The sequence below is a fragment of the Streptococcus parasalivarius genome, from assembly GCF_054785155.1.
The window spans coordinates 1-115343 of the sequence record NZ_BAABOB010000007.1; the positions used below are offsets into that span (position 1 = coordinate 1).

The 115343-nt window shown below is 40.8% G+C and carries 109 protein-coding genes, 1 tRNA gene, 1 rRNA gene, 1 other RNA gene and 1 pseudogene (1 of these 113 running past the window's edge); 92 read left to right on the forward strand and 21 right to left on the reverse strand.

The window, feature by feature from the left end:
* Positions 1 to 10: 10 nt before the first annotated feature.
* The 4 genes and pseudogenes from rrf (at position 11) to ACYVQ1_RS07435 (ending at position 1888) form a co-directional block, all read left to right on the forward strand.
* A 5S ribosomal RNA gene (gene rrf, locus ACYVQ1_RS07420) occupies positions 11 to 126 on the forward strand.
* Positions 127 to 131: 5 nt separating this feature from the next.
* Positions 132 to 205: transfer RNA gene (locus ACYVQ1_RS07425), tRNA-Asn, on the forward strand.
* Positions 206 to 375: 170 nt separating this feature from the next.
* Positions 376 to 849: pseudogene (tnpA, locus tag ACYVQ1_RS07430) on the forward strand (IS200/IS605 family transposase).
* Between the two features lie 541 nt (positions 850 to 1390).
* On the forward strand, positions 1391 to 1888 hold the full coding sequence (locus ACYVQ1_RS07435; RefSeq protein WP_417164558.1) for a sigma-70 RNA polymerase sigma factor region 4 domain-containing protein: 498 nt from the start codon (positions 1391 to 1393) through the stop codon (positions 1886 to 1888).
* 111 nt (positions 1889 to 1999) lie between these two features.
* Here the strand turns inward: ACYVQ1_RS07435 and ACYVQ1_RS07440 are convergent, their stop codons facing one another.
* Positions 2000 to 2842 carry a mechanosensitive ion channel family protein gene (locus tag ACYVQ1_RS07440; protein ID WP_461250304.1) on the reverse strand — a complete coding sequence of 281 codons (843 nt, stop codon included), beginning with the start codon at positions 2840 to 2842 and terminating at the stop codon, positions 2000 to 2002.
* Positions 2843 to 2984: 142 nt separating this feature from the next.
* On the opposite strand from ACYVQ1_RS07440, the gene tig reads away from it, so the two are divergent.
* The 9 genes from tig (at position 2985) to ACYVQ1_RS07485 (ending at position 12803) form a co-directional block, all read left to right on the forward strand.
* Positions 2985 to 4268 carry a trigger factor gene (gene tig, locus ACYVQ1_RS07445; RefSeq protein ID WP_002889721.1) on the forward strand — a complete coding sequence of 428 codons (1284 nt, stop codon included), beginning with the start codon at positions 2985 to 2987 and terminating at the stop codon, positions 4266 to 4268.
* Positions 4269 to 4425: 157 nt separating this feature from the next.
* Positions 4426 to 5001, forward strand: coding sequence for a DNA-directed RNA polymerase subunit delta (rpoE, locus tag ACYVQ1_RS07450; protein WP_002885605.1), 576 nt, complete (start codon positions 4426 to 4428; stop codon positions 4999 to 5001).
* A gap of 252 nt (positions 5002 to 5253) precedes the next feature.
* Entirely contained in the window at positions 5254 to 6858 is a 1605-nt protein-coding gene (locus ACYVQ1_RS07455) for a CTP synthase (RefSeq protein WP_461250305.1), read from the forward strand.
* Positions 6859 to 6952: 94 nt separating this feature from the next.
* Positions 6953 to 7423, forward strand: a complete 471-nt coding sequence (locus ACYVQ1_RS07460) for a DUF3013 family protein (protein WP_461250306.1) — start codon at positions 6953 to 6955, stop codon at positions 7421 to 7423.
* A gap of 15 nt (positions 7424 to 7438) precedes the next feature.
* Positions 7439 to 7873 carry an NUDIX hydrolase gene (locus ACYVQ1_RS07465; RefSeq protein ID WP_461250307.1) on the forward strand — a complete coding sequence of 145 codons (435 nt, stop codon included), beginning with the start codon at positions 7439 to 7441 and terminating at the stop codon, positions 7871 to 7873.
* Positions 7873 to 8346, forward strand: a complete 474-nt coding sequence (locus tag ACYVQ1_RS07470; protein WP_461250386.1) for a GNAT family N-acetyltransferase — start codon at positions 7873 to 7875, stop codon at positions 8344 to 8346. Before ACYVQ1_RS07465 ends, ACYVQ1_RS07470 begins: the two co-directional genes overlap by 1 nt.
* A 52-nt stretch (positions 8347 to 8398) precedes the next feature.
* Positions 8399 to 9352, forward strand: coding sequence for a 50S ribosomal protein L11 methyltransferase (prmA, locus tag ACYVQ1_RS07475; RefSeq protein ID WP_461250308.1), 954 nt, complete (start codon positions 8399 to 8401; stop codon positions 9350 to 9352).
* Complete coding sequence (locus tag ACYVQ1_RS07480; protein WP_461250309.1) at positions 9353 to 10096, forward strand: 16S rRNA (uracil(1498)-N(3))-methyltransferase; 744 nt, start codon at positions 9353 to 9355, stop codon at positions 10094 to 10096.
* A gap of 166 nt (positions 10097 to 10262) precedes the next feature.
* Positions 10263 to 12803, forward strand: coding sequence for a bifunctional 2',3'-cyclic-nucleotide 2'-phosphodiesterase/3'-nucleotidase (locus ACYVQ1_RS07485; RefSeq protein ID WP_461250310.1), 2541 nt, complete (start codon positions 10263 to 10265; stop codon positions 12801 to 12803).
* Between the two features lie 41 nt (positions 12804 to 12844).
* Here ACYVQ1_RS07485 and nrdI read toward each other — a convergent pair whose 3' ends face one another.
* Positions 12845 to 13303 carry a class Ib ribonucleoside-diphosphate reductase assembly flavoprotein NrdI gene (nrdI, locus tag ACYVQ1_RS07490; RefSeq protein ID WP_461250311.1) on the reverse strand — a complete coding sequence of 153 codons (459 nt, stop codon included), beginning with the start codon at positions 13301 to 13303 and terminating at the stop codon, positions 12845 to 12847.
* A gap of 167 nt (positions 13304 to 13470) precedes the next feature.
* Between nrdI and ACYVQ1_RS07495 the strand changes: the two genes are divergently transcribed.
* The 4 genes from ACYVQ1_RS07495 to ilvA all read left to right on the forward strand — a co-directional run bounded on the left by ACYVQ1_RS07495 (position 13471) and on the right by ilvA (position 21498).
* Complete coding sequence (locus ACYVQ1_RS07495) at positions 13471 to 15690, forward strand: RelA/SpoT family protein (protein WP_145517016.1); 2220 nt, start codon at positions 13471 to 13473, stop codon at positions 15688 to 15690.
* Positions 15691 to 15702: 12 nt separating this feature from the next.
* A complete protein-coding gene (dtd, locus tag ACYVQ1_RS07500; RefSeq protein ID WP_339157044.1) occupies positions 15703 to 16146 on the forward strand; it encodes a D-aminoacyl-tRNA deacylase in 444 nt (147 codons plus the stop codon).
* A 385-nt stretch (positions 16147 to 16531) separates the two neighbouring features.
* Positions 16532 to 20137 (forward strand): glycoside hydrolase family 66 protein, encoded by a 3606-nt coding sequence (locus ACYVQ1_RS07505; protein ID WP_461250312.1) that lies wholly within the window; start codon positions 16532 to 16534, stop codon positions 20135 to 20137.
* A gap of 110 nt (positions 20138 to 20247) precedes the next feature.
* Positions 20248 to 21498, forward strand: coding sequence for a threonine ammonia-lyase IlvA (gene ilvA, locus ACYVQ1_RS07510; RefSeq protein ID WP_002889741.1), 1251 nt, complete (start codon positions 20248 to 20250; stop codon positions 21496 to 21498).
* A 125-nt stretch (positions 21499 to 21623) separates the two neighbouring features.
* Here ilvA and def read toward each other — a convergent pair whose 3' ends face one another.
* Both def and ACYVQ1_RS07520 read right to left on the reverse strand, forming a co-directional pair.
* Positions 21624 to 22238 (reverse strand): peptide deformylase, encoded by a 615-nt coding sequence (def, locus tag ACYVQ1_RS07515; protein WP_073685748.1) that lies wholly within the window; start codon positions 22236 to 22238, stop codon positions 21624 to 21626.
* A 93-nt stretch (positions 22239 to 22331) separates the two neighbouring features.
* Positions 22332 to 22970 (reverse strand): Crp/Fnr family transcriptional regulator, encoded by a 639-nt coding sequence (locus tag ACYVQ1_RS07520; RefSeq protein ID WP_461250313.1) that lies wholly within the window; start codon positions 22968 to 22970, stop codon positions 22332 to 22334.
* Between the two features lie 107 nt (positions 22971 to 23077).
* Between ACYVQ1_RS07520 and ACYVQ1_RS07525 the strand changes: the two genes are divergently transcribed.
* Complete coding sequence (locus tag ACYVQ1_RS07525) at positions 23078 to 24235, forward strand: MFS transporter (protein WP_347100235.1); 1158 nt, start codon at positions 23078 to 23080, stop codon at positions 24233 to 24235.
* A gap of 148 nt (positions 24236 to 24383) precedes the next feature.
* Positions 24384 to 24653 (forward strand): 30S ribosomal protein S15, encoded by a 270-nt coding sequence (gene rpsO / locus ACYVQ1_RS07530; RefSeq protein ID WP_008535715.1) that lies wholly within the window; start codon positions 24384 to 24386, stop codon positions 24651 to 24653.
* A gap of 218 nt (positions 24654 to 24871) precedes the next feature.
* Here rpsO and ACYVQ1_RS07535 read toward each other — a convergent pair whose 3' ends face one another.
* Positions 24872 to 25462, reverse strand: coding sequence for a VanZ family protein (locus ACYVQ1_RS07535; protein ID WP_002889749.1), 591 nt, complete (start codon positions 25460 to 25462; stop codon positions 24872 to 24874).
* 298 nt (positions 25463 to 25760) lie between these two features.
* On the opposite strand from ACYVQ1_RS07535, the gene ACYVQ1_RS07540 reads away from it, so the two are divergent.
* The gene (locus ACYVQ1_RS07540) at positions 25761 to 28328 is read left to right on the forward strand and encodes an SEC10/PgrA surface exclusion domain-containing protein (protein WP_461250314.1); all 2568 of its coding nucleotides are present in this window, start codon (positions 25761 to 25763) and stop codon (positions 28326 to 28328) included.
* Between the two features lie 86 nt (positions 28329 to 28414).
* On the opposite strand, the gene ACYVQ1_RS07545 is transcribed toward ACYVQ1_RS07540, so the two are convergent.
* Together ACYVQ1_RS07545 and ACYVQ1_RS07550 are read right to left on the reverse strand one after the other, a co-directional pair.
* Positions 28415 to 29155 (reverse strand): amino acid ABC transporter ATP-binding protein, encoded by a 741-nt coding sequence (locus tag ACYVQ1_RS07545; RefSeq protein ID WP_002886432.1) that lies wholly within the window; start codon positions 29153 to 29155, stop codon positions 28415 to 28417.
* Complete coding sequence (locus tag ACYVQ1_RS07550) at positions 29155 to 30702, reverse strand: ABC transporter substrate-binding protein/permease (RefSeq protein WP_461250315.1); 1548 nt, start codon at positions 30700 to 30702, stop codon at positions 29155 to 29157. Before ACYVQ1_RS07550 ends, ACYVQ1_RS07545 begins: the two co-directional genes overlap by 1 nt.
* 205 nt (positions 30703 to 30907) lie before the next feature.
* Between ACYVQ1_RS07550 and ACYVQ1_RS07555 the strand changes: the two genes are divergently transcribed.
* A complete protein-coding gene (locus ACYVQ1_RS07555) occupies positions 30908 to 31762 on the forward strand; it encodes an undecaprenyl-diphosphate phosphatase (protein WP_002883622.1) in 855 nt (284 codons plus the stop codon).
* A 59-nt stretch (positions 31763 to 31821) separates the two neighbouring features.
* Here the strand turns inward: ACYVQ1_RS07555 and ACYVQ1_RS07560 are convergent, their stop codons facing one another.
* Entirely contained in the window at positions 31822 to 32193 is a 372-nt protein-coding gene (locus ACYVQ1_RS07560; RefSeq protein ID WP_037620112.1) for a DUF3021 family protein, read from the reverse strand.
* Between the two features lie 207 nt (positions 32194 to 32400).
* On the opposite strand from ACYVQ1_RS07560, the gene mecA reads away from it, so the two are divergent.
* From mecA to groL, 27 genes are all read left to right on the forward strand, one after another.
* The gene (mecA, locus tag ACYVQ1_RS07565; RefSeq protein ID WP_461250316.1) at positions 32401 to 33150 is read left to right on the forward strand and encodes an adaptor protein MecA; all 750 of its coding nucleotides are present in this window, start codon (positions 32401 to 32403) and stop codon (positions 33148 to 33150) included.
* A 3-nt stretch (positions 33151 to 33153) separates the two neighbouring features.
* Positions 33154 to 34311 carry a glycosyltransferase family 4 protein gene (locus ACYVQ1_RS07570; protein ID WP_037598909.1) on the forward strand — a complete coding sequence of 386 codons (1158 nt, stop codon included), beginning with the start codon at positions 33154 to 33156 and terminating at the stop codon, positions 34309 to 34311.
* Positions 34312 to 34473: 162 nt separating this feature from the next.
* Positions 34474 to 35244: a Fe-S cluster assembly ATPase SufC gene (sufC, locus tag ACYVQ1_RS07575; protein WP_002883600.1), complete on the forward strand. Its 771-nt coding sequence runs from the start codon at positions 34474 to 34476 to the stop codon at positions 35242 to 35244.
* Between the two features lie 36 nt (positions 35245 to 35280).
* Positions 35281 to 36543 (forward strand): Fe-S cluster assembly protein SufD, encoded by a 1263-nt coding sequence (sufD, locus tag ACYVQ1_RS07580; RefSeq protein ID WP_347110587.1) that lies wholly within the window; start codon positions 35281 to 35283, stop codon positions 36541 to 36543.
* 53 nt (positions 36544 to 36596) lie between these two features.
* The gene (locus tag ACYVQ1_RS07585) at positions 36597 to 37829 is read left to right on the forward strand and encodes a cysteine desulfurase (protein WP_461250317.1); all 1233 of its coding nucleotides are present in this window, start codon (positions 36597 to 36599) and stop codon (positions 37827 to 37829) included.
* Complete coding sequence (gene sufU / locus ACYVQ1_RS07590) at positions 37816 to 38247, forward strand: Fe-S cluster assembly sulfur transfer protein SufU (RefSeq protein ID WP_118185067.1); 432 nt, start codon at positions 37816 to 37818, stop codon at positions 38245 to 38247. Before ACYVQ1_RS07585 ends, sufU begins: the two co-directional genes overlap by 14 nt.
* Before the next feature lie 75 nt (positions 38248 to 38322).
* Positions 38323 to 39741 carry a Fe-S cluster assembly protein SufB gene (gene sufB / locus ACYVQ1_RS07595; RefSeq protein ID WP_002883666.1) on the forward strand — a complete coding sequence of 473 codons (1419 nt, stop codon included), beginning with the start codon at positions 38323 to 38325 and terminating at the stop codon, positions 39739 to 39741.
* A 174-nt stretch (positions 39742 to 39915) separates the two neighbouring features.
* The gene (locus tag ACYVQ1_RS07600) at positions 39916 to 40275 is read left to right on the forward strand and encodes a hypothetical protein (protein WP_461250318.1); all 360 of its coding nucleotides are present in this window, start codon (positions 39916 to 39918) and stop codon (positions 40273 to 40275) included.
* A 79-nt stretch (positions 40276 to 40354) separates the two neighbouring features.
* A complete protein-coding gene (gene hslO, locus ACYVQ1_RS07605) occupies positions 40355 to 41221 on the forward strand; it encodes an Hsp33 family molecular chaperone HslO (RefSeq protein WP_461250319.1) in 867 nt (288 codons plus the stop codon).
* Positions 41214 to 42191 (forward strand): tRNA dihydrouridine synthase DusB, encoded by a 978-nt coding sequence (gene dusB, locus ACYVQ1_RS07610; protein WP_002883588.1) that lies wholly within the window; start codon positions 41214 to 41216, stop codon positions 42189 to 42191. Before hslO ends, dusB begins: the two co-directional genes overlap by 8 nt.
* 163 nt (positions 42192 to 42354) lie before the next feature.
* A complete protein-coding gene (locus tag ACYVQ1_RS07615; RefSeq protein ID WP_201041431.1) occupies positions 42355 to 42798 on the forward strand; it encodes a zinc-dependent MarR family transcriptional regulator in 444 nt (147 codons plus the stop codon).
* A gap of 1 nt (position 42799) precedes the next feature.
* A complete protein-coding gene (locus tag ACYVQ1_RS07620; protein ID WP_461250320.1) occupies positions 42800 to 43507 on the forward strand; it encodes a metal ABC transporter ATP-binding protein in 708 nt (235 codons plus the stop codon).
* Positions 43500 to 44312, forward strand: coding sequence for a metal ABC transporter permease (locus tag ACYVQ1_RS07625; protein WP_045001971.1), 813 nt, complete (start codon positions 43500 to 43502; stop codon positions 44310 to 44312). Before ACYVQ1_RS07620 ends, ACYVQ1_RS07625 begins: the two co-directional genes overlap by 8 nt.
* Before the next feature lie 165 nt (positions 44313 to 44477).
* A complete protein-coding gene (locus ACYVQ1_RS07630; RefSeq protein WP_461250321.1) occupies positions 44478 to 45416 on the forward strand; it encodes an AEC family transporter in 939 nt (312 codons plus the stop codon).
* Positions 45417 to 45569: 153 nt separating this feature from the next.
* Positions 45570 to 47756: a PTS transporter subunit IIBC gene (locus ACYVQ1_RS07635; RefSeq protein WP_461250322.1), complete on the forward strand. Its 2187-nt coding sequence runs from the start codon at positions 45570 to 45572 to the stop codon at positions 47754 to 47756.
* A gap of 97 nt (positions 47757 to 47853) precedes the next feature.
* The gene (locus ACYVQ1_RS07640) at positions 47854 to 48669 is read left to right on the forward strand and encodes an endonuclease/exonuclease/phosphatase family protein (protein ID WP_270537388.1); all 816 of its coding nucleotides are present in this window, start codon (positions 47854 to 47856) and stop codon (positions 48667 to 48669) included.
* A gap of 103 nt (positions 48670 to 48772) precedes the next feature.
* Entirely contained in the window at positions 48773 to 50122 is a 1350-nt protein-coding gene (locus ACYVQ1_RS07645) for a glucose-6-phosphate isomerase (RefSeq protein WP_461250323.1), read from the forward strand.
* A gap of 164 nt (positions 50123 to 50286) precedes the next feature.
* Positions 50287 to 51003 (forward strand): YebC/PmpR family DNA-binding transcriptional regulator, encoded by a 717-nt coding sequence (locus tag ACYVQ1_RS07650; RefSeq protein WP_049545128.1) that lies wholly within the window; start codon positions 50287 to 50289, stop codon positions 51001 to 51003.
* 125 nt (positions 51004 to 51128) lie between these two features.
* On the forward strand, positions 51129 to 51467 hold the full coding sequence (locus ACYVQ1_RS07655) for a preprotein translocase subunit YajC (protein ID WP_461250324.1): 339 nt from the start codon (positions 51129 to 51131) through the stop codon (positions 51465 to 51467).
* 128 nt (positions 51468 to 51595) lie between these two features.
* Entirely contained in the window at positions 51596 to 52345 is a 750-nt protein-coding gene (locus tag ACYVQ1_RS07660) for an isoprenyl transferase (RefSeq protein ID WP_461250325.1), read from the forward strand.
* Between the two features lie 12 nt (positions 52346 to 52357).
* Complete coding sequence (locus ACYVQ1_RS07665) at positions 52358 to 53152, forward strand: phosphatidate cytidylyltransferase (protein ID WP_417164514.1); 795 nt, start codon at positions 52358 to 52360, stop codon at positions 53150 to 53152.
* A 16-nt stretch (positions 53153 to 53168) separates the two neighbouring features.
* Positions 53169 to 54431, forward strand: a complete 1263-nt coding sequence (gene rseP, locus ACYVQ1_RS07670; protein WP_073685732.1) for an RIP metalloprotease RseP — start codon at positions 53169 to 53171, stop codon at positions 54429 to 54431.
* 70 nt (positions 54432 to 54501) lie between these two features.
* The gene (locus tag ACYVQ1_RS07675) at positions 54502 to 56364 is read left to right on the forward strand and encodes a proline--tRNA ligase (protein WP_461250326.1); all 1863 of its coding nucleotides are present in this window, start codon (positions 54502 to 54504) and stop codon (positions 56362 to 56364) included.
* A 482-nt stretch (positions 56365 to 56846) separates the two neighbouring features.
* The gene (locus tag ACYVQ1_RS07680; protein ID WP_461250327.1) at positions 56847 to 58787 is read left to right on the forward strand and encodes an ABC transporter substrate binding protein; all 1941 of its coding nucleotides are present in this window, start codon (positions 56847 to 56849) and stop codon (positions 58785 to 58787) included.
* Positions 58787 to 59590, forward strand: coding sequence for an ABC transporter ATP-binding protein (locus ACYVQ1_RS07685; protein WP_002889814.1), 804 nt, complete (start codon positions 58787 to 58789; stop codon positions 59588 to 59590). Before ACYVQ1_RS07680 ends, ACYVQ1_RS07685 begins: the two co-directional genes overlap by 1 nt.
* Positions 59591 to 59755: 165 nt before the next feature.
* On the forward strand, positions 59756 to 60043 hold the full coding sequence (gene groES / locus ACYVQ1_RS07690; protein ID WP_002883604.1) for a co-chaperone GroES: 288 nt from the start codon (positions 59756 to 59758) through the stop codon (positions 60041 to 60043).
* Between the two features lie 44 nt (positions 60044 to 60087).
* Positions 60088 to 61707, forward strand: coding sequence for a chaperonin GroEL (gene groL, locus ACYVQ1_RS07695; protein WP_461250328.1), 1620 nt, complete (start codon positions 60088 to 60090; stop codon positions 61705 to 61707).
* Between the two features lie 75 nt (positions 61708 to 61782).
* Here groL and ACYVQ1_RS07700 read toward each other — a convergent pair whose 3' ends face one another.
* The 4 genes from ACYVQ1_RS07700 to ACYVQ1_RS07715 form a co-directional block, all read right to left on the reverse strand.
* The gene (locus tag ACYVQ1_RS07700) at positions 61783 to 62487 is read right to left on the reverse strand and encodes a superinfection immunity protein (RefSeq protein WP_155124390.1); all 705 of its coding nucleotides are present in this window, start codon (positions 62485 to 62487) and stop codon (positions 61783 to 61785) included.
* Positions 62488 to 62581: 94 nt separating this feature from the next.
* Positions 62582 to 62887: a DUF2752 domain-containing protein gene (locus ACYVQ1_RS07705; RefSeq protein ID WP_461250329.1), complete on the reverse strand. Its 306-nt coding sequence runs from the start codon at positions 62885 to 62887 to the stop codon at positions 62582 to 62584.
* A complete protein-coding gene (locus tag ACYVQ1_RS07710; protein WP_347095386.1) occupies positions 62887 to 63219 on the reverse strand; it encodes a TM2 domain-containing protein in 333 nt (110 codons plus the stop codon). The genes ACYVQ1_RS07705 and ACYVQ1_RS07710 overlap by 1 nt, the downstream gene beginning before the upstream one ends.
* A 286-nt stretch (positions 63220 to 63505) precedes the next feature.
* Entirely contained in the window at positions 63506 to 64375 is an 870-nt protein-coding gene (locus ACYVQ1_RS07715) for an RluA family pseudouridine synthase (protein ID WP_461250330.1), read from the reverse strand.
* 65 nt (positions 64376 to 64440) lie between these two features.
* Between ACYVQ1_RS07715 and pbp2a the strand changes: the two genes are divergently transcribed.
* The 5 genes from pbp2a (at position 64441) to ACYVQ1_RS07740 (ending at position 68509) form a co-directional block, all read left to right on the forward strand.
* Positions 64441 to 66768, forward strand: coding sequence for a penicillin-binding protein PBP2A (gene pbp2a / locus ACYVQ1_RS07720; RefSeq protein WP_461250331.1), 2328 nt, complete (start codon positions 64441 to 64443; stop codon positions 66766 to 66768).
* 48 nt (positions 66769 to 66816) lie between these two features.
* Positions 66817 to 66969: a 50S ribosomal protein L33 gene (gene rpmG, locus ACYVQ1_RS07725; RefSeq protein WP_002886472.1), complete on the forward strand. Its 153-nt coding sequence runs from the start codon at positions 66817 to 66819 to the stop codon at positions 66967 to 66969.
* A gap of 8 nt (positions 66970 to 66977) precedes the next feature.
* Positions 66978 to 67154 (forward strand): preprotein translocase subunit SecE, encoded by a 177-nt coding sequence (gene secE, locus ACYVQ1_RS07730; RefSeq protein ID WP_002883656.1) that lies wholly within the window; start codon positions 66978 to 66980, stop codon positions 67152 to 67154.
* Positions 67155 to 67354: 200 nt separating this feature from the next.
* A complete protein-coding gene (gene nusG, locus ACYVQ1_RS07735; protein ID WP_002883644.1) occupies positions 67355 to 67894 on the forward strand; it encodes a transcription termination/antitermination protein NusG in 540 nt (179 codons plus the stop codon).
* 126 nt (positions 67895 to 68020) lie between these two features.
* Entirely contained in the window at positions 68021 to 68509 is a 489-nt protein-coding gene (locus ACYVQ1_RS07740; protein ID WP_316714594.1) for a phosphatase PAP2 family protein, read from the forward strand.
* A gap of 131 nt (positions 68510 to 68640) precedes the next feature.
* On the opposite strand, the gene ACYVQ1_RS07745 is transcribed toward ACYVQ1_RS07740, so the two are convergent.
* The gene (locus tag ACYVQ1_RS07745) at positions 68641 to 69450 is read right to left on the reverse strand and encodes a Cof-type HAD-IIB family hydrolase (protein ID WP_461250332.1); all 810 of its coding nucleotides are present in this window, start codon (positions 69448 to 69450) and stop codon (positions 68641 to 68643) included.
* Complete coding sequence (locus ACYVQ1_RS07750; protein WP_461250333.1) at positions 69443 to 70210, reverse strand: DeoR/GlpR family DNA-binding transcription regulator; 768 nt, start codon at positions 70208 to 70210, stop codon at positions 69443 to 69445. Before ACYVQ1_RS07750 ends, ACYVQ1_RS07745 begins: the two co-directional genes overlap by 8 nt.
* Positions 70211 to 70403: 193 nt before the next feature.
* On the opposite strand from ACYVQ1_RS07750, the gene leuS reads away from it, so the two are divergent.
* From leuS to pepC, 14 genes are all read left to right on the forward strand, one after another.
* On the forward strand, positions 70404 to 72905 hold the full coding sequence (gene leuS, locus ACYVQ1_RS07755) for a leucine--tRNA ligase (protein ID WP_461250334.1): 2502 nt from the start codon (positions 70404 to 70406) through the stop codon (positions 72903 to 72905).
* 181 nt (positions 72906 to 73086) lie between these two features.
* On the forward strand, positions 73087 to 73542 hold the full coding sequence (locus ACYVQ1_RS07760; RefSeq protein ID WP_461250335.1) for a MarR family winged helix-turn-helix transcriptional regulator: 456 nt from the start codon (positions 73087 to 73089) through the stop codon (positions 73540 to 73542).
* A gap of 56 nt (positions 73543 to 73598) precedes the next feature.
* A complete protein-coding gene (locus ACYVQ1_RS07765) occupies positions 73599 to 74828 on the forward strand; it encodes an acyl-CoA thioesterase/BAAT N-terminal domain-containing protein (RefSeq protein ID WP_461250336.1) in 1230 nt (409 codons plus the stop codon).
* Between the two features lie 237 nt (positions 74829 to 75065).
* Complete coding sequence (locus ACYVQ1_RS07770) at positions 75066 to 75932, forward strand: ABC transporter ATP-binding protein (protein ID WP_461250337.1); 867 nt, start codon at positions 75066 to 75068, stop codon at positions 75930 to 75932.
* Positions 75932 to 76774 (forward strand): ABC transporter permease, encoded by an 843-nt coding sequence (locus ACYVQ1_RS07775; protein WP_002883669.1) that lies wholly within the window; start codon positions 75932 to 75934, stop codon positions 76772 to 76774. Before ACYVQ1_RS07770 ends, ACYVQ1_RS07775 begins: the two co-directional genes overlap by 1 nt.
* A gap of 18 nt (positions 76775 to 76792) precedes the next feature.
* A complete protein-coding gene (locus tag ACYVQ1_RS07780) occupies positions 76793 to 77248 on the forward strand; it encodes a LytTR family DNA-binding domain-containing protein (RefSeq protein ID WP_461250338.1) in 456 nt (151 codons plus the stop codon).
* A gap of 9 nt (positions 77249 to 77257) precedes the next feature.
* Positions 77258 to 77683, forward strand: coding sequence for a DUF3021 domain-containing protein (locus ACYVQ1_RS07785; protein ID WP_002883633.1), 426 nt, complete (start codon positions 77258 to 77260; stop codon positions 77681 to 77683).
* An 88-nt stretch (positions 77684 to 77771) separates the two neighbouring features.
* On the forward strand, positions 77772 to 78482 hold the full coding sequence (locus ACYVQ1_RS07790; RefSeq protein WP_461250339.1) for a MerR family transcriptional regulator: 711 nt from the start codon (positions 77772 to 77774) through the stop codon (positions 78480 to 78482).
* A gap of 213 nt (positions 78483 to 78695) precedes the next feature.
* Positions 78696 to 79379 (forward strand): ABC transporter ATP-binding protein, encoded by a 684-nt coding sequence (locus ACYVQ1_RS07795; protein WP_461250340.1) that lies wholly within the window; start codon positions 78696 to 78698, stop codon positions 79377 to 79379.
* Entirely contained in the window at positions 79348 to 80649 is a 1302-nt protein-coding gene (locus tag ACYVQ1_RS07800; protein WP_461250341.1) for an ABC transporter permease, read from the forward strand. The genes ACYVQ1_RS07795 and ACYVQ1_RS07800 overlap by 32 nt, the downstream gene beginning before the upstream one ends.
* Before the next feature lie 183 nt (positions 80650 to 80832).
* Positions 80833 to 82287: a nicotinate phosphoribosyltransferase gene (locus ACYVQ1_RS07805; protein WP_455458801.1), complete on the forward strand. Its 1455-nt coding sequence runs from the start codon at positions 80833 to 80835 to the stop codon at positions 82285 to 82287.
* An 11-nt stretch (positions 82288 to 82298) separates the two neighbouring features.
* Positions 82299 to 83120: an ammonia-dependent NAD(+) synthetase gene (gene nadE / locus ACYVQ1_RS07810; RefSeq protein ID WP_154863780.1), complete on the forward strand. Its 822-nt coding sequence runs from the start codon at positions 82299 to 82301 to the stop codon at positions 83118 to 83120.
* A 15-nt stretch (positions 83121 to 83135) separates the two neighbouring features.
* Positions 83136 to 83579 (forward strand): DUF805 domain-containing protein, encoded by a 444-nt coding sequence (locus ACYVQ1_RS07815; RefSeq protein ID WP_037598948.1) that lies wholly within the window; start codon positions 83136 to 83138, stop codon positions 83577 to 83579.
* 101 nt (positions 83580 to 83680) lie between these two features.
* Positions 83681 to 85018, forward strand: coding sequence for an aminopeptidase C (gene pepC / locus ACYVQ1_RS07820; RefSeq protein WP_461250342.1), 1338 nt, complete (start codon positions 83681 to 83683; stop codon positions 85016 to 85018).
* A gap of 100 nt (positions 85019 to 85118) precedes the next feature.
* On the opposite strand, the gene pbp1a is transcribed toward pepC, so the two are convergent.
* Together pbp1a and recU are read right to left on the reverse strand one after the other, a co-directional pair.
* Positions 85119 to 87413: a penicillin-binding protein PBP1A gene (pbp1a, locus tag ACYVQ1_RS07825; RefSeq protein ID WP_461250343.1), complete on the reverse strand. Its 2295-nt coding sequence runs from the start codon at positions 87411 to 87413 to the stop codon at positions 85119 to 85121.
* The gene (gene recU, locus ACYVQ1_RS07830) at positions 87413 to 88009 is read right to left on the reverse strand and encodes a Holliday junction resolvase RecU (RefSeq protein WP_048673914.1); all 597 of its coding nucleotides are present in this window, start codon (positions 88007 to 88009) and stop codon (positions 87413 to 87415) included. Before recU ends, pbp1a begins: the two co-directional genes overlap by 1 nt.
* A 76-nt stretch (positions 88010 to 88085) precedes the next feature.
* On the opposite strand from recU, the gene ACYVQ1_RS07835 reads away from it, so the two are divergent.
* The 11 genes from ACYVQ1_RS07835 to greA all read left to right on the forward strand — a co-directional run bounded on the left by ACYVQ1_RS07835 (position 88086) and on the right by greA (position 101358).
* A complete protein-coding gene (locus ACYVQ1_RS07835) occupies positions 88086 to 88601 on the forward strand; it encodes an SLOG family protein (protein ID WP_461250344.1) in 516 nt (171 codons plus the stop codon).
* Between the two features lie 108 nt (positions 88602 to 88709).
* Positions 88710 to 89042 (forward strand): cell division regulator GpsB, encoded by a 333-nt coding sequence (gene gpsB / locus ACYVQ1_RS07840; RefSeq protein WP_002889860.1) that lies wholly within the window; start codon positions 88710 to 88712, stop codon positions 89040 to 89042.
* Between the two features lie 14 nt (positions 89043 to 89056).
* Positions 89057 to 89424: RNase P RNA component class B (gene rnpB, locus ACYVQ1_RS07845), an RNA gene on the forward strand.
* Positions 89425 to 89566: 142 nt separating this feature from the next.
* On the forward strand, positions 89567 to 90733 hold the full coding sequence (locus tag ACYVQ1_RS07850; protein WP_064525716.1) for a THUMP domain-containing class I SAM-dependent RNA methyltransferase: 1167 nt from the start codon (positions 89567 to 89569) through the stop codon (positions 90731 to 90733).
* Between the two features lie 2 nt (positions 90734 to 90735).
* Positions 90736 to 92736 (forward strand): cell division site-positioning protein MapZ family protein, encoded by a 2001-nt coding sequence (locus ACYVQ1_RS07855; protein ID WP_461250345.1) that lies wholly within the window; start codon positions 90736 to 90738, stop codon positions 92734 to 92736.
* A 105-nt stretch (positions 92737 to 92841) separates the two neighbouring features.
* Complete coding sequence (locus ACYVQ1_RS07860; RefSeq protein ID WP_461250346.1) at positions 92842 to 95937, forward strand: DEAD/DEAH box helicase; 3096 nt, start codon at positions 92842 to 92844, stop codon at positions 95935 to 95937.
* A gap of 155 nt (positions 95938 to 96092) precedes the next feature.
* A complete protein-coding gene (locus ACYVQ1_RS07865) occupies positions 96093 to 96809 on the forward strand; it encodes a hypothetical protein (protein WP_002886515.1) in 717 nt (238 codons plus the stop codon).
* Positions 96810 to 96835: 26 nt separating this feature from the next.
* Entirely contained in the window at positions 96836 to 98164 is a 1329-nt protein-coding gene (gene murC, locus ACYVQ1_RS07870; RefSeq protein ID WP_461250347.1) for a UDP-N-acetylmuramate--L-alanine ligase, read from the forward strand.
* Positions 98165 to 98223: 59 nt separating this feature from the next.
* The gene (locus ACYVQ1_RS07875) at positions 98224 to 98718 is read left to right on the forward strand and encodes a GNAT family N-acetyltransferase (protein ID WP_461250348.1); all 495 of its coding nucleotides are present in this window, start codon (positions 98224 to 98226) and stop codon (positions 98716 to 98718) included.
* A gap of 96 nt (positions 98719 to 98814) precedes the next feature.
* On the forward strand, positions 98815 to 100791 hold the full coding sequence (mltG, locus tag ACYVQ1_RS07880) for an endolytic transglycosylase MltG (RefSeq protein ID WP_461250349.1): 1977 nt from the start codon (positions 98815 to 98817) through the stop codon (positions 100789 to 100791).
* A gap of 84 nt (positions 100792 to 100875) precedes the next feature.
* Positions 100876 to 101358 (forward strand): transcription elongation factor GreA, encoded by a 483-nt coding sequence (gene greA / locus ACYVQ1_RS07885; RefSeq protein WP_002883697.1) that lies wholly within the window; start codon positions 100876 to 100878, stop codon positions 101356 to 101358.
* A gap of 167 nt (positions 101359 to 101525) precedes the next feature.
* Here the strand turns inward: greA and yidC are convergent, their stop codons facing one another.
* On the reverse strand, positions 101526 to 102443 hold the full coding sequence (gene yidC / locus ACYVQ1_RS07890; RefSeq protein WP_037598962.1) for a membrane protein insertase YidC: 918 nt from the start codon (positions 102441 to 102443) through the stop codon (positions 101526 to 101528).
* A gap of 86 nt (positions 102444 to 102529) precedes the next feature.
* The gene (locus ACYVQ1_RS07895) at positions 102530 to 102808 is read right to left on the reverse strand and encodes an acylphosphatase (RefSeq protein WP_037597401.1); all 279 of its coding nucleotides are present in this window, start codon (positions 102806 to 102808) and stop codon (positions 102530 to 102532) included.
* Positions 102809 to 102910: 102 nt separating this feature from the next.
* Between ACYVQ1_RS07895 and ACYVQ1_RS07900 the strand changes: the two genes are divergently transcribed.
* The 3 genes from ACYVQ1_RS07900 to ACYVQ1_RS07910 all read left to right on the forward strand — a co-directional run bounded on the left by ACYVQ1_RS07900 (position 102911) and on the right by ACYVQ1_RS07910 (position 104966).
* Positions 102911 to 103648, forward strand: coding sequence for a TrmH family RNA methyltransferase (locus ACYVQ1_RS07900; RefSeq protein ID WP_461250350.1), 738 nt, complete (start codon positions 102911 to 102913; stop codon positions 103646 to 103648).
* A 101-nt stretch (positions 103649 to 103749) separates the two neighbouring features.
* The gene (locus ACYVQ1_RS07905; RefSeq protein ID WP_002883682.1) at positions 103750 to 104253 is read left to right on the forward strand and encodes an HD domain-containing protein; all 504 of its coding nucleotides are present in this window, start codon (positions 103750 to 103752) and stop codon (positions 104251 to 104253) included.
* Between the two features lie 23 nt (positions 104254 to 104276).
* The gene (locus ACYVQ1_RS07910) at positions 104277 to 104966 is read left to right on the forward strand and encodes a Bax inhibitor-1/YccA family protein (RefSeq protein ID WP_049545705.1); all 690 of its coding nucleotides are present in this window, start codon (positions 104277 to 104279) and stop codon (positions 104964 to 104966) included.
* 37 nt (positions 104967 to 105003) lie between these two features.
* Here ACYVQ1_RS07910 and ACYVQ1_RS07915 read toward each other — a convergent pair whose 3' ends face one another.
* On the reverse strand, positions 105004 to 106140 hold the full coding sequence (locus ACYVQ1_RS07915) for a DUF5105 domain-containing protein (RefSeq protein WP_461250351.1): 1137 nt from the start codon (positions 106138 to 106140) through the stop codon (positions 105004 to 105006).
* A gap of 137 nt (positions 106141 to 106277) precedes the next feature.
* On the opposite strand from ACYVQ1_RS07915, the gene ACYVQ1_RS07920 reads away from it, so the two are divergent.
* Positions 106278 to 107531 (forward strand): diaminopimelate decarboxylase, encoded by a 1254-nt coding sequence (locus ACYVQ1_RS07920; protein WP_461250352.1) that lies wholly within the window; start codon positions 106278 to 106280, stop codon positions 107529 to 107531.
* A gap of 32 nt (positions 107532 to 107563) precedes the next feature.
* On the opposite strand, the gene ACYVQ1_RS07925 is transcribed toward ACYVQ1_RS07920, so the two are convergent.
* The gene (locus ACYVQ1_RS07925) at positions 107564 to 108106 is read right to left on the reverse strand and encodes a TetR/AcrR family transcriptional regulator (RefSeq protein WP_037598967.1); all 543 of its coding nucleotides are present in this window, start codon (positions 108104 to 108106) and stop codon (positions 107564 to 107566) included.
* 245 nt (positions 108107 to 108351) lie between these two features.
* Between ACYVQ1_RS07925 and ACYVQ1_RS07930 the strand changes: the two genes are divergently transcribed.
* The 10 genes from ACYVQ1_RS07930 to yidD all read left to right on the forward strand — a co-directional run bounded on the left by ACYVQ1_RS07930 (position 108352) and on the right by yidD (position 114498).
* Complete coding sequence (locus ACYVQ1_RS07930) at positions 108352 to 108603, forward strand: YneF family protein (RefSeq protein WP_002883695.1); 252 nt, start codon at positions 108352 to 108354, stop codon at positions 108601 to 108603.
* A 63-nt stretch (positions 108604 to 108666) separates the two neighbouring features.
* A complete protein-coding gene (gene racE, locus ACYVQ1_RS07935; RefSeq protein WP_002889898.1) occupies positions 108667 to 109482 on the forward strand; it encodes a glutamate racemase in 816 nt (271 codons plus the stop codon).
* A complete protein-coding gene (locus ACYVQ1_RS07940; RefSeq protein ID WP_461250353.1) occupies positions 109475 to 110449 on the forward strand; it encodes a nucleoside-triphosphate diphosphatase in 975 nt (324 codons plus the stop codon). The genes racE and ACYVQ1_RS07940 overlap by 8 nt, the downstream gene beginning before the upstream one ends.
* Complete coding sequence (locus tag ACYVQ1_RS07945) at positions 110431 to 110952, forward strand: metallophosphoesterase (protein ID WP_002889900.1); 522 nt, start codon at positions 110431 to 110433, stop codon at positions 110950 to 110952. Before ACYVQ1_RS07940 ends, ACYVQ1_RS07945 begins: the two co-directional genes overlap by 19 nt.
* Positions 110949 to 111431, forward strand: coding sequence for a cyclic-di-AMP-binding protein CbpB (gene cbpB, locus ACYVQ1_RS07950; RefSeq protein WP_037600258.1), 483 nt, complete (start codon positions 110949 to 110951; stop codon positions 111429 to 111431). The genes ACYVQ1_RS07945 and cbpB overlap by 4 nt, the downstream gene beginning before the upstream one ends.
* Positions 111385 to 112146 carry a site-specific tyrosine recombinase XerD gene (gene xerD, locus ACYVQ1_RS07955; protein WP_461250354.1) on the forward strand — a complete coding sequence of 254 codons (762 nt, stop codon included), beginning with the start codon at positions 111385 to 111387 and terminating at the stop codon, positions 112144 to 112146. The genes cbpB and xerD overlap by 47 nt, the downstream gene beginning before the upstream one ends.
* Complete coding sequence (locus ACYVQ1_RS07960) at positions 112146 to 112859, forward strand: segregation/condensation protein A (RefSeq protein WP_461250355.1); 714 nt, start codon at positions 112146 to 112148, stop codon at positions 112857 to 112859. Before xerD ends, ACYVQ1_RS07960 begins: the two co-directional genes overlap by 1 nt.
* Positions 112852 to 113433: an SMC-Scp complex subunit ScpB gene (gene scpB, locus ACYVQ1_RS07965; RefSeq protein WP_002886533.1), complete on the forward strand. Its 582-nt coding sequence runs from the start codon at positions 112852 to 112854 to the stop codon at positions 113431 to 113433. Before ACYVQ1_RS07960 ends, scpB begins: the two co-directional genes overlap by 8 nt.
* 91 nt (positions 113434 to 113524) lie before the next feature.
* The gene (locus ACYVQ1_RS07970; protein ID WP_002883686.1) at positions 113525 to 114250 is read left to right on the forward strand and encodes a pseudouridine synthase; all 726 of its coding nucleotides are present in this window, start codon (positions 113525 to 113527) and stop codon (positions 114248 to 114250) included.
* Complete coding sequence (yidD, locus tag ACYVQ1_RS07975) at positions 114250 to 114498, forward strand: membrane protein insertion efficiency factor YidD (RefSeq protein WP_002886534.1); 249 nt, start codon at positions 114250 to 114252, stop codon at positions 114496 to 114498. Before ACYVQ1_RS07970 ends, yidD begins: the two co-directional genes overlap by 1 nt.
* A 22-nt stretch (positions 114499 to 114520) precedes the next feature.
* On the opposite strand, the gene ACYVQ1_RS07980 is transcribed toward yidD, so the two are convergent.
* Positions 114521 to 115343: the 3' portion of a TrkH family potassium uptake protein gene (locus ACYVQ1_RS07980; RefSeq protein ID WP_048790667.1), read on the reverse strand. Its footprint extends 617 nt past the window's final position; 823 of the gene's 1440 nt are visible here — the last part of the coding sequence; its start codon lies off the right edge, out of view; its stop codon occupies positions 114521 to 114523.

Here is a 115343-nt window from a genome sequence, read left to right on the forward strand (position 1 = left end):
ATACTCAGAGTTAAGTGACGATAGCCTAGGAGATACACCTGTTCCCATGCCGAACACAGAAGTTAAGCCCTAGTACGCCTGATGTAGTTGGGGGTTGCCCCCTGTTAGATACGGTAGTCGCTTAGCGTTTATCCGCCATAGCTCAGTTGGTAGTAGCGCATGACTGTTAATCATGATGTCGTAGGTTCGAGTCCTACTGGCGGAGTATAATTCTCATTACTAGACCTAGGTCTAGTTTTTTTTGTTTTACGAAAACCACTAGCTGTGCTAATGGTTTCGAAAAGCTTTTAGCGATGTATAAAAAAAGTCCCCCTAAAGTGTTATATTAGATAAGGTTTCCCGACCACTAACTAATATACAAAAGGAGGACCCCTGATGAGACAGGGTAATAATAGTTTAGCACATACTACATGGAATTGTAAGTATCATATTGTGTTCGTACCCAAATATCGACGTCAGATAATTTATGGGAAATACAAAGCCAGTATTGGTCAAATCTTACGATTATTATGCGAAAGAAAAGGTGTTGAAATTCATGAAGCAGAAGCTTGCCCAGATCATATTCACATGTTGGTGAGTATACCACCGAAACTAAGTATTTCCTCATTTATGGGATATTTAAAGGGCAAAAGTAGCTTAATGATATTTGATCGACACGCTAATTTAAAGTATAAATATGGGAATCGCAAATTTTGGTGTCGAGGGTTTTATGTTGATACGGTTGGACGAAATCAGAAGTGAATTGAAGAATATATTCGTAATCAATTACAAGAAGACGAGATAGCAGATCAGCTAAGTCTATTTGATGAGTATGATCCGTTTACAGGTGAGAAGAATAAAAGAAAGTAATCCGCTAGACGGGTCAGCTAGCAAAGGTGGTGCTGAAGGGAAACCATTCGGTAGGCCTTTAGGCCTCGGCCGGTAGCAGAGGCTTTCAGCCGAAGAGTAAGCCACCGGTTCTCACGGGTGGTTTTGACTGATCTGTTTATCAACTGTAGTGAGTGGCGAAAAGCTAACATCTAGAGAGGATATAGTGGTATAGGGTAATCTAGTTTTGTTTAAATCTGGATATGAGTGATAGTTTCAAAAACAAGGGAAACCTTAATATTTTACTCTTTATTTCCGATTAATTCTGTGGCACTCTTAATAAGTCTTATAGGTTCTTCCTAATGATAGTTTGGTCGCTTTTCATTATTGTTCTTATGGGACTTTTTGTGTATACTCAAAAAGCTCTATAATCTCTACAGTGGTTTTTACCCACTAAAGAAATTATAGAGTCTATCATTTTTATAGTGACATATATGTCTCTATTTTATTTCTTATGTATCTCTTATAATAGGTTTCGTAATTATTTTAATTGCAAATATTTTATCTATTTATAGGAGGTTTAATGGAACAAGAAGTTTTTGTTCACGCATATGAGGTTGTAAGGCCGATTGTACTTAAGGCTAGTAGACAATATTTCATCCAACTTTGGGACCAAGCTGATATGGAGCAGGAAGCAATGATGACACTTTATCAGCTTTTAAAAAAGTTTCCTGAGTTAGCGTCTGATGATGATAAACTTCGACGCTATTTCAAAACTAAGTTTAGGAATAGGTTGAATGATGAGGTTAGAAGACAGGAGTCTGTAAAACGACAAGCTAATAGACAATGTTATATCGAAATTTCAGATATTGCTTTTTGTCTTCCGAATAAAGAGTTAGATGCGGTAGATAGGCTTGTTTATGATGAGCAGCTTGATGCTTTCCGTAATCAGTTGTCTTCGGAAGATGCTACTAAGTTAGACCGTCTGCTAGCTGGAGAATGTTTTAGAGGTCGAAAAAAGATGATCAGGGAGTTAAAATTTTGGATGGTAGATTTTGATCCTTATAATGAAGATGATTAATTTTGAATATAGATTCTAGTCTAGTATTATTGAGTAAAGGCATAAAAAACACTTCGAAAGTAGATTTCTGTTATCTATCTTTTGAAGTGTTTTTAATGTAGTGTAAAGAATTTATTTTACTGCTATAGGGTTCCCAATGAATCTTGGAAGTTCAATGTTTTCTTTGATTAGAGCTTCTTGGTAAAGTTTTAAGAAATCAGCATAGATATGAGTTTGTTGTCCATTTTGTGTAAAAATATCAATACGAAATACTAGTTGTCCAGAAGGAGTTGTGCTTAATCCAATGATATTTGGAGCTCCACAGATTTGAGGATAGTTTTCAATGTTTTCTCGATTTACTTCTTGTATGATGCTTGTCACCTTATTGATATCGGTTGACGGATAGACTGGGATATCAATTTGAGCTCTCATATCTCCTCGAGATTTGTTAGATACAATTGTGATATTTCTGTTAGGTATAAAATGGAGGGTTCCATCAAATCCACGAATTTGAGTAGTTCGAATACCTACTGTTGAAACAAGGCCTGTAACGACTCCTACTTCAACTGCGTCACCGACTTCAAATTGGTTTTCTAACAATATGAAAAAACCATTAACGACATCAGATAGGAAGCCTTGAGCTCCTAGACCAAGAGCAACCCCAGCAAGTCCTGCCCCAGCAAGGAGACTAGATACTGGGACCCCAAGGATACTAAGAAGCCAGTAAACAAGGAAGAAGTATAGCACGTAGTTCATGCAATTGTGTAGTAATCGTTCAATGGTTTTTTGTCGAGCAGGTGTTTGAATTGTCCAAGCTAGAGAGCGTCCCACTGTATGTTTAAAAAGGAAGTTGATAATCTTCTTACTAAGAAGAAAGATGATGAGGAGAATAAGGAGTTTAATCCCTTTCGTAATGAGTACCATTAGGGTCTCTTCAAAATTAAATTGTTGGATGTATCTTTGTAAAATATTCATAGCTCTAGTTTATCAAAATTTTGAAAAAGTAGTAGTTTCTAACGATTTTCTTGTGATTAAATTGGATAAAAAAACTTTTAAAAGGCTTTGAAATATGGTAAACTAAACTGTATCTATAAAAAATTTTAAGGAGAATGACTACATGTCTGTATCATTTGAAAACACAGCCACTAACCGTGGTGTGGTGACATTCACTATCGGTCAAGATAAAATTCAACCAGCTTTGGATCAAGCATTTAACAAGGTTAAAAAGAATTTGAACGCTCCAGGCTTCCGTAAAGGACACATGCCTCGTGCCGTATTTAACCAAAAATTTGGTGAAGAAGCTCTTTACGACGATGCTTTGAATGCAATTCTTCCAGCAGCTTATGAAGCAGCGATTGCTGAACTTGGTCTTGATGTTGTTGCACAACCAAAAATTGATGTAAAATCAATTGAAAAAGGTCAAGATTGGACACTTACTGCAGAAGTTGTTACAAAACCTGAAGTAAAACTTGGTGCATATAAAGATCTTGAAGTTTCAGTTGAAGCTTCTAAAGAAGTTACTGATGAAGAAGTTGATGCTAAGCTTGAAAACGAACGCAAAAACTTGGCTGAATTGGTTGTTAAAGAAGGTGCAGCTGAAAATGGTGACACTGTTGTTATCGACTTTGTTGGTTCAGTAGACGGTGTTGAATTTGATGGTGGTAAAGGTGAAAACCACTCTCTTGAACTTGGTTCAGGTCAATTTATCCCAGGTTTCGAAGACCAATTGGTTGGAGCAAAAGCTGGTGATGAAGTAGAAGTTAAAGTAACTTTCCCAGAAGACTATCAAGCTGCTGACCTTGCAGGTAAAGCTGCTGTATTTGTTACTAAAGTTAACGAAGTTAAAGCTAAAGAAGTTCCAGCTCTTGATGATGAGTTGGCTAAAGATCTTGACGATGAAGTTGAAACTCTTGACGAGTTGAAAGCTAAATACCGTAAAGAACTTGAAGCAGCTAAAGAAATCGCATTTGATGACGCTGTTGAAGGTGCTGCACTTGATTTGGCTGTTGAAAACGCTGAAATCGTTGAATTGCCAGCAGAAATGGTTGAAGACGAAGTTCACCGTGCTATGAACGAATTCATGGGTAATATGCAACGTCAAGGTATCTCTCCTGAAATGTACTTCCAAATCACTGGTACAACTCAAGAAGATCTTCACAAACAATATGAAGCTGACGCTGACAAACGTGTGAAAACTAACCTTGTTATCGAAGCTGTTGCTGCTGCTGAAGGATTCGATGCTACAGAAGAAGAAATCCAAAAAGAAATCAATGATCTTGCAGCTGAGTACAACATGGAAGTATCACAAGTTTCTGCACTTCTTTCACCTGAAATGCTTAAACACGATATCACTATGAAGAAAGCTGTTGAAGTTATCACAAGCACAGCAAAAGTTAAATAATATGACTAAAATCAAGTTTCTGTTGAGACTTGATTTTTTCTTCTATAAATGCTTTGACTATTGACTCTTTTTAGCGTAAAATAAAAGGTAGCGAAAAATTGATTGCTGAGCTATTTCTGATAGAAACTAGCTTGAGTAAGAATGAAGGAGAACCACTTTGGAACTAGACGTATTTGCTGGACAAGAAAAAAGTGAATTATCAATGATTGAAGTGGCCCGTGCTATCTTAGAAACACGTGGTCGTGATAATGAAATGTATTTCAATGATTTGGTCAATGAAATTCAAAATTACTTAGAAAAATCGGATGCTGATATCCGCAATGCTTTGCCATTCTTTTATTCAGATTTGAATACGGATGGAAGTTTCATTCCACTAGGTGATAACAAATGGGGCTTGCGTTCATGGTATGCAATTGATGAAATAGATGAAGAGGTCATCACATTGGAAGATACTGATGAAAATGCACCAAAACGTAAGAACAAGAAAGTTAATGCCTTCATGGATGGTGATGAAGATGCCATCGATTATAATGACGATGATCCAGAAGACGAGAACTTTACACCTGATTCTGATAGTCTTGAATATGACGACGATAGCGAAGATGATGAGAAAGCCGAAGTGGAATCTTATGACTCTGAGTTGAATGAAATTATTCCAGATGATGATTTGGATGATGTTGAGTTGTCAGAAGAAGATGATGACGATGACTATGAGGATGAGTCAAACGACTAAGTTTTCATTGACAAATGGTCTTGGATAGTTTAGACTATTTATCGGGCACCTCTTTTGAAGAGGTCATGATTAAGGCTCCCAGAGTAAAACTCTTGGGGGTCATTTTTGTTTTTAGTCATTTACTGGACTTGTCTAAGGTGAGGTACTTTGTAGGGCTCCAATCAGGTACTAGGAAAGGACTATCGTGATTATCTGAGTGGGTAACCAATCTGCTATCTGCAGTTGTTTTGAATTATATTATAAGGAGTTAACATGACAAAATATATTTTCGTCACTGGTGGTGTGGTATCTTCAATTGGTAAAGGGATTGTAGCTGCAAGTCTTGGGCGTTTGCTTAAGAACCGTGGTCTTAAGGTTACGATTCAAAAATTTGATCCTTACATCAATATTGACCCAGGAACAATGAGCCCTTACCAACACGGTGAAGTTTATGTCACTGATGATGGTACTGAAACTGACCTTGACCTTGGTCACTACGAACGTTTTATTGATATCAATCTTAATAAATACTCTAACGTGACTACTGGTAAGATTTATAGCGAAGTTTTGCGTAAGGAACGTAAAGGAGAGTATCTTGGTGCGACTGTTCAGGTGATTCCGCATATCACAGATGCTTTGAAAGACAAGATTAAGCGCGCAGCGACAACAACTGATTCAGATGTCATTATCACTGAAGTTGGTGGTACGGTTGGTGATATTGAAAGTCTTCCATTCCTTGAAGCTCTTCGTCAAATGAAGGCTGATGTGGGCTCTGACAACGTTATGTATATCCACACAACGCTTCTTCCTTATTTGAAGGCTGCTGGTGAAATGAAGACAAAACCAACGCAACACTCTGTTAAGGAACTGCGTGGTTTGGGTATCCAACCAAATATGTTGGTTATTCGTACAGAACAACCTGCTGGTCAGGGAATCAAGAATAAATTAGCTCAGTTCTGTGATGTTGCACCTGAGGCTGTTATCGAATCACTCGACGTGGAACATATCTATCAAGTGCCACTTAATATGCAGGCTCAAGGTATGGATCAAATCGTTTGTGATCATTTGAAACTGGATGCTCCAGCTGCAGATATGACAGAGTGGTCTGCTATGGTTGATAAGGTGCTTAACCTTAAGAAAACAACTAAAATTGCTCTTGTTGGTAAGTATGTGGAGCTTCACGATGCTTACTTGTCAGTAGTTGAGGCACTTAAACACTCAGGTTTGGCAAATGATACTGCCATTGATATTGACTGGGTCAATGCTAATGATTTGACTGCTGAAAATGTTGCTTCTCGTTTGGCTGATGCTGATGGTATTATTGTTCCTGGTGGTTTCGGTCAACGTGGTACTGAAGGTAAGATTCAAGCTATTCGTTATGCACGTGAAAATGATGTGCCAATGTTGGGTGTCTGTCTCGGTATGCAATTAACATGTATTGAGTTTGCTCGCCATGTCCTTAACTTGGATGGCGCTAATTCAGCTGAGCTTGATCCAGACACAAAATATCCAATTATCGATATTATGCGTGATCAAATTGACATTGAAGATATGGGTGGTACTCTTCGTCTTGGTCTTTACCCATGTAAGTTGAGACCAGGTTCTAAGGCAGCTGCAGCTTATGGCAACCAAGAAGTTGTTCAACGTCGTCACCGTCACCGTTATGAATTTAACACTAAATTCCGTGAACAGTTTGAGGCTGAAGGCTTTGTATTCTCAGGTGTGTCACCAGATAATCGTTTGATGGAAGTTGTAGAACTCCCAGACAAGAAATTCTTTGTGGCAGCGCAATACCACCCAGAATATCATAGCCGTCCAAACCATGCTGAAGAACTTTACACTGCCTTTGTGACAGCAGCGGTTGAAAATGCTAAATAATTATCTAAGACAGAGTGGGATAGCCTACTCTGTTTTTTATTGGCTCCTTTTATGCTAAAATAAAGGGAATAATAAGAAAGAACGAGGAAAACAAATGGCTAAATTTGGCTTTTTGTCAGTATTAGAAGAAGAACTGGATAAGCACATGGACTATGATTTTGCGATGGACTGGGATAAAAAGAATCATGCTGTGGAAGTAACGTTTATCCTGGAAGCGCAAAACAGTAGTAATGTCGAGACTATTGATGATAAGGGTGAAGTGTCTGATGAAGATGTCATTTTTGAGGATTACGTGCTCTTTTACAATCCAGCAAAATCACGTTTTGATGAAGAGGACTACCTAGTGACAATTCCATATGAACCTAAGAAAGGTCTATCTCGTGAGTTTTTGTCCTATTTTGCGGAGACCTTGAATGAGGTGGCAACAGAAGGATTGAGTGACTTGATGGATTTTTTGTCTGATGATGGACCTGAGGAATTCGGTTTGGTTTGGGACAAAGAAGCTTTCGAAAAAGGGAAAGCTCAACTTGAAGAGAAGGAATTTTTTGCTTATCCAAGGTATTAAAGGGAGCGAAAAGGGATGGATGCTTATTTAAAAGATCAGTTCGATTTTACAGGTGTTAAGGCTGCCTTACTCGTAGAGCAAAGTATTTTGGTCATTCTCAGAGATAATAAGCCAGATATTCCTTGGCCAAATACATGGGAGTTGCCAGGTGGTGGAAGAGAAGGTCAAGAAACGCCTCTTGAATGTCTTCAACGTGAGGTCTGGGAGGAGCTGGGCTTGACTTTGAAAGAGGAATCGATTATTTGGTCGAAAATCTATCCTAGTATGTTGGATAAAGATAGGTCAGCTGTTTTTGTGGTTGGCCAAATTAGCCAAGAGCAGTATCGTGAGATTCGTTTTGGTGACGAGGGACAGGAATTTAAACTAATGCCTGTAGTGGATTTTATAAAAGCAGAGGGCGTCATTCCCCAGTTGCAGGAACGAGTACGTGATTATATGGAGAAGAAATGATGATAACACTTGAGAGAGTCAGAGCAGAAGATTTAGAAACGATTATTGCCATTCAAAGAGCCAGTTTTAAGGCAGTTTATGAGAAATACGAAGATGAGTATGATCCTTATCTGGAGGACCGTGAACGAATCAAATGGAAACTGGCAGAACGACCTAATAGCTATTACTACTTTGTAAAAGAAGATGAAGAGAAGATAGGCTTTTTACGAATTCAGACCAATGAAGAGTTAACGAAAGCTTGGTTGGGAACGGCAGCGATTTTGCCCCAGTATCAAGGAAAAGGGTATGGATCTGAAGGATTGCGCTTGCTAGAAGAGGAATTTTCAACCGTTAGACAATGGGATTTGTGTACGGTGTTACAGGATGAAGGCATGGTCGCCTTCTACGAGAAGAATGGCTACCATCAAACCCATATTGAGCCTGAAAAAGAAGGTATGGATATGGTCTACATGAAAAAAATGATAGAGAAATAGAAAGGAAGGTTCAGTTTTTCGACTGAATCTCTTAGATAGGTTGATATAATATATGGACAAATGGCAAGAATTAACGATTGAAGTTAATCGTGAGGTCGAAGAAGCGGCTTCTAATATTTTAATTGAGTCTGGGAGCCAGGGTGTGGCTATTGATGATAGTGCAGATTATTTGGAAAATGCGGACCGTTTTGGGGAACTTTATCCTGAGGTTGAGCAGGTTGAAACGGTTAAAATTACGGCTTATTATCCAGAGTCAGCAGATATCGAGGCCATTACTAAGCAGGTCAATGAGCGTTTGGCTGAGTTGACAGATTTTGGTCTTGAAACAGGAGATATTCACTTGGCTACTCAAGAATTGGTTGAAGAGGATTGGGCTGAGAATTGGAAAAAATACTATGAACCAGCACGAATTACCCATGATTTGACCATCGTACCGTCATGGACGGATTATGAAGCATCAGAGGGGGAAAAGATCATTAAGTTGGATCCTGGTATGGCCTTTGGGACAGGAACACATCCAACGACTAAGATGAGCCTCTTTGCCTTGGAGCAGGTGCTTCGTGGTGGTGAGACGGTGATTGATGTGGGGACTGGTTCAGGAGTCCTCTCGATTGCTAGCTCTCTGCTTGGTGCCAAGGAAATCTACGCTTATGACCTTGATGATGTGGCGGTTCGAGTGGCACAGGAAAACATTGATATGAATCCTGATATGGAAAATATCCACGTTGCTGCGGGAGATCTTTTGAAGGGTGTGACGCAAGAAGCTGATGTTATCGTGGCTAATATTTTGGCGGACATTCTCATTCATTTGACGGAAGATGCCTACCGTTTGGTTAAGGATGAAGGTTATTTGATTATGTCGGGCATTATCTCTGAAAAATGGGATATGGTGCGTGAATCGGCTGAGAAAGCAGGTTTCTTCCTAGAAACTCACATGGTTCAGGGGGAGTGGAATGCTTGTGTCTTCAAGAAGACAGATAATATTTCAGGTGTGATTGGAGGCTAAATGCAACAGTATTTTATAAAGGGGAAGATTGAAAATCCAGTAATCATCAAGGACAAGGATACTGTGAAGCATATGTTTAACGTTATGCGTTTAACAGAGGATGATCAGGTGGTTTTGGTTTTTGAAGATGGCATCAAGCGTCTTGCACGTGTGACTGACCGTGAGAATCACGTCTTTGAAGTGATTGAAGATTTAAATGAGAATGTCGAGATGCCTGTATCTGTAACTATTGCCTCCGGTTTTCCCAAGGGAGATAAGCTAGAGTTGGTGACACAAAAGGCAACGGAGCTTGGAGCACAAGCCATTTGGAGCTTTCCTGCTGATTGGTCGGTGGTTAAGTGGGATGGTAAGAAGCTTGCCAAGAAGGAAGATAAGCTTGCCAAAATTGCTCTAGGAGCTGCGGAACAATCAAAGCGTAATCGTGTTCCAGAAGTCAGATTGTTCGAGAAAAAAAGGCAATTTCTATCAGAATTAGATAATTTTGATAAGATTTTTATCGCCTATGAGGAAACAGCCAAAGCAGGCGAGTTGGCTATTCTAGCTCGTGAGTTGGCTCAGGTAGAGAGTGGTCAGAAAATTCTCTTTATCTTTGGGCCAGAAGGTGGTATTTCTTCGTCAGAGATTGATGCTTTTGAGGAAGCTGGTGGCGTTAAGGTTGGCCTTGGACCACGTATTATGCGGACGGAAACAGCTCCCCTCTATGCTTTGAGCAGTGTGAGTTATGCCTTGGAATTGAATAAGTAAGAGAAAGTTGGCCTTGTTCCAACTTTTTTTTGTATTTGACACTTTTAAGCTAAGATTGCATCGTGCCATTAGTTTTGTATGACAAATCGAGCATTTCTAAAAAAGTTGATAATCTTATTTAGGTTTAATATAATTGTATTATCTTTATAAAAGGGGAAGATTTTTAATGAAAACGAATCGTTATGTGACTCAATCTGCTGTGGTTTTGGGCCTTTTTGCTCTCTTGACTGTGCCACAAGTCCTAGGTCATGCTGATGAGGCAACTGCACCAGTACCAACTACTTCAACTGAAACTGTGACAGATAGTGGGACTGCTGCCGTATCTGGACAAGGAACTTCGGGAACAGCTGCTCAAGGAGGAACAGAAACTGTTTCTACTACAGCAACAGCAGTAGCGACAAATGCGTCTGCAGAGCCATCAGCTAATACCTCAACGGCCCAAACAAGTCAAGAGGCCAGTGCTGTTTTGACGAATGCCAATCAGGTGACACCAGCGGTGCCAGTACAGGCTGAAACTGTTACAGAGCCTGCTCATGAGGGGCAGACTGTTGATATGCAGATTTTGTCAACAACAGACCTTCATACCAACTTGGTTAACTATGATTATTATCAAGATAAGCCGTCTCAAACAGTTGGTTTGTCTAAAACTGCTGTCCTTATCAAAAAAGCCCGTGAAACCAATCCCAATACGGTCTTAGTGGACAGTGGGGATACGATTCAGGGAACTCCTTTTGGGACTTATAAGGCTTTGATTGATCCTGTTGCCCAAGGCGAGACTCACCCTATGTATAAGGCTTTTGAGATGCTGGGTTACGATGCCGAAACGCTTGGAAACCACGAGTTTAACTATGGTCTAGAATTTTTGGATCGTATGGTTAAGGCTGCTAAGATTAATATTATCAATGCTAATGTGCGTAATGCTCAGACAGGTGACTACTATTACAACCCTTATAAGATTGTTAACAAGACCTTTACTGATACAGACGGCAAACAGGTAACGCTAAAAATAGGTATTACTGGTGTCCTTCCAACACAGATTTTGGTTTGGGATAAGGCCAATCTTGAAGGTAAGGTAACTGTTGACGATCCAATGGAGGCTGTTAAGGCTATCGTTCCTAAGATGAAGGCTGCAGGAGCTGACTTTATCCTTGTTGCTGCTCACTCTGGTATTGGCGACAATGAATATACTAAGAACGAGGAAAATGAAGGTTACCAAATTGCTGGTATCGAAGGTGTTGATGCTGTTGCGACAGGGCATTCTCATGCGGATTTCCCAAATGGAGATGGTACAAGTTTTTATGCGAAATACCCTGGTGTAGATGATGTCAATGGTCTCATCAATGGGAAACCTGTGGTTATGGCTGGTAAATTCGGAGATCATCTAGGCATCATGGATGTCAAATTGACTTACACGGATGGTAAATGGAAAGTTGTTAACAGTAAGGCCAAGCTTGAAAAGATTGATACTAAGTCAGATGTTGCGGACAAGGACTTAATTAATATGGCTGCTCATGACCATAATGGAACAATCAACTATGTTCGTAAGGAAGTTGGTGAGACTACTGCACCAATTACTAGCTATTTTGCTCAGGTTCAGGACGATCCATCTATTCAAATCGTTAATAATGCACAACTATGGTATGCTAAAAAACAAGTAGCTGGAACAGCAGATGAGAATCTTCCACTCCTCTCAGCTGCAGCACCTTTCAAGGCAGGGACTCGTGGGGATGCGACCTACTATACCGATATTCCAGCTGGACCATTAGCCATTAAGAATGTCGCGGACCTCTACCTCTACGACAATGTTACTGCCCTACTCAAGGTGACTGGTGCACAAATAAAAGAATGGTTGGAAATGTCTGCAGGACAGTTCAATCAAATTGATCCTAATAGCAAAGAGCCACAACAACTCATTAATAGTAGCTATCGCTCATACAATTACGATGTGATTGATGGGTTGACTTATAAGTTTGATTTGACACAACCTAACAAATACGATCGTGAAGGTAAGTTGGTTAACCCAGATGCTAGTCGTGTTCGTGACTTGACTTATCAAGGTAAACCCATTGATTTGAATCAGACTTTCCTTGTCGTGACTAACAACTATCGTGCGACTGGTAACTTCCCTGGTGTTAAGGATGCTGCAGAAAAACGTCTCCTCAATCTTGAGAATCGTCAGGCAATCATTGATTATATCGTTAGTGAGAAAACGATTAACCCAACTGCTGATGGAAATTGGAGTTTCGTTCCTAATATTACGAATGCAGATATCCGTTTTGCCTCATCTGACAATGCACGTGCCCACCTTGCTGGTCAGGATGCCATTAGTTATGTAGGACCATCAACACAAGCAGGATTTGCAGAGTACCGCTTGGTTGTTAAGGAAAAGGCAAATCAAGTTGAGGATACGACTAAGAAAGAATCTGAGAAGTCACCAAAAGGTGTTGAGATGGCAGACCAAACTAAGCATGTGAAACCAAATGCTACTGCAGTTGCTAGCATGGCTAAACCTGCTTCAGCTATCCAATTGTCAAACGCTCAAGTCGTTATCTTACCTCAAGCTCAAGTGCAAGAAACTCAAGGTTCAAGTTCAGTTAAGGCCTTGCCAAACACTGGTTCAGACGAATCTATGTCAGCAACTTTAGCTGGAATGGTTCTTTTGACCTTGGCTGGATTCTTTGGAATCAAAAAGCAAGAGAAAAATTAAGCAAGATAAAAAGCCCTGATAGGGGCTTTTTTGCTGTAGTTTTAGCGTTGGTTAAAGTTCTTTTGTGCTTCTAGAATAATAGGTGCCAGACGCTCGATATCAGACTGTGTGCCACGAAGCTCAAAGTCTCCCAACATAGGGAAGCCAAAACGTTGACTGTATTGTTTGGCGGTTAGGCAGTACTGGTTATTGAAGTTATGGTTACCAGAACCGATGATACCAAAGCAACGTTTGTGGTTATCATGGGCTGCGATAAAATCTCCCAGTGGATTGGTTAGGATTTCGACATCTCCATTGTCCACGCCATTTCCACCTTCAAGGTAGGTTGGCAAGAGTGCAACAAAGGGTTCATCTACTTGGAAGGTTTCATGATTAAGCTCTTTAATATTGATTTGGCGACATTCAATCCCGTGGTTGAGGGATAGATAGTCAGACATACGTTTGACAAAGCTTTGGGTATTGCCGCTTAGACTAATATAAACGAGGGTAAGTTGAGACATAAGTGTCCTCTTTCTATCTATATCTTGTGTTTGTTCAATCATTCTAACACAAGATGTTGTGCTTTTCAAGTTGGCTCCTTGCAGTTAATAATTGCCTATCTAGCTCTTTTTCTTTACTTGTAAAAGTGATAAAATAAAGGTTATTAAAAGAAGCGAAGGAAGAAATCATGGCTAAAGATAAAAATGTAACAGGAGAAGAAATTTTAGACATTTGCTCGGCCTACATGTCAGCAGATGATTTGAAATTAGTTGAAAAAGCCTGGCATTATGCGACAGATGCTCATAGTGGGCAATCTCGTCAGTCAGGAGAACCTTATATTATTCACCCTATTCAAGTGGCAGGTATCCTGGCAGACCTTCATCTTGATGCCGTGACAGTAGCCTGTGGTTTCTTACACGATGTCGTTGAAGACACCGAAAAAACGCTCGATGATTTGGAAACGGATTTTGGTACGGATGTACGAAATATCGTAGACGGTGTTACTAAGCTTGGTAAGGTTGAGTACAAGTCCCACGAGGAGCAGTTGGCTGAAAACCACCGTAAGATGCTTATGGCCATGTCTAAGGATATCCGTGTTATCTTGGTTAAATTGGCCGATCGTTTACACAATATGCGTACCCTAAAGCATCTTCGCAAGGATAAGCAAGAGCGTATTTCTCGTGAAACCATGGAAATCTATGCTCCTTTGGCTCACCGTCTGGGTATCAGTCGTATCAAATGGGAATTGGAAGATATGTCCTTCCGTTACCTTAATGAGGTAGAATTTTATAAGATTTCCCACATGATGAAGGAAAAACGCCGCGAGCGTGAGGCACTTGTGGACGAGATTGTCGATAAAATTAAGACCTATACAGCTGAACAAGGACTTGTTGGTGATGTTTATGGTCGTCCAAAGCATATCTACTCTATTTATCGTAAGATGCGCGACAAGAAAAAGCGCTTCGATCAAATTTATGATTTGATTGCCATCCGTTGTGTCATGGAGACGCACAGTGATGTTTATGCCATGTTGGGATACATTCATGAGCTCTGGCGTCCGATGCCTGGCCGTTTCAAAGACTATATTGCCAATCCTAAATCCAATGGTTACCAGTCTATCCATACAACGGTTTATGGACCAAAAGGACCTATTGAAATCCAAATCCGTACCAAGGAAATGCACCAAGTTGCCGAATACGGGGTTGCGGCTCACTGGGCTTACAAGAAAGGGATCAAGGGCAAGGTAGATTCGAAAGAGTCCGCTTTGGGAATGAACTGGATTAAAGATCTTGTTGAACTTCAAGATGCCTCAAATGGTGATGCTATGGGATTTGTAGACTCTGTTAAAGAGGATATCTTCTCAGAGCGTATTTATGTCTTTACGCCAAATGGTGCTGTTCAGGAATTGCCTAAAGATTCAGGACCTATTGACTTTGCCTATGCTATCCATACCCAAGTTGGAGAGAAGGCTACAGGTGCTAAGGTTAATGGTCGTATGGTTCCCTTGACTGCCAAACTTAAGACAGGTGATGTGGTTGAGATTGTCACTAATGCCAATTCTTTTGGTCCTAGTCGTGACTGGATTAAGATGGTCAAGACAACTAAGGCCAGAAATAAAATTCGACAATTCTTTAAGAATCAGGATAAGGAAGCTTCTATCACCAAAGGTCGTGAGCTTTTGATTGCCTACTTCCAAGAGCATGGCTATATTGCCAATAAGTACCTAGACAAGAAACATATTGAGGAAATTCTCCCTCGTATGAGTGTGCGTAGTGAAGAAGCTCTCTATGCCGCTGTTGGCTTTGGCGAAATTAGTGCTGCTGCTGTTTTCAATCGTCTGACAGAAAAAGAACGCCGTGAGGAAGAGCGTGCTAAGGCAAAAGCTGAAGCTGAAGAGCTAATGAACGGTGGCGAGGTTAAGACTGAGAAGAAAGAAGTTCTTAAGGTTAAGAGTGAAAATGGCGTCATCATTCAAGGTGCTTCAGGCCTTCTCATGCGTATTGCTAAGTGCTGTAATCCAGTACCTGGAGATGAGATTGAAGGTTATATCACCAAGGGCCGTGGAATTGCTATTCACCGTTCAGATTGTAATAATATCAAGAGTCAAGAAGGTTATGAACAACGTTTAATCGAAGTAGAGTGGGATGAACGTAATGCCAATAAATCTTACTTAGCTGAGATTGACATCTATGGCCTTAACCGTTCTGGTCTGTTGAATGATGTTCTTCAAATCTTGTCAAATACAACTAAGAGCATCGCTACGGTCAATGCACAACCAACTAAGGACATGAAGTTTGCCAATATTCACGTTAGCTTTGAAATTGCAAACCTTATTGAATTGACTGGTCTAGTGGATAAGATTAAAATTATCCCTGACGTTTACAGTGTTAAACGTACGAATGGGTAAGGAGTTACTGCAATGAAGATTGTAATTCAGCGCGTGCAAAGTGCCTCTGTGGTTATTGAGGATTCTACGGTTGGTGCTATTAAACAGGGGCTCTTACTCTTGGTCGGAGTTGGTCCAGAGGACACCAAAGAGGACCTAGAGTATGCAGTTCGTAAGATTGTCAATATGCGCATTTTTTCAGATGAAGATGGTAAGATGAATCTTTCTGTTAAGGATATTGATGGCCAGATTTTGTCGATTTCTCAGTTTACGCTTTTTGCAGATACGAAAAAAGGGAATAGACCAGCGTTTACGGGAGCTGCAAAGCCTGACATGGCTAGCCAGCTCTATGACGACTTCAACCAATCCTTGTCAACACATGTTCCTGTAGAAAGAGGACGCTTTGGTGCAGATATGCAGGTTAGTCTGGTTAATGACGGCCCTGTGACCATTATTTTAGATACTAAAAATCGATAAACAAACTATTTCTCGCCTTGTGTGAGAGGTGGTTTTTTTTTAACTTTCATCGTATGGGCAAATTTAGGTGCTCGATTTTCATTATTTGGGATTTATTTTTGTTATTTTAAGTAGGCTGAATCAAGTGAATATTTAATGAAATTAGAAAATGTTGTTCTCAAATTTCTGAAAAAACCTGACCATTCATGATGAAAAAATTACCGTTTACGAGGATTGCCGTAAATTCCCTTGTCTTACAAAAAAGATTAAGTTAACATTAGTTTCATAAGAAACACCAAGCGATTTTTATGAAACTAAAAAATAACTCGAGTTTACAGCATGCAAATACAAATAGTGATAATTTGAAACGCCGAGGTGATTTAAACTTTTTTAGAGGGATAGAGAGATGTCAAAGAAAGTAGCGTCAACTAAATTATTATCAGGTTTGTTTGTAGCCGGCGGTGTCCTAGGGATGAATCAGGTTGCCAAGGCAGATAGCATGGTCAGTTCAGAAGCAACAAAACCAGTCATTACAACTGAAGCAGATAACTTGGTGGTGGTACCAACGGAGGCAGTTTCTCCAGTTGCGACAACAGAAGTAGGTCCATCATCTGCCACTGTTGCGACAGATACTGCAACAACAGCAACAGCTTCTACAATATTTTCACAAGCTGTGCCAGCAGAGAGTGCTAGCTCAGAAATGCTTGTAGCCAGTGAAGCACTAGCTCCTGAGTCAGCTGCTGTGGAAACCATCACATCATCATCTGATAATGCTACTGAAGTAGGACGCCATTCAACTGCTCAAGTGACACCAGTTACAGAAGTGACAGAGCAAAACTTAAATGGTGATGCTTACTTGACAGATCCAGAAACAACAAAAGCTACTTATAACAAGGCAGATGGTGATATTAACTATTCTGTTGTTGTGTCTAATCCAACAGCAGAAACTAAGACGATGACTGTCAACTTGACACTTCAACATGCTTCAGAGATCATCGGTCAAGATAACGTTGACCTCACGCTAGCGGCAGGAGCTTCAGCTAAGGTTTCAAACTTGACAGTAGCGTCAGAGTGGTTGACAAACAATACGGGTTACTTGGTGACAATCAGTGTCAACGATAAATCAGGCAATGTCTTGTCAAGCAAACGTGCTGGCTTGTCTGTTGAAGATGATTGGACAGTCTTCCCGCGTTACGGTATCGTAGCAGGTTCGCCAACTGATCAAAATAGTATTCTTGTTAAAAATCTTAAAGCCTACCGTAAAGAGCTTGAGCTCATGAAGTCTATGAATATCAACTCATATTTCTTCTATGATGCTTATAGTGAAGCTACAGATCCTTTCCCAGAGGGTGTTGATAGCTTTGTTCAAAAATGGAATACCTGGAGTCACACTCAGGTTGACACTAAGGCTGTTAAAGAATTGGTTGACCAAGTTCATAAGTCAGGTGCTGTTGCCATGCTTTATAACATGATTTCAGCAGATTCAAATCCAAAGAATATAGCCCTTCCACTTGCTGCTTTGGCTTATAACTTCTACGATAGCTTTGGTAAGAAGGGTGAGCCGATGACTTACACTATCGGTGATAACCCAACTCAAGTTTACTATGATCCGGCTAATCCAGATTGGCAAAAATACATTGCGGGTGTCATGAAATCAGCTATGGATCGTATGGGCTTTGATGGTTGGCAAGGTGATACAATTGGTGACAACCGTGTGACTGATTATGAGCACCGTAACAGCTCAGATGAGGCTGACTCACACATGATGTCTGATTCATATGCGTCATTTATTAATGCTATGAAAGACCTCATTGGTGAAAAGTACTACATCACAATCAATGATGTCAATGGTGGTAATGATGATAAATTAGCCAAGGCACGTCAAGATGTTGTTTATAATGAGCTCTGGACAAACGGTGGTTCAGTTATTCCAGGACGTATGCAGGTTGCCTATGGTGATTTGAAAGCACGTATCGATATGGTACGCAATAAAACTGGTAAATCACTTATCGTTGGTGCCTACATGGAAGAACCAGGTATTGATTATACTGTTCCTGGCGGAAAAGCAACTAACGGTGCTGGTAAAGCTGCCCTTGCTGGTAAGCCATTGCAAGCTGACGCGACTCTTCTCGTAGATGCGACAGTAGCTGCAGCCGGTGGTTATCACATGTCCATTGCAGCCCTTGCCAATGCTAATGCAGCCCTTAACGTTCTTCAAAGTGCCTATTACCCAACGCAGTACCTCAGTGTGGCTAAGGACACTATTCGTAAGCTTTACAATTACCAACAGTTTATCACTGCTTATGAAAATCTTCTTCGTGGTGAGGGGGTGACTAATAGCACTCAGGCTGTATCTACCAAGAATGCTGCTGGTGAAATCCTTTCTAAGGATGCTCTAGGTGTGACAGGAGATCAAGTTTGGACATTTGCTAAATCAGGAAAAGGTTTCTCAACTGTTCAAATGATTAACATGATGGGCATCAATGCGGGCTGGCATAATGAAGAGGGTTATGCGGATAATAAAACACCGGACGCTCAAGAAAATCTCACAGTTCGTCTTAGTCTAGCAGGTAAAACAGCCCAAGAAGCAGCTAAAATTGTTGATCAAGTCTATGTGACGTCACCAGATGATTGGGCAACTTCAAGCATGAAGAAGGCACAAGCAAGTCTTGAAACAGATGAAAATGGTCAACCAGTACTTGTCATTTCCGTTCCTAAACTAACGCTTTGGAACATGCTCTATATCAAGGAAGACACAACAGCAACACCGGTAGAACCAGTTATCTTGAAACCAGTTACTAACCAAGCTGGTAAGAAAGCAGACAATACCGTAACATCTGAAGCAAGCTCAGAAACAGCTAAATCCGAAAATACAACAGTAAACAAAGGTTCAGAGGCTCCAACTGATACGAAACCATCTGTTGAAGCTCCTAAACTAGATGAAATAACTAAACCAGCACCAACAGTTGACGAGTTAGTAAACTCAGCAGCTGTTCCAGTGGCAATAGCTGTATCAGAGACCGCACATGATAAGAAAGATGACAAGTCAGCGTCTAATACGGATCAAGGTACAGTAGCGTCAGATTCAATCACTACACCAGCTTCAGAGGCAGCAAGCACAGCTGACTCAACAGCCTCATCAGAAGTATCAGAAAGCACAACAGTGTCATCGAAGGTCTCAGAAACTGAGATTATTTCAGAAGCATCAACTTCAGAGACAGAAATTCCAACGACGACAGCAATTTCAGAATCACATGCAGTAGTTGAACCAGTGGCTTCTTTGACAGAATCAGAGAGTCAGGCAAGTACTAGTCTTGTTTCAGAAACTTCAAGCACAATTGTCTCAGTTGCTCCGTCAGAAGTATCAGAAAGTCAAGTGAGCATTTCAGAAGTGACTTCGGCGGTTTCAGAAACAGTGAGCACATCTGAGGAAGTCATCCTTGATGGATTATCAGAAAACATCAATAGTTGGAATAGACTCTCTGCAGCTCCTCGCGTCTCAGAAAACTTACCAAGTACTTCTGAAACAATTACAGAAGCAGCGTCACTCTTTAGCAATTATGCAAGATATTCAGAAACAGCAAGCTCAGAATCTCACTCTGTGGTAGCAGCTTCTTCAGAAGCTTCAATTGAAAAATTAGCAGTATCAATCTTGAAAGATACTGAGGGTGGCTTGTACGATGCAACTACAATCAGAAATATTGTTGAGATGATTGATAGCATTACAACAAATGTTAGCTATACTCGCAGTAGCCGTCAAGACCTTATCAATACAGCTTCGTCAGATAATACTTACAGTGGTAGTCAAGATCTTAACCTTGCAAGTAAGACAACGACGCAAGCAGGTGAAAAAGGAACAACTGAAGATCTTAAGGCTACAATTGCTAAAACAGCAAAATCTCACAAGTGGGGAGAACATGCTGTAGCTATCCTTACAGCTATTGTCCTTGCAGGTGCGGCAACCCTTGCAGCTCTTCGTAACTTCTTGATGTCAAAAAAAGTTGATAAATAATAAGTAGAACTCTTTGTGTAAACAAGGAGTTTTCTTTATACTGGCTGCTATTTTTTCTGAAAATTGTGATACAATAGAAATAGTTTGAATATTGTGTCAAAGGAGAGCCAATGATTACTGCAAATGATATCGTAAAGGCTAATGAAGTCTTAAAAAACGTGGTGGAACGCACACCACTAGATTTTGATCGCTACTTATCTGAAAAATACGGGGCGACCATTTATATTAAAAAAGAAAATATGCAAAAGGTGCGCTCTTTCAAATTGCGAGGAGCCTACTATGCTATTCATCAATTGAGTGATGAGGATAAGGCGCGTGGTGTGGTTTGTGCATCAGCCGGCAACCATGCTCAAGGGGTTGCCTATACTTGTAACGAGATGAGGATTCCGGCAACCATCTTTATGCCAGTAACAACGCCTCTCCAAAAAATTGGTCAAGTCCGTTTCTTTGGTGGCAAGTTTGTAACAATCAAATTGGTGGGAGATACCTTTGATGCTTCTGCTCAAGCAGCACAGGAATATACCAAGTCTGAAGGCATGACTTTCATTGATCCATTCGACGATTATAATGTCCAAGCGGGTCAAGGAACAGTTGCTTATGAAATTTATGAGCAGGCTCAAGAGGAGGGTGTTTCCTTCGATAGTATCTTGGTTCCAGTAGGTGGCGGAGGCCTTATCTCTGGTGTGGCTACTTATATCAAGGATGTGGCACCATCTATGGAAGTTATTGGTGTTGAGGCTAGTGGTGCTCGTAGTATGCGTGCTGCCTTTGACCGTGGTTATCCTATAAAACTCGAAGAAATTGATAAGTTTGCGGATGGGATTGCTGTTCAAAAGGTAGGTGTCAAGACCTATGAAGTTGCACGTAAATATGTTGACCGTCTCTTGGGAGTTGATGAAGGCTTGATTTCAGAAACCCTAATTGATATGTACTCTAAGGTTGGTACCATTGCAGAACCTGCAGGTGCAGCATCAGTAGCAGCTTTGGAAGTGATTAAAGATGAGATTAAAGGAAAAACCATCGTCTGCATCATTTCAGGTGGTAACAATGATATCAACCGTATGCCAGAGATGGAAGAACGTGCGCTTATCTACGATGGCATCAAGCATTACTTTGTGGTTAACTTCCCACAACGTCCTGGTGCCCTTCGTGAATTTGTAAATGATATCTTGGGACCAAATGATGATATCACTCGTTTTGAGTACATCAAACGTGCTAATAAAGGAAAAGGTCCAGTTCTCATTGGTATCGCTCTTAGTGATAAGGACGATTATGATGGACTTCTCGAGCGTCTTTCAGCCTTTGACCCAAGTTATATCAACCTTCACGGTAACGAAACACTTTACAATATGCTTGTCTGAGGACAGGTTTACATAATGAAAAAAGAACTGACAAAGTCGGTTCTTTTCTACTTTAACTCAGCTATACGGAGGCACTAAGGCCTTATCTTCAAATTAAAACCTCAGTATTGCTACTGAGGCTTTCTTCATTCGATAATCAAGAGTCCATCTTTAATGGCGAATGGATTGTCTTTATTGATGCGGTCGTAGAACATGATACCGTTAGTATGGTCGATTTCATGTTGAACAACAATTGAGTTGTACCCACGGAGCTTAACACGTTGCTTTTCGCCCTCTTTGTTGTAGTATTCAACAGTTACTCGAGCATGACGAACCACATAACCAGGAACGTCGCGGTCGACTGAGAGGCATCCTTCTCCATCACCCAAAGCAGCATCCTGAACAGAATGGGCAACTACTTTAGGGTTGTACATGATTTCTTGAAGGCTATATGCTTCTTGTGGTGGATTACCTTCAGCGTCTTCAGGGTTTGGAACGAGAACCGCGATAATGCGTTTTGAAATATCCAATTGTGGGGCTGCAAGACCGACTCCCCCACGAAGCCCCATCTTTTCAGCAATAACAGGATCTTGTGAATTACGAAGAAACTGCATCATTTTTTCACCTAGGATAATGTCTTCGTCTGATAGTGGGAAGGTTACATCTTCAGCGACAGCACGCAAGGTTGGGTTTCCTTCGCGAATGATATCATTCATATCAATCATATGGCTGGCGCGGATAATTTTGGTTTGAGCGTCCATTTGTTTACCTCTATTTTCTTTGATTTACTTGTTTATAACTATAGCACAAAAGGGTTGAAAATTAAACCATCAAGGGTTAAAGTGAGGCTTTTTCTAATCGATAAAAGCCAGTTTTTCCAAGGTTTGTCGTTGTAAAATACGATAGGTCTTAAAAGCTTCTTTTTCAATAATTCCTTGATCGATAAATTGTTTGATGACTCGTTGCACATGGCGATAGCTAGTCCCAAAACTGGCAGCTAGGATAGATGGTGATAGTTGAAAAATACCTTCTTCCTCAATACTCAACATATGAGTAGCCAGACGCTCTTTGACAGAGTAGCTTGCATTTGTTGAGGCAGTAATACCCTGTTTATGCAGTGCCATGGCTAGGTTATGCCCAATTTGATAGAGAAAAACGGGATCTTTGAGGAGCTCTTCTTTATTATTTAAAGGGAGCTGAACTGCTTGAACCTCTTCTAAAGCAATGACTGATGACCCTGCTGGTTGATTGGTCATGAGTTCTACATCTCCAAATATTTGTGGTTGGTTAAGCATTTCTAGGATATGTTCTTTACCATTGAAGAGAGAACGCACAATTTTTACCTTTCCTGACAAAATGTAGGTTAGCTCTGTGATAGCTTTTCCTTGGGTACAAATATAATCATTCTTTTGAAAGGTGACTTTCTGTAATTGGTCGAGGTAGGGGGGTGGAAAGACCTGGTCAAGTTGAGGTCTTATGTCATGATTACGCATACATCTCCTTTTTTAGGACCTAGGTCCTATTTTTTAAAGTCTCCTTAGATTATAATGAAAAAATAACTATCAGACAAGTAAGGAAAGGATGTTCTAATCCCTATATTATGACACGAATTTTAGAAAAAATGAGCCTACTTGGGCTATCCTTGCTCTTGATTTCGGCCTTTTCGATTTCAACAGCGCTACCACCTATGTTGGACTACTATAGCCCAACCTTTTCTGCCGCGCAAGTGGAGCTTTTAGTATCTGTCCCTTCATTTTCCGTAGTAGCGATGCTCTTACTTAATTCATTTATTGACAAATGGCTAAGTGATAGACAGCTAATTGTGACTGGATTGCTTTTACTTAGTAGTGCTGGGATTTTTCCTTTTTTTGTACAAGCCTATCCTCTTGTCTTACTGTCACGTATTGCTTTTGGGATGGGGATTGGCCTTATCAATGCTAAGGCGATTGCCATCATCAGTCAACGTTTTCAAGGTAAAGAACGGGTTCAGATGTTAGGTATTCGTGGCTCCATGGAGTTGATTGGTGGAGCTTCGTGTTCTCTTTTGGTTGGTCAACTATTGAAAATCCATTGGACCTTTGCCTTTCTTATTTATGGTCTTGGTTTTGTGACTCTGACCATGTACCTCCTTTTTGTGCCAACGATGGATCAGGTGGAGAGGAAGCAGATTACAAAAAGTAAACAAGGTCTAAACAAAAAAGACCTTAGTATGATCCTTGGCATGGCCCTTTTAGCAGGATTTGTCATCTGTATTAATTCTTCGATTAGTTTGCGCGTGCCTCTATTTCAGGTTGCTGGTAAGACCATTGCGAGTGGGCAATCAGCTTTAGTACTTAGTTTAGAGCAGGGAATTGGAATTGTAGCTGGACTAAGTTTCGCTTCTCTTATAGGATATTTTAAGAATCATCTTTTGCATATAGTGATGTTTTTATTGGCGGTTTGTCTCTTTGGGATGTCAGTGGCTAGTAACTTACCGATTTTGATTTTATCCTCAGTTGGTGTTGGTTTCTTCTATAGTACTGTTTTGACAATTATCTTTAACCGACTTTCTGAGCGTATTGCTAGAAATCTGTTGAACAAAGCGACAGCCTATGTCCTCTTGGGGTGTAACCTAGGGTCTGCCCTCTCTCCTTATGTTTTGAAATTATTGGCACTTGTATCTCCAAGTTTTAGTTGGATTTTCCTAGCCTATGCTATAGTAAGTTTCCTACTTTTCCTTGGGTTTTTGATGAAATCAAGAATGACAAAAAAAGTCTAAGATGTAGAAATCTAAACAGCGAATCTTGTGATTGACAAAGATTAGTAGATAAGCTAAAATAGAGAGGTCGTAAAGACAAACCAACTCTTTCTTGGTTTTAGGAGAGCCAATCCTAAGACTCGGATGGAGCAAAAAAAGGAGAAAAAACATGGCAATCTCAAAAGAGAAAAAAAATGAAATCATTGCTCAATACGCACGTCACGAAGGTGACACTGGTTCAGTAGAGGTTCAAGTTGCTGTCCTTACTTGGGAAATCAACCACCTTAACGACCACATTAAACAACACAAAAAAGACCACGCTACTTACCGTGGTTTGATGAAAAAAATTGGTCACCGTCGTAACTTGTTGGCATACCTTCGCCGTACAGACGTTAACCGTTACCGTGAGTTGATCAGCTCACTCGGACTTCGTCGTTAATTCAAGATACAAGTGCTTAGGCCTTGTTCAATTGAATACACGAAAATGGAACTGCTCTATGATGGGGCAGTTTTTCTTTTTCACTAGGATTTTAGTTCGAGTTCAAAACAGCTCTCTAGATTCAGAGGGCAGTTTTGCGGTATTCATCTAAGAATTTCTTACGATGATTGATCTATAGAGCCAGTAAAAGACCTCCAGATTTAATTCTGGAGGCTTCTCTATCTTAAAATCTTTTTGATAACTGTTTGAAATTGAGGGAGTTGATGGATAGCGGTTCCGACAAGGATACCTAGCATATTTAAGGCGATATCTCCTAAATCAAAGACTCCCAAATGTCCGAAGTACTGAATGGATTCGACGGTGAAAAGGGTCAGGAGACAAAGTAGGAGATTACTCAATCGTGAAGAAAAGAGGAGTCCCAGAGGAATGAACATTAATAGGTTCATGATGGGAACGAAGTGGCTCCCCCAGTATAATTCCCGAGCGAAGGAAAGGGGATTAAGTGAGAGACCTTGGGTACCAATGTTTTTCAAGAAAAGTAGGTAGAAGAGAGCAAGAAAGTAAATGAAGTAGAGTAGGAGCAGTGTCTGTTTTTTCAGCTGTCTAGTAAGAAGGAGTTTCAAAAAAGCATAGACAAAGTAACTAAGCAGGACTATGATGACTAGGTTGAGTAAGACTTGGAAGTAGGAGCCATAATGGGCGATGTAATGAACGTACTGTTCGAGATGGCCCCTATAAAACCAATAAGACAAGCACAGTGATAGGCTTCCTAGTAAGATGTTACTCAATGTTTTTAATGTTTTTGCCACTTTGCTCCTCCATTTGCATATGATGAGTACACATTATATCAAAAAAACGTTTAAAGAAAGTTAAGAAACTGTAACGAAGTTTTGATAGAATAGAAGGATAAGGCAGAATCAAAGACTAAAAAAGGACTTTGAAACAGCAACTCTACTTTTGACTAACAATTTAATGATTTTTGTAAACAGGCTATGAAAGCTTATAAAATAATTAAATTTTAAAAATTAGGAGTCAGCATCTTGTTTCAAGATTATTAAAATGTTATTATATAGTAGTGAATTTTTAACATAAAAAGGAGTTCGTCTTATGAATAAAAAGGTTTTGGCGACAGCTGGAATTGCAGCACTTGCAGTTTCTGCTACAGTTGCTAAAGCTGATGAGGTAACGACAAACAATCAAGCCTCAACAACAGCATCAGTATCATCGACAGCTACACAAGCTGTCCCAACTCAAGCCCAAGTCGAAGCGGCTAGAGAACAAGCCAGCGCTGCAAATCAAGCAGTGTCGCAACAAGAGTCAGTAGTTGCTAATCATGAAGCAGCTGCCAACCAGGCTCAAGCAAACCTAGCGACAGCAGATGCTAACTTGCAAAAGGCACAAACAGCAGCCGATGAAGCAAGTCCAGAAACTATTGCTGCCGCTCAAGGTCAAGTAACTACTGCAGAAAATGCGGCTAAGGAAGCTAAGTCAGCAGTCGAAACAGCTCAATCAGCAGAAAAAACTGCCAAAGATGCAGCAGACAAACAGCAATCTGTCGTTAATACAGATCAAGCTAATGTCAATGCCAAAGCTAGTGAAGTTGCTAATGCTCAAAAATCAGTAGATGCTGCTAAAGCAGCTCTTAATGGTTCTAGCGCTTCTGAGGCAGCTTCTAACCAAGCTAAAGCACAATCAGTTTTTGACGCTGCAACAGTAGCTGAGAAAAAAGCTCAAGAAGAATTGGCAGCCGCTCAGGCAGCTGATAAAGAAAAAGCTACTGCTATTTCAGCTAAAGAAGGTCAATTGACTGCTGATCAAAATGCAGCAAACCAAGCTAAAGCAGCCTATGAGACTGCTCAAACAGTAGCTAATGAAAAGGCAGCTGCCCTTGCAGCCGCTGAAGCAGCTAAGAAAAAAGCAGAATCTTCAACAACTTCAACAGCTAATGTTCGTCAAAAATTCTCAGTGTCACAAGAGTATGTCAATGCTCTTAAGATTCATGAGTCTAAAACAGCGACAGCAGCAGAAATAGCTCAAGCTGAACAAGTCTTGAAGAACGTCAATAAACGTGATCGTGGTAACAATAGTTATCAAGATAATGAAGCGGATAAAAATGTTAAAATTAGTGATTTGAATAACCTTAGTGAAGCTCAAATTACAGATTTGTCATTGTATGCTTCAAGTTTGATTAACCAAATTCGTACAGCTTTTGCTACAACTCAAACATCTGTTTCAAAAGGTAGTGTTCTTGCAGCTGATCGTGTTTCAGATGGTTATGTAGCAGATAACTGGGGTTGGGAAGCTATTACCCATAAAAGACATGATAGTGCCGCCCTTGACCGTGCTGGTAAGTCATTTAATAGTGTAAGTATTGGTGAAAACCTTAATACATGGCAAGGTTTGACAGGACCATTTACACTTAACGACATTAAGAAATATGTTTATGAAGCTATGCTTGACTTCATGTTTAACGGTAATGAGTGGAACCATGCCCGTTCTATCTCTGGACTTACAGCAGATGGTGGTGAGTCTTACATTGGTACAGACATTAGTGTTGTTGCCGGTGCCTTTAACGTTCACGTAAACAATGTCAATAAAAATTCTATCGCTTCTGATAGTAGCTTTGACACAACTAAGATTGCTAACCCATATGTAGGTAACCAATCTCAACCATCTCCAAATGCAAATCTAGCAGCTGCAAAAGCAGCTTATGAAGCTGCTAAACAAGCTAACGATCAAGCTCAAAGTGATTTGGCTAGCAAGAAATCTGCTTCTGAGTCAGCAACTCTTAAACTTAAGAATACTCAATCAGAACTTGCAGCTCTTAAAGCGACTGCAAGCAAGTTGGCAGCTGCTCAGAATAACCTTTCTGAAAAACAAGCAGCCCTTGCAACTGCTAAATCAGAATTGGAAAAAGCTAATGCTGCAGTTGAAAATCTTAATGCTAATGCACAAGAAAAAGCAGCAGCCCTTAGCAAAGCTCAAGCAACTCTTGATGAAAAACAAGCAGAGCTTCAAACAGCTAAAGATAAACTTGCGACAAGTTCTGCGACCTTGCAACGTTTGACAAATGCATACAACGCTGCTAAGCAAGATACTGCTAAGAAACAAGTAGCATTGACACAAGCTAACCAAGCTTTGGCTTCTGCTAAGAACCGTGTAGCAGCTCTTACAAATGCTCCAGCTAACCTAGCTAAGGCTAAGGCAGAACGTGCAATGGCCTTTGCTAAATTTACTGCGGCGAAAGGTGCTCTTTCAACTGAACGTGCGAAACTAGTTGAATTGTCTGCTAAACGTGATAAATTAACGAGCGAATACACGACTGTTCAAACAGCTTTCGATAACTATATGAAAGCTAAGGCAGACAAAGAGCTTCAAACACAATTGGCTAAAGAGTATGCTAACATCATCTCTAAAGGTCTTACACCAGTACCTGTTTACGATGTAGATGGTAAAGTTGTTGCTTTCACAACACAAGAAAAAGCAGCTCAAACGGCGGCTCAAATTCCTGTAAATTATGCTCAAGCAAAAGCAGAGAAACAAGCTCCTGTACAAGAAACAGACAGCTTGCCAGAAACAGGTGAGTCAACTGCAGTAGGATTCAGTCTTGTAGGTCTCTTTATGACACTATTGGCCTTCCTTGGTTTTGTTGACAGACGTACACGTCGTAACTAATCATAGACAAAAAAACGGCAGATGCCGTTTTTTATATATTTGAGAATCTAAAAAAAGTTAAGGTCGAAACCTTAACTTTTTCGTTTTTAACCCAAGAAACGTTTGAGGAATTCCTTTGTACGTTCTTCTTTAGGATTTTCAAAGATTTGTTCTGGGCTACCTTGTTCAGCGATTACCCCTTTATCCATGAAGATGACACGGTCTGAAACATCACGGGCGAACTCCATTTCATGGGTAACGATAATCATGGTCAAACCAGTTTCAGATAGCTCCTGCATAGTCTTGAGTACTTCCCCTACCATTTCTGGGTCAAGGGCTGAAGTTGGCTCGTCAAATAGGATGGCTTCTGGATCAACAGAGAGGGCACGGGCAATGGCCACACGTTGTTTTTGTCCCCCTGAGAGTTGTTTTGGTTTAGCTTTCCAGTATTGTTCCCCCATACCAACTTTCTCTAAGTTAGCTTTAGCGATGCTTTCAGCTTCTTTACGGTCACGTTTGAGAACGGTTGTTTGAGCTACGATAGCATTTTCCAAAACATTAAGGTTTTCAAAGAGGTTGAAAGATTGGAAAACCATACCGAGTCTTTCACGATAGGTAGTGAGGTCGTAACCTTTTTCAAGGACATTGTCTCCATGATAGAGGATCTCACCACCTGAAGGTGACTCGAGTAGGTTAATAGAGCGAAGGAAGGTTGACTTTCCTGAACCTGAAGAACCAATAATTGAGATAACTTCACCTTTCTTGACGCTGAGGGAGATATCTTTGAGGACTTCATTTTTTCCGTATGATTTTTTGAGGTTTTTGATTTCTAAAATCGTCTCAGTCATTAGTGAACCCCTCCTTGTGTGTAAGTATCTTGATCCAAACGGCGTTCTACATAACGCAAGATGCGTGTCACTGTGAAGGTGAGAACAAAGTAGATTGCTGCGATAACAAAGAATGTTTGGAAGTATTGATAAGTTTGGCTTGCAACAGTGTTACCTGCGAAGTAAAGTTCCACAACAGAGATAACGTTCAAAACAGAGGTATCCTTGATATTGATAACGAACTCATTACCAGTAGCTGGCAAGATGTTACGGATAACCTGTGGAAGAACAATCTTACGCATGGTTTGACCATGGGTAAATCCAAGAGCAGTTGCAGCTTCAAATTGTCCTTTATCTACAGCGAAGATACCACCACGAACGATTTCACTCATGTAGGCACCGGTGTTGATAGAAACGATGAAGACAGCTGCTAGGGTACGGTCAATGTTGATACCAAAGGCCTGGGCAGTACCGTAGTAGATAACCATAGATTGTACAATCATTGGCGTACCACGGAAAACTTCGATATAGACATTAAGAACCCAACCGAAGAGTTTTTGGAGCAAGGCTACAAATTTATTAGCAGCTTTAGGAGCTGTGCGGTAAACACCAATCATAAGACCGATAAAAGTACCCACAACTGTACCAATAATTGAGATAAGAAGGGTAATTCCTGTACCACGTAAGAATTGTGGCCAGTTCTTAGCGATGATAGCGCTCATCTGACTAAAGAAGTTTCCTTTTTTAGCCTCATCAGTCTTATCTGCAGGTTGAATGCCAATGATGTGATCCATCAGTTTGACACGTTCCTCTTGGCTGATTCCAGCAAGGACCTTATTGACTTGTTCCATTTGCTGGCTGTCTCCTTTACGAAGACCGACGGCCAAGGACACGTCATCGTCTGAAACCTGGAAACCACCATCTTTAAGCGTAATCATCTTATATTTTGAGCTAGCTTCTTCGGCAGTTTTGGCTTCAGGACGCTCTGAAACATAACCATCGATGATACCAGATGCAAGGGCTTGGCGCATAGCACCGAAGTCTCCCATAGCTGTTTGTTTGCTGACATCTGGGATTTGGTCAATCAAATTATAGAGATAAACCCCTTGTTGTGCTGTGATTTTAGCATCCTTGAAGTCTTTGAGACTCTTAGCCTTGGCATAATCACCATCAGAGCTAACAACCATAACAGGCTCACTTCGGTAGTAGCTATCTGAAAAGTCAATTTCTTGACGACGTTCAGCTGTTGGACTCATACCAGCGATAATCATATCGATCTTGCCGGAAGTGAGGGCAGGAATCAAACCTGTCCAAGCTGTTTTGACCACCAAGGGTTTCTTACCTTGAGCTTTAGCAATTTTTTTAGCGATTTGCACGTCATAACCGTTGGCATACTGTTTAGTACCTTCGATTGGAACGGCTCCGTTTGAGTCATCGTCCTGCGTCCAGTTGAAAGGTGCATAGGCAGCCTCCATACCGACACGGAGATACTCGTCTGCTTGAGCGCTTGATACCCCACCAAAAACGAGGAGGAGCGCTGCAAAGCAGGCTACAATAATTTTTTTCATTGAAACAATGTCTCCTATAAAAATGTCATACCTTACTATTTTACAGGAAATTAGGACTAATGACAATAAGTTGGGATTAGAAAAACAATCTCTATATCAAGATTGTCTTCAAATACAAGTTGTAATTTGATATAATGGGAGGGACAATTTGGAGCCCTGATCATTTTTGGTGTGATGGGGCTAGCATTTTAAAACGGAGATAATTATGCAAACGGCACAATTTATTATTGAATTACTAAAAGCAGTCTTTCTTGGGATTGTCGAAGGAATCACAGAGTGGCTACCTATTTCATCTACAGGTCACTTGATTTTGGTTAATGAATTCTTGAACTTGAGACAGAGTAAAGATTTCATTGATATGTTTAATATCGTAATCCAACTTGGTGCTATTCTTGCGGTTATGGTCATCTACTTTAAACGCTTGAATCCCTTCCAACCTGGTAAGACAGCACGTGAAGTGCAGTTGACTTGGCAACTTTGGCTTAAGGTGGTCATTGCCTGTATTCCTTCAGCCTTCTTTGGGCTTCTTTTAGATGACTGGATGGAGGCTCATCTCAGTAATTTCTTTGTAGTAGCTATCATGTTGGTGGTCTACGGGATTGCCTTTATTTGGATTGAGGACCGCAATCGACGTGTAGAGCCTAAGGTAACGGATTTGGCACGTATGTCTTACAAGACAGCTTTCTATATTGGTCTTTTCCAAGTCTTGAGTATCATTCCAGGGACAAGCCGTTCAGGTGCTACTATTCTTGGGGGTATCATCGTTGGTACTAGTCGTAGCGTAGCTGCTGACTTCACTTTCTTCCTTGGTATTCCAACCATGTTTGGTTACAGTGGCCTTAAGGCAGTTAAGTACTTCATTGACGGAAATACTTTGACAGGTGGACAAGTGGCTATTCTCTTGGTAGCTAGTGTGACAGCCTTTGTTGTCAGCTTGTTCGTGATTCGCTTCTTGATGAATTACATTAAGAAACATGATTTTACAGTTTTCGGAAAATACCGTATCGTGCTTGGTATTATTGTGCTTCTCTATGGAGCTGTTAAACTTATTTTTGGATAATTACTTTTAAGTAAACTGAAAAGGACTTCAATTGGAGTCCTTTTTATCTGGTTTTGAAATCATTTGTGGATAAGTTTTCCAAAGATGAGATAAGCCAGCAACCATAGGACCAGTCCGCAAGTTAAGAAGCTAGCTAGGATTTTCAAGAAGTCCACGACATTATGCAAGGGATACCATCCGGACAAACAGAGGATTGGAAGGATGGTAACACACATGATAGAGAAGTGGAGCAGTGATTGCTGTTTGAGCGATAAACGGTTATCGTCGTAAATGGGAGCAGTTGCTAGTATGATGGCGACAATTAGCCCCGTAAGAAAGGTAGATTTGTTTACTTGATGAGGTTGCCCCGACAAGTAGAGAAGGAGCGTCAATAAACTCGTTATTCCCCCAGCAATGCTAGCTCGTAGCCACCCTTTTTTGTAGGCAGTCATGGTCATCACCTCCACGTATAGGTTCACTTTTATTATACAACTTTCTGGGGGGAGATGACAGGTATTAATGGGGAAATACAAGGTTTTGTTAGCGTTAAGAAGTTTTTAGAAACCCTATCCTAAATAAGACGCAAACTTGCTCAGAAATTGCTATCTCTTGGCTTTTCTAGTATAATGAAATAACTACTCGTGCGAGGTTTTTTACATATGGAAATGAAACAAATAAGCGAGACAACTCTAAAAATCATGATTACCATGGAAGATCTTGAAGAACATGGTATGGAATTGAAAGATTTCTTGATTCCCCAGGAAAAAACAGAGGAATTTTTCTACACTGTCATGGATGAGTTGGACTTGCCTGATAACTTTAAAAATAGCGGGATGCTGAGCTTCCGTGTCACGCCACGCAAGGACCGTGTGGATGTCTTTGTGACTAAATCAGATCTTAAGGAAGACCTTGATTTCAACGATTTGTCAGATATGGACGACTACTCAGGGCTTTCTCCAGAAGAGTTCCTCAAGGCTCTTGAAGGTAACTTTATGGACAAGGGGGATATCGAAGCACACCATAAGCTCGAAGAACTTGAGAAGACCTTGGAAGAGGTTGATAAGGCTATGACAGAGCCTACCAAGGAAGTGGCTGAAGAAAATATTCGTGAAGACTATACCCACTATGTCTTGGCTTTCTCTGACTTTGATCAAGTAGTGACCTTTACACAAGGCTTGAAGGATGTGCCTGTTGAAGGTTCTGAGCTTTATAAACTTGTGGATGTCTACTATATGACAATCCTTCTTTACTTGGCTGATGAGCCTGATTATTACGCGAACAATATGTATGCGCGTTTTCTTGAATATGCGAATGTGGCAGACCGAACACGTGCCTACCTGCAAGAGCATGCAACAATTTTGATGGAAGAGGACGCCTTACCGGTACTACAAGCAACGAAATGGAGCTAAGACATGCCTTGGACCATTAACTATATATTCGTTTTGATTGGGACCTTTTTGATCGCCATTGTGGCGACTCCTTTGGTACGCTCTTTGGCCTTACGTGTCGGAGCTGTTGACAATCCCAATGCAAGACGTATCAATAAAAAGCCAATGCCTAGTGCTGGTGGTCTAGCTATTTTGTTGGCCTTTGTACTAGCGACCTTGGTCTTTATGCCTATGATTATTCATAAGGATATCTGGCATGTTTCCTACATCAGGTACATCTTGCCGGTTGTTGTAGGAGGATCTGTCGTAGCTCTGACTGGCTTCATTGATGATATCTTGGAATTAAAGCCTCTACCTAAGATGCTTGGTATTGTTATTGGAGCTGTCATCGTTTGGGCTTTTACAGACTTCCGATTTGATAGCTTTAAGATTCCATTTGGTGGTCCCATGATTCATTTTGGGCCGGTCTTGACCTTGATTTTAACGGTGTTATGGATTGCGGCCATCACCAATGCCATTAATCTGATTGATGGTTTGGATGGCTTAGTTGGAGGAGTTTCTATCATTTCCCTTATGACTATGGGGGTGATTTCTTATTTCTTCCTCTATGATACTGATATCTTCTTAACCATGACCATCTTTGTCTTGGTGGCTGCCATTGTAGGATTTTTCCCTTACAATTATCATCCAGCGATTATCTATCTAGGTGATACAGGGGCGCTCTTTATTGGCTTTATGATTGGTGTCTTGTCATTGCAAGGGTTGAAAAATGCGACAGCGGTGGCTATTTTGTCACCTGTTATTATCCTTGGAGTGCCTATTGTTGACACAGTGGTGGCTATTGTCCGCCGTAAGTTGTCGGGGCGCCCAGCTATGGAAGCTGACAAGATGCATTTGCATCATCGTCTCCTAGCTATGGGCTTTACTCATCGTGGAGCGGTTCTAGTGGTCTATGCCATCGCTATCCTCTTTTCATTGATTGCCCTCTTGTTAAATGTTTCTAGCCGTCTTGGTGGTATTCTCTTGCTCTTGAGTTTACTTCTGGGAATGGAAATTCTGATTGAAGGGCTTGAGATTTGGGGCGTTGGTCGAACACCTCTCTTCAACCTCCTGAAATTTATCGGAAATAGTGATTATCGCCAAGCAACCCTGTTAAAATGGAAGCAAGGGCGAAAAAATTAAACATTTGAAAAGCCAAGTAATGGCTTTTTTGTTATAATGATTCTAATTAAGGAAAATGGAAGTTCTCTTTTTGTTTTCCAGAAAATAGCAAGACTATTTTCAAAAAAAATAATGCAAATTAGCGAGCGACTGCTCGCTGTATATATGAAAAAGGAGTATACAATGTCTGTACTTGAAATCAAAAATCTTCATGTTTCTGTTGAAGATAAAGAAATCTTGAAGGGTCTTAATTTGACTCTTAAAACTGGTGAGATTGCTGCTATCATGGGTCCTAACGGAACTGGTAAATCAACCCTTTCAGCTGCTATCATGGGTAATCCAAACTATGAAATCACAGAAGGGGACATCCTTTTTGATGGTGAAAGTATCCTTGACTTGGAAGTTGACGAACGTGCACGCCTAGGTCTTTTCCTTGCTATGCAATACCCAGCTGAAATCCCAGGAATCACAAATGCTGAGTTCATCCGTGCGGCTATGAACGCTGGTAAAGAAGATGACGAAAAGATTTCTGTTCTTGATTTCATCACTAAATTGGATGAAAAGATGGAATTGCTTGGTATGCGTGAAGAAATGGCTGAGCGTTACCTTAACGAAGGTTTCTCAGGTGGTGAGAAAAAACGTAACGAAATTCTTCAATTGCTCATGTTGGAACCTAAGTTTGCTCTTCTCGATGAGATTGACTCAGGTCTTGATATCGATGCCCTTAAAGTGGTTTCAAAAGGGGTTAACGCTATGCGTGGCGAAGGCTTTGGTGCCATGATTATCACTCACTACCAACGTCTCTTGAACTACATCACTCCAGATGTCGTACACGTGATGATGGAAGGTAAAGTGGTTCTTTCAGGTGGTCCTGAATTGGCTGCTCGTCTTGAGCAAGAAGGTTATGCGAAAATCGCTGAAGAGCTCGGTTACGAGTACCACGAAGAAGCGTAAGTCTGTTACTCGAAATAACTAGAAAAGGAGTAACCTATGTCAAAAGAATCTATTATCGCTTTTTCACAAGCAAAAGCAGAGCCACTTTGGTTGCAAGACCTTCGTCAAGTAGCCTTTGATAAGCTTGAAAGTTTGGCTCTTCCCAAAATTGAGCGTGTAAAATTTCACCGTTGGAATCTCGGTGATGGAACGATTACTGAAAATGAACCATCAGCAAATGTACCTGATTTTACAGCGCTTGGAAACAACCCTAAATTGGTCCAAGTAGGAACAAATACTGTACTTGAACAATTGCCAGCTGATTTGATTAGTCAAGGTGTGGTCTTCACAGACCTGGCGACTGCTCTTGAGGAAATCCCAGAAGTCGTTGAAGCCTTCTTTGGTAAGGCTGTAGCCTATGATGAGGACAAATTGGCAGCTTATAACTATGCCTACTTCAATAGTGCAGCGGTTCTTTACGTACCAGATAATGTTGAAATTGACTTGCCAGTTGAAAGCTATTTTTACCAAGATGGAACTTCAAATGTTCCATTTAACAAACACGTTTTGATTGTGGCTGGTAAAAACAGTAAATTGACTTACCTTGAGCGCTTTGAAACGCTAGGTGAAGCGACTGAAAAAGCTAGTGCCAACATTTCAGTTGAAGTCATTGCTCAAGACGGTGCACAAGTTAAGTTTGCTGCTATTGACCGTTTGGGCGAAAACGTTACAACTTATATTAGTCGTCGTGGTCGTATCGGTCGTGATGCCAGCATTGACTGGGCTCTTGGTATCATGAACGAGGGCAATGTTATTGCTGACTTTGATAGTGACTTGATTGGTAATGGAAGCCATGCCAACCTTAAAGTTATTGGTCTTTCATCAGGGCGTCAGGTTCAAGGAATTGATACTCGTGTAACTAACTATGGTAACAACTCTGTGGGACATATCCTACAACATGGTGTTATTTTGGAACGTGGTACCTTGACTTTCAATGGTATTGGTCACATTGTCAAAGGTGCTAAGGGTGCTGATGCACAACAAGAAAGCCGTGTTCTAATGCTTTCTGACAAGGCACGTTCAGATGCGAACCCAATCCTCTTGATTGACGAAAACGAAGTTACGGCAGGGCATGCTGCTTCAATCGGTCAGGTGGATCCAGAGGATATGTATTACCTCATGAGTCGTGGACTTGATCAAGACACTGCAGAACGTTTGGTTATTCGCGGTTTCTTGGGAGCGGTTATTACCGAAATTCCAGTTAAAGAAGTACGCGATGAAATGATTTCTGTAACTGATACAAAACTAAACAAACGTTAGGAACTATCGACGCAGATAGTCTAACCTATAATATATCTAGATAGGGAGATATGATGTCAGCTTTAGATGCCTATAAGATTCGACAAGATTTTGCCATTTTAGATCAGGTAGTTAATGATGAACCTTTGGTATACTTGGATAATGCAGCAACGACCCAGAAGCCTCAAGTTGTTTTGGACGCTCTCATGGCTTACTATCATGAGGACAATGCCAATGTTCACCGTGGTGTACATACCTTGGCTGAGCGTGCAACAGCTACTTACGAAGCTAGTCGTGAAAAGCTTCGTCAATTTATCAATGCTAAATCAACCAAAGAGGTCCTTTTTACCCGTGGAACGACGACAGGTCTTAACTGGATTGGTCGTTTTGCAGAGCAGGTTCTTGAGCCAGGAGATGAGGTGGTTATTTCAATTATGGAACACCACTCGAATATCATTCCTTGGCAGGAAGCTTGTAAGAAGACGGGGGCTAAACTTGTTTACGCCTACTTGAAAGATGGCCAATTGGATATGGAAGATTTGGCCAACAAGATTACTGAAAAGACAAAATTTGTCAGTCTAGCTCAGGTTTCTAACGTTTTAGGCTGCATCAATCCTGTCAAAGAAATTGCCAAGCTCGCCCACCAAGTTGGTGCCTATATGGTGGTGGACGGTGCCCAATCGGCGCCCCACATGGCCATTGATGTTCAGGATTTGGATTGTGATTTCTTCACCCTTTCTGGACATAAGATGTTAGGTCCAACAGGGATTGGGGTTCTTTACGGCAAGGAAGAGATTCTTAACCAGATGAATCCTATTGAATTTGGTGGTGAAATGATTGATTTCGTTTATGAACAGGAAGCCACTTGGAAGGAATTGCCCTGGAAATTTGAGGCTGGTACACCTAACATTGCGGGGGCTATTGCTCTTGGTGCTGCTGTGGACTACCTCTCTGCTTTAGGTATGGAAAATGTTCATGCTTACGAGCAGGGATTAGTAGACTATGTTTTGCCTAAACTTTATGAGATTGAGGGATTGACAGTCTATGGTCCAGAGAATCCTAGCCAGCACGCAGGTGTTATTGCCTTTAACATTGATGGGCTTCATCCTCATGATGTGGCGACTGCCCTTGACTATGAAGGAGTAGCAGTGCGTGCAGGTCACCACTGTGCTCAGCCTTTAATCAATCATTTAGGTATCTCATCAGCTGCCCGAGCAAGCTTCTATATTTACAATACTAAAGAGGATTGTGACAAGCTTGTAGAGGCAATTCTTGCGACGAAGGAGTTTTTCAATGGCACTCTCTAGACTAGATAGTTTATATATGGCTGTTGTGGCCGATCACTCTAAGAGCCCTCACCATCATGGTGTTCTACCTGATGTGGAGCAACTTCAACTGAATAATCCGACTTGTGGAGATGTTATCAATCTGTCAGTAAAATTTGATGGTGACGTGATTGAAGACATTGCTTTTGCTGGAGATGGTTGTACCATTTCTACAGCGTCATCAAGTATGATGACGGATGCGGTTATTGGTAAAACTAAGGCAGAGGCTTTGGAACTGGCGGAGATTTTCTCTCTTATGATTCAAGGAAATCATAAAGATGAAGATAAGCTAGGTGAGGCTAAGCTCTTGGCGGGGGTTTCTAAATTTCCACAACGTATCAAATGTGCAACACTCTCTTGGAATGCCCTTAAAAAAGCTATAGAGAGAAGTGAGCTTTAGAAAGTCAAGGAGCAGTCAGTCTCCTTGCCCAAGCAAAAAGGAAAACGAATCGAACCCTTAATAAAGGAAAATACTATGACTGAAACAAATGAAAAAGTAGAACCAAAACCCATTGATTTGGGAGAATATAAATACGGTTTCCATGATGATGTGACACCAGTCTTTTCAACCGGAAAAGGAATCAGTGAAGACGTGGTCCGTGCCATGTCTGCTGAAAAGGGGGAGCCTGAGTGGATGCTTGAATTCCGCTTGAAATCATTAGAAACCTTTAACAAAATGGCTATGCAAGAGTGGGGACCAGACCTTTCTGGTATTAACTTTGATGACCTGACTTATTTCCAAAAGGCATCAGACAAACCTGCTCGTGACTGGGAAGATGTTCCTGAGAAAATCAAGGAAACTTTTGAACGTATTGGTATCCCAGAAGCAGAGCGTGCTTATCTTGCTGGAGCCTCAGCTCAGTATGAATCAGAAGTGGTTTACCACAATATGAAAGAAGAGTACGACAAGTTGGGGATTATCTTTACAGATACGGATTCAGCTCTTAAAGAGCATCCAGAACTCTTCAAGAAGTACTTCTCAAAACTGGTTCCGCCAACAGATAATAAATTTGCAGCCCTTAACTCAGCCTTCTGGTCAGGTGGTACCTTTATCTATGTACCTAAAGGCGTTAAAGTGGATATTCCGCTTCAAACCTACTTCCGTATCAATAACGAAGCAACTGCTCAGTTTGAACGTACTCTTATCATCGTTGATGAAGGTGCCAGCGTTCACTATGTTGAAGGATGTACTGCGCCAACTTACACAACTGCCAGTCTTCATGCGGCTATCGTTGAAATCTTTGCACTTGATGGTGCCTACATGCGCTACTCAACTATCCAAAACTGGTCAGATAGCGTCTACAACTTGGTAACTAAACGTGCTACGGCTAAGAAAAATGCGACTGTTGAGTGGATTGATGGTAACCTTGGAGCCGAAGTAACTATGAAGTATCCATCTGTTTACCTTGATGGAGAAGGTGCTCGTGGTACCATGCTTTCAATCGCCTTCGCCAATGCGGGTCAACACCAAGATACAGGGGCTAAGATGATTCACAATGCACCGCATACATCATCATCTATTGTCTCTAAATCAATCGCCCGTAATGGTGGTAAGGTTGACTACCGTGGACAAGTCACTTTCAACAAGGATTCTAAGAAATCGGTATCTCACATCGAATGTGACACCATCTTGATGGATGATTTGTCTAAATCAGATACTATCCCATTCAACGAAATCCATAACTCACAAGTTGCGCTTGAACACGAAGCTAAGGTTTCTAAGATTTCTGAAGAGCAACTCTACTACCTCATGAGCCGTGGACTTTCAGAACAAGAAGCAACAGAGATGATTGTCATGGGATTTGTGGAACCATTTACCAAAGAACTTCCAATGGAATATGCTGTTGAGCTTAACCGCTTGATTAGTTATGAAATGGAAGGATCAGTTGGGTAAAAACTCTGATAATCTAAAGGGACCAGACGGTCCTTTTTGTTTTGCTTGAAAAATCAAGAAATGAGCTCTAGATTAATGTTAGGAAGGGAGTAATTGTAATGGTCAGAAAGCGTTTACAACTGATATTTAAAAAGATATAATAGACTTGAATAGCAAGTAATGGAGGGGACTAATATGGGAGTATATAACAGTGACTGGCTACTCAATCAGATTCGTGGGACAGCTAATGTTATCAGTAAGGCTTTTAAATTTGAGACTCTAGATATTGATTTAGGTCAGGTGGAGGACGAGCAAGGTCGCACTATTGATGGAAATGACTACATTGATGACTTGTTAATCCATGAACAGTATGATCAGGCAACTACCTTCATTCATAGTCAACTCAAGCGTTTGACGACTAATGACTATAATCTCCTTGTCAGCGTCTATATTGAGTATTTGGAGAATTTGCCACCTGTAATAAGGCAGAAACACCATTTTGACGATAGGAAAATAGCAAGTTTGAGGGAAAAGCTGTCCGAATTTTCATGGTAGTTTGATAGAGAGTGTGGAAGAGAAACTCCGAGCGTTTACGATTTTTCCACCCTCTTTTTTGTGTTATAATAGAATCACTATGGATAAATTAATAAAAACAATTTCAGAATCAGGTGCTTTCCGTGCTTATGTTCTTGATAGCACAGAAACTGTTAGAAACGCACAAGAAAAACACAATACATTATCATCATCAACAGTCGCTTTGGGGCGTACCCTTATTGCCAATCAAATCTTGGCTGCTAACCAAAAAGGTGAGAGCAAAATTACGGTTAAAGTTATCGGAAACAGCTCTTTTGGGCATATCATCTCTGTAGCTGATACCAAAGGACATGTTAAGGGCTACATCCAAAATCCAGGTGTGGACATCAAGAAAACAGCTACTGGTGAAGTTTTGGTGGGTCCTTTCATGGGACAAGGACAGTTTGTCTCAATCATCGATTATGGAACTGGTAATCCCTACACGTCATCAACACCACTTATTTCTGGTGAAATCGGTGAAGACTTTGCCTACTATTTGACAGAATCTGAGCAAACGCCATCTGCTGTAGGTCTTAATGTACTTCTTGACGAAGAGGACAAGGTCAAGGTTGCTGGTGGCTTCATGCTTCAGGTCTTGCCAGGAGCTAGCGAGGAAGAAATCGCTCGTTACGAAAAACGCATCCAAGAGATGCCAGCCATTTCAACGCTTTTGGAGTCTGATGACCATATCGAAGCTCTCTTGAATGCCATTTATGGGGATGAACCTTTCAAACGTTTGTCTGAAGAGGAGCTTAGCTTTGAGTGTGATTGCTCACGTGAACGCTTTGAAAATGCCCTCTTGACACTTGGTAAGGATGAACTTCAAGCTATGAAAGACGAGGACCATGGGGCTGAAATCGTCTGTCAATTCTGCCAAACCAAATATGAATTTTCAGAAGCTGACTTGGAGGAACTCATCAATGACTAAACTTAATTCGTCCTTCATGATTGGAAATGTGGAGATTCCTCATCGTACAGTACTAGCTCCTATGGCAGGTGTGACCAACTCTGCCTTCCGTACTATTGCCAAGGAGTTTGGTGCTGGCCTTGTGGTGATGGAGATGATTTCTGAAAAAGGTCTCCTCTACAATAATGAGAAGACCCTCCACATGCTTCACATCGATGAGAATGAACATCCAATGTCTATCCAGCTTTTCGGTGGTGATGCTGAGGGCTTGAAGCGTGCGGCTGACTTTATCCAGACCAATACCAAGGCTGATATCGTTGATATCAACATGGGTTGTCCGGTCAATAAGGTAGTCAAAAATGAAGCTGGTGCCAAGTGGCTCAAGGATCCAGACAAGATTTACCACATCGTCAAGGAAGTAACGTCAGTACTTGATATTCCTCTGACCGTTAAGATGCGTACAGGTTGGTCAGACAGTGACTTGGCTGTAGAAAATGCCCTTGCTGCTGAGTCTGCAGGTGTTTCTGCCCTTGCCATGCATGGTCGTACCCGTGAGCAAATGTACACAGGTCACTGTGATCACGAGACTTTGGCCCGTGTTGCTAAGGCTATCACTAAGATTCCGTTTATCGGAAACGGCGATGTTCGTAGCGTTCAAGACGCTAAACTTATGATTGAAGAACTTGGTGTAGATGCCGTTATGGTTGGTCGTGCAGCCATGAATAATCCTTACATTTTCACGCAAATCAACCACTTCTTCGAAACAGGAGAGGAGTTGCCAGAACTTCCATTTGATAAGAAATTGGACATCGCCGAAGATCATCTCAAACGTTTGGTAGACCTTAAAGGTGAAAAGATTGCTGTCCGTGAATTCCGTGGTTTGGCACCACACTATCTTCGTGGAACAGCAGGAGCAGCTAAGGTTCGTGGCGAAGTCTCACGTGCCGAGTCTGTGGCTCAGGTCGAAGAAATTTTTGCGACCTTGCGATAACTCTATATATAATGAAAACTTAACCGGCTTGGTTAGGTTTTTATTTTACTCTTATTCTTCCTTGATAGTGATGATAGCCCATCACCAATCTTTTTCTTAGTCCTCCCTTGCAAAACCTCTGTGTTTTCGATATAATTAACTGGTTAAGTAAATGGAGAAAGCAATGCTAGAACTAGAAGAACAAGTCAATCAATTGATTAATCAAATCGTACTCAAGTCTGAAAATCAGCATGAGCTTCTTATTGGTCAGTGCCGTAGTCAAGTTAAATTGACTAATACTCAGGAACATATTCTGATGCTTTTGGCTGAGGGTCGCAAGACCAATTCGGAGTTGGCAAAGACCTTAAATGTCAGTCAGGCTGCTGTTACCAAGGCTGTTAAAACCTTGGTCAAAGAGGGTATGTTGGAGGCTAAGAAAGACAAGGATGATGGGCGCGTGACCTACTTTGTCTTGACACAAGAAGCTCAACCCATAGCTCAAGAGCATGAGGAACACCACCAAGAGACCTTGGGGGTTTATCGGTCTGTATTGGATCAGTTTGATAATCAAGAGCGTCAGGTTATTGGACGTTTCTTGACAACATTAGCAGAAAAAATTGAGGAATAAGATGCGCTATATTACAGTTGAAGGACTGAGCTTCCAGTATGATGCGGAGCCCGTTCTGGACAATATTCACTATCATTTGGATTCTGGGGAGTTTGTAACCCTGACTGGGGAAAATGGAGCTGCCAAGTCAACGCTTATCAAGGCTACCCTAGGAATTCTTAAGCCTAAGAAGGGAACTGTAGCCATCTCTGAAACCAATAAAGATGGTAAAAAGCTTCGTATGGCCTATCTTCCCCAGCAAATTGCCAGCTTTAATGCAGGTTTTCCGAGCACGGTCTACGAGTTTGTGAAATCTGGCCGTTATCCTCGTCAGGGGTGGTTTCGTCGTTTGACGAAGCACGACTTGGAACACGTTCAACGTGCCCTTGAGTCTGTAGGTATGTGGGAAAATCGTCACAAGCAAATTGGGCGTCTCTCAGGCGGCCAGAAACAACGTGCTGTTATTGCTCGTATTTTTGCCTCAGATCCAGATATTTTTGTCTTGGATGAGCCAACGACGGGTATGGATGCAGGGACAGCTAATACTTTCTATGAACTCATGCACCATTCGGCTCACAAGCATGGCAAGTCGGTCTTGATGATTACCCACGACCCAGAGGAAGTCAAAGAGTACACAGACCGGAATATTCATCTGGTTCGTAATCAGAAATTGCCTTGGCGTTGTTTTAATGTTCATGAAAAGGATGGAGAGGAGCACAGATATGATTAGTGAATTATTAGCCTATGATTTTATGCAACGTGCTATTCTCGCCGTGATTGCTATCAGTATATTTTCTCCGATTTTGGGGCTCTTCTTAATTCTTCGTCGTCAGAGTCTGATGAGCGATACCTTGAGTCACGTGTCCCTAGCTGGGGTGGCTGTTGGGATTTTCTTGGGACAATCAACCACTTGGATGACCCTTGTGGTTGTGGTTATTGCCGCTTTGGTTTTGGAATATCTCAGGGTCAGTTACAAGCATTATATGGAGATTTCAACGGCTATCCTCATGTCAATGGGATTGGCAGTGGCTCTTATTCTTAGTAACAAGGCAGGTAGCAGTAGCATGAGTCTAGATAGCTATCTTTTCGGTTCTATCATCACGATTAGCCCAGAGCAGGTGCGTGCTCTCTTTGTTATTGCGGCTATTGTACTGGTCTTGACCTTACTCTTTATTCGTCCTATGTATCTTTTAACCTTTGACGAGGACACCGCTCATGTGGATGGCTTGCCAGTTCGTCTCATGTCTCTCCTCTTCAATATTGTTACAGGGATAGCGATTGCCCTGATGATTCCAGCAGCAGGGTCACTTTTGGTTTCCACCATCATGATTCTTCCAGCAGCTATTGGTATGAAAATAGGTCAAACCTTTAAATCTGTCATTTTCTGGGCTATTGGTATTGGTTTGGTTGGCATGCTCTCTGGTATTTTTATTTCCTATTATTGGGAAACACCAGCTAGTGCCACTATTACCCTTATCTTTATCGCCTTCTTTGGTCTGGTATCAATCTTTGAACCTCTCTTAAAAGCAGAGTAGATAATATAGAAGAAAAGAGCTTGAGAAATCGAGCTCTTTTTGTGATATACTAAAGTGGTTTTTGAGAGAAGTTAAAATAAGAATGGTAGATTTCTAGGCAGAAATGATGATTATATTTCTCTGGTATTCACTATCATTTGTAATAGTAACAAAAAAGGAGAAAACATGGAGATCTTTCTAACGAGTATATCGGGAATCCTAGTCATTTTGGGTATGATTTTAGTGGGATTCGTAATGGGTGAAAAAGGCTGGTTTGACGACAAGTCACGTGGTCTTATAGCTAAGCTAGTCACTCAAATTGCCCTTCCTTGTTATATGCTCTATACGATTACACAGCGTTTCACAGCGGCAGACCTACTTAAAATGTTGCCGGAATTGCGTTTTCCTACACTTTCTATGGTGATTTTACTCGGGATTGCGACAGCAGTGGCTAGAATTTTTGCAGTGAAAAAGGAGCGTCGTGGTCTCTTTATTTCCATGTTTTTTAATTCGAATACCATTTTTGTGGGGCTCCCTATCAATCAAGCCCTCTTTGGCGATGTTAGTATCCCCTATGTTCTTATCTATTATATGTGCAATACGACCTTTTTCTGGACCTTGGGGACCTACCTCATCCAACGTGATGGGGAAGGAGACGCTGAATTTGATTTAAGAACAAGTCTGAAAAAAATCTTCTCCCCCCCTCTAGTGGGCTTCATGTTAGGTCTTATTATTGTTATCCTCCATATTAAATTACCAAGCTTTTTAGCCAGTGACTTGCAGTATTTAGGTAGTTTGACGACTCCTTTATCTATGATTTTCATCGGTTTGTCAGTATCCAATGCAGGTGTCAAGCAGTTGGTTCTTAAAAAGGACCAGTTACTGATTTTGCTGGGACGCTTTGTGGTTGCTCCTCTCTTGATGGCTGCCATTGTATATTGGGCGCCCCTCCCAACTTTGATGAAGCAAGTTTTTATCATCCAGTCGGCTATGCCTGTCATGACCAATGCTCCAGTCGTTGCTAAACTCTATGGGGCTGATAGTGATTACGCAGCTGTTATGGTTACTGAGACTACCCTTGCTACCATGATTGTAATTCCAATTTTGATGGTCCTTATGGCTTAAAAATAATCAAGTAACCCCGGTTTTTCTGGGGTTTTTTAAATTTGTAAAAAAATTCAAAAAAAGTTTACGAAAACGCTTTACAAATTCTAAAAAGATGCTATAATAATTACATAAGTTATGCAAACGTTTGCATCAAACATAGGAGGAAATGAAATGAATAAGCTAAAAGAAAAATTTGGCTTTGAGTTCTGGCAAAAATTCGGTAAAGCCCTCATGGTTGTTATCGCGGTTATGCCAGCAGCAGGTCTCATGATTTCTATCGGTAAAACGATTGCCATGATTAATCCAAACATGGCACCACTCGTTATTACTGGTGGATTTCTTGAGCAGATTGGTTGGGGGGTTATTGGTAACCTTCACATCTTGTTTGCCCTTGCCATTGGTGGTAGTTGGGCTAAGGAACGTGCAGGCGGTGCCTTTGCAGCAGGTCTAGCATTTATCTTGATTAACCGTTTGACTGGTTCAATCTTTGGTGTTACTTCTGATATGCTTGCTGATAAGGGTGCTACAGTTCACACACTTATTGGTCAATCAATCAAGGTGTCTGACTACTTCATCAGTGTTTTGGAAGCTCCAGCCCTTAACATGGGTGTATTCGTAGGTATCATCTCTGGTTTCATCGGAGCTACTGCTTACAACAAATACTATAACTTCCGTAAATTGCCAGAAGCCTTATCATTCTTCAATGGTAAACGTTTCGTACCATTCGTAGTTATCCTTCGTTCAGCTATTGCAGCTATCGCTCTTGCTATTGTATGGCCAGTTATCCAATCTGGAATCAATGGTTTTGGTATGTGGATTGCCAACTCAAAAGAAACTGCTCCAATCTTGGCACCGTTCTTGTTCGGTACTTTGGAACGTCTTCTCTTGCCATTTGGTCTCCACCACATGTTGACTATCCCAATCAACTATACTCAATTGGGTGGTACTTATGAAGTCTTGACAGGTGCTGCTAAGGGTACTGAAGTATTGGGTCAAGACCCACTATGGCTTGCTTGGGTTACTGACCTTGCAAACCTTAAAGGTTCAAACCCAGAGCAATATAAACACGTTCTTGAATCCTTTACACCAGCTCGTTTCAAAGTTGGTCAAATGATTGGTTCATTTGGTATCTTGATGGGTATGGTGGTAGCTATCTACCGTAACGTTGATGATGATAAGAAACATCAGTACAAAGGTATGTTGACTGCAACTGCGCTTGCAACATTCTTGACAGGGGTAACAGAGCCTATCGAGTATATGTTCATGTTCGTAGCTACTCCACTTTACATTATTTACGCATTTGTACAAGGTGCTGCCTTTGCAATGGCTGATATCGTTCACCTTCGTGTTCACTCATTCGGTTCTATCGAATTCTTGACACGTACACCACTCGCTATTAACGCTGGTTTGGCGATGGATATCGTTAACTTCATTTGGGTAACTGTACTCTTTGGTGTTATCATGTTCTTCATCGCAAACTTCATGATTAAGAAATTTGATTACGCTACACCAGGACGTAACGGTAACTATGAACAAAACGATGATGCTCCTGCAGAATCTGCTGGATCAGCAGGTGCTGGAACAAGCTCAGCAAGTTCACAAGTTATCAACATCATCAACCTTCTTGGTGGACGTGCTAACATCGTGGACGTTGACGCATGTATGACACGTCTCCGTGTTACTGTTAAAGACGCTGAAAAAGTCGGAACTGAAGCTCAATGGAAAGCTGAAGGCGCTATGGGTCTTGTTATGAAAGGTCAAGGTGTCCAAGCTATCTACGGTCCTAAAGCTGACGTATTGAAATCTGATATCCAAGATGTACTTGATTCAGGTGAAGTTATCCCTGAAACACTTCCAAGTCAAATGACTGCTGTTCAAAAAGCAGAAGCTAAATTCAAAGGTGTTACTGATGAAGTGCATTCAGTCGCTGATGGTCAAGTTATCAACATCGAAGATGTTAAAGACCCAGTATTCTCACAAAAAATGATGGGTGACGGTTTCGCTGTAGAACCAGAAAACGGTAAAATCGTTTCACCAGTAGCTGGTAAAGTGACAAGTATCTTCCCAACTAAACACGCTCTTGGTTTGGTAACTGACAATGGTCTTGAAGTTTTGGTTCACATCGGACTTGACACTGTCAGTCTTGAAGGTAAACCATTCGACGTTAAAGTTACTGAAGGTCAAACAGTTGCTGCAGGTGACCTCTTGGTTGAAGCAAACCTTGATGCTATCCGTGAAGCAGGTCGTGCAACATCTACAGTTGTTGTCTTTACAAATGCAGATGCAATCAAATCAGTTAAAGTAGAACATACAGGTAAATTGGCTGCTAACGCTCCAGTTGCAAAAGTAGAACTTTAATTTGCTAAACGATAAACAAGCAGACAGCCCTTGGGCTGTTTTGTTTGTAAATGACCCTATGTCATTTCTAGATGCAAGTCAGAAGAGGGATAAACTTATGAAATTTCTAACTTTAAATACACACAGTTGGATGGAAGAAGATGCAGAAGGGAAGTTCCAAACCTTAAAGGAACAGATCCTAAAGGCTCAGTATGATATTATTTGCTTCCAGGAAGTTAACCAAGAAATAGAAACTTCTGTTGTGGACACGGATGCTTACTATCATGCACTTCCATCAGCAACACCAATCCACCAAGATCACTTTGTCCGTCTTCTTGTGGAAAAGTTAGCTGAAGAAGGGCTTCAATACCATTGGACTTGGGCCTATAATCACATTGGTTATGATCACCTTAATGAGGGGGTTGCCGTCTTGTCACGTCAACCATTGACAGCGAGTGAAATCTTGGTTTCAGATGTTGATGATCCAACTGACTACCATACACGCCGTGTAGCAGTTGCTGAAACTACTGTAGATGGCCGAGAAGTTGCTGTTGCTAGTGTTCATCTTTCATGGTGGGACAAAGGTTTCCAGGAAGAGTGGGCACGTATTGAAGAACGTTTCAAAGCTATTGGGAAACCGCTCATTCTAGCAGGTGATTTTAACAACCCAGCAGGTCGCGAAGGGCATAAAGCCATTTTGGCTAGCTCACTCAATCTTCAAGATAGTTTTGAAGTCGCTAAAGAAACAACTGGTAGCTATACAGTTGGACCAGGTATCGATGGCTGGAAGGGCAATGAAGAGCCTTTACGTATCGATTATGTTTTTGCTAGCCAAGATTGGACAGTAGAGCGCCTTAGTGTGATTTTTGATGGCAATAACCAACCTTTGGTAAGTGACCACTACGGTCTTGAAGCAGAATTAACATTTAAGTAGAAACGGTATCCTATTATGACCTAATAAGGGTAAAAAACATTGTCAAAAGACAAATAAAAGAGTAAACTAGAAGCTATAATTGAATTTTTATAAGGAGAGACTAATGGCTCATATTACATTTGATTATTCAAAAGTTTTGGATAAATTTGTAGCACCACACGAAGTGGATAACCTTCAAGCACAAGTAACAGTAGCAGACGAAATGATTCGCAAAGGAACTGGCCCAGGGGCAGACTTCCTTGGATGGCGTGACCTTCCAGAAAACTACGATCGTGAAGAATTTGATCGTATTTTGAAGGCTGCTGAAAAAATCAAAGAAGAAAGCGATGTTTTGGTTGTTATCGGTATCGGTGGTTCTTACCTTGGTGCCAAAGCAGCCATTGACTTCTTGAACCATCACTTTGCTAACCTTCAAACAAAAGAAGAACGCAAAGCACCACAAATCGTTTACGCTGGTAACTCAATTTCATCAACTTATCTTGCAGACTTGCTTGAGTATGTTGAAGATAAAGACTTCTCAGTTAACGTTATCTCTAAATCAGGTACAACAACTGAACCAGCTATCGCTTTCCGTGTTTTCAAGGAACTCCTTGTTAAGAAATACGGTCAAGAAGAAGCAAACAAACGTATCTACGCAACAACTGACCGCCAAAAAGGTGCAGTTAAAGTTGAAGCAGATGCTAACGGTTGGGAAACTTTCGTTGTTCCAGATGACATCGGTGGACGTTTCTCAGTATTGACAGCTGTAGGTCTCTTGCCAATCGCAGCTTCAGGTGCTGATATCAAAGCCCTTATGGAAGGTGCTAACGTTGCACGTAAAGAGTACTCTTCATCTAAAATCTCTGAAAACGAAGCTTACCAATACGCTGCACTTCGTAACATCCTTTACCGTAAAGGTTATACAACTGAAATCTTGGCTAACTATGAACCATCACTTCAATACTTCTCAGAATGGTGGAAACAATTGGCTGGTGAATCTGAAGGTAAAGACCAAAGAGGTATCTACCCAACATCAGCAAACTTCTCAACAGACTTGCACTCTCTTGGACAATTTATCCAAGAAGGTACACGTAACCTCTTTGAGACAGTTGTTCGTGTGGAAAAACCACGTAAGAACGTGATTATCCCTGAATTGGAAGAAGATCTTGATGGACTTGGTTACCTCCAAGGTAAAGATGTTGACTTTGTTAACAAAAAAGCAACAGACGGTGTTCTTCTTGCACACACAGATGGTGATGTGCCAAACATGTTCATCACTCTTCCTGAACAAGATGCCTTTACATTGGGTTACATCATCTACTTCTTTGAAATTGCTATCGCCCTTTCAGGTTACTTGAATGCTATCAACCCATTCGATCAACCAGGTGTAGAAGCATACAAGAAAAACATGTTCGCCCTTCTTGGTAAACCAGGATTTGAAGAACTTGGAGCAGAACTTAACGCTCGCTTGTAATTCTCAGATAAGATCAGCTTTGGCTGGTCTTTTTTTGAATTTCAATTTTACTAACGGCAGTCAAAGTGCTATAATGTAAGGGATTGTGAATTTAGCAAATTCTGCTATTTTCAAAAAAGAAAAAACAAATCAGAGATGCAAATCTCTTAGAAGAGGTGAATCCCATGGGACGTAAATGGGCTAATATCGTTGCTAAGAAAACTGCTAAAGATGGTGCAAACTCTAAGGTGTACGCTAAGTTTGGTGTTGAAATCTATGTAGCTGCTAAACAAGGTGAACCAGATCCAGAATCAAACTCAGCTTTGAAATTTGTTTTGGATCGTGCTAAACAAGCGCAAGTACCAAAACACGTTATTGATAAGGCCATTGATAAGGCTAAAGGTAACACAGATGAAACTTTCGTTGAAGGACGTTATGAAGGGTTTGGGCCAAATGGTTCTATGATCATCGTAGATACTTTGACTTCAAACGTTAATCGTACAGCTGCTAACGTACGTACTGCCTTTGGTAAAAATGGCGGTAACATGGGTGCATCAGGTTCTGTTTCATACATGTTTGATAAAAAAGGTGTTATCGTTTTTGCAGGTGAAGATGCAGATGCAATCTTTGAACAATTGCTTGAAGCTGATGTAGAAGTTGAAGATGTAGAAGCAGAAGATGGTACTATCACTGTTTATACTGAGCCAACAGATCTTCATAAAGCGTTGGAAGCTCTCCGTGCTAACGGACAGGAAGAGTTCCAAGTGACTGAACTTGAAATGATTCCACAAACTGAGGTTACTCTTGAAGGTGAAGACCTTGAAGTTTTCGAAGGACTTATTGATGCGCTTGAAGCAGACGATGATGTTCAAAAGGTTTATCACAACGTAGCAGATATGTAATCTCATTCAACACTTTCCTCACGATGGAAAGTGTTTTTGTGTGGTCTGTCTAAGGATTTGTCTTGCTTGTCCTGACTTAATCTGATATAGTAGTAGCCAAGTGAATTATTGGAGGAATACGAAATATGAATATGATGCTAGTTTTGGCCATTTATGTGGTCGCCATTGTTGCTTATGTGGCTTTCAGCCGTCGTCGCCAAGCAAAGGCACAGGAAGACCGTTTTGCAGGCCTTGCTAAGGGTGCTGAAGTTGAAACAATCGGTGGTTTGATTGCTATTGTTGATGAGATTGACAAAGAGAATAACCGTATCGTTTTGGATGCAGAAGGTGTCTTCTTGACTTTTGATTTGAGTCGTTCAATCATGAAAGTAATCACACCAGCACCAACTACAGAAACAGCAGAAACAACTAAAGAGACAATTATCGAAGAAGATTCAGCAATTGAGTCTTCTGATGAAAAGTAAGCTGTGTATTTGAGACTAGGTTAAATCCTGGTCTTTTTGCGTTTTCTAATCTTATCGGTATTAAAAGCTGTTCAGAACCCCTTAAAATGTGGTAAAATAAAGGGTAAACTATATTTAGAGGATATTCCATGTTTAAATTTAGAAAAAAATCTCATCAAGAGGTTCTAGACAATATTCCCAACCATATTGGTATTATTATGGATGGAAATGGCCGTTGGGCTAAAAAGCGTCTACAACCACGCGTGATGGGGCATAAGGCTGGGATGGACGCCTTGCAAAAGGTAACTATCGAAGCGTCACAACTTGGAGTTAAGGTATTGACAGTCTATGCCTTCTCAACTGAAAACTGGTCACGCCCACAAGATGAAGTGAAATTCATCATGAATTTGCCAGTTGAATTCTTTAACAAATATGTACCAGAATTAGACAAAAACAATGTTCGTATTTTGACAATCGGAGATAACAGTCGTTTGCCTAAGGAGACTTTAGATGCTCTTGAAAAGGCAGTTGAGCAGACGAAACATAATTCTGGTTTGGTTCTTAATTTTGCACTGAACTATGGTGGTCGTGCGGAGATTGTGTCTGCTGTTCAAGCGATTGCTAAAGAGGTTGAAGCAGGAAAACTCAGTCCTGAAGCTATTGATGAAGATCTCATTGCTAAGCATTTGATGACAGAGAAATTGCCTTACCTCTATCGTGATCCAGATTTAATTATCCGTACGAGTGGCGAGCTTCGTCTTAGTAATTTCTTGCCTTGGCAATCTGCCTATAGTGAGTTTTACTTCACAGATGTTTTCTGGCCAGACTTTGACCAGCAGGGGCTACGTCAAGCCATCTCTGACTACAATAAACGTCACCGTCGCTTCGGTGGTGTCTAGAAAGGACCTCTCATGCAAGAACGTTTAATTGGTGGGGGTGTGGCAGCAGCCATTTTCCTCCCATTGCTCTTTATCGGCGGTCTTCCTTTCCAACTTTTAGTTGGGGCTATGGCCATGGTTGCGGTGTCTGAGATGCTTCGCATGAAGCACTTGGAGATTTTCTCTATCGAGGGTATTTTATCAATGGTGGCAGCCTTTATCTTGGCTGTACCGATTGATCGGTATTTTATCAGTCTTCCAACAAATGCTAGTGTGACAGGTTTCGCTGTTATTTCATTTTTGATTCTAGCAGGGACTGTCCTTAATAGCGACCACTATTCTTTTGATGATGCAGCTTATCCAATCGCATCTGCCTTTTATGTTGGTTTTGGTTTACAAAATCTCATTGCAGCACGTTTGGATAGTTGGGAAAAGGTTCTCTTTGCCCTTTTTATTGTTTGGGCAACGGATATTGGGGCTTACCTCTTTGGTCGTCAATTTGGTCAGAATAAGTTATTGCCAAAAGTATCACCAAATAAGACTATTGAAGGTAGTGTTGGGGGTATCTTATCAGCAATCATTGTGGCTCTTGTCTTTGGTTTGATTAACCACGGAGTTTATGCCCCTCATAACTTCTTCTGGTTGCTTATCTGTACGATTCTCTTTAGTATTTTTGGTCAATTTGGTGATTTGGTTGAATCAGCTATTAAACGTCACTTTGGCGTTAAAGACTCAGGCAATCTCATTCCTGGGCATGGTGGTATTTTGGACCGTTGTGACAGCTGGATTTTCGTTTTCCCAATCATGCACTTCCTAGGACTTTTTTAAGAGTGGGGGGGTCTAGATGAAAGCTATTATTACCTTTTTACTGATTTTCTGTGTGATTGTCGTTTTCCATGAGTTTGGTCATTTCTTTTTCGCCAAACGTTCAGGAATTTTGGTTCGTGAATTTGCCATTGGTATGGGACCGAAAATTTTTGCACACACTGGTAAGGATGGTACCGTTTATACTATCCGTATCCTCCCTTTGGGTGGTTATGTCCGTATGGCTGGTTGGGGTGAAGATACAACTGAGATTAAAACAGGTAGTCCTGCTAGTCTAACGATTGGATCAGATGGTAAGGTAAGACGTATCAACCTTTCGGATCGCCAGGTTGACCAGACGGCTTTACCTATGAACGTCACTGCCTATGATTTGGAGGATAAGTTAACCATTACAGGTCTAGTCCTAGATGAGACCAAGACCTATGAGGTTGACCATGATGCCACTATCGTTGAGGAGGATGGTACAGAACTTCGTATCGCTCCTAAGGATGTCCAATATCAAAATGCTAGCATTTGGGGACGCTTAATTACCAACTTTGCTGGTCCTATGAATAACTTCATTCTTGGGGTGCTTGTCTTTATTATCTTAGCCTTTGTTCAAGGTGGTGTTCAAGACACATCAACCAACCGTATTCAGGTGGCTGATGGTGGTGCTGCTCAGGTAGCAGGCTTGAAAAATGGTGATGCCATCGAGGCCATCAATAAGGACAAGGTTACTGATTGGGACAGCTTGAAGGAAGCATTGACAGAGAATACTCAAAAATTCTCCAAAGGTGACAGCCTTTCTGTGACGGTTAAGAGAAGTAACGGTCAGGAAGAAACGGTCTCTGTTAAACCTAAGGAGAGTCAAGGTAGCTACTTTTTGGGTGTTTCTCCTGCCCTAAAAACAGGTCTAAAAGATAAGATTTTTGGTGGTTTCCAAATGGCTTGGGAAGGAGCCTTCAAAATTCTCGTGGCACTCAAGGGGCTTATCACCAACTTTAGTTTGAATAAACTTGGTGGACCGGTTGCCATGTTCCAGATGTCTGCCCAGGCTTCAGAAAGTGGCTTGATTTCCATTCTTAACCTTATGGGGATGCTCTCAATTAACTTGGGAATTTTCAATCTTATCCCAATTCCAGCCCTTGATGGTGGAAAAATTGTTATGAATATTATTGAAGCCATTCGTCGTAAACCACTTAATCAAGAAATTGAAAGCTATATTACACTTGCAGGTGTTGCTATCATGGTTGTTCTTATGATTGCAGTCACTTGGAATGATATTATGCGTGCTTTCTTTTAATTAGAAACAAAGAAACGAAAGGAAGTCTAAGGGACTTGACCCAAGGGCCAGCCTCCTTAGTATGTAAATGATGAAACAAAGTAAAATGTTGATTCCAACACTTCGTGAAATGCCAAGTGATGCTCAAGTTATCAGTCATGCCCTTATGGTACGTGCGGGTTACGTGCGTCAGGTTTCTGCTGGTATTTATGCTTATATGCCATTGGCAAATCGTGCTATCGAGAAATTCAAAACCATCATGCGTGAGGAGTTTGAAAAAATCGGTGCGGTTGAAATGTTGGCGCCAGCGCTTTTGACAGCAGATTTGTGGCGTGAGTCAGGCCGTTATGAAACTTACGGTGAAGACCTTTATAAACTAAAAAACCGTGATAAATCTGACTTTATCCTCGGTCCAACTCACGAAGAAACGTTTACAGCCTTGGTTCGTGATGCGGTTAAATCATACAAACAATTGCCACTTAACCTCTACCAAATCCAATCAAAATACCGTGATGAAAAACGTCCTCGTAACGGTCTTCTTCGTACACGTGAATTTATCATGAAGGATGCTTATAGTTTCCACCAAAACTATGAAGATTTGGATGTAACCTATGAAGATTACCGTAAAGCTTACGAGGCTATCTTTACACGTGCTGGCCTTGAATTTAAGGGAATCATCGGTGATGGTGGTGCCATGGGTGGTAAGGATTCTCAAGAATTTATGGCGGTCACTCCTGAGCGTACAGATTTCAACCGTTGGGTAGTTCTTGACAAGTCAATTGCTTCATTGGATGAGATTCCAGAAGATGTCATGGAAGAAATCAAGAAAGAATTGACATCATGGTTGGTATCTGGTGAAGATACAATTGCCTACTCTACAGAGTCAAGCTATGCAGCTAACCTTGAGATGGCAACAAACGCCTACACACCAGCGACTAAGGTTGTGACTCAAGAAGAAGTGGCTCGTGTTGAAACGCCAGATTGCAAGTCAATTGATGAAGTCGCTGCTTTCTTGAATGTTCCAGAAGAACAAACCATCAAGTCTTTACTTTTCATCGCTGATGATGAACCAGTAGTGGCTCTTCTCGTCGGTAATGATCAGGTTAACGATGTGAAGTTGAAAAACTACCTTGCTGCTGATTTCCTCGAACCAGCTACGGAAGATGAAGCACGTCAAGTCTTTGGTGCTAACTTCGGTTCCCTTGGTCCAGTTAACCTTCCTGAAAATGTTCGTATCATTGCAGACCGCAAGGTTCAAGACGTGGCTAATGCTGTTGTTGGAGCCAATGAAGATGGTTATCACTTGACAGGGGTTAACCCAGAGCGTGACTTCAAGGCAGAATATGTGGATATTCGTGAAGTTAAAGAGGGTGAAATTTCTCCAGACGGTCAAGGTGTCCTTCAGTTTGCGCGTGGTATCGAGATTGGTCATATCTTTAAACTTGGGACACGTTACTCTGAAAGTATGGGTGCTAACGTTCTTGATGAAAATGGCCGTGCTGTTCCAATTATCATGGGATGTTACGGTATCGGTGTTAGCCGTATCTTGTCAGCTGTAATTGAACAACATGCACGTCTCTTTGTTAACAAGACACCAAAAGGTCAATACCGCTATGCATGGGGAATTAACTTCCCTAAAGAATTGGCCCCATATGATGTTCACTTGATTACAGTTAACACTAAGGATGAAGAAGCCAATGCTTTGACAGAACGTTTGGAAGCAGCTCTTATGGCTGAAGGTTATGATGTCTTGACAGATGATCGTAATGAGCGTGTCGGTTCTAAATTCTCTGATAGTGACCTCATTGGACTTCCAATCCGTATGACAGTTGGTAAAAAAGCTAGCGAAGGTGTTGTCGAAGTTAAAATCAAGGCAACTGGTGATACTATTGAAGTTAATGCCGATAACTTGATTGAAACACTTGCTATCTTAACAACAGAACAAGATGCTTAATAGTAAAAAATCTTTTCTTGCAGGAGTAGGAAGAGATTTTTCTTTTACAGTGACAATGATAAATTGAGAGAAAAGAGAGTAAATTCCAATTTGACAGAATTATCTAAATAGTGTAAACTTAAAACTATTATAACTACGGAGGCATCACATGCTTAATAAAGCGACCCATTTGGGAAATCTTAAAGCTTTTTATTACTTTAGTTTCTTTAGATAGGACGTTTGTGTTTCAGGATACAAGCGTCAGTCAGTTTGTATCTATGAAGCTAAAGCATTTTGTGATGGATTAGCCGATTAGATGAATAGGTCTAACCGGTGACATAAGCTAGCCTGTGCTAGTCAAGATGCATAAAACCAGTTGGGCCTGTCCTAACTGGTTTTTTTCATACCGTGGTCTATTTTTAATTTTCTTTTGACTCTATCGTCTCGGAAAAAAGATGAAAGAAAATTGGAAATAGATAGAATAAAAAATAGAGGTATACAAGATGAAGAAATTCTTGGTCAGTATGATGGCTGTTATCACAGCTGTCCTCTTGGTAGCATGTTCCAATGCTTCTAATAAAGATTTGGTTCACGTCGGTGTGCTCCAATATGTGGAACATCCTTCTTTGTCAGCGACACGTAAAGGGTTCATTGAAGAACTCAAAGAGGAAGGTTATGTTGACGGTAAGAACATCAAAATCGATTATCAGAATGCACAAGGAGATCAGTCTAACTTGCAGACGATTTCTCAGTCGCTTATTGAAGATAATGATGTCATGTTAGCTATTGCAACCCCAGCAGCCCAGTCTTTGAGTAGTTTGACAAAGGACAAGCCAATTCTCTTTACAGCTGTTACAGATCCAGTTTCAGCTAAATTGGTTAAGTCTATGGACAATGTTGGAGGAAATGTGACAGGGACAAGCGACATGTCACCAATCAACAAACAAGTTGAGTTGTTGAAAAAGGTCCTTCCAAACACTAAAAAAGTTGGGATTATGTACACGACCAGCGAGCGTAACTCAGAAGTTCAGGTTGAAGAAGCCAAGAAATACTTCAAGGAAGCTGGTATCGAAACGGTTATCAAAGGGATTTCATCAACCAACGATATTCAAGATACAGCCAAGAGTTTGATGAGTCAGACCCAAGTCATCTTTATCCCGACTGACAATACCATTGTTAGTGCTATTAATACCTTGGTAGACCTTTCTAAAGAGACTAAAGTTCCTGTTGTTGGTAGTGATGCTGGTAGTGTGGAAAAAGGTGTCCTATTCACTTATGGAACCAACTATGAAGCGCTTGGTCGTCAAACAGGTAAGTTGGCAGGCCGTGTTCTCCGAGGTGAGAAGGTCAAGGATGTCGATGCAGAGTATCCTAAAACACTAAATGTTGTGGTTAACCATGATATGGCTAAAGAACTTGGAATTGATGTTTCTAGTATTAGTGACGAGGAATCTAAGGCATCAACACAAGATGACAAACCAATTGCTAAAAAAGATAAAGGTGTCATTAAGCTTAAGGTTAATAAGTCATCTAAAAATGGTTTTTCAAATGTCGTTCTGACAGCCATTTCTCAGGGGCTTCTCTGGGCAATTATGGCTATTGGGGTCTTCATTACCTTCCGTATTTTGGACCTTGCTGATTTGACAGCTGAAGGGGCCTTCCCACTAGGTGCTGCTACGACAACTATCATGATTATCCGTGGAATCAACCCAATCTTTGCGACTTTAGGTGGTTTTGTGGCTGGTATGCTTGCTGGAGCTGTGTCTGGCTTTATGCATACGAAAATGAAGATACCAGCACTTTTAACAGGGATTATTACCTTAACGGGGCTCTATTCCGTTAACCTTTTGGTTCTTGGAAGTGCCAATGTCTCTCTATCAGGACATAATACGCTAGTAACTATGGTGATGGGACTCGGTTTGTCTAAGCTGAATGGTGTGATTCTATTAGGACTGATTTTTGTTAGTCTGGTAGTGCTTATGTTGGTTGTCCTCCTTAATACGCAGGTTGGTCTGGCCCTTCGTGCGACAGGTGATAACCTTGCTATGGGTGAAGCCAATGGTATCAAGGTTGACCGTATGAAGATTCTTGGCTACATGATTTCCAATGGTTTGATTGCCCTATCAGGTGCTCTCCTAGCTCAAAACAATGGCTATGCGGATATGAATATGGGTACTGGTACAATCGTAAATGGCTTGGCTGCAATTATCTTGGCTGAAGTTATCGTCAAGTATCTACCACTTGGTAAACGCCTGTGGTCAATTGTTGTAGGAGCTGTTCTTTACCGTCTGGTCTTGGTTATTATCCTTGCCATGAACGTTGATGCTCAAATGTTGAAATTGGCTTCAGCCATCTTGCTTGCTGTCATCCTATATGTACCAGAAGTACGACAAAAATTGAAAATCAAACCTAACAAATCCTTGACTTTAGGAGGTGACAAGTAATGGCTTTACTTAGTTTACAACAGATTCACAAGACCTTTGAAAAAGGCACAGTCAATGAAAATCACGTCCTTCGTGGTTTGGATCTCGACATTGAGCAGGGAGACTTTATCTCTGTTATTGGAGGAAATGGTGCTGGTAAATCAACCTTGATGAATTCAATCGCTGGTGTTCTTAGCATTGATGAAGGGGATATCTTGTTGGAGGGACAATCTATTAAGAAAGCATCTGTAGATGAGCGCTCTAAAGACATTAGCCGTGTTTTCCAAGATCCTCGAATGGGGACAGCGACAAACCTTTCTATCGAAGAAAATATGGCAATTGCCTATCGTCGAGGTAAGAAACGTAGCTTCTTTAAAAAGTCTATTACTGAGAGCGAACGTCAAGTGTTCAAGGAAGCCTTGATAGATCTTGGTCTTGGGCTTGAAAATCGTATGAAGACCGATGCTAATTTCTTGTCAGGGGGTCAACGCCAAGCTTTGACACTTGCTATGGCGACCTTGGTTCGTCCAAAGATTTTGCTTCTCGATGAACATACAGCTGCACTGGATCCAAAGACAAGTGATATGGTCATGAATTTGACGCGTAAGATTGTTGAAGAACAAGAGTTGACAACCCTTATGATTACCCATAATATGGAACATGCTATCGAATATGGGAACCGTCTGGTCATGCTCTATCATGGTAAAATCGTCGTCGATGTGCGAGGTGAGGAAAAGAAAAATCTCACTGTTGCAGAACTTATGGATCTCTTCCACAAAAATAGTGGACAAGTACTCAATGACGATGCCTTGGTACTCGGTTAATAAGCAAAAAGAAACTATCCAAAGTTCAGATTTTGGGTAGTTTTTTCTTGACTATTTTTGACCAAGTGCTAAAATAAATATATAGATTAGCACTCTTGCTTAATGAGTGCTAAAAATAACGTTTCACACGTTACTAATAACAAATAACATTTGGAGGTAATTGGTATGGCATTGAAACCATTGGGCGATCGTATCGTTGTCCGTTTTGAAGAAACAGAAGAAAAAACAGCTAGTGGCTTTGTATTGGCAGGAGCCAGTCATGAAGCTACAAAGACTGCTGAGGTTTTGGCAGTAGGTGAAGGAATCCGTACTCTTACTGGTGAATTGATTGCACCTAGTGTTGCAGCAGGCGATAAAGTTCTTGTTGAAAATGGTGCAGGTGTCAATGTTAAAGACGGAGATGATTCCGTTTCAATTATCCGTGAAGCAGATATTTTAGCGGTCCTCGCGTAGGTCAATGCTAATCAGATATAAACTAAGATAAAGAAGGAGTAACTATGGCAAAAGATATTAAATTTTCATCAGATGCACGCGCAGCAATGGTTCGTGGTGTTGATACTTTGGCTGATACAGTTAAGGTAACGCTTGGCCCTAAAGGTCGTAACGTGGTTTTGGAAAAAGCTTTTGGCTCACCTCTTATCACTAATGATGGTGTAACAATTGCTAAAGAAATCGAACTTGAAGATCACTTTGAAAATATGGGTGCCAAGCTCGTCAGCGAAGTGGCTTCAAAAACTAATGATATTGCCGGTGACGGAACAACTACAGCCACTGTTTTGACACAAGCTATTGTCCGTGAAGGTCTAAAAAATGTAACGGCTGGTGCTAATCCAATCGGTATCCGTCGTGGGATTGAAGCAGCTGTGGCTACAGCTGTGGAAGAGCTTAAAGCTATTGCTCAACCAGTTGCTAATAAGGAAGCCATTGCCCAAGTTGCAGCTGTTTCATCACGTTCTGAAAAAGTTGGTGAATACATTTCAGAAGCAATGGAACGTGTGGGTAATGACGGTGTTATCACTATTGAAGAGTCTCGTGGTATGGAGACAGAACTCGAAGTGGTTGAAGGTATGCAGTTTGACCGTGGTTATCTTTCTCAGTACATGGTTACTGATAATGAAAAAATGGTCGCTGACCTTGAAAATCCATTTATCCTTGTGACTGACAAGAAAATTTCAAATATTCAAGATGTCCTCCCACTCTTGGAAGAAGTGCTTAAGACCAGTCGTCCACTTTTGATTATTGCTGATGATGTGGATGGTGAAGCGCTTCCTACGCTTGTTCTTAACAAGATTCGTGGAACTTTCAATGTTGTTGCTGTTAAGGCGCCTGGCTTTGGTGACCGCCGTAAAGCGATGTTAGAAGACATTGCCGTATTGACTGGAGCAACTGTTATTACTGAGGATCTTGGTCTTGAGCTTAAGGATGCAACGATGGCAGCACTTGGTCAAGCTTCGAAAGTAACTGTGGATAAGGATAGCACAGTTATCGTTGAAGGTGCAGGAAGCGCAGAAGCGATTGCTAACCGTGTAAACCTCATCAAGTCTCAATTGGAAACAACAACATCTGAATTTGACCGTGAAAAACTTCAAGAGCGTTTGGCTAAATTGTCTGGTGGGGTTGCAGTTGTTAAGGTCGGTGCAGCCACTGAAACAGCCCTTAAAGAAATGAAACTTCGTATCGAAGATGCCCTTAACGCTACTCGTGCCGCTGTTGAAGAAGGTATCGTAGCAGGTGGAGGTACAGCTCTTGTTAACGTCATTGCTAAGGTTGCTGAGCTTGATCTTGAAGGTGACGACGCTACAGGACGTAACATTGTTCTTCGTGCTTTGGAAGAACCAGTTCGCCAAATTGCCTATAATGCTGGATATGAAGGTTCCGTTATCATCGATAAATTGAAGAACAGCCCAGTTGGTACAGGCTTTAACGCTGCTAACGGTAAATGGGTAGATATGGTTGAAGCAGGAATCATTGACCCAGTTAAGGTAACGCGTTCTGCCCTTCAAAATGCCGCTTCAGTAGCAAGTCTTATCTTGACAACCGAAGCAGTCGTTGCCAACAAACCTGAACCAGAGGCTCCAGCAGCGCCAGCTATGGATCCAGGAATGATGGGTTACTAAGATTTAAGAAAGCAAAAAAACCTAGGAAAAGTCGAGAAACTTTTTCTGGGTTTTCTTTTTATTATTTATGGTTAATCAGTGAAAAGGGTTAAACATGTCAGAACTTCCTTGTTTACCTGACATCTGCATCATCATTTGTTGCTGTCTAATGCGCTCTGCTTCCTTATTCGTATTGATAGAAATAACAAGAAAGATAACCCAACCGATGAATGTCCATCCTAGAAGAAAGGATAGGATAAAGATTGGCCATTTTTTATCGGTTTTATTTAGAAGAGCTGGTAATATTTGAAGTACTACCAAGGGTAAAGAAATGATGATGGAGAGAAAAGCCGTGAGCAAGCCGCCACTAAGCTCATCACTGGCAATTCCAAAGAGTATCATTGCAAGAGCCCAGAGGATAACTGGGATAGAAGCGATGGCTATCATGATGAGGTTTGTTTGAGACTTACTTTCGTGTTGCGTCCAAGTCTCGTTAAAGTTATGATTTGGATGTTGGAAGGTAGCATTAGTCTGACTTGACGCGGGGCTAGTATTTGGTAAATCCTGTAGTTCCTCTAAGTTGGTATCAGCTAGTGGTTCTTCAGCAACATCATAATTGTCAACATCATTTTCGGCAGTTTCTACAGTCTCTTTTTGTGAGAGATTTTTTGTTGCTTCGACAGTTTGTTTGGGAGTTTCTCGGACAAACTCGCCTCGATTGGCTGCTTCAGCCATTTCTTGGATACTTGGATTACGTCCGTGGACGGCTTGGAAAAAATCAATCCAATCTTGTTGTTTCATATAGTTAGCCTCCGTTTGTTTCGATTATAAATTTTGATGATTACAATTATAGCAATAGTGCAAGGGATGTGCAATGGGAGTTGGATAGGACAGTTTATTTCTCTATAATCTTCGTGTCACTAAAGATGGGAAAGAGAAAGAAATAGGCTAAGATGTAGACCACTAGAGGGTATATCAGAGGATTATAGTCCCATGCTCCTTGCCAATCTAGGTGTAGTAGTCTAACGCTAGCGCGTGTTAGGCCTGCGCTCCAACTCTTGAGTCCTAAAGGTTTTAGGATAAGACTGAGTGGTGTTGGCAGATGCAAAAGGTAGACTCCATAAACTGCCACTAAAACTAAGAGATATAATCTAAAAAAACGCTGGTGGTAGGCCCACAAGCGTGTGAAATAGTTTTTCATTAGCCAATAACTGCAAAGAGTTTTTGAGCGTTTGATTGGCGAGTAGCATCCATGATAAGGAACCAGTCAACGATTGACCAGATACCACATCCACCACATGTCAAAAGTTTACCGATACCAAGACCAACTTGTCCCAACATAAAGCGGTCGATTCCAAGAGAACCACCAAAAAGTGAGATAATAAGCATCATCGTAGGATCTTGGAAGCTGATTGAGTAAAGCATTGAAAGTTGTTGTTCAGGAAGTGCCTCAAGACGTTGGCGGATGTACTGAACTTGTTCTGTTGGAAAATACTTGGCGTTAATTGCTAGCCATTGATCGACTGGATTCATAATTAAATACCCCTTAAATTTTAAATGATATGTAAAGGATAACATAATGTAAAGGGAGATTCAAGGTGGTTTTTAGACAGAAAAAGCCTGTAAGAACAACTTGTTTCCCTGTTTAGGGTTTGTCATACTAAAACGTAATAGATTTACAGATTGATAGATTTAGAGGGATGTTCAGAAAGATTTTCAAGGGGAAAGCCAAAGAGCTTTCACTTAGTTCACAAGAATCACAAGAAAAGTAGCCTGGTTTCGGCTACTTTTTCTTGTGAAATCATAGTGAATACTTTACTTACTTATTAGTTGCTAACTCTCTCTCAAAACTGTCGGACTGAGCCTTAACAGTGACTTTTTCGAGTGTTAGGGGGTGAGTGAAACTAAGAGTGTGCGCGTGTAGCATGAGTCGATATGCTGGTCGATGGCTGTAAAGTGGGTCTCCCAGAATGGCATGACCGTGATGTGCCAGATGCACACGAATTTGGTGGGTTCGGCCGGTTCTGAGTTGGCAATTGATCAGACTGGCTCCTTTAAAGGTTTTGAGGCGTGTGACGGTTGTATAGGCAACCTGCCCTTTTCTAGAATCAACCACCCGTTTTCTACGATCGTGGCGGTCGCGTCCAATCCTGTCCTTATAAACAGTTTTCTTGGTCTGAAATTTACCTTCAGTCACTGCCCAGTATTGACGCTGAATCATCTTATCTTCCAAAAGCCGGTTAAGAATTGGCAGAATAAAAGGGTTTTTAGCGAAAAGCACAGCCCCACTAGTTTCCATATCTAGTCGATGAACGACGTAACAGGTTTGTCCACAATAAGCTGAAACATGGTTAAGAAGAGCGATTTCTGTGGGTTCATTGCCATGCGTCTTCATTCCTTCAGGCTTATTGACCACGATGAGATGCGAATCCTCATAGAGAGGTTCTACCAAATTGGCGTCTCCCATAGGGATAGTTTTATTAGGATAGTCCTCTGTGTCAAAGGTCAGGCTAATCCTATCACCTTTTTTAACGGGACTCTGCCAATTAATAGTTTCTCCATTGATGAGGACATGTTTTTTCGTGCGTAGGAAATGACGAATCTTACGAGGGATGAGGAGCTTGGTTTCTAGTAATTCTTTGACAGTTGTTTCAGGATAGGGATTGATAATTTCTACGTGTAAAGTCATGGTTTCATTATATCATGAACGTTTAAAAGAGGACAGAACCTGTAAAAACTTGTTATAATAGGGTCATGACATTTTTTGATAATCTAAAAAACAAACTTTTTAAAGAAGAAACTAGCGAAAAGGGTAAGGAATCCCTGCCTGCTGGAAAATCGAAGGATTTACAAGATAAGATAAAGGGATTGTTCGCTAAGAAACCTGATGAGGTTGAACAAGCTGTTGAAGACTTGGATATGTCTCAGGAAAGTCAAGAGACGTCACGTTATCAACGTTCTAAGCAAAAGAAACCTATTGATACCACCAAACCCTTAGGTAAGGTTCAGGCGTTCTTGAGCAAGTTTACGCTTTCCCCAAGAAATCCTATTCGCCGTTTCTGGCGTCGTTATCATATTGGTAAAATTCTCTTTATCTTGGTAGCCGTGTTGGTTCTGACAGTAGGCTCTTATCTCTTCTATATCGCTAAGACGACCAATGTCTCAGATCTTCAGGATGCCTTGAAGGCTACTACGGTTATCTATGACAAAGAAGGCAATCAAGCTGGTTCATTGTCAGGGCAAAAAGGGACCTATGTGGAGCTAGATGCTATTAGTGATAGCCTAGAGAATGCCGTCATTGCAACGGAGGATCGTACTTTCTACAAAAATAGTGGAATTAACGTCAAACGTTTCCTCCTAGCCATTGTTTCCATGGGTCGATTTGGTGGTGGTTCGACCATCACGCAACAGTTGGCTAAAAATGCCTTTTTGACTCAGGAACAGACAGTAACTCGTAAGGCCAAGGAATTCTTTCTTTCTTTGGAATTAACCAAGAAATACAGCAAGCAAGAAATCCTTACCATGTATCTCAATAACGCCTACTTCGGAAATGGTGTTTGGGGTGTTGAAGACGCCAGCCAAAAATACTTCGGAACAAGTGCTGCCAATCTAACGGTGGATGAGGCAGCGACACTCGCAGGTATGCTTAAGGGTCCTGAAATTTACAATCCGATTGATAATATCCAAAATGCGACCAACCGTCGAAACACTGTCCTTGCCAATATGGTAGATGATGAGAAGTTGAGTCAAGCTGATGCTGATAGTGCAGCTGGAGTTGATATGGCTAGTCGCTTGGATGATACTTATCAAGGAACTGGCGATGACTATAGGTATCCGTCTTACTTTGATGCTGTCATTGAAGAAGCTACGAAGACTTATGGCTTGAGTGAGGATGAAATTGTTAAAAATGGCTACAAAATCTACACAGAGATGGACGCCAACTCACAAGCTAATATGCAGCAGACCTATGAAAATACCTATCTCTTCCCAACGTCAGAAAGTGACGGTAGCACAGCCCAGTCAGCTAGTGTAGCGCTTGATCCATCAACTGGAGCAGTCCGTGGTCTGGTCGGTCGTGTAGGTGGTACAAGTGATACAACCTTCCGTAACTTTAACTATGCAACTCAAGGGAAGCGTAGTCCTGGATCGACCATCAAACCTTTAGTGGTCTATGCCCCAGCTCTGGCTTCAGGATGGAGCATCAATAAGGACCTTCCTAATACGCCAATTGATTACAATGGCTATACCCCAACCAACTATGGTGGTGTTGAGACTGAGGATGTGCCCATGTATCAAGCTTTGGCCAACTCTTACAATATTCCGGCAGTTTACCTCTTTAACCAAATCGGTATTCAAAAAGGGATTAGTTACGGTCAGAAATTCGGTCTTAACTTTGACAATGTCCCAGAAGAATTAGGGATTTCACTCGGTGGTGGTGTGACAGCTAGTCCTCTACAAATGGCTCAGGCTTATGCAACTTTTGCCAATGGTGGTGAGATGAACACAGCTTATTTCATCACTAAGATTGAAAATGCTAGTGGTGATATCATTGCTACCCATAGTAAGAAGTCTAAACGTGTTGTTAGCCAGTCTGTAGCTAATCAGATGACTAGCATGATGCTCGGTACCTTCTCAAATGGTTCCGCTGTTAATGCCAACTACACGGGTTACACCATGGCAGGTAAGACAGGTACTGTTCAGGCTGAATTCAACAAGGATTTGACCAGTGACCAGTGGGTAATTGGCTATACTCCTGATGTGGTTATGACGACTTGGATTGGTTTTGATAAGACTGACGAGAGTCACTACTTAACAGGAGCAAGCTCGGGAACAGCTTCAACTATTTTCAGCTATATCGCTGCGGACGTTTTGCCAAATACACCAGGTAATGAGTTTACCGTTGAAAATGCCTATGCGGCTGATGGTCAAACACTAGACTATACGGCAGATCCAAATGACTCTCGCAATAGTAATAACAAGTCATGGACAGATAAGGCTTCAGACGTTGTCAATGATGTAAAAGATCAAGCAAGCAGTCTATGGGATAAGATTTCAGACTCCTTCTCAGGTCTATTCAGATAGCTTGTCAATTGCATTTAAAAGTGGTAAGATAAAAAGAACGGAGGCGTTATGGCACAGAAAAAAGCAAGCCTAGCGTGTGCTGAATGTGGGAGCCGAAACTACTCAATTAATGTTAGTAGTACTCCCAAACCAACACGACTAGAAGTTAACAAATTTTGTAAACATTGTAAAAAATACACCTTGCATAAGGAAACAAGATAGGAGACACCGTGAGACAAACTGGAAGTATTTTCAAAGTCTTGAAAGACACGACTTGGCCAGACCGTAAACAACGCTGGCACGATTTTATTTCAGTTCTTGAGTATACTGCGTTCTTCACTGTCATCATCTATGCGTTTGATGAATTGTTGAGTCGCGCTATGTCAGCACTGATTAACTTTTTCTAAAGAAAACACAAAAAGAGTGGGAATGCCTGCTCTTTTTTGTTATAATAAATGCAGATAAAAGCGATGACAAGGGCCACCAGGCTTTTTTATTACGCTTTGAATTAAAACATAGGCATTCATTTACATTTAACGCTTGAGCCTGGAAGATTGATGGTTAATGGTGTTTAAATGTCATTTAAAACAAAGAAAGGAATCCTAAAATGCTAGATTCATTCGACAAGGGCTGGTTCGTCCTTCAAACGTATTCAGGATACGAAAATAAAGTTAAAGAAAATCTTTTGCAACGTGCTCAAACTTATAACATGCTTGAAAATATCTTGCGTGTTGAAATCCCAACTCAAACTGTCAATGTTGAGAAAAACGGTAAAGTGAAAGAAGTGGAAGAAAACCGCTTCCCTGGTTACGTTCTTGTTGAGATGGTAATGACAGACGAAGCATGGTTTGTTGTTCGTAATACTCCAAACGTTACTGGTTTCGTTGGTTCTCACGGAAACCGTTCTAAACCAACACCACTTTTGGAAGAGGAAATCCGTCAAATCTTGATTTCAATGGGTCAAACAGTTGATGTCTTTGATACGAATATCAAGGTTGGTGATGTGGTTCAAATCATTGATGGTGCCTTTATGGGTCAAGAAGGCCGTGTTGTAGAAATTGAAAACAACAAGGTTAAAATCATGATTAACATGTTTGGTTCAGAAACAGCTGCTGAACTTGAACTTTACCAAATCGCTGAACTCTAAGATAGACAAATAGAGGTCGAGATAAGAGTCTTCAACCTCGGAAGACTATCTCATTAAACTTGAGGGGAGAGACTAGAAGCTAGATTTTTGAAATTTAGTTCTGTGTCACTCCCTTTTTTCTAACGGATGATGAATTATAAACGATTTTACGATAGGATTAGTACTCCTTTACGTTCTTACGCTAAGGTTTTAGAAGGCTTGAACAAAATTATAACTAGGACTTTTTACCTGCTTTTTCCTATATTTCTTATTTGGGTTTGGCTAAGGGGTGGCTGGTTTATTCTCTCTACGACAGTGCTTATTATGGGGGGAGGCTTTTTCCTTCTTTCTCTTGGTCGTAGTCTCTATAATCGACCGCGTCCATACCAGACTTGGGCTATCCAACCCCTTATTAAGAAGGACAGTCTAGGCAAGTCCTTTCCCAGCCGGCATGTTTTCTCAGCGACTGTTATTGCTATGTTGGCCCTGACGCTTAACCCCTGGCTAGGTGGGGCTATGCTTTTTCTGGCGGGCGCTCTAGCTCTTTTGCGCGTGCTAGGTGGTGTTCACTATCCTAGTGATGTTTTGGCAGGCTATGTCATTGGAATTCTTGTAGGTCTCCTTCTTTATCTTTAGACAATTTAGGTCTTCCTCGAGAGAGGAAGACTTTTTTCGTTGAAAAAGGAAAGGCACCTCTGGGGCACCTTTCCTTTTGTTCTAAAATTCGAGTTGGCAATTAAAGGCTGTTCCCACCATTAGATATTGGCTTAGTTTAGGACATGCTCTGTAATAGCTTGAGCCACACCATGTTCATCATTTGAAGTCGTTACTAAGTTTGCTGTTTCCTTGACCCCTTCAGGTGCATTGCACATAGCAATTCCCAGGCCAGCTAGAGCCAGCATAGGACTGTCGTTGAAGTTATCTCCGATTGTCATGACTTGTTCAAGAGGAAGGTCGTAATATTTGGCAACCTCGATGAGAGCGTGTTCTTTAGAAACATGTTTGGCTGTGACTTCAAGGTAGTTATCTTTGGATAGGTAGAAGGCTGTCTGTGTAAAATCCATGCTTAGGAGTTTTTGATGGAGGTCCTGAATAACTTCAGGCTCATCAATCAACAAAAGCTTGTGGATAGGAGGCTCTGAATCTGAGACCGTGTCTTGCAGCTCCTTAATAATAGGAGATTCACCCGTGATGCTTCCTTCCAACTGAGACCATTTGTCTAGTTTGTTGGTAATCCAGTCCTTGCCAGAGTAGATATTCACAGAGACACTTGGATAATCTGTGGATAAGTAGCTAAGAAGTTCTTGAATTTCAGCTTTATCCACAGGGTGTTGGATGATAGTACGGTCACCCTCAAGTACTAAGGCGCCGTTGTAGCAGGCGATGGGATTGTCATGAAGTCCCAGTTTATGAGCGATTGGTTGCATTCCTAGTGGAGAACGGGCAGAAGCTAAAACAAAGGGAATATTTGCCTTTTCAAGCTCTGGCATTACCTCAATCAGTTGTTCATCCACCTGGTGGTTACTAGTGAGAATAGTGCCATCAATGTCACTGATAATCAAACGGATATTATTCATAATCGCTATCCTTTCCATCATATAAAATCGTTACTTTGTCTTTAAGGGCTTCGACCAAATCAGGATCAGGTTTTTTATCTGTAATCCAGTAGTCAAAGTCTTCAATCTTGCCCAAGATATATTTGGAATGTTTTTCATACTTGTCTGATTCAGCAATAAGAACCTTGGTTCGGGCAGCCTGCATGGCCAGTTGCTTAACAGCAACATCCTCCTCGTCCTCATAACTGACCACTCCTTGATTGAGACTAGCCGCTCCAAAGAAGGCTAAGTCAAATTGTAGATGTTGCAAGAGCTGGGCTTCGTGAAGCGAATAGTAGAAGCGGTTTTTACTGTAAAATCTTCCTCCCAAGAGATGGAAGTCAACGCCTTCTTTGCCACTTAGGACCAAGGCGTTGTCCAAAGAGTGGGAGTAGACAGTGACCTTCTTAGTCAATTTTTGTGAGACTTCAAGCATCAAGGTAGAGACATCGAAAAAGAGTAGAGATTGGTCTTTGACCAAGCTAAGCGCTAGGTTTGCCATTTTTTTCTTGTCTTCAGTGAGTCCTTTCTGACGTTCTTGGAAGCCTAGAACAGTGGTATTTTTAACTGGAAGAATGCCACCATGGGTACGTTGAGCCAGATTCCTCTGGCTGAGACAGTCGAAATCTCTTCTGACAGTGTCTTTGGAAACGCCTAATTCATCAACCATTTCCTTGACAGATAGGTTTCCCCTCTCTTCCAAGAGTGTTAATATTTTCTCTAATCGTTGCTCCTGATACATGAGTCACCTTCTTTCTGATACTAGTATAGCATCTTTTTGCTTTTCTACAACACAAAAGCGCAAAAAAACTTAAAAAGAATGAAAAGAACGCAAAAAAGACTCAGGTGAATTTGCCTTTTAAAGTTCCCTTATCATCTTTAAAAATCCTTCAAAAATGCTATAATAGAAGCATTACGAATATTGGAGAGAAACCATGAGTTTTTACAATCATAAAGAAATCGAGCCTAAGTGGCAAAAATACTGGGCTGACAATCACACTTTTAAGACAGGAACAGACGCCTCAAAACCTAAGTTTTATGCGCTTGACATGTTCCCTTACCCATCTGGAGCGGGTCTTCACGTAGGACACCCAGAAGGATACACAGCGACTGATATCCTCAGCCGTTTCAAACGTGCACAAGGCTACAACGTCCTTCACCCAATGGGATGGGATGCCTTTGGTTTGCCTGCAGAGCAATATGCTATGGATACAGGGAATGACCCAGCTGACTTTACAGCGGAAAACATTGCCAACTTCAAACGCCAAATCAATGCACTCGGATTTTCATACGACTGGGACCGTGAAGTCAATACTACAGATCCAAACTACTACAAGTGGACGCAATGGATCTTCACCAAGCTTTACGAAAAAGGTTTAGCCTATGAAGCGGAAGTGCCAGTAAACTGGGTGGAAGAATTGGGAACAGCCATTGCCAACGAAGAAGTCCTTCCAGATGGAACTTCTGAGCGTGGTGGCTATCCAGTTGTCCGCAAACCAATGCGCCAATGGATGCTTAAAATTACTGCCTATGCAGAGCGCTTGCTCAATGACTTGGATGACCTTGATTGGCCAGAGTCTATCAAGGACATGCAACGCAACTGGATTGGTAAATCAACTGGTGCCAATGTCACTTTCAAAGTGAAAGGAACAGACAAGGAATTCACCGTCTTTACCACTCGTCCTGATACTCTTTTTGGTGCGACTTTCACTGTTTTGGCACCTGAACATGAACTAGTAGATGCCATCACAACACCTGAACAAGCTGAGGCTGTAGCTGATTACAAACACCAAGCTAGCCTTAAATCAGACTTGGCTCGTACAGACCTTGCCAAGGAAAAGACAGGGGTTTGGACTGGCGCTTATGCCGTAAACCCTGTCAATGGTAAAGAAATCCCAATCTGGATTGCCGACTACGTTCTTGCTAGCTACGGAACAGGTGCCGTTATGGCCGTACCTGCCCACGATGAACGTGACTGGGAATTTGCTAAACAGTTTGATCTTCCAATCGTAGAAGTGCTTGAAGGTGGCAACGTTGAAGAAGCTGCTTACACGGAAGACGGCCTTCACGTCAACTCTGACTTCTTGAACGGTCTCAACAAAGAAGAAGCGATTGCCAAAATCGTGTCTTGGTTGGAAGAAAAAGGCTTTGGTCAAGAAAAAGTTACCTACCGTCTCCGTGACTGGCTCTTTAGCCGTCAACGTTACTGGGGTGAACCAATCCCAATCATTCATTGGGAAGATGGGACTTCAACAGCTGTTCCAGAAAGTGACTTGCCACTTGTCTTGCCAGTCACCAAGGACATCCGCCCTTCAGGTACTGGGGAAAGCCCACTAGCTAACTTGACAGACTGGCTGGAAGTGACTCGTGAAGATGGCGTCAAAGGTCGTCGTGAGACCAATACTATGCCACAATGGGCAGGTTCAAGCTGGTACTACCTCCGCTATATTGATCCACACAACACAGAAAAATTGGCTGATGAGGACCTCCTCAAACAATGGTTGCCGGTAGATATCTATGTGGGTGGTGCAGAACACGCCGTGCTCCACTTGCTTTACGCTCGTTTCTGGCACAAATTCCTCTATGACCTTGGTGTTGTACCAACTAAGGAGCCATTCCAAAAACTCTTTAACCAAGGAATGATTTTGGGAACAAGCTACCGTGACCACCGTGGTGCTCTCGTGGCAACTGATAAGGTTGAAAAACGTGACGGTTCCTTCTTCCACATGGAAACAGGGGAAGAATTGGAGCAAGCACCGGCTAAGATGTCTAAATCCCTCAAGAACGTGGTGAACCCAGACGATGTGGTGGAACAATACGGTGCTGATACCCTTCGTGTCTATGAAATGTTCATGGGACCACTTGATGCTTCAATCGCTTGGTCTGAAGAAGGTCTAGAAGGAAGCCGTAAGTTCCTTGACCGTGTTTACCGTTTGATCACAAGTAAAGAAATCGTTGCGGAAAACAATGGCGCTCTTGACAAGGTTTATAACGAAACGGTTAAATCTGTTACTGAGCAAGTCGAGTCTATGAAATTCAACACAGCCATTGCCCAACTCATGGTCTTTGTCAATGCAGCTAACAAGGAAGACAAACTCTACGTGGATTACGCCAAAGGCTTTATCCAATTGATTGCTCCATTTGCGCCTCACTTGGCAGAAGAACTCTGGCAAACAGTGGCGGAAACAGGTGAGTCAATCTCTTATGTAGCTTGGCCAACATGGGACGAAAGCAAATTGGTTGAAGATGAAATCGAAATCGTTGTTCAAATCAAAGGTAAAGTCCGTGCCAAATTGATGGTCGCTAAAGATCTTTCACGCGAAGAGTTGCAAGAAGTAGCTCTTGCTAACGAAAAAGTCAAAGCAGAGATTGATGGCAAGGAAATTGTGAAAGTAATTAGTGTACCTAATAAACTCGTTAATATTGTCGTTAAATAATGAGTTTATTAGCCTTATCTGCTACCTTCAACAGTCCACTGGACTATTGAAGCCGAACAAACTTGTCAACATTGTTGTGAAATAAAAATGAATCCTTCGGAGCTAAGCTCTGGAGGATTTTTTACTCTTCTTGACAAGAAAACGCTATTTTGTTAATATCATTAACAAAAAGAAGGAAACTATGAATAAGAAAGAACTGCATAAGTTTAATAATCGTTTTAACAGCTTTGCCTTAGCCTTTGAACGGTTGAAAAAGAATCAGCATAGAAATAGCATTGATAAATCAATCACTATTAATGAAGTCCATTTGATTGACCTGATAGGTCGGAATCAGCCTGTGAATCTAGTAAAATTATCTGAGTTACTTGAAGTATCAAGGAGTGCCGTTACTCAGAGTGTTAGACGTTTAACCAAGAAAGACCTCGTTACTTTTGAATTTGCACCGGATAATGAAAAAAATAAATATCTGATATTATCCAAAAAAGGAATTAAAGTTTTTAACATCCATAAAGAGCAGCAAGAACATATTGAAAAAGCCATCTTTTCAGTTTTAAGAAACTATAGTGAGGAGGACCTTCAAATGGTTATGAAACTGATGGATGATGTTGAACAGGTATGGCGAGAATTACCGTGGTAAAAATCACGGTAATTTTAAAACCATATTGTTAATCATATTAACAAAAAGAGGAAGATATGAATATACAAATTGAACTTATTTCAGTATCTGAGTTAGCAGACGAATCTTTTAATATTGTCATCGATGGCTTAAAACCAAAAGAAACATATCGAGTTGAAATGTATCTATCTGATTATTATTGTATCAATGCTCCCATGCTTTTAGCTCATGATGTTTTATGGAAATCAACAGCGACTTTTGTATCAGATGAGAATGGTATTATTGATATGTCACGAACTCCATCTTGTTCTGGTTCTTATGAAGGCATTTCAACAATGGGACTATTTTCTAATGCAAAGCCCTTGACCAATAAGAAAAAGAAGCTCCCAACCTCTCTTTCTAAAATTCCTTTATTAGATCGGTTTTTTATGGAAATCAAAATTATGCAAGGAATTACTGTCATTGCAGATAGAATTTTTACAAGACGTTACATGAGTTTGCAAATTAGTCATCAAGATATTTACGGGGAACATTTTCAAGGGAGACTCTTCTATGATAAAAAGGCAATAAAAACACCAGCATTGATTATTGTGAGCGGTAGTGAAGGACGGATTGAAAAGGCACAGAATATAGCTCAGCTTTTATCTTCTAGAGGTTATATTTGCCTAGCAGTTGCCTACTTTGGTTTAGAGGGGTTACCAAAACATTTGGAACGTATTCCTTTAGAGTGCCTTGTGGAAGCAAAGGATTATCTACGTCAGCATCCTCAAGTAGATAGTGAAAGAATTGGAATCTATGGACGGTCTAAGGGGGCAGAGTTGGTTTTAGCTGAGGAGAGCCTTTTTAATGACATTCAATGTTTGGTACTAAATTCACCCTCTGATGTGGTGTATGAAGGGATAGAAGGAAAATGGAACTCTCATACTTCTTCTTGGACGCATTTGCAAAAAGAACTTCCCTATCAAAAGTTTCGACTTAGAGATTATCTGTTCAGTAAACTTTTTAGAAAACCTATCCCTAAAGATTGCTCTGCTAGGATAGACATTAGTAAACTCTCTTCGCCAATTTTATTGCTCGGAAGTACTGTTGATGAAATATGGGATGCCTCGTCAGCAATTGATGATATTGTCTCACATTATAAAGGACACCACATTACATTTAAAAAATATCATGAAACAGGTCACATGTTGACAGTGACTTATCAACCAAATCACCGTTATCGAAAAGATTGGCGTTTATTGATGAAAGAGAGTAAGGACTCTTGGCTGGCTACGATTCATTTTTTTGATAGGCATTTGAAGAAGTGATACTAGAAAACTTTATGAGGATAAAATTAAAAGATAGTTCATTCCTACTTTTTGTGTTATTTTTTATCGGCAATTAAATATGGAAGTTGGCTTTTTATTGTAATACTTGATTTTTCAGAAGATACAGTTTATCTCTTCCATCTCACCACTTGGACTCTCATTTTGACCACTTATCCTCAAAAGCCGTTTTTATAACGGCTTTTTTGCTAGACTGGTTCTATCAAAAGGAGAGAGAACATGATTTTACAAGCTAAAAACATAAGCAAACGTTACGGAAATCATCTTGCCGTGGATAATATTCACTTACAATTTAAAAGAGGGACATTCAATGCGATTCTAGGTCCGAACGGGGCTGGCAAATCGACGACAATTTCCATGTTGATTGGTTTGCAACAGCCAACGCAAGGCGAAATTATCTATGAACCCGGTACTAAAATTGGAGTGGTCTTCCAAACCAGTGTTTTAGATGAGATGCTGACAGTTAGGGAAAATCTGATTATTCGTGCTAAACAGTATAAAGGTCTTAAACCTAATCGTGTGTCAAATCTCATTGATCGATTAGGTCTATCAGCTTTCCAAAAACAAAAATACGGGACGCTTTCAGGTGGCCAAAAGCGTCGGGTTGACATTGCGCGTGCTCTACTGCACGGTCCAGACCTTTTGTTCTTAGATGAGCCAACAACGGGTTTGGATATCCAAACTCGGAAGTCTATTTGGGATTTGCTCTATCAATTGCAGAGGGAAGAGGGGATGACCGTTGTACTGACCACGCATTATCTTGATGAAGCAGATGAAGCTGATCAGATTTATATTGTGGACCATGGGAAAGTGATTGCTCAAGGATCGGCATTAGATATTAAGAGTCAGTATGCAAAAAACATCTTGAAGATTCGCTTCAAGGAGATACAGCAGATAGAAAGTCTCAAAACTTCGGGAATGTCAGTAGAGCAACAAAGTCAATTGGAGTATGTTTTTCAACCCGAGAGTGAAAGAGAAGCCATTGATTACCTGGCGCAAGTTAGAGATAAACTAGCCCATTTTGAGTTTCGTCCAGGGACCATGGATGATGCCTTTATTGCACTTACAGGAAGGGAGGTCCGCTAATGCTAGCCTTACTAAAGCGGAATTTTTTATTGTATTTTAGAAATCGTTCAGGGGTTTTCTTCTCCTTGTTGGGAGCCTTGATTTCCTTTATTCTCTATATTATCTTTCTTCAAAAGAATCTAACAGTTGCTTGGGCTCAGCTCCCCAACAGTGGTCCTTTGTTAAATAATTGGCTAATGAGTGGAACGCTTGCAGTGACAGGGATTACGACCAGTCTGGCTGCCTTGACTCAGTTGGTAAAGGACCGTGAACATCAAGTAGATCAGGATCTTTATTTATCGGATCAAGGGAAGTGGCGGTTACCATCTTCATATCTAGCGAGTGCAATCATCATTTCTTTTGCCATGCAGGTCCTTATGTATGTGCTGATGTGTGGCTATTTTAGAGAAGTTCCCAAACTATCCATACTACCTGAAGTTCTCCTCATTATGTTGCTTAGTAGCCTGCTTTCTAGCTTGGTGAATGCCATTTTTGTTCACTTTTTCCAATCAGTAGATAGTCTTGGAAAGTTTGCGACCATAGTGGGTACAGCTTCCGGTTTTTTGGTAGGAACTTATGTACCTTTGGGCGTTCTACCTAATTTTGCTCAACTACTAATGAAATGTACCCCAGCAACTTATATTGCTGCACTTTATCGGCAAGTCCTCATGAATGAGACATTAAGTGAGACCTTTAAAGGTCAAGATGATCTTCGTCAAGAGTTCCAAGAGAAAATGGGTGTTCAACTCAAGTGGCAAGAGTTGTTGACAAAGGAAAATACTTACTTTATAGTGTTAGGAGGTATTCTTCTAGTAGGCATTCTTTGGTCTGTTTTAGTGAAGAAGTCTAGTAAGAAAAAATAAGTGAGAGTTGGAATAGGAATGAAAATTCGTTTTGAAGAAAAATCAGATATTTCGACAAAGGACCCCTGTGTGGTCATCCAAGCGGAGCGATTATCTGATCAAGCACGAGAGGTAATGGATTACCTCGAACAATTTTCAGTTGTAAATCAAGTGGTGATTCCTATTAAAACGGATGATTATTTGGTTATGGTAAAAATTGATGACATTATCCTAGCTGAGATTGATAAGAATGTGTTAACGATTTATACAATAGGCAAAACCTATACGATGAAAGAGACACTGACAAACTTTCAGCATCGCATCAATCGTCGAAGTTTTTTGCAGATATCACGTCATGCTGTTATGAATATAGACCATCTGGAGTCTTTATCAGATAGTTTTTCTGGAAATATGATGGCTAAAATGACAGGTGGCGTTAAGTCTAGTGTCAGCCGAAAATATGTCAAATCCTTAATGGATTATTTAGGGGTCTAGGAGGAATCAATGAAACGTTTAATTGCTTATTTTGTATCCGGCGTGAGAACGGGATCGTTCTTCTACCTTGCCCTCCTTTTACTAGGTCAACTATTTCCCCAGCTTATCTATCCAAAAGTTAGTGTGGGAAATATTTTAGCCCTCTTTATGATGAGTGGCTTAATGGGAATGCTCTCGTGGATTTTGGAAGAGCTTGACCGTATGTCGTATAGACTTAGAGTAATCTTACATTTCTTGTTGACGGCGATTGTACTGATAGGGACTTGTCTAATAGCGGGTTGGATTGATGCTTTGCTGAATCCTATCATATGGATTGTCTTCATTTCCGTTTATATTATTATCTGGCTTTACCTCATTTGGCAAATGCATATGAGAACCCAACGTATTAATCAAGCCTTATTACATCGTCGAAGCCAGAAAAAGAAAGAAAAGTAAGAAATTGTACGAACTTCAAAAAAGACTCTCTTCCCCTTGACCCTCACGCCGCGTCATAGCCTATACTCTTAATCAGAGAGGAGTTCTAATGAAATCTGTAAAAGAAGTGAGCCAACTATCAGGTGTCAGCGTGCGCACCCTTCATTATTATGACGAAATTGATTTGCTGAAACCGTCAATGGTTGCTGAAAATGGCTACCGTTACTATAATCGCGATGCGGTCGTCCGTTTGCAGGAAATATTGCTTTACCGTGAATTAGACTTTCCTCTCAAAAAAATTAAGGAAATTGTAGGTCAACCGGGTTATGACAAAGTTCAAGCGCTTAAGGATCAAATCAAGCTTTTAGAGCTGAAAAAGTCCCGTTTAGAAGCTGTCATAGCCCATGCTAAGGCCTTACAAATGGAGGAAGAGGAAATGTCATTTGAAGCATTTGATCAAAAAACGTTGGAAGAATTTCAGCAAGAAGCTCAGGCTAGATGGGGTCAGACAGAAACTTATCAAGCTTTTGCGGCTAAGGGGGAGGAATCCTTCCCTAAAGTTACAAAAGAGATGACTGCAATTATGTCTACCTTTGGTCAACTCAAGGAGTCCAATCCCGGTGATGATAGTGTTCAGGAGCAAGTAAAGGTGTTGCAAGATTATATTAGTCAGCATTTTTATCCATGTGACCAAACGGTATTAGCTGGGCTAGGTCAGATGTACCAAATAGATAATCGCTTTTCTAGCTTTATCGATAAAGTCGGAGGAGCAGGGACTGCGGTCTTTCTCGCAGAAGCTATTCGTATTTATTGTCAATAAACCAAGGCCAAAGTTCGTAAGACTTTGGCTTTTTCTCATGCCATAGTGACATTTATGTCACTATTTTTATAAACATTAAATGATTATAATTAATGTATCGTTTTAGAAGGCGATTAGTTAAAGCTTTCTACTGATTTACTTGAAAAATTTCTTGTGGATAATCAGCGGAAAGTCAATCGAACTCTAACCTAAATCACATTTACGGAGGAAATCATGTCCATTTTAACCATTGACCACATCTCAAAGTACTATAATCTCGATGGTACAAACCAAGAGCGCGCTTTGAATGATGTTACACTTGAGATTGCACCAGGAAAGATCACTGCCATCTACGGGCCATCTGGCTGTGGTAAGACCAGTCTGCTTAGTATTATTAGCGGTTTGGACAGTCAGTATCAAGGTAATCTTTATTTCAAAAATCAGAATATGCGTGATTTTTCAGAGCGTGACTTGACCTATTTTAGAAAGGCTCATATTGGCTTTGTTTTTCAAAATTTCAATCTTATCCCTCATCAAACAGTCCTTGAAAATGTCAAGATGCCTCTTTACGTTAAAAATATGACTGATAAAGAGATGGTCGAGATTGCGGAAAGAGAGCTCAGCCGTCTTGGGATTGGAGATTTTATCAAGAAAAATGTTAAGCAGCTTTCTGGTGGGCAAAAACAACGTGTGGCTATTGCCCGTGCCCTAGTCAATAATCCAGAAATGATTGTGGCTGATGAACCGACTGGTTCTCTTGATTCTCAGTCACAGGAAAACGTACTAGAGATATTTAAAGAGCTAGCTGAGGCAGGTAAGACTGTGATTATCGTAACCCATAACCCTGAAGTGGCGGATTATGCGGATGTTGTCATTAAAATGAAGGATGGTGAAGTCGTTGAAACAATCGAAAAATAAGGGGTTGACCCTCAAAAACAAATTCAAATTATCTTTAAGCAATTTTATGGAACGTAAGTGGCGTAATCTTTTGATTGCGACAGCCACTTCTATTGGTTTTATTGGTGTTTTAATTTCCTTTGGTTTGGGAAATGCTATTGTTGGTATGATTAATGACAGTACCGATGGTGGCAACATTCCATCTCAAATTCAGATTAGTCTTAGTGCAAAATCAGCAGCTAGAGGGGTTCTAAATGCGGATGATGAGAAGTTTATTCGTAGTCAGATTAAGAGTGATGACATTAAATATTTGGAGAGTCCCTTTGGAATGAATATGGCCAGTCTTACTCTTGATGGCAAGACCATGGATTTCAGCAAGGACCTTCCTAACTATTCTCAGATTATCAGTCTCTACAAGAACACAAAAATCTCTACATCTCGAAATGATAAGGAAAAGATTTCAGCTGGCAAGCCTTTTACATCGGCCGATGAGGAGGGCTTGACCCTTCCAATGAGCTTTGTTAAACAGTACAACGAAGAAACCGGCAAGAAGCTCAAGGCTAAAGACTTTATCGGTAAGGAAGTATCAGCTCAAATTGTTGAAAATACTGCTGAGGGAACTAAAGTAGCAGATATCAAGACTAAGATTGTCCGTATTGTTGATGACAGCGAGGACGCTGAAGAAAGCACTAGTTATATGCCAGCCAAACAATTGGAAGAGTTGCTCAAAGAAAATGGCTTTACCAAGACAGTCTCTTACATGCTTTTGGAACTTAAGGACCCGGCAAAGACTAAGGAAGTCACTAAAAAGTTACAGAAAAACAAGAAGTACCTGGTGCTGTCACAGCAGGCTATCCTAGATGTCATTATTAAATTCATCCGTGTTATCCAGGCTCTCTTGATTATCCTTTCGTCACAAGCCATCCTAGTTTCGGCTGTTATGATTGGGATTATCATCTATATCAATATCATGCAACGCTCAAAAGAGATTGGTGTTATGAAGGCCGTAGGTTACCTTAATCGTGACGTGAAAGCTATCTTTGTTTATGAAGCGCTTTGGATCACGGGCATCTCACTGGCTCTTGCCCTCCTTGTGTCACAAGGAATTGGAAGCTTGGCCAACATAATTGTTTCACATCTCTACCCAAGTGTCAGCAAGGTATTTGACCTAAATCTGGGATCAATGCTTATCATGCTTGCCTTCTCACTCTTGATGGGCTATGTGTCAGCCTACCTTCCAGCACGTAAAATCAGTAAAATGGACCCCGTCGAGTCCCTAAGATATGAATAGAAATGAAGAGTGGTCTATCAAGGCTACTCTTTTTCGTCAAAAGAAACATTAGAAAAATCGGAAAATCCAAACAATATTTAACTTTCTGAAAAGTGGAGACAATTGCTCAAAAATGCTATAATAGTCAGCATATACAAGCTATTAATAACAAAAAATAAGTACCTATTCGATTGGAGGAATTCCATGTATAAAGATGATAGTTTAACCTTGCACACTGACTTGTATCAAATCAATATGATGCAAGTCTACTTCAACCAAGGTATTCACAATAAAAAGGCCGTTTTCGAAGTTTATTTCCGTCAACTTCCGTTTAAAAATGGCTTTGCTGTGTTTGCAGGTTTGGAGCGTATTGTCAACTATCTTGAAAATCTGACCTTCTCAGAAACTGATATTGCTTATCTGAAAGATCTAGGTTATCCTGAGGATTTTCTAGACTATCTAGCCAACCTAAAACTCGAGTTGACTATCAATTCAGCTCTTGAGGGTGATTTGGTATTTGCTAATGAACCGATTTTCCAAGTGGAAGGTCCCTTAGCCCAGTGTCAGTTAGTAGAGACTGCCTTGCTAAATATCCTCAATTACCAGATTCTTATTGCTACCAAGGCAGCTCGCATTCGCTCTGTCATTGAAGATGCTCCTTTGTTGGAGTTTGGGACACGTCGTGCACAAGAGATGGATGCAGCAATCTGGGGAACGCGTGCAGCCGTGATTGGTGGTGCTGATGCAACGTCCAATGTACGTGCGGGCAAGATTTTTGGCATCCCAGTTTCTGGTACCCATGCCCATGCCCTTGTTCAAGCCTATGGCAACGATTATGATGCCTTTAAAGCCTATGCATCTACTCATAAAGACTGCGTATTTCTTGTGGATACCTATGACACCCTTAAGATTGGTGTTCCGAATGCTATTCGTGTAGCTAAAGAGCTAGGTGATAAAATCAATTTCTTGGGTGTTCGTCTTGATTCAGGTGACTTGGCTTATCTATCGAAGCAGGTCCGTAAGCAGTTGGATGCTGCCGGTTTCCCTGATGCCAAAATTTATGCTTCAAATGACCTTGATGAAAATACCATCCTCAACTTGAAGATGCAAAAGGCCAAGATTGATGTCTGGGGAGTGGGTACTAAGCTTATCACTGCCTATGATCAACCAGCCTTGGGTGCTGTCTACAAGATTGTCTCAATCGAGGATGATCAGGGTGTCATGCATGATACTATCAAGTTGTCCAACAATGCTGAGAAGGTTTCGACACCAGGTAAGAAGCAAGTGTGGCGTATTACGAGTCATGCTAAGGGCAAATCAGAAGGTGACTATATCACTTTCGCAGACACGGATGTTAATGCTCTAGAAGAAATTAATATGTTCCACCCAACATACACCTACATTAATAAGACTGTTCGTGATTTTGATGCAGTGCCACTCTTGGTCCCAATCTACGACAAGGGGCAACTAATCTATGAGTTACCAAGTCTTGATGAAATCAAGGCTTATGCGACTAAGGAATTGGACGAACTTTGGAATGAGTACAAGCGCGTGCTTAACCCTCAAGATTATCCAGTTGACTTGGCTAAAGATGTCTGGGATAACAAGATGACCTTGATTGATAATGTCCGTAAGAAAGCCCATGACTTGTCAGAGTAAAAGGAGAAATTATGACTTTGCAAGAAACTATTATTGCTCAACTAGGCGTTAAACCTAGCATTGATCCAAAAGAAGAGATTCGAAAATCTGTTGATTTTTTGAAGGCCTACATGCTAAAACATCCTTTCCTAAAAACCTATGTTTTGGGAATTTCAGGAGGTCAGGATTCTACATTGGCTGGCCGTCTAGCACAACTTGCGGTTGAAGAGCTCCGTGCAGAGACAGGAAAAGACTATCAGTTTATCGCCATTCGTTTACCATACGGTGTCCAAGCAGATGAAGATGATGCCCAACGTGCTCTTGCTTTTATCAAGCCAGATGTGAGTCTTGTGGTTAACATCAAAGAAGCTGTTGATGGTCAGGTTGCGGAACTTGCCAAGGCAGGCGTAACCGTTTCTGACTTTAACAAGGGGAATATCAAGGCCCGTCAACGTATGATTACCCAATACGCAGTTGCGGGAGAAAATAGTGGGGCAGTTATCGGGACAGACCACGCCGCTGAAAACCTTACTGGCTTCTTCACAAAATTTGGCGATGGTGGTGCGGATATTTTGCCGCTCTTTCGTCTAAACAAGCGTCAAGGTGCAGCCCTTCTTGCAGAACTTGGTGCGGACAAGGCCCTTTATGAAAAAGTGCCAACAGCTGACTTGGAAGAGGACAAACCAGGAATCGCTGATGAAGTGGCACTTGGTGTGACCTACCGTGAGATTGATGATTACCTTGAAGGCAAGGAAGTATCAGCCAAAGCCCAGGAAACTATTGAGAATTGGTGGCGTAAAGGTCAACATAAACGTCACTTGCCAATCACTATTTTTGATGAGTTTTGGAAATAAGAGGAGAAATGAATTATGATCAAAGCTTATATTGATTTTTGGAAACGTGCCTTTGACTTTAGTGGACGTTCGACTCGTCCAGACTACTGGTGGGCTTACTTGGTTAATGTCATTATTATTACTATTCTTACTGTTTTTTGTGTTCTTATTCCTTTCTTCAGTAATGTTGACCTTAGTGATCCAGCTCTGTTGAATAATCAGACTGAACTGCAAAAAATAATTATTACCTATGCTTGGCCACTAATGCTTTTTAGCTTAATTGAACTTATCCCTCAATTGTCTCTACAAATCCGTCGTTTAAGAGATGCAGGCTTTCATCCGGCTTGGGTACTTCTAAGTTATATAGGGCTTGTACCAGTCTTGGCTATCTTCTCATTGATTGGAAGCATTGTCCTCCTTATCATGTCTTGTCAACCAACGAAACCAGCACCAGAAACACTGGTTGATAAAGTTGAATAAGATTGTCGTACCCCTAGGTTTAACCTAGGGGTATTTTTAAATTGAATTTTCAGAAATTAGTGATAAAATAGAGAAGAATAAGGCTTAAAAGGAGGAATCTTATGACTTCATTATCAACAGATTTCACAGATAAACTATTTGCAGAATATGAGGCCAATGCCAAGTACAGTGCTATTGAGAATGCTGTAACTCATAATGGCTTGCTCAAATCCATCGAAACACGTCAATCAGAAGTTGAAAACGACCATGTTTTCTCAATCGATTTGACTAAAGATGAGGTGTCTAACCAGAAAGCTTCAGGACGTTGCTGGATGTTTGCGGCACTAAATACTTTCCGTCACAAATTAATCTCAGAATTTAAATTGGAAAGTTTCGAACTTTCTCAAGCTCACACTTTCTTCTGGGACAAGTATGAAAAATCGAACTGGTTCTTGGAACAAATTATTGCCACAGCAGATCAAGAGATTGGCAGTCGTAAGGTTAAATTCCTTTTGGATACCCCTCAACAAGATGGTGGACAATGGGATATGGTCGTATCACTTTTTGAAAAATACGGTGTTGTACCAAAATCGGTTTATCCAGAATCTGTAGCTTCAAGCAATAGTCGTGAGCTCAATCAATACCTCAATAAGCTCCTTCGTCAAGATGCTCAAATTTTACGTGACCTAATTGCCAGTGGTGCTGATCAGGCTACTGTTCAAGCTAAGAAGGAAGAGCTTCTTCAAAAAATTTTCAATTATCTTGCCATGACTCTCGGTTTACCACCACGTCAGTTTGATTTTGCCTACCGAGATAAGGATGACAACTATCAATCTGAGAAAAATATCACACCACAAGCATTCTTTGAAAAATATGTGGGTCTCAAACTTAGCGACTATGTGTCAGTTATCAACGCTCCAACAACTGATAAACCTTACGGAAAATCTTATACTGTTGAGATGTTAGGTAATGTTGTAGGTGCACCAAGTGTTCGTTATATCAACCTCCCAATGGACCGTTTCAAAGAGCTTGCTATTGCACAGATGAAGTCTGGAGAAACTGTTTGGTTTGGTTCAGATGTTGGTCAAGTTTCAGACCGTCAAAAAGGTATTCTTGCAACTAATGTTTATGACTTTACAGCTAGCATGGATATTAACTTGACTCAAGATAAGGCAGGACGTTTGGATTACAGTGAATCTCTCATGACTCATGCCATGGTATTGACTGGGGTTGATTTGGATGCCGATGGCAAACCTGTTAAATGGAAGGTTGAAAACTCTTGGGGAGACAAGGTTGGACAAAAAGGTTACTTTGTCGCTTCTGATGCCTGGATGGATGAATACACTTATCAAATCGTTGTCCGCAAAGACTTCCTTACAGCTGAAGAATTGGCAGCCTATGAAGCAGAGCCACAAGTACTTGCTCCTTGGGATCCAATGGGAGCCCTTGCTTCAAAATAAGACAATATATAAAACCACTGGAAAAGATTCCAGTGGTTTTCGTAGCTTCTTTAAAATTTATCGTGTAAAAAGAGCTATCCGCTTGGATAACTCTTTTTGTTTATTGTTCTTCTCCTGTAGAAGTGTTTGAATTCGAATGCTCAGAGCCGTTAGAGGCCGATGTCGATGGATTTGTTGAAGCATCAGGCCCATACTGTTGACTATCTTGTGAACTTGATGAGTCGTTGCTTTGGCTGGAGTCCGAACTTGATGATGAGCTAGATGTTCCAAGTGACCCTGTGTAAACATTTGATGTTGAAGAACCAGTAAGGAAGACATAGCTACCATTGTTATAAACACCGCTAGGCATATCGAAATCTTCAGAACCCGCACCATACATCTGGTTAAGGTAGCTACTTGTTACACCGTAGATTTGTTTAGCGATATCAAGGTCTGAACCATAAAGTGGTGTTTTACGGTTTTTGTAACCTGTCCAAATCGCCATTGCATACTTAGTATTATAACCAACGAAAGTTTCATCCGGAACCATAAGGTCAGCATAGACACCACTTTCTTTTTGTACTTTGTAGTACTCATCGTCACCGTAGTTAGATGTACCAGTCTTACCAGCATTGATTGTACCAGGAACATAAGCTTCAGTTGCTGTACCACCTGTCAATACTTGTTTCAACATGCTTGACATCATGTAGGCTGTTTGTGGTGACATGGCTTCGACACCTTTAGAATCAAATGATTTAGTTGAACCATCTTCAAACTTGATTGATTTAATGTAAGATGGTTTATAGTAAGTACCACCATTTGCAAAGGCTGCATAAGCTGCGGCCATCTTCTCACTTGATGCACCATACTTAGAATCTGATGATGATGTTGAAGATGAGATGGCATTTGAGTAGTACATTTCTGGATACTCGATACCCAAATCCTTCAAGAAGGATTGAGCATATTCCAAACCAGCAGCTTGGAGTGCTTTAACGGCTGTAACGTTACGTGATTGTTGAAGTGCATAAGTCAATGAAATGCTTCCGTAATACTTACGGTCCCAGTTGTAAACTGGTGTTGAAGAACCTGGGAAATTGTAAGGATTATCGTAAACAGTCGTACCAGTGTTTGTATAAATACCTTTTTCAATAGCAGGAGCATAGTCAGTGATTGGTTTCATTGTAGAACCCCAGTCACGGTCTGTTTGAACAGCTTGGTTGGTACCAAGTGCAATGTTTTCGTCTTGGTGACGTGAACCCAATTGGGCAACGACACGACCATTAGTAACATCAATAATAGTAGAAGCAACTTGGAGACTATTGTTTGGATAGTATACGTAGTCGTTAGTATTATAGACGTTCCAGATATATTTTTGAATATCTGGATTAAGGTTAGTGTAGACGTCGAGACCTGCTGAGTAAATATCAGCGTTGGCATCGGTAGATACTTGTTCAATAACTTGTTTGATGTAGTTATCTAAGTATGGCTCATAGCTAGCTTTCTTCGTAAGTGGAAGAAGGCCATCTGATACATCAGTTGCTTTAGCTTGCTCGTATTCTTCTTTAGAAATGTTTTTGTCTTCATACATTTCATTAAGAACAGTGTTACGACGTTCTTTGGCAGCATCTGGATTAGCATAAGGGTCATATTGTGTTGGTGCTTGTGGAATACCAGCAAGAAGAGCTGCTTGGGCAACAGAGAGGTCGCTCAAGTCCTTACCAAAGTAAGATTTAGCTGCAGTCTTCATACCGTAGTAACCATTACCCATATAAACCTTATTAATATAGAAGGTCAAGATTTCTTGTTTAGTGAATTGACGCTCCATTTGGAGTGACAACCAGATTTCTTGTGACTTGCGTTTAAGGGTTTGGTCAGAAGTGTTAGTTGAAAAGTAGGCTAACTTAATCAACTGCTGGTCGAGTGTAGATCCCCCTTGGGTGCTGCTACGACGAAGGTTGTTAACAGCTGCCCCCATGATACGGTAGACGTCAATCCCACGGTGAGTGAAGAAACGTTTATCCTCGATAGAGGTGATGGCATTAACTAGAGTTGTTGGAATTTCATCTGTTGATGCACTCTCACGTTTCTCAGCTCCCAAGTCGGCAACAAGACTACCATTAGCGTCGTAAATCTTACTTGAGTTTGTTGATTGCAGTTTGTTCTCGGTAAGTTTAGGAACACTGCTAACATAGTAGGCAAAGAGGCTACCACCAGCGATGACACAGACTACAAAGAAGGTAAGCAGTCCAATAAATCCGTATTTTGCAATACGCCAGCCCAAACTTTGGTCTGAAGCGGCAGAGCGTTTTCCTTTGCTATAGCGAGAAGAATCTGAACGCTTGACCTTGATGTTTTTAGCACGTTTAGTCAAACCGTTAAGTGATTCTTTAAAGTTGCTGAAATTAAATTTAGCCATTATGTGTTACCACCTAATAATTTTTCAATGATTTCTAAGTAAGGAACTTGAGGATAAGCTGCTTCTGCAATTGCATAGCCTCTTTTTTTGATATAATCAAGAGGCATTGATTTCGTCCCTTTATCAATCTGATAAAAAGCGATTAAGTCTTTGGCAGGCAGAAGGTAGGTTTCCTTAAGCGTCGAGAAGTGAAGTAGCACGAAGCAGATCCCATCTTGACTGATGACCTGAGACATGTGCTCAATTTGATGCGCATGAAAGTTTTTCATAGGCATGGATGTCTTTTGTCGTGTCTCTTTGGCTTCAAAATCAATGTAGTATCCTTTGTAAACGCCGGAGTAGTCGGTAGTAGAAGCTTGTCTAAAGTAAGCTTCTACAATCTTTGCCCGTGAGCGTTTGGGATAATCGACTTTGACAATTTGAACAGGGGTAGGTTTTTTATGAATAACGGCTAAACCACGCGACAAATAGTAATCATTAGTCGCGTTAATAGCAGTTTCAAAGCTCATCCCCCGATTGGCAAAGTCAACTCTATTTGATTTTTTAGGACGTACTTGTGCTATCTTACGAGATACCTGATGGGGATAGTTTACCATTTCTTTCCCTTCTTCTTTATAAGATATGCATAAAGACTACTTCATTATACCATAAAATGAATGAGGAAAACAACAAATGACATCACTACTGGTAACTGGCTATAAGAGCTTTGAACTCGGCATTTTTAAAGACAAGGACCCTAAAGTAACCATTATCAAGAAAGCAATCAAACGTGATTTGAAGCGTTTCTTGGATGATGGTGTGGATTGGATGATTTTTACTGGGAACCTCGGTTTTGAATTTTGGGCACTAGAAGTAGCCAGAGAACTTCAAAAAGACTATCCTTTGAAGTTAGCGACCCTCTTCCCTTTTGAAACGCATGGTCAGAATTGGAATGAAGCGAATCAAACAGAACTAGCAGCCTTTAAGCAGGTTGATTTTGTCAAGTACAGCTTCCCCGCTTACCAATCTCCAGCACAGTTTAAACAATTTAATCAGTTTCTCATTGACAATACAGATCAGGCTTATTTATTTTATGAACCTGAAAATGAAACAAATCTGAAATATTTTTACGGTATGATGTTAGAAGCAAGGGGTTATCCCGTATCTAGACTGACTTTTGATGACCTCAATGAAGTCATGTCGGAATAGGATATAATTGAATTTTAAACTTGCATTTTTATCTTTTTTTCTGTATCATAAAAACATTAGACAGTAAAGTATTAGTAAGTTAGATAAGACAAGTATTGGAGAATAAAAATGGCTAAGATTAATTTAACGCCCAAGAAAATCTACGAACAAGAATTTAAAACAAGCATGCGTGGATACGATAAAAAAGAAGTAGATGAGTTTCTAGACGATGTAATCAAAGATTACGGTGTCTATATTGCTCTAGTTAAGGAATTGCAAGAAGAAAATGCAAAACTGAAGGCTAAGACTTCATCAGCTCCTGCTAGTCGCCCAGCATACGCAAGTGCGACAAGTGAACCATCACGTGCGAATGCCAATGTTGCTTCGGCTTCAAACTATGATATCTTAAAACGTGTCAGTCGTTTGGAGAAAGAGGTCTTTGGAAAACAAATCGTCGAATAAAACTGGTTTGTGCAATTTTTGGATAATCGCATGGTTGCTAGTCTTCCATGAGGAAAGTCCATGCTAGCACTGGCTGTGATGCCAGTAGTGTTTGTGCTAGGTGAATTAATAAGCCTAGGGACTTGATTTTCAAGTTACGGCGAGTGAACTGGCTAAGTCTTCGGATAGGTTTTAGTAGCTCTGAAAGTGCCACAGTGACGGAGTTTTTAGGGAAACCTAAAAAGTGGAACGCGGTAAACCCCTCAAGCTAGCAACCCAAACTTTGGTAGGGGCATGGGATGGCTGGAAACGAACGGACCATCCTGACTGCTTTGCAGTAGACAGATGATTATCGAAGGAAGTGGTACCTAGTCACTTCTGGAACAAAACATGGCTTATAGAAAATTGCATATAGGTGAGGCTGGGACACATGTCTCAGCCTTCTTTTAGCAAGAATTCTCTCTTTTATATTTAAAGAAAAGAGTGGGTAATAAGCTATCGGTTAGGAAAGTTTGTACGCGTAACAATGAGATAAAAGGATGACAATGAAAGAAACATTTACATTAGTAGCAACTGCAGCAGCAGGTCTTGAGGCTGTGGTTGGACGTGAATTGCGTGAGTTAGGTTATGACACGCAGGTTGAAAATGGTAAGGTGCGTTTCCAAGGTGGTGTTCGTGCAATTGCTGAAACTAACCTTTGGTTGAGGGCAGCAGATCGTATCAAGATTGTAGTGGGTGAATTTCCAGCACGTACCTTTGAGGAACTCTTTCAGGGAGTTTTTGCTTTAGACTGGGAAAATTATCTTCCGCTAGGTGCAAAATTCCCAATTTCTAAGGCTAAATGTGTTAAATCAAAGCTTCATAATGAGCCATCTGTTCAGGCGATTTCAAAAAAAGCTGTCGTTAAGAAATTGCAGAAGTATTTCCACCGTCCAGAAGGAGTGCCTCTCCAAGAAACAGGAGCGGAATTTAAGATTGAAGTCTCTATTTTGAAGGATAAGGCTACGGTTTTGATTGATACCACAGGTGCTAGTCTCTTTAAGCGTGGCTATCGTACTGATAAAGGTGGAGCACCGATTAAGGAAAATATGGCGGCTGCTATCCTTGAACTTAGTAATTGGTATCCGGATAAACCATTGATTGATCCGACTTGTGGTTCAGGGACCTTCTGTATTGAGGCTGCAATGATTGGCATGAACATTGCACCAGGATTTAATCGTGATTTTGCCTTTGAAGCATGGAATTGGGTGGATAAGGATTTAGTACAGTCGGTACGTGATGAAGCAGATAGCAAGGCAAACTACGATATTGAATTAGATATTATGGGTTGTGATATTGATGGCCGTATGGTTGAAATTGCAAAAGCCAATGCTCGTGAGGCAGGTCTTGAAGATGTTATTAAATTGAAACAAATGCGTTTACAGGACCTGAAAACAGATAAAATCAATGGTGTCATTATTTCAAACCCTCCTTATGGCGAGCGTTTGTTGGATGACAAGGCTGTGGATATCTTGTATAATGAAATGGGTCAAACTTTTGCGCCACTTAAAACTTGGAGCAAGTTTATCTTGACCAGCGATGAACAATTTGAAAGCAAATACGGTATGAAAGCCGATAAAAAACGTAAGCTTTATAACGGGACCCTCCGTGTTGATTTATATCAATATTTTGGAGAGCGTGTTCGCCGTTCTGAGGCTAGAAAGGTAAATTAAACGTGTCAGAAGATAAAACACAAAATGGCTATGAAGGTAGCCAAGAGCTAGATTTCCAAGATGCCAAGGAAATGACGGTCGGTGAGGCTGTCCGAAAAGAAGCTGAGATTAATGCTGGTGTAACAGAAACAGATAGCATTTTGGATAAGTATATCAAGCAACACCGTGAAGAAGTTGCCTCACAAAAATTTTCAAAGAAAATTGAAGCTGACGGCGATACATCACCTTTGGATGCCTTTATTCAAAAGCAACGTCAGGAGTTTGCGGATTCAGGTTTGATTGGTCAATCAATGGCTAATGAGTCAATCAACTCAACAACAGCTACTGAAGAAGTAACACCGGTCACATTTGGTTTTGGTGCTACAGATAACAAGGCTGATGAAACTCAATCTCATATTGACAAGCAGTTGCCAAATGCCCCTGTTGAACCTGAGGTTATTGCAGAACCAGAAAGTCAAAGTTCTGAAGTTATCATTACGTCAACAAATGCTGATCGTTTCATCACGTCAGAAACAGAAAAATTTGACCTTGGTGATGCACTCGCTGATTCATCTACTTCAACTAATCAGCCAACCTATAACGATGCATTGGTAGATAATATTGATGATAACAATCCTTTGATTGCTAACATTGATGATCCAGAACTACAAAATCCTGCTGTTGCCAATATTGACGATACTGAGCCACAAGCTTCAAAACCTTTGTTGGATGATGCTGCTATTTCAGACACTATTGATTTGGCAGCTATTGCATCAACAGTGGCAGGAGTAACTGGAGCAAAAGCTGATGAAGAAAAGACAACACCAAAAGTGTCTATGGCAGTTAATCGCCCATCTGCAGAAGACAGAATCTCTTCAGAGTCTATTTCACCATCGCATAAGAGTGCCTTTGATGGTGACATTCCAGTTTACCGTCGTAAAGGTGTTGTTATCGGTGCTCTAGCAGTTCTTGCTTTAGCTATTATCGGTGGTAGCTATGCTCTTTATAAAGGAACACATAGCCAATCGGCGAAAACAACAAGCACAGCTTCTTCAGCAGTGACATCATCATCAAGCAAGGATACGTCAGCTGCTGATAATAAGGCCTTTGAAGAAATGTATAATAATTTCTTCACAGATGACGAGCAAACAAAACTCGCTAATGATCAATTTGGTAAGTTATCAGATTTGGAAAAACTGCTCAAGAAATTGGAGAAAACCAAGTATTATGATGCAGCTAAGAAAAAATATGATAACTTGAAGAAACAAATTGAAGCTGTACAAAAGATTAACAGTCAGTTTGAGTCAGATGCTCTTGTAGATGGTAGCTATAATGCCTCTATCGCTGTTAAATCAGATGCTAACTTTAATAATCTTCCAGAAAATGTAACAACAACTGGGAATGCGAGTCTCGACAGCACGATCCAAGAAGCTATTAAGGGTGGTAAGACTCAGCTTGAAGAAAAAGCTAAGGCTGCGAGCGCAACATCTGCAGCGACAGCTGCTGCCAGCGCCAATACTGCTAGTCCTGCTGCACCTTCAGGTGATAACACATCTGGAGCAGCTTCTAATGGTGGTGGTGCGGCTGCATCAAATACTTCTGGAGCGCAAAATGGAGCAGCTAACTCAGCAGGTTCAACAGGTTCAACTGGTGCGACTGGAGGAACTACTGGTGGCTCAGCTGCAGCTTCAACAGTTGTAACACGCGGAATCACAAATTATAACCCATCAATCCTTCAACGTGATCGCTCACGTGTGCCTTATAATGCAAACGTAGTAGCAGATACAAGTAACCCAGCTTGGACATGGGCTGATGGTGTTCTTGATAAGATTATCGAAACATCACACTCACGTGGTTACTTCTCAGGAGATAACTTCATCCTTGAGCCAGTCAACATCATCAATGGTAATGGTTACTACAACTTGTACCTTCCAGATGGAACTTACCTCTTCAGTATTAACTGTAAGACAGGTTACTATGTTGGTAATGGTTCAGGTCACTCAGATAAACTTGATTACGAATAATAATCTGCGACACTCCTTCGGGAGTGTTTTTTGTTTTATCTTGGTGAAGGCCTAGTTTATAAGGATTTTGTGCTATAATAGAGGGATAAGATAGGGGTGAATACTATGGCAAAATTGATGCCGGGTAGAGTTCGTAATGAGGGTATTGAACTTTTTGAAAAGGATCTCATTACCATTCATCAGGTCTCAGAAACTCAGTTGGATACAACAGTTGACCAACATCATTTAATTTATGCACTCAATGATTCTGAAATCACGTGTGACTGTGATTATTTCGCTCAAAAAGGCTATTGTCCCCATTTGGCAGCGATTGAGTATTATCTAAAAAACGATAAAGAAGGCCAGCGTCTCTTGGCAGAATTAGAAGAGGAACAAGAGTCCTCTCAGGACCAAGAGCGAGGACACTCTTTTGGTGGTTTATTTTTAGAAGGCCTTTCCCTAAATGAGGATGATACTGTTAGATATAGCTTGATGGTAGAGGGAGAGGAATCTACCTTTGGTTCAGAGATTTGGTGGAGTATACGTTTACGTCGCTTACCAGATGAACGTTCTTATGTTATTCGAGATATTCCTGCCTTTCTCAAACTTGTAGAGGCTGAGGGTTATTATCAGATAGGTAAGAACTATTATGAACCCCTATCGCTTATTCAATTTGACCAGGCTTCGCAGGCATTTTTAGACTTCTTAGGACGGATGATTCCAGATGAAGCCAAGACTAATTTAGACTTTATTTTACCGAATAATGCACGTCATCTTTGTCTCCCCTACGGTTTTTTTGAGGAAGGTTTGAGACGGATGCAAGATTTGGATGGCTTTAGGTTTGAATGGGAAGGAACCGAATATCACCGACTTTTGGTTGAGGATTTGACTGCTGATGCCCATCTCTTCTCGTTTGATATTTCTGTTGAGCCTAAGATGATTGAATTGACTGTTGCTGAGAAGAATAGTCAGGCCTTTTTTAATAATCGTATTCTCTTTTATCAAGGTGTTTTTTATCGTTTGAATCGAAAACAACAAAAACTTTTGGTTGGTTTACGCTCTCTTCCAATCGGAAGCGATTTGAATAAGCATGTCAGCTTTAATCTTGATGAACAAGCCATCTTGGCTGCTAGTCTTTTTGATTTTAGGACTATGGGACCAGTTAAAGCTCCTAAAGCCTTTAATATCAAGGATTTTACACCAAGATTTCACTTTGACCTGAAAGGTGACAGTGAGGTTATACTTACATTAGCCTTTGATTTTGATGGTTTCCTAGTCCATAATCGACAAGAGTTGAGTCATTTAGGATTTACGAGTAACTATCGTCATGAGCAGGCTGTTTTCCGTTTGATGGCTAAGCATGAATTCACCCCTGATTTTCAGTCATCTAAACGATTAAGTAGCAGTCAAGAGCTCTATGATTTCTTTACGAATACTCTAGCAGAATTTGAAAATACAGGGACGGTTCTGATTGGGCAGGAGTTGCGTGACTTACGGGTTGAACAGAGTCCACAGGTTCAGGTAGAGCGTCAGGGGAATTTATTAGATATTTCCTTTGATTTTTCAAGTCTTGACGATGAAGATGTGGATCATGCTTTAGCAGCTTTGATGGCAAGTTCGCCCTATTTTATCAATCGTAGTGGTCAGTTGATTGTTTTTGACGAGGCGACGCATCGTATTAGTGAGAGTCTCAAAACTCTAAGAGCTCGATATTCAGGGCAAGGTCACCTAGAACTAAATCAATTGACTGCCTATCAATTAATGGATGCTCTTTCAGAAAGTGATTCTGTTCGTTTTTCAAAAGATTTCCAACTCTTAACGCAACATTTGAGTAAACCAGAGACCTTTGATTTGCCAACTTATAAGGTAGAAGCTGACCTTCGTCCCTACCAGGAAAAGGGTGTTCAGTGGCTATCTATGCTGCATCACTATGGTTTTGGCGGTATCTTGGCCGATGATATGGGGTTGGGGAAAACCTTGCAGACCATTGCCTATCTCTCTGCATATTTAGAAGAAGAGCAACGAGTCTTGGTTTTGTCACCATCAAGCCTGATTTACAATTGGCAGGATGAGTTTAAAAAGTTCGCTCCTCAGTTAGATGTAGCGGTTTCTTATGGACTCAAGCCAAGACGTGATGACATCATTGCTGAAGACCACCAGATTATTATTACAAGCTACGCTTCCTTTCGTCAGGATTTTGATGCCTACAAGGCTGGTAAATATGACTATCTCATTCTCGATGAGGCTCAGGTCATGAAGAATACACAGACAAAGATTGCCCAATATCTACGTGATTTTTCTGTTCCACATTGCTTAGCACTATCTGGAACGCCTATTGAAAATCATTTGTTGGAGATTTGGTCTATTTTCCAGATTATTCTACCAGGACTTTTGCCAACTAAGAAAACTTTCCTTAAGTTAACACCAAAGGAAGTGGCTAGGTATATTTCTCCTTTTATTCTAAGACGTAGGAAAGAAGAGGTCCTTCCTGATTTACCAGATTTGATTGAAATCACTCACCAAAGTGAATTGTCAGATGCTCAAAAAGCTATCTATTTAGCGCAATTGCAACAGATGCAGCAAGGTTTAATTTCTGCAAGTGATCAGGAAATCAACCGTCGTAAGGTGGAAATTTTGTCAGGAATTACCCGCTTACGACAAATCTGTGATACCCCAGCTCTTTTTATGGACTATGCTGGAGATAGCGGAAAATTAGATAGCCTAAGAGAGTTGCTTAGTCAAATTAAGGAATCAGACCACCGTGTTCTTATCTTTTCACAATTTCGTGGGATGTTAGATATTACAGAGGGGCTCTTACAAGAATTAGGTATTTCCTCTTATAAGCTAACAGGGTCAACGCCATCTGATAGTCGTCAAGAGATGACCAGAGCCTTCAATCAAGGAAGTCGAGATGCCTTTTTGATTTCTCTAAAAGCAGGAGGAGTGGGACTGAATCTAACTGGTGCTGATACGGTTATTCTGATTGACCTTTGGTGGAATCCAGCGGTAGAAATGCAGGCTATTAGTCGTGCGCATCGTATAGGTCAGGAACAAAATGTCGAAGTTTACCGTTTGATTACAAGAGGGACCATTGAAGAGAAAATTCTTGAGCTTCAAGAAGGCAAGAAGAACCTTGTAACAACCGTCTTGGATGGCAATGAAAGCCGTGCCAGCATGACCGTTGAGGATATTAAAGAAATCCTTGGTATTGTAATATCTTAATTTGTTATATTTGATATTGAAATACTAAGATGTGAAAATGCTACTAGGCAAATCTTTTGAATTAGGCTATAATAGAATACTGCAAGACGTATCTTCCCATTCCCGATTGTTTATATTAAGATACGCATCATCTCGAAAATGAAAGGAAGTCTTTTATGCATCGCCAAAGACGACAATTTCCGCTGATTCCAGACGGGGAATCTTGCTTGCAAGAACCGGTCTCTATGCGCCTATACGAAAATGAAGATTTAATCACAAATATCCGTGGCCCTTACCAAGATAAGGACTACAATGATTTGCTGCCGAACTATGATTTCTTGTCAGCTAAGCCTAGCAATCGTAAGCAGGCTTCAAAACGAGTGGAGACACAAGAAGCTGGCATGACTTATGCAGAGGAAGCCCGTGAAAAGGCTAAGCGTGATGTCCGTGAGAAACGCCAAAAATTCCTCCGCCAAGAAGTTCAACAAACCAAACATACTAATAGCCGTCAACTAACTGCTAAGCCTAAGGTAGAAGCTAAGCCAAGCTTTGAGGCTACTGTTGAGCCAGCTGCTGTAACAACGGATAAAGGGCCAGTGACAGCATCTATTTTGGGAGCTCCTGTAAGTGCTATCAAGCGAACTTTAGCACCTAACGGGAAACACTCAAAAATCCATCACTTGGCAAATCGTCTGCAACAGGATTCTTACATCTTGGCAGAAGTGGCTCCAACCTATCAACAGCCTAGTAACCCATCTCGTAAGAACGTCAAGAAAAATAGCTATGACTTCTTGAAACGTAGCCAGGTTTATAATTACCCAGAACGTCAAACTTACCGTGAACACCGAGTTGCTCAAGAATTAAATTTGACGCATTTAGAAGACGCAAACTAATCGCAGTGCGATTGTAAGGAGAAACTATGTCAAAAACTTATCATTTTATTGGAATTAAAGGATCTGGTATGTCAGCTTTGGCTTTGATGCTCCACCAAATGGGACACAAGGTTCAAGGTTCAGATGTGGAAAAATATTACTTCACACAACGTGGTCTTGAGCAAGCAGGTATTCCTATCCTTCCTTTCGATGAAAAAAATATCACAGAAGATGTTGAATTGATTGCTGGAAATGCCTTTCGTGAAGACAACAACGTTGAAGTTGCTTATGCGATTAAAAATGGCTACAGCTTTAAGCGTTATCACGAGTTCTTGGGTTACTTCATGGATCAATTCACTAGCTTTGGTGTGGCAGGTGCACATGGTAAGACTTCTACAACAGGTCTCTTGTCACATGTTATGAAAAATATCACAGACACGTCATACCTTATCGGTGACGGAACTGGACGAGGTTCTGCTAATGCACAATACTTTGTCTTTGAGTCTGATGAATATGAACGTCATTTCATGCCATACCACCCAGCATACTCAATCATCACTAACATTGACTTTGACCATCCTGATTACTTTACAAGTATCGATGATGTGTTCTCTGCCTTTGATGATTATGCTAAGCAAGTGCAAAAAGGACTCTTTGTTTACGGTGAGGATCCACACCTTCGTAAGATTACAGCCAATGCGCCAATCTATTACTACGGTTTCGAAGAAAATGATGACTTTATGGCAACAGACATTGTTCGTACAACGACAGGGTCTAATTTCAAGGTAAAACACGATGGACAAATTCTTGGAGAATTCCATGTGCCAGCCTATGGTCGTCACAATATCTTGAATGCAACTGCGGTTATTGGAAACCTCTATGTAGCTGGTTTCGACATGGACTTGGTTGCAGAACACCTTAAAACTTTCTCAGGTGTTAAACGTCGTTTCACAGAGAAAATTATCAGTGGTACTGTTGTCATCGATGACTTTGCTCACCATCCAACTGAAATTATTGCAACGCTTGATGCAGCACGCCAAAAGTACCCATCTAAAGAGATTGTTGCTATTTTCCAACCACATACCTTCACACGTACCATTGCTCTTCTTGATGAATTTGCTGAAGCTTTGAACGAAGCAGATGCTGTTTATTTGGCGCAAATTTATGGTTCAGCGCGTGAAGTTGACCATGGTGATGTTAAGGTTGAAGATCTTGCTGCTAAGATCAATAAACCTGCCAAAGTGGTTACAGTTGAAAATGTCTCACCTCTCCTTGACCATGACAATGCTGTTTATGTCTTTATGGGAGCTGGGGACATCCAACTTTACGAACGCTCGTTTGAAGAGCTCCTAGCAAGCTTGCAAACACACATGTAATATATTAAGGGCTGTAGCGATTTCGCTCAGCTCTTTCTCTTAATAGAAAGGAATTTAATATGCTTATTCGACATGCCCGAGAGGATGATTGGGCTGATGTTGTCCGTATCGAACAAGATAATTTTTCACCTGAAGAGGCTGCAACTCCAGAGGCTATTGCGGAGCGTTTAAAGACGATTTGTGATACCTTTCTAATTGCTGAAATTGATGGCGTTGTAGCTGGCTACATTGAAGGGCCTGTGATTGCGGAACGTTATCTTACAGATGACTTGTTCCATAAGGTGGTTCCTAATGCTAGTCAAGGGGGCTTTATTGCAGTTACTAGTTTGTCTATCTCCAAAGATTTTAAAGGGCAAGGTATTGGGACAGCCTTGATTGCAGCGCTTAAGGATCTGGCTATCGCCCAAAAACGCCAAGGTATTAGTTTGACTTGCCATGATTACCTGATTGCCTATTATGAGATGAATGGTTTCACTGATGAAGGAGAATCAGAATCAAATCATGGCGGTAGCGCTTGGTATAATATGGTTTGGGAAAATCCAGAAACCCATTGAATTCAGTGTTACGTTACTGTGACAAAGGACCAATTGATTTGCATTAACTGACTTTTTAAGATATAATGGCGTTTGTTACTATAGAGGAGGTATGCCTTGACGGACAAGTTTAATGAACACTCGGAATCTGCTGAAGATAGCCTAAGCTTTAAAGATCAGATTCTTCGAGATTTACAAGAAGCAACACGGCTCCGTTCTCTTCGCGAGGAGGAGCATAATAAAAGTGCAACTATGCCCGAGACACCACGTTCAACGTCAGCTGAGAGTGCTACAACACATAGTACCTCAGCGTCCAATAAAGTAAGTAACCAAGATTTTAGTTCACATTCTGTTTCTCACAGTGCTTTCGCTAAATCTATGACTTCTGAGACGGCTCAAGATTCTCAACAAGATAGTGTTGGCTTGTTTTCTGTTTCTCAAGCTGAGTCTTTAGTGTCTGATGCTCATTCAAATGTAGCGTCTATTTCTAAAGAACCTATTGAGGAGGAGAAAAAGGTAAATATTCCTCAGGAGACTGAAACGTCGAAACGCCGTTTTAAACGTCCGGTTTGGGAAACTAGCCTTAACGAAGCATCTGAAGAGGAGTATATTCCTGCAGATGTTGCCAAGGAGCTCATTGAAGCTAAGTCTAACGAAGCTATTTATACAGACCCTAAAGAATTGGAGGCCAAATTGACCTCAGAACGTCAAAAAGAAGCATTCTTGCAGGAACATCATGCAACAAGTGACCAAGCGTCGCAAGAAAAGGTTCAATCAGAGATAGTGGCTGATGGTAATGAGGATGATGAGAGTATTTCTCTAGAACCCTCTGGAAAACCTAAGAAAAAGAAAGGTAAGAAAGTGAAGAAGAAAAAGTCTTCGCCAAATGATGTTAAACAGGCTGACATTGTCGACGAAGAGCCGATTTCACGTTCTAACCGAAATCACAAACGCAATAAAAATAACCGTCGTGCTGGTAAAATTGCAAGAAATATTATTATCTTCTTGCTACTTATCTTGTCAGTAGCTGCATTCTTTGGTTATCGTTATGTTAGTGATGCTGTTGGCGCAAAAGATGTTAATTCAACTAAGTTTGTTAGTGTTGAAATTCCTGAAAATTCAGGTAGCAGTTATATTGGTCAACTATTGGAATCAGCTGGTGTCATTAAGTCTGGTAAGGTCTTTAATTACTATACCAAGTTTAAAAACATCTCAAATCTGAAAAGTGGTTATTACAACCTTCAGGCTAGCATGACTATGGATGAAATTATTGAGGCACTTCAGAAAAAAGGAAGTGATAAACCTCAGGAGCCATCTCTTGGTACGGTCTTGGTCAAAGAAGGATACACCATTGATCAAATTGCTAAGGCAGTTGAAGTTAATTCCTCAGCGAAAAAAGGCAAAAAAACATCAACTGGACTTAAGGCAAAAGATTTCTTGAAGCTGATGAAGGATGATGCTTTCATTACTAAGATGAAAGCGAAGTACCCAACCTTGTTGGCCAACCTTCCGAATTCTACGGATGCTAAGTATGTCCTAGAGGGGTATCTGTTCCCAGCGACTTATAACATTCATGATGATACGACGGTTGAATCTTTGGCAGAGGAAATGTTGTCTACGATGGATACCTACCTATCAACTTACTATGCGACGATTTCATCGGGCGGACACAATGTTAATGAGATTTTGACCCTAGCTTCTCTTGTGGAAAAAGAAGGAGCTACAGATGACGACCGTAAAAATATTGCTAGCGTCTTCTATAATCGTCTTAACTCAGACATGGCTCTACAAAGTAATATCGCAGTTCTTTATGCTCTTGGAAAACTTGGTCAGGAAACGACCTTGAAAGAAGATGCAACTATTGACACAAACATTGACTCCCCTTATAATGATTATGTTCATAAGGGGTTGATGCCAGGTCCTGTGGACAGTCCTAGTCTGTCTGCAATTGAAGCGGTTATCAATCCATCATCTACCAAGTACATGTACTTTGTTGCAGATGTAACCACTGGTAATGTCTATTTTGCTGAAAGCTATGAAGAGCATCAGCATAACGTTGAAACTTACATTAATAGCAAACTAAAAGATAAATAGTCTGATTGGCTCATTAAAATCAAGCAAACAAAGAGTGATTTTGAAAATAAAGCCAAGGGCTCAAAAAATAGGAAAGAGAAAAAAATGGCAGAAAAAACATATGTAATGACACAAGCGGAGAAAGAACAACTTGAAGCGGAATTGGAGGAATACAAACTCGTCCGTCGTCCAGAAGTTGTAGAACGTATTAAGATTGCTCGTTCTTATGGTGACCTTTCAGAAAACTCTGAGTATGAAGCAGCCAAAGACGAACAAGCCTTTGTTGAAGGACAAATTCAGATTCTTGAAACAAAAATTCGTTATGCGGAAATCGTTGATAGTGATGCTGTTGCTAATGACGAGGTTGCAATTGGTAAAACTGTTGTTGTTCAAGAAGTTGGTACAAACGACAAAGATACTTATCATATCGTTGGTGCAGCCGGTGCTGATATCTTCTCAGGTAAGATTTCAAATGAAAGTCCGATTGCTCAAGCCTTGATTGGTAAGAAAGTTGGCGACAAAGTCGCTATCGAATCACCAGCAGGTAGCTACTCTGTGGAAATCCTTAGTGTAGAAAAAACAGCCTAAGTGACTGTTGGAATTAAGGTGTTCAATATTTGAAACTAGTGGGAGTGAGACAAAACAGTTGTTCTGTCGCACTCCTTTTTTGGTTATTTGCGCTATTAGGAATTAGGTTAGTCTGAATTAGTCTATAAGAAAAGCACTTTTGGAAAATTCCAAGAGTGCTTTGTAGCTTATTTACGATTTTGCTTACCGGCGTTACGGTTTTTCTTTGGTTTGCTCGCAATTGCTTGAGTATTTTTTGGTGTCACATCTTTACGCTTGCTTGGTGTTGTACGAGGTGCTTTTGGAGGGTTCTTTTTGAACTCTTCAGCAACTTTTTCTTTTAAGCGAGGTTTGATGATGTAGTTGGTAATCAACTGTTGGATAATAGAGAAGATACCACCAACGAACCAATAGAGGATTACGGCTGCAGGTGAGCTAATACCAAAGAAGATCATCATGATTGGCATACTGTACATCGTCGCTGCCATTTGTTTACGTTGTTCTTCAGGAACTTGTTGAATAGACAACCAAGATTGGAAGTAGTAAAGCGCTGCGATGATGATAATCAATGGGAAGTCACGGTGACCAAGGTTAAACCAGAGGAAGTTATCCTTGAGTACACCAGGAGTGTAACGTGCTGCATAGTAGAGTGCTGAGAAGAATGGGAACTGAATCAATAAAGGAAGACAGCCGACACCGCCCATCAAGCTTAGGCCGTTTTCACGCTGAGCTTGCATGAGTTCAGACTGGGCAGCCATTTTTTCTTCTTGAGTTTCAGCGTTGCGCAAACGTTCGTTAATTGGTTCTAAGATAGGCGCAAGGTATTCACGTTTTGCTGCTTGGTAGGCTGCGCTACGGGATTGGTGAAGACCAAGTGGCAAGATAATCAAACGAACAATGATGGTTACGAAGATAATGCCAAGACCAAATCCCAGATTTAAATTATGTGCGAAGTAGGTGATGACGTGGCTCATAGGGCGACCAAGTAGGTTCCAAACCCAACCAGTAGGATTACCAGACTTATCAAGGCTCACACATCCTGATAGGAAGAGAAGCATGCTGGCAGCAAGCCCCATCAGGGCTAGACGTTTTTGATTTTTATTCACAGTATCATTCCTTTTGTTTTTTAGTTATACTTGTCTATTTTACCTTTTTTTAAGGAAGAGAACAAGTTAAAAACGGAGCTCCGACCTTAATTAGCCATGCGAAAATCGCTGTAATTAGGGAAGTTAGCCATGGTCACATCGACATAGGTTACTTTAGACCATTTTGAAGGCCCCTTTCGAACTTCTTGAATAAATTTAGCTAACTTAGAAGGGTTATCTGACTGAGCTAGAATTTCAACAGTACCGTCGTCATTATTCCAAACCCGACCGCATATATCTCCAATATCTAGTGCTAGAGCATAGGTTGAATAACGAAAACCAACACCTTGGACTCTTCCTGAGACTAATAATCGTACTTTTTGCATGGTCTATGACCTCCTTTTGAAAGCTCTTTCTTTTAGTATAATCCTTGCTATAAAGTCGGTCAAGTCCAAGATTTATCAGGGGATTTCTGCTATAATGAGTGTATGGAAATCATTCAATCAAAGCAAAATGCTAGCATTAAGTCTGCTAGAAAATTATTGCAGCGTAAGCACCGTAAAACTAGCTATCTTTTAGAAGGATGGCATCTTTTTGAGGAAGCAAAGGCAAGCGGTGCCGAGATTCTTCAAGTTTTCGTACTTGAGGAAATGGCTGATCGTGTGGCTAATATGTCTAAGGTTAAGTTGGTTAGTCCAGAGGTGCTTAAGGAACTCTGTGAAACTCAGACACCTCAAGGGATTGTGGTAGAAGTTGCTAAACAATCTCAAGCCTTGCCAAAGTCTCTCTCAGGGAAGTATCTTCTCTTGGAGGATGTTCAGGACCCTGGTAATGTAGGAACAATGATTCGAACAGCAGATGCCGCAGATTATGACGGAGTCTTTTTGTCGGATAAATCAGCTGATATTTATAATCAGAAGACCTTGCGTTCTATGCAGGGAAGTCATTTCCACCTTCCAATCTATCGTGGACCAATTCTTGACATGGTTGAGGCTTGCAGAAAACAAGGTATACCCGTCTTAGCAACGACTCTTTCCGATGTTTCCGTTGACTATAAAGCAGTTAAGACAGATGGTAATTTTGCCCTAGTGATGGGAAATGAGGGGCAGGGAATTAGTCAGGATATGGCTGAGTCTGCTGATCAACTCGTACATATTAGCATGCCAGGTCAGGCGGAGAGTCTGAATGTTGCTGTTGCAGCAGGAATTCTCATGTTTAGTCTCTAGGTCTAAAGGATGATTTTAGGAGAAAACAACTGACTTTTAAAGTAATTTTAAGTACTAGTGGTATAATGAAGAAGCATTAGAAACATTAATGAGGTATTATTATGAAACGACCAGAAGATGATAAAGAATTCATGGAAGTTGTGGGACATTTGATTTCTCATCCACGTTTTCAAAAATTGGATGGGATTGTACAGCACCATCATTCGACACGTTTAGAACACTCGGTTAATGTTAGTTACACTAGCTATAAGATTGCTAAAAAATTTGGCTGGGATGCCAAGAGTACAGCTCGAGGTGGTCTCCTACATGACTTTTTCTATTATGATTGGCGAGTGACTAAATTTAACAAGAGTCATGCTTGGGTACACCCACGTATTGCTGTTCGTAATGCCAGAAAGCTTGTTAATCTGAACAAAAAAGAAGAGGATATTATCCTCAAGCATATGTGGGGAGCAACGATTGCGCCGCCGAAGTATAAGGAATCTTATATTGTTACTATGGTGGATAAGTATTGGGCGGTTAAAGAAGCAGCGACACCTTTACGAAACCGAATCAAAAATCGTAAGTTTTTCCGTCGCAAGACTCTACAAAGCCACCACCAATAATTCATTATTTTTAGGAGATAACTATGGAATCAAATGCAATTTATACAACTAGTGATGCGGGCTTGAATCGCTTTTTCGGAAAGATTTATGGTCTTGTCGGTATGGGAGTGGGACTTTCAGCAGTCATCTCTTATCTGATGCTCTTCCCTCTTTCGCATCTTTTTGTCAATATTCTCATGAATTATTCTTGGGTTTACATGGCAGCACTCTTTTTAGAGTTTGGTTTGGTTTTTTTGGCTAGCGGTGCTGCAAGAAGGAATACACCTGCGGCTCTACCTTTATTTTTGGTTTATTCTGCTCTGAATGGATTTACACTTAGCTTTATCATCGTACAATATACGCAAGCCATTGTTTTTCAAGCTTTCCTCAGCACTGCCATTGTTTTCTTTATCATGGCACTTATCGGGGTTACCATTAAGCGAGATCTATCAGGCATGGCCAAGTTCCTTATGGCAGCCTTGATTGGGATTATTGTGGCTAGCTTGATTAATATTTTCTTTGCAAGTAGCATGATGAGTTTTGTGATTAGTATTGTATCAATTCTTATTTTCTCAGGTTTAATTGCCTACGATAACCAGATGATTAAGAAGGTTTATTATGGTACCAATGGTCAGGTCACAGATGGATGGGCAGTTTCTATGGCACTTAGTCTTTACTTGGATTTCATTAACTTATTCTTGAATATCTTGCGACTCTTTGCTAGACGTAATTAGTAAAAAAAATCAGCCATCTGGCTGATTTTTTTACTGTCTAATAGTTTTTTGTGAGTGTTCCTTGCTGACCTGTGTAAGCGTAGAAAAGTGGATAGTAGTCCCATTTTCCGACATAGCTATCTTTATCTGGGAAAGCCCACTTGTCGTCTTTTTTAGTAAGCTCGACTGAGTAATTATCAAAGATATTTGTCCCTTCAGTCTTTGGTGCTGATGGGTTTACTTCTTTGATTGAATTCGGTAGGTAAGTTTCCATGTAGAATTGTCTTGTCAGTTGGTCGACATTTCCAGCGTTAGCACCATTGCTTTGTAGGTAATTTTTAAGTTCGTCTGTGAGATTTGGGTGATTAGCACCATAGGCATCGTCTGCAGCTTTCATACTGATAGTTGACATGCTGACATTGAATTCTGCCTTATCTTTAGCGACGATAATGTTGTCAACAGTGTAGCTGCCGCGTTCACGGTTAGCAGTTTGAACCCAACCAAAAACTTTTGGAACTTCATCACCGGTTGGTTTGATGTTATCAGTTGCATCATAGCTGTATTGAAGGCTGTCTGAGAAATATTGGTTAAGTTCGCCCTTAGCTTTGTCCAAGTCGTTAGAAACAAATTTGTTGTAGTCTTTGCTTTCGCCACCTAGAAGAACTGCGTTGAAATAAGCATCAACAGCCTTTTTAACATTGGTAGTTGTTTTACCATCGAAATCTTTTAGGTTAGTAGAAACAGTTTGTCCTTCTGTCTTCTCATCCTTTGATTCAAAATAGAGTTTATAGCTTTCGTCGTTGTTAACTTCGAAAAAGAGCGAGACAGTTTTGTAGTCGTCAGCTTCAAGCTTTCCAAAGTCATCTGTAGCATCCTCTACGTTCTTATTTTTGTTGAAGAGAGTAGGGAGGTCACCTTTGTCGAGCTTGCTTGCTGTGACTTTTTTACCATCTTTATCTTTGAGGTAGAATTGTTTAGCAGATGTTTTGAGCTCATTTTCCATATCTTCCGAAGTATTCTCGAGTTTGAATGAGACTTCGACTAGGGTTTGGTTATCCTTGAGCTTGAGGTCGCTTCCTGACATATAGACAATATCGTTAACAGAAAGCTTGGCATCAAGTTTTGGCTTGGCACATGCTGAGAGCGTTAAGATGGCTGCTAGAGCAAGAGCCCCAGAGTAAAGATATTTTTTCATAAATAATCCCCCGTTATTTTATTTAGGTTATAGGTCTATTGTATCATGAAATATGCCTTGAGATTATTAGAAAATGGGGTTTCAAGCCTTTTCTTATGCTATAATAGGATTACTATTGTAAAAAAATGGAGAATAAAATGACAAAAACACCTTTTATTACAGCTGATAAACTTGAACAAATCACTGCAGAATTTCCCACACCTTTCCATCTTTACGATGAAAAAGGTATTCGTGAAACAGCACGTGCAGTTAATGTAGCTTTTTCGTGGAATCCAGGTTTTAAAGAATTCTTTGCTGTAAAGGCCACACCTAATCCAGCAATCCTCAAAATTTTGAAAGAAGAAGGGTGTGGTGTCGATTGTGCGACCGATACAGAGCTTGTCATGAGTAAGAAAATTGGTTTTGATAGTAGCGCAATTAGCTTTACATCTAATGATACACGTGCAGAAGAGTTTGTTTACGCGCGTGATATTAATGCGACAATTAACCTTGATGCTTACGAAGATATCTTTTTCTTGGAAGAGGCTGCAGGGCTTCCTGAAACCCTTTCTTTGCGCTTTAACCCAGGAGGTGTCTTCTCTCTTGGTACTGATATCATGGATCATCCTGAAGAATCAAAATTTGGGATGACTAAGGAACAACTCTTCAAAGGTTATGCCTACCTTAAAGAAAAAGGAGTGCAATCATTCGGTTTGCATGCTTTCCTAGCGTCAAATACAGTAACGAATGAGTATTACCCAACCTTGGCTGCTCAACTGTTTGAATTGGCGGTAGAAATCAAGAATGAACTTGGAGTTAGTCTTGACTTTATCAATTTATCAGGTGGTGTTGGGGTAGACTACACACCGGCCAATAAACAAAATGATATTGCTGTTATCGGTGAAGGGGTTCATGCTAAATTTGATGAAATCCTTGTTCCGAATGATCTTGGACATATCAGTATTTACACTGAACTTGGACGTTTCATGACAGCACCTCATGGCCTTGTTGTTACTAAGGTTCTTCATATTAAGGACACTTATCGTCGTTACGTTGGTGTAGATGCTTCTGCGGTTAACTTGCTTCGTCCAGCTATGTACGATGCCTACCACCACATCACGAATATGACTAATCCAGATGGTGACATTCAAGTAGTTGATGTGACAGGTTCTCTTTGTGAAAATAATGATAAGTTTGCTAAGAACCGTGAATTGCCAGAAGCTCGTATTGGAGATACCTTGGTTATCCACGACACAGGTGCACATGGTTTCTCAATGGGTTACAACTATAATGGACGTCTTCGTTCTGCAGAAATTCTCTACCAAGAAGATGGAACGGCTCGTATGATCCGCCGTGCAGAGACGATGAATGATTACTTTGCTACTCTTGATGGTTTTGATTTTGACATTTAACAAAAAATAAGCTAGGCCTTAAAGGCCCTAGCTTATTTTACTTTAATGATTACAGCTTCAAGAATGATATCGGCTAACTCCTCAGGGGATTCGACACAGCCTTCTTTGAGCCAGAGTGTTAAAATGGTAACAATAGTGCTAACATAAATTTCCAATGAATATTTGGCAGGAATATGATAGCTTTGTTCCATGAGTTCTGTAACATTTTCGATATCAGAGTTAAGGATGGTCTCGATAATGAATTCACGAATCATTTCATTGATGTTTGGAATGTGTGTCATTAAGGTGAGACAGAGTTTTTGATTTTCCTTAAGATATCGTAGCATTTCAGTAACAACACCCTCTTGGTAGGTCATGTCTTCCTGAAGAATACTTGAAACTTTATCTAAAATCTTTGAGAAGGTTGTTTCAACCAAATCTTCTTTATTTGAATAGTAGTAGTAGAAAGTTGGTCTGCTGAGATTTGCCTTCTTGATGATGTCTGTGATGCTGATTTGTTCGAGTGAACTCTCTTCTAAGAGTTCAATAAATGCGTTGACAATTTTTCGTTCGGAAATAGTTGCTTCCTTGAGCATAAATAAACCCCTTTATATAAACATAATAATAATTCCACAGCTTATATAATAACCTATTTTTTTTCTAGAAATCTTACAAGTCCTTTACAGTTGTAAGTGAAAAATACTGAAACTCTCATTTTATCGATATTTTAAACGAAAAAACTTTTTTTCTATACGTTTTTAAGAACCAACGTCTTATTTGTCAGTAGGGTCCATTTTTGCTATAATATAAGGTAAATCAACGTTATAGGAGAATTAAATTTATGAACACCGTCCTTTGGATTATTCTTGTTTTTGTAGCCCTTTTGGGTGGTTTTTATGGAGGCGCATACTTTGCCCGCAAACAAATGGAGAAAGAATTGGCTGAAAATCCTCGTTTGAATGTGGACGCTGTTCGTACCATGATGTCGGCTGCGGGTCAAAAGCCAAATGAAGCAAAAGTGCGTCAAACATATAACCAAATTATCAAACAACAAAAACAAGCACTTGCAGATAGCAAGAAAAAGAAAAAATAATGGTGGGGAGCTGGGACGTGAATCTCAGCTTTTTACATGTAACCTAGGGGATAAGGAGGCAAGATGGATAATCGACCTATAGGATTTTTAGATTCTGGTGTCGGAGGACTGACGGTGGTACGTGAACTTAAACGTCAGTTGCCTCACGAGTCTATTGTTTATATTGGTGACTCTGCTAGGGCGCCGTATGGTCCTAGACCAGCAGAACAAATCAGAGAGTATACCTGGCAGTTGGTTAAATTTCTTCTGACCAAAGATGTAAAAATGATCGTTATTGCTTGTAATACGGCAACAGCAGTAGTTTGGGAGGAAATCAAAGGAGCCTTGGATATCCCAGTGCTAGGTGTGGTTTTGCCTGGTTCTAGTGCTGCCATTAAGTCTAGTCAATCGGGTCATATTGGCGTCATTGGGACTCCTATGACGATTTCCTCTAACATCTATGAACAAAAAATTAAGCATCTGGCACCACAAATGAATGTCTTGAGTTTATCTTGTCCTCGCTTTGCCCCTATTGTTGAATCCAATGAAATTAACTCAAGTGTGGCTAAAAAGATTGTTTATGAGAGCATGGCACCTTTAGTCGGTAAGGTAGATACCTTGGTTTTAGGTTGCACCCATTACCCACTTTTACGTCCTATCATCCAGAATGTTATGGGGCCAAGTGTCAAGCTAATTGATAGCGGAGCTGAAACGGTTCGTGATGTTTCCGTTTTGCTCAATTATTTTGAAATTAATCGTAGCCGTGAAGTCGAAGACAAGACGGAAGAATATTACACCACAGCTAGTGTGCTTGGTTTTAAAGAAATCGCAGAACAATGGCTGGGTGAAGAAGTTGCTGTCCAACATGTCGATTTGGACAAGGAGTTAGAAAATGACTAAATCAATTTTAGAATATAAAGACGAACAAGACTGGTATTTGGCTAGTTTTGGAAGCTACAATCACTTGACTTGTTTTGGTGGTGATGAGGCCTATGAACAATTTGTTGACCTTTTCCAAGCCTTGACTAACGTTTTGGCTGTTAGTGGTTTCCAGTTACATATTGCTAAACATTCTTCAGACCTTCGCTTGGTATCCTTTATTTTGGATTGCTTGAAAGAGGAAACTGGTCGTGACCTAGCTGTTACGCAACATCAAGGGGCCTTGGTAGTTAGTGAAGGAGATAAGCTTGTCTATGTTCATGTGCCTAGAGAAGGTGTCACCTTGAGTGATTTCTTTGGTTCTGATAATCAATCAGACTTTGGTGATGTCTTATTGATTGCGACACGCAATGAAGGAAAAACTAAGGAATTTCGTAAACTATTTGGAAAACTAGGCATTAAGGTAGAGAATCTTAATGATTATCCAGACCTTCCTGAAGTTGCTGAAACAGGTATGACCTTTGAGGAAAATGCACGCTTGAAGGCGGAAACCATTTCTGAATTAACTGGTAAAATGGTCCTCTCAGATGACTCTGGTTTGCAGGTAGATGTTCTTGGAGGTTTACCAGGCGTTTGGTCTGCACGCTTTGCAGGCCCTGATGCCACAGATGCTGAAAATAATGCTAAATTATTGCACGAGCTCGCTATGGTGCTTGATGATAGCAAACGTACGGCGAACTTCCATACAACCCTAGTTGTTGCAGCACCTGGACGTGATAGTTTGGTTGTTGATGCCGACTGGAAGGGTTATATTGGCCGAGAACTTAAAGGTGACAATGGTTTTGGTTATGATCCTCTCTTTTTAGTTGGTAATACGGGTAAAACAGCAGCAGAGCTTTCTGCAGAAGAGAAAAATGAACAATCTCACCGTGGACAAGCTGTTAAGAAACTTATGGAGGTCTTCCCAGCATGGCAGAACAAACAATAATCGTAATGAGCGATTCCCATGGGGATCGTGATATTGTAGCAGATATAAAAAATCGTTATCAAGGAAAGGTGGATGCCATTTTCCACAACGGAGATTCGGAGTTAGAATCAAGTGATCCTGTTTGGGAAGGTATCCATGTAGTTCGAGGAAACTGTGATTATGATTCAGGTTATCCAGAACGTTTGGTCGTTAAACTTGGAGATGTGATTATTGCACAAACACATGGTCATCTCTATGGCATTAATTTTACCTGGGACAAGTTAGATCTTTGGGCGCAACAAGAGGATGCTGATATTTGTCTTTATGGCCACTTGCATGCGGCAACAGCTTGGCGAAATGGTAAGACAGTGTTTATCAATCCAGGTTCTGTTTTACAGCCACGTGGGCCTATCCATGAGAAACTTTATGCAAAGGTGATTATAAACGATGCGAAAATTCGTGTGGAATATTACACACGTGACCATGAACTTTATTCAGAACTTACACAGGAATTTGAACGATGATTGCTAAAGAATTTGAAGATTTTTTGTTGGCTCGTTTAGATAATTATTTAATTCCATCAGATCAGGTTGCTATTTTTATTGATAGTCATAACGCTAATCATGTGGTTTTGCTTTTGACGAGTAACGGTTATTCGCGCGTTCCCGTTTTGACTAAGGATAAGCATTATCTTGGGACCATATCTTTGACAGATATTAAGCGTTATCAAGATGAACATAACTTGCAAGAGTGGGAGATGGTTAACCATGATATCGGGCCGATGACATCAGATGTCGTGGAAACAGTGGAAGATAATGCTAATCTAAACGAGGTAATGCATAAGCTAGTTGATAATCCTTTCCTTCCTGTGGTTGATAGCCAAGGTATTTTCAAAGGAATTATCACACGAAAATCGATTCTAAAGGCGGTTAATAGCCTCTTACATGACTTTACACATGACTATATCATCATTCCAAAAACAACTGACAACTCAGATCACTGATTTTCTGTCTACTAAGGTCATTTCAGAGAGTTCAAAGCAAGCTTATGCTTATGATCTTAAGCAGTTTACAACTTTGATTTCAGGACAAATTGATCAAACCACTTTAAAGCTCTATGAAAACCAACTCAAGGAATGGAAGCCATCCGTACAAAAACGTAAGCGCTCTGCGGTCAATCAATTTTTGCTATATCTCTATCAAAAGGGTGAATTAGCGAAATTTTTCAAACTATCAGAGATGGTAACGCTACCTTCTCAGGAGGATAAGTTGCAGATACTGGATCTTTCGTCGCTTTACGAGGGACGTGAAGGGGCGGGGAAACTGGCCTGTCTGCTGATTCTAGAGTTGGGGCTCTTGCCTTCAGAGATTTTGGAGTTGGACTGGTTCGATATCGACTTGGATTTTGGTGTTGTAACTGTAGCCAAGGGAACGACTAAGCGTGTTCTTAGACTTGAAGCAGATTTGAAACAGTATTTGTTGGCTATTAAAGATGTGAACAGTCAGGGATTGCTTTTGGGTAAGGTCTATACTCGACAATGGCTGTATAAGCAAATCCAGACTTATGTTAGTGACTGTGGCTTATCGAATGTAACTGCTCAAGTCTTGCGTCAGCAATTTATTCTTAGACAAATTGAAAAGGGAACGGGCGCCTTTGAACTTGCTCGTTTACTGGGACTAAAAAGTCCAGTGACCTTGGAGAAATACTATAAAATCTAATGGATATTAAGTTAAAAGATTTTGAGGGGCCACTGGATTTGTTGCTCCATCTGGTTTCTAAGTATGAGGTAGATATTTACGATGTCCCTATTGTTGAGGTTATTGAGCAATACTTGGCTTATTTGGCAACCTTGCAAGACATGAAGCTTGAAGTTGCTGGGGAATATATGCTTATGGCTAGTCAGCTCATGCTGATTAAGAGTCGTAAGCTTCTGCCGACAGTGGTGGAAGCTGAGCCAGAAGCAGATGATCCAGAACTAGAGCTCTTGAGTCAGTTGGAAGAATATGCACGCTTCAAAGCAGCTAGTCAAGAGTTGGCTAAGCAGCATGAAGTGCGGGCTCAGTATTTTTCAAAACCAAAAGTTGAATTAGTTTATGAAGATGTGACGCTGAATCAGGATAAGACCATTCAAGACATTTTCTTGGCTTTTTCAAAAATCATGACTGAAAAGCAAGAAGAAATTCGGCGAAACCACACGACCATTGCGCGTGACGATTATAAAATTGAAGACATGATGCTGATTATTGAGGAAGCATTTGGCTCAAAAAATGAGCTATATCTGGATGAACTTTTCACAGATGCTAAAGATATGAATCAAGTAATCACCCTCTTTTTGGCAACTCTTGAATTGATTAAGGTACATCGCATATCAGTACAACAGGAAACAATTTTTGGCACAATCACACTAAGAAAGGAATGGACGAATGAGTAGTCACTTAGCACGATTAGAAGCTTTACTTTTTGTGGCTGGTGAAGATGGTCTTAGTCTACGTACTATGGCGCAGCTTTTGGAAATGCCAGTGACGGGTCTGACTCAGTCTTTGGAGAAATTGCAAGCTAAGTACGAGGCAGATGAGGATTCAGCTCTGTGTTTATTGGAATCATCAAATACCTATAAGTTAGTGACTAAACCAGATTTTGCAAGTCTCCTTCGTGACTATTCTAAAACGCCTATTAACCAGAGTCTATCACGAGCGAGTCTTGAGGTCCTCTCTATAGTTGCGTATAAACAGCCCATTACTCGCGCTGAAGTTGATGACATTAGAGGTGTTAATTCTAGTGGTGCTATTGCTAAACTTCAGGCCTTCGATCTTATTCAAGAGGCTGGTAAAAAGGATGCTGTCGGTCGTCCTAACCTATATGCGACTACTGATTATTTCCTAGACTATATGGGCATTAACAGTTTAGACGAGCTTGTGGCGATTGATCAACTAGAACTTGAAGAGCAGGAAACGAGTCTCTTTAGGGAAGATGCTTCAGAGGAGCTTGAGGACTTGGACAATTAAGAGTAAACCTTGTTGAAACTAATCATTAAAAATAAAGAAACATAGCAGAGATGCTAGGTAGAAAGGATACAGCTTAAGCTGTAGAAAAAGAATGCGAATTAATAAATATATTGCCCACGCTGGTGTGGCCAGCCGTCGTAAGGCTGAGGAACTGATTAAAGAGGGTCGTGTGACCCTAAATGGTAAGACCGTTACGGAATTGGCAACAATTGTCAAAAATGGTGATATTGTAGAGGTAAATGGTAGCCCAATTTATAATGAAGAGAAGGTCTATTATCTTCTTAATAAACCACGAGGGGTTATTTCTTCGGTATCTGATGAGAAAAATCGTAAGACGGTGATTGACCTCATGCCCCACGTTAAGGAACGTATCTATCCTGTTGGTCGTCTTGACTGGGATACGACGGGGCTTCTTATTTTGACTAATGATGGTGACTTTACCGATAAGATGATTCACCCACGTAATGAGATTGACAAGGTTTATTTGGCGCGTGTCAAAGGTATCGCGACCAAGGAGAACCTTCGTCCTTTGACTCGTGGTGTTGTCATTGATGGTAAGAAAACAAAACCAGCACGTTACAATATTATCAAAGTAGACCATGAAAAGAACCGTTCAGTTGTTGAATTGACAATTCATGAAGGGCGTAACCACCAGGTTAAGAAAATGTTTGAATCAGTGGGCTTGCTTGTTGATAAGTTGTCACGTACGCGTTTTGGTACCCTTGATTTAACAGGGCTTCGCCCAGGTGAATCACGCCGTCTGAATAAGAAAGAAATCAGTCAGCTTCATAACGCTGCTGTCAATAAGGTTAAATAATGAAAAGATTTCTGATTGCCTTAGTAAGGGCTTATCAGAGATGGATTTCTCCACTATTTCCACCCTCTTGCCGTTTTCGTCCAACTTGTTCGGTTTATATGATCCAAGCAATAGAAATGCACGGTTTAAAGGGAGTTCTTATGGGAGTTGCCCGTATCTTAAGATGTCACCCTTTATCAGAGACTGGCGATGATCCGGTGCCAGATTATTTTAGTCTAAAACGTAATAAAACTCCTTTGGATAAATGAATCCAAAGGAGTTTTTCTATGCTTAAGTTTTTGACCAAGTTTTTGGCAGGAAGAGGAGTAGTAAAGGATAAATTTCCAAACGTCCTGCAATCATAGCAAATCCCATGATGAGCTTAGACAAAGGACTGAAAATAGCAAAGCTATCACTCGTTCCAAGTAAAGGTCCAATATTGTTAAAGGTTGAAGCAGCAGCGCTTGTCACAATCAAGAGGTCTTGATTATCCAGTGATAAAACAGTGACTAAACTTAGTATAATGAGTACATATACAGCTAGATATTTAAGAACACTGTGTTGTGTTTCTTTATCAATAACACTTCCATTGATATGAAGTGACAGGATACGATTAGGATAGAGACTAGCTAGGGTCTGATTTCGTGCAATCTTAGCAATAATCATAGCACGGATAACCTTGAAACCACCGGCAGTAGAACCTGCTGATCCCCCGATAAACATCAGGAGGAGTAGGATATACTGAGAAAAGAGTGGCCATTTGGTAATATCCGTTAGACCAAAACCGGTTGTTGTGATGATATTTGACACTTCGAAAAATGAGTATTTGAAAGAGTCAGCCAAATTGTGGTAAATTCCAAAAATATTGAGGATAATCAAACCAGTTGAAATAGCCACAATCGCAAAGTAGGTACGTAGTTCTTCATCTTGGAAGAAAAACTTGATTTTACGAAGGAGGATATAGAAATAAAGGTTGAAGTTAACCCCAAAGAGTAGGGTACCAACAGTAACCACATAGGTAATCAGATCGCTGTGGTAGTGGGCAATAGAGTCATTATAGACAGCAAATCCCCCAGTACCTGCGCCCCCCATAGCAGTGATGATACTATCAAAG

Coding starts and splice junctions, on each gene's coding strand:
- ACYVQ1_RS07680 (WP_461250327.1), top strand. CDS start 56,847: ATGAAGAAATTCTTGGTCAGTATGATGGCTGTTATCACAGCTGTCCTC.
- ACYVQ1_RS07685 (WP_002889814.1), top strand. CDS start 58,787: ATGGCTTTACTTAGTTTACAACAGATTCACAAGACCTTTGAAAAAGGC.
- ACYVQ1_RS07860 (WP_461250346.1), top strand. CDS start 92,842: ATGGCAAAATTGATGCCGGGTAGAGTTCGTAATGAGGGTATTGAACTT.
- ACYVQ1_RS07460 (WP_461250306.1), top strand. CDS start 6,953: ATGGCTAAATTTGGCTTTTTGTCAGTATTAGAAGAAGAACTGGATAAG.
- ACYVQ1_RS07615 (WP_201041431.1), top strand. CDS start 42,355: ATGCTAGAACTAGAAGAACAAGTCAATCAATTGATTAATCAAATCGTA.
- tig (WP_002889721.1), top strand. CDS start 2,985: ATGTCTGTATCATTTGAAAACACAGCCACTAACCGTGGTGTGGTGACA.
- ilvA (WP_002889741.1), top strand. CDS start 20,248: ATGATTACTGCAAATGATATCGTAAAGGCTAATGAAGTCTTAAAAAAC.
- gpsB (WP_002889860.1), top strand. CDS start 88,710: ATGGCTAAGATTAATTTAACGCCCAAGAAAATCTACGAACAAGAATTT.
- sufU (WP_118185067.1), top strand. CDS start 37,816: ATGGCACTCTCTAGACTAGATAGTTTATATATGGCTGTTGTGGCCGAT.
- ACYVQ1_RS07960 (WP_461250355.1), top strand. CDS start 112,146: ATGGATATTAAGTTAAAAGATTTTGAGGGGCCACTGGATTTGTTGCTC.
- ACYVQ1_RS07940 (WP_461250353.1), top strand. CDS start 109,475: ATGACTAAATCAATTTTAGAATATAAAGACGAACAAGACTGGTATTTG.
- ACYVQ1_RS07715 (WP_461250330.1), bottom strand. CDS start 64,375: ATGACTTTACACGTAGAAATTATCAATCCCTATCCTGAAACAACTGTC.
- def (WP_073685748.1), bottom strand. CDS start 22,238: ATGGACGCTCAAACCAAAATTATCCGCGCCAGCCATATGATTGATATG.
- ACYVQ1_RS07910 (WP_049545705.1), top strand. CDS start 104,277: ATGGAATCAAATGCAATTTATACAACTAGTGATGCGGGCTTGAATCGC.
- ACYVQ1_RS07780 (WP_461250338.1), top strand. CDS start 76,793: ATGAAAATTCGTTTTGAAGAAAAATCAGATATTTCGACAAAGGACCCC.
- ACYVQ1_RS07435 (WP_417164558.1), top strand. CDS start 1,391: ATGGAACAAGAAGTTTTTGTTCACGCATATGAGGTTGTAAGGCCGATT.
- nusG (WP_002883644.1), top strand. CDS start 67,355: ATGCTAGATTCATTCGACAAGGGCTGGTTCGTCCTTCAAACGTATTCA.
- sufB (WP_002883666.1), top strand. CDS start 38,323: ATGACTGAAACAAATGAAAAAGTAGAACCAAAACCCATTGATTTGGGA.
- ACYVQ1_RS07600 (WP_461250318.1), top strand. CDS start 39,916: ATGGGAGTATATAACAGTGACTGGCTACTCAATCAGATTCGTGGGACA.
- nrdI (WP_461250311.1), bottom strand. CDS start 13,303: ATGTCTCAACTTACCCTCGTTTATATTAGTCTAAGCGGCAATACCCAA.
- leuS (WP_461250334.1), top strand. CDS start 70,404: ATGAGTTTTTACAATCATAAAGAAATCGAGCCTAAGTGGCAAAAATAC.
- ACYVQ1_RS07765 (WP_461250336.1), top strand. CDS start 73,599: ATGAATATACAAATTGAACTTATTTCAGTATCTGAGTTAGCAGACGAA.
- ACYVQ1_RS07550 (WP_461250315.1), bottom strand. CDS start 30,702: ATGAAAAAAATTATTGTAGCCTGCTTTGCAGCGCTCCTCCTCGTTTTT.
- recU (WP_048673914.1), bottom strand. CDS start 88,009: ATGGTAAACTATCCCCATCAGGTATCTCGTAAGATAGCACAAGTACGT.
- ACYVQ1_RS07655 (WP_461250324.1), top strand. CDS start 51,129: ATGAATATGATGCTAGTTTTGGCCATTTATGTGGTCGCCATTGTTGCT.
- ACYVQ1_RS07905 (WP_002883682.1), top strand. CDS start 103,750: ATGAAACGACCAGAAGATGATAAAGAATTCATGGAAGTTGTGGGACAT.
- sufC (WP_002883600.1), top strand. CDS start 34,474: ATGTCTGTACTTGAAATCAAAAATCTTCATGTTTCTGTTGAAGATAAA.
- xerD (WP_461250354.1), top strand. CDS start 111,385: ATGACTATATCATCATTCCAAAAACAACTGACAACTCAGATCACTGAT.
- ACYVQ1_RS07915 (WP_461250351.1), bottom strand. CDS start 106,140: ATGAAAAAATATCTTTACTCTGGGGCTCTTGCTCTAGCAGCCATCTTA.
- ACYVQ1_RS07640 (WP_270537388.1), top strand. CDS start 47,854: ATGAAATTTCTAACTTTAAATACACACAGTTGGATGGAAGAAGATGCA.
- ACYVQ1_RS07785 (WP_002883633.1), top strand. CDS start 77,258: ATGAAACGTTTAATTGCTTATTTTGTATCCGGCGTGAGAACGGGATCG.
- ACYVQ1_RS07470 (WP_461250386.1), top strand. CDS start 7,873: ATGATAACACTTGAGAGAGTCAGAGCAGAAGATTTAGAAACGATTATT.
- ACYVQ1_RS07875 (WP_461250348.1), top strand. CDS start 98,224: ATGCTTATTCGACATGCCCGAGAGGATGATTGGGCTGATGTTGTCCGT.
- ACYVQ1_RS07750 (WP_461250333.1), bottom strand. CDS start 70,210: ATGTATCAGGAGCAACGATTAGAGAAAATATTAACACTCTTGGAAGAG.
- ACYVQ1_RS07560 (WP_037620112.1), bottom strand. CDS start 32,193: ATGACTGCCTACAAAAAAGGGTGGCTACGAGCTAGCATTGCTGGGGGA.
- ACYVQ1_RS07700 (WP_155124390.1), bottom strand. CDS start 62,487: ATGAAACAACAAGATTGGATTGATTTTTTCCAAGCCGTCCACGGACGT.
- ACYVQ1_RS07740 (WP_316714594.1), top strand. CDS start 68,021: ATGATGAATTATAAACGATTTTACGATAGGATTAGTACTCCTTTACGT.
- greA (WP_002883697.1), top strand. CDS start 100,876: ATGGCAGAAAAAACATATGTAATGACACAAGCGGAGAAAGAACAACTT.
- ACYVQ1_RS07465 (WP_461250307.1), top strand. CDS start 7,439: ATGGATGCTTATTTAAAAGATCAGTTCGATTTTACAGGTGTTAAGGCT.
- ACYVQ1_RS07775 (WP_002883669.1), top strand. CDS start 75,932: ATGCTAGCCTTACTAAAGCGGAATTTTTTATTGTATTTTAGAAATCGT.
- ACYVQ1_RS07945 (WP_002889900.1), top strand. CDS start 110,431: ATGGCAGAACAAACAATAATCGTAATGAGCGATTCCCATGGGGATCGT.
- ACYVQ1_RS07455 (WP_461250305.1), top strand. CDS start 5,254: ATGACAAAATATATTTTCGTCACTGGTGGTGTGGTATCTTCAATTGGT.
- ACYVQ1_RS07795 (WP_461250340.1), top strand. CDS start 78,696: ATGTCCATTTTAACCATTGACCACATCTCAAAGTACTATAATCTCGAT.
- ACYVQ1_RS07895 (WP_037597401.1), bottom strand. CDS start 102,808: ATGCAAAAAGTACGATTATTAGTCTCAGGAAGAGTCCAAGGTGTTGGT.
- scpB (WP_002886533.1), top strand. CDS start 112,852: ATGAGTAGTCACTTAGCACGATTAGAAGCTTTACTTTTTGTGGCTGGT.
- ACYVQ1_RS07585 (WP_461250317.1), top strand. CDS start 36,597: ATGTCAGCTTTAGATGCCTATAAGATTCGACAAGATTTTGCCATTTTA.
- ACYVQ1_RS07850 (WP_064525716.1), top strand. CDS start 89,567: ATGAAAGAAACATTTACATTAGTAGCAACTGCAGCAGCAGGTCTTGAG.
- dusB (WP_002883588.1), top strand. CDS start 41,214: ATGACTAAACTTAATTCGTCCTTCATGATTGGAAATGTGGAGATTCCT.
- ACYVQ1_RS07525 (WP_347100235.1), top strand. CDS start 23,078: ATGACACGAATTTTAGAAAAAATGAGCCTACTTGGGCTATCCTTGCTC.
- groES (WP_002883604.1), top strand. CDS start 59,756: ATGGCATTGAAACCATTGGGCGATCGTATCGTTGTCCGTTTTGAAGAA.
- ACYVQ1_RS07540 (WP_461250314.1), top strand. CDS start 25,761: ATGAATAAAAAGGTTTTGGCGACAGCTGGAATTGCAGCACTTGCAGTT.
- ACYVQ1_RS07835 (WP_461250344.1), top strand. CDS start 88,086: ATGACATCACTACTGGTAACTGGCTATAAGAGCTTTGAACTCGGCATT.
- ACYVQ1_RS07440 (WP_461250304.1), bottom strand. CDS start 2,842: ATGAATATTTTACAAAGATACATCCAACAATTTAATTTTGAAGAGACC.
- sufD (WP_347110587.1), top strand. CDS start 35,281: ATGTCAAAAGAATCTATTATCGCTTTTTCACAAGCAAAAGCAGAGCCA.
- ACYVQ1_RS07660 (WP_461250325.1), top strand. CDS start 51,596: ATGTTTAAATTTAGAAAAAAATCTCATCAAGAGGTTCTAGACAATATT.
- ACYVQ1_RS07520 (WP_461250313.1), bottom strand. CDS start 22,970: ATGCGTAATCATGACATAAGACCTCAACTTGACCAGGTCTTTCCACCC.
- murC (WP_461250347.1), top strand. CDS start 96,836: ATGTCAAAAACTTATCATTTTATTGGAATTAAAGGATCTGGTATGTCA.
- ACYVQ1_RS07480 (WP_461250309.1), top strand. CDS start 9,353: ATGCAACAGTATTTTATAAAGGGGAAGATTGAAAATCCAGTAATCATC.
- groL (WP_461250328.1), top strand. CDS start 60,088: ATGGCAAAAGATATTAAATTTTCATCAGATGCACGCGCAGCAATGGTT.
- ACYVQ1_RS07900 (WP_461250350.1), top strand. CDS start 102,911: ATGGAAATCATTCAATCAAAGCAAAATGCTAGCATTAAGTCTGCTAGA.
- racE (WP_002889898.1), top strand. CDS start 108,667: ATGGATAATCGACCTATAGGATTTTTAGATTCTGGTGTCGGAGGACTG.
- ACYVQ1_RS07790 (WP_461250339.1), top strand. CDS start 77,772: ATGAAATCTGTAAAAGAAGTGAGCCAACTATCAGGTGTCAGCGTGCGC.
- ACYVQ1_RS07920 (WP_461250352.1), top strand. CDS start 106,278: ATGACAAAAACACCTTTTATTACAGCTGATAAACTTGAACAAATCACT.
- ACYVQ1_RS07620 (WP_461250320.1), top strand. CDS start 42,800: ATGCGCTATATTACAGTTGAAGGACTGAGCTTCCAGTATGATGCGGAG.
- dtd (WP_339157044.1), top strand. CDS start 15,703: ATGAAGATTGTAATTCAGCGCGTGCAAAGTGCCTCTGTGGTTATTGAG.
- ACYVQ1_RS07570 (WP_037598909.1), top strand. CDS start 33,154: ATGCCTTGGACCATTAACTATATATTCGTTTTGATTGGGACCTTTTTG.
- nadE (WP_154863780.1), top strand. CDS start 82,299: ATGACTTTGCAAGAAACTATTATTGCTCAACTAGGCGTTAAACCTAGC.
- ACYVQ1_RS07495 (WP_145517016.1), top strand. CDS start 13,471: ATGGCTAAAGATAAAAATGTAACAGGAGAAGAAATTTTAGACATTTGC.
- prmA (WP_461250308.1), top strand. CDS start 8,399: ATGGACAAATGGCAAGAATTAACGATTGAAGTTAATCGTGAGGTCGAA.
- ACYVQ1_RS07485 (WP_461250310.1), top strand. CDS start 10,263: ATGAAAACGAATCGTTATGTGACTCAATCTGCTGTGGTTTTGGGCCTT.
- ACYVQ1_RS07865 (WP_002886515.1), top strand. CDS start 96,093: ATGCATCGCCAAAGACGACAATTTCCGCTGATTCCAGACGGGGAATCT.
- ACYVQ1_RS07745 (WP_461250332.1), bottom strand. CDS start 69,450: ATGAATAATATCCGTTTGATTATCAGTGACATTGATGGCACTATTCTC.
- cbpB (WP_037600258.1), top strand. CDS start 110,949: ATGATTGCTAAAGAATTTGAAGATTTTTTGTTGGCTCGTTTAGATAAT.
- ACYVQ1_RS07545 (WP_002886432.1), bottom strand. CDS start 29,155: ATGACTGAGACGATTTTAGAAATCAAAAACCTCAAAAAATCATACGGA.
- mecA (WP_461250316.1), top strand. CDS start 32,401: ATGGAAATGAAACAAATAAGCGAGACAACTCTAAAAATCATGATTACC.
- yidD (WP_002886534.1), top strand. CDS start 114,250: ATGAAAAGATTTCTGATTGCCTTAGTAAGGGCTTATCAGAGATGGATT.
- ACYVQ1_RS07555 (WP_002883622.1), top strand. CDS start 30,908: ATGCAAACGGCACAATTTATTATTGAATTACTAAAAGCAGTCTTTCTT.
- ACYVQ1_RS07705 (WP_461250329.1), bottom strand. CDS start 62,887: ATGAAAAACTATTTCACACGCTTGTGGGCCTACCACCAGCGTTTTTTT.
- ACYVQ1_RS07635 (WP_461250322.1), top strand. CDS start 45,570: ATGAATAAGCTAAAAGAAAAATTTGGCTTTGAGTTCTGGCAAAAATTC.
- ACYVQ1_RS07505 (WP_461250312.1), top strand. CDS start 16,532: ATGTCAAAGAAAGTAGCGTCAACTAAATTATTATCAGGTTTGTTTGTA.
- ACYVQ1_RS07800 (WP_461250341.1), top strand. CDS start 79,348: ATGGTGAAGTCGTTGAAACAATCGAAAAATAAGGGGTTGACCCTCAAA.
- ACYVQ1_RS07665 (WP_417164514.1), top strand. CDS start 52,358: ATGCAAGAACGTTTAATTGGTGGGGGTGTGGCAGCAGCCATTTTCCTC.
- ACYVQ1_RS07815 (WP_037598948.1), top strand. CDS start 83,136: ATGATCAAAGCTTATATTGATTTTTGGAAACGTGCCTTTGACTTTAGT.
- ACYVQ1_RS07650 (WP_049545128.1), top strand. CDS start 50,287: ATGGGACGTAAATGGGCTAATATCGTTGCTAAGAAAACTGCTAAAGAT.
- ACYVQ1_RS07770 (WP_461250337.1), top strand. CDS start 75,066: ATGATTTTACAAGCTAAAAACATAAGCAAACGTTACGGAAATCATCTT.
- pbp2a (WP_461250331.1), top strand. CDS start 64,441: ATGACATTTTTTGATAATCTAAAAAACAAACTTTTTAAAGAAGAAACT.
- ACYVQ1_RS07925 (WP_037598967.1), bottom strand. CDS start 108,106: ATGCTCAAGGAAGCAACTATTTCCGAACGAAAAATTGTCAACGCATTT.
- ACYVQ1_RS07970 (WP_002883686.1), top strand. CDS start 113,525: ATGCGAATTAATAAATATATTGCCCACGCTGGTGTGGCCAGCCGTCGT.
- rpmG (WP_002886472.1), top strand. CDS start 66,817: ATGGCACAGAAAAAAGCAAGCCTAGCGTGTGCTGAATGTGGGAGCCGA.
- ACYVQ1_RS07760 (WP_461250335.1), top strand. CDS start 73,087: ATGAATAAGAAAGAACTGCATAAGTTTAATAATCGTTTTAACAGCTTT.
- pepC (WP_461250342.1), top strand. CDS start 83,681: ATGACTTCATTATCAACAGATTTCACAGATAAACTATTTGCAGAATAT.
- pbp1a (WP_461250343.1), bottom strand. CDS start 87,413: ATGGCTAAATTTAATTTCAGCAACTTTAAAGAATCACTTAACGGTTTG.
- ACYVQ1_RS07930 (WP_002883695.1), top strand. CDS start 108,352: ATGAACACCGTCCTTTGGATTATTCTTGTTTTTGTAGCCCTTTTGGGT.
- ACYVQ1_RS07645 (WP_461250323.1), top strand. CDS start 48,773: ATGGCTCATATTACATTTGATTATTCAAAAGTTTTGGATAAATTTGTA.
- hslO (WP_461250319.1), top strand. CDS start 40,355: ATGGATAAATTAATAAAAACAATTTCAGAATCAGGTGCTTTCCGTGCT.
- ACYVQ1_RS07625 (WP_045001971.1), top strand. CDS start 43,500: ATGATTAGTGAATTATTAGCCTATGATTTTATGCAACGTGCTATTCTC.
- ACYVQ1_RS07805 (WP_455458801.1), top strand. CDS start 80,833: ATGTATAAAGATGATAGTTTAACCTTGCACACTGACTTGTATCAAATC.
- rseP (WP_073685732.1), top strand. CDS start 53,169: ATGAAAGCTATTATTACCTTTTTACTGATTTTCTGTGTGATTGTCGTT.
- ACYVQ1_RS07630 (WP_461250321.1), top strand. CDS start 44,478: ATGGAGATCTTTCTAACGAGTATATCGGGAATCCTAGTCATTTTGGGT.
- ACYVQ1_RS07710 (WP_347095386.1), bottom strand. CDS start 63,219: ATGAATCCAGTCGATCAATGGCTAGCAATTAACGCCAAGTATTTTCCA.
- ACYVQ1_RS07675 (WP_461250326.1), top strand. CDS start 54,502: ATGAAACAAAGTAAAATGTTGATTCCAACACTTCGTGAAATGCCAAGT.
- rpsO (WP_008535715.1), top strand. CDS start 24,384: ATGGCAATCTCAAAAGAGAAAAAAAATGAAATCATTGCTCAATACGCA.